This is a genomic window from Microtetraspora sp. NBRC 13810 (assembly GCF_030268685.1).
In the GTDB taxonomy this organism is placed as follows: Bacteria; Actinomycetota; Actinomycetes; order Streptosporangiales; family Streptosporangiaceae; genus BSRQ01.
In genome coordinates this window covers 1-112548 of sequence record NZ_BSRQ01000020.1, presented here as the reverse complement: position 1 = coordinate 112548, position 112548 = coordinate 1, and the positions used below count along the sequence as shown (strand labels likewise).

Below are 112548 nucleotides of genomic sequence, written 5' to 3'. Positions count from 1 at the left end.
CTCCAGCAGCTCAACCCGGTACTGGTCGGCCAGATCCCCACCAGCACCGTTGAGGTCACCAACGCCCGCCAGCTCTGCGTGCCCGTACAGAAGTCCGGCGACCGCATCCCGGCCGAGGTGCTGAACATCGTGCAATGGATCGACCTCGAAAAGTACGACATCGTCACCCAGGCCATCAGGCCCGTGACCCTGACGCTGCGGCACCTCAACCCGGTGCTCGGCAGCCTGCCGGTGGAGCAGGCGACCCTCTCCGGCGCGGCCCAGCTCGCCGTACCGGTCGCGAAGAACGGCCAGCTCCCGCCGGGCTGAGCCACAATGCCCCCGTCCCGGTGGGAGCGGAAACCGCGACCGCCCCCACCGGGACGCACTCAAAACCCGCAATAACAGTCCCAACTCTATTTCCCCGGACTCGAACCGAAGAAAGGAAGCGACACACATTCCATTAATGCGGGACAAGGGAATGAGTCGCCGTCCGGGTCCCATCGAACGACGCCGATGGGATGACAAGGGCTGTCAGGCATGCCGTTCAATACCCGCGTCCACGCATTACATCAGAGCACGGAATCCCGGCCCGGTCGCCACCTCGGGCGGCAACCCCCGCGATGACCACCTCCGTCACCCGTCCCCCCGGCATGGCTAATACTGTGATCACGGGAGTCGATCGGAACGGGAGAGCAGATGGGCGGAACCGGCAAGGAAGCGGCCATCGTCGTCGTGACCGCTGTGGCGACCTTGGCCTTCATCTTCATCGTCATCCTGGCCGCGCGCCCCGGCCAGGAGAACGCCCGCGCGTCCTTCGCCGAGGCCACCGGGACACCCGCCCCCACCACCGCCCTCAGGACCCCCCGCCCATCCGCCTCCCACAGCGTGCCGGCACCGCCCCTCCCCGAGCCTCCGCTGGGAACCATGATCAACGTCACCTCGGCCGACCCCGTACCCATGCCGCTCGACCCCTACCCCCGTGGAGATCGCCGCACCTGATCGTCTCGGCGTGCATGCGCGACCTCGGATTCGCGCAGGGGAAGCGCGCCGCGGGCATCGACGCGACATTTCAATGCGGTGGCAGGTTGTACGTTCATGGCCCATGAACCTCTCCGGCTTCGAGAGCGAGGCGCCGAAGTCCTGGGGCCCGAAGAGCTCAACCTTGATCAGGCGGCGCGCCGGGGCTTCGTGACGCGTGTGCGGGATCTGCTGCCGGCAGCGACTCCTCAGGAGCGCGGCGACGCCCTGGTCAGCGCGGTGCAGAAGGAGAACGGCGCGGTCGCCCGGGCGATTGCCGAGTATGGCGGGATCGAGGATCACAAGCTCGTGCTCGCGCTCGGGCAGTGCATCGCCTTCGACGTTCCGGAGGTCGTGCCATCGTTGATCGCCGCCGGTGTCGACCGTGACTCGCCGGAAAACCACTACGACGCGCCACCGATCGTGCTCGCTGCCGACCGGGGCCGCGTCTCGATCGTGCGTGACCTGCTCGCCGGCGTCGACCTGCAGCGCCGCGACAAGCGGGGGCGGAATGCGATCGCCGCGGCACGCGATCGCGGCCAGACTGAAATCGTGCGGATGCTGCAGGCCGCCGGCGCGACCGCGCGGACGCCCGCGGCGATCGCCAAGGCGACAAGACAAAAACTCGCCGCCGGCGCCCGTAGCACCTGGGCCCCGCAGCTTGGCGGCACAGCCGCGACCGGCGACGCGTCGCGGTTCGGGTTGCCGTCGCTGCGTTCGAACGAGGGCTGGCCGGCCTGTGGGGACTGCCGAGCGCCGCTCACCTTCTTCGTCCAGGTCGACCTTTCCCGCACGCCGAAAGCCGCACGCGAGGTCTTCGGCGTGGGCCTTCTGCAGTTGTTCCACTGCACCGCCTGCAACCCCTCCCACCCCTTCTCCAGCGGCCACCGGGTGCGGATCGTCGACCCGGCCGACGCGGTCACCGACGCGACGAAACCGAAAGGCGCGCACGTGCTGCCGGAGCGGCCGATCACCGGCTGGGCCCGCGCGGTCAAGGACTACCCCTGTCGCGAGGCCGACGAATCGGCGCTGCTCCCCGAAGAACGTGCGGTCGTCTTCACACTGAACCGCCAGGGCGACAAGCTCGGCGGCTGGCCGAACTGGGTACAGGACCCCGACTACCCACGCTGCCCCCATGGCGGCCACCGCATGACACAGCCGGTCCTGCAGATCGACTCCCACCATGGCGTCGCACACATGTGGGGCGACAACGGTGTCGGCTTCATCGTGCAGTGCCCCCAGCACCGTGATGCAGTCACGTTCTTGTGGCAGTGCGCGTAACCGTCACGACGCGATTCACAGCCTTCAGCGCCTGGTCGTCGTCAACATCGTCTCTCTGGCGCCGATCCGGACCGATCCTCCCCGAAAACATCCGCCGGGCGATGCAACGTCTTCGTCCCTTCAGCCGTCTGGGACGTGACTACTGAAGGGACTACACGTGGATGACGAACCCGGCTTCGACGACTTCGTGGCAGAGCAGAGGGACGCGCTGCTCCGCTACGGATACGTCCTGACCGGAAACCTTCATGACGCCGCCGACCTGGTCCAGGAAGCTCTGGTACGGCTGTGCGGCGCCTGGCCGAGGGTGAGACGCAAGGACAACCCGCACAGCTACGCCCGAACCACGATGGCACGGTTACACATCAGCGTCTGGCGGCGGCACAGGCGTGAACGCCTCACCGGAGAGCCGCCGGAACGCGTTCACCACGCAGTCTTCCCTCTCGACGAGGAGCAGGGCCTCTGGGAGGAACTGGCCGCGCTGCCCCGCAGACAGCGTGCCGTGCTGGTGCTGCGCTACTACGAGCAGCTCAGCGACGCCGAGATCGCCAAGGTGCTCGGCATCTCTCCCGGAACCGTGCGTAGCCAGGCCTCCCGGGGCCTGGACAAGCTGCGTTCCTCCCTCTCCTCCGCGCCGGCGACCCACGGGAGCATGCGATGAACGATCTGGAAGACAAGCTGAGCCGCGTCCTTTCCGGGGCGGCACATCTCGTGCCGCAGGCACCGGCCGAGCTGGCCGCGACGGTCAAGGCACGTCATCGCCGGCGGCGGGCGCGGACCACCGCCTTGTGCGCGGCCGCGGCCGTGGTCCTGCTGGCGGGTGGGACGGGCGCGGTGGTGAGCACCCTGGGCTCGTCGGCCGAGTCGCACCCCGCCGTCAGCGCGACCGGCGAGGCCAAGCCGCCGGCGGACAAGATCCCGCCGCCCGTCGAGAAGGTGTGGCCGCAGGCCGTACGCAAGATCCCGGCCAAGCTGCCCGACGGCCGCGCGTACTACCCGCAGCTCCTCCTCGACGATCACACGCTGCTGGTCATGACGGGCGCCTCCGACGGAAAGCGCCAGTTCCTGTGGAGGTACGACCTGGACACCGGCCGGCCCAGGCAGGTCGCCGAGATCCCCCCGACGAAGGGATCGGCGATCGTCGCCGAAGGCGTCGCCGCCGGTGGCGGCAACATCGTCTGGTGGGCGTCCTACAAGGATGCGGGCAGCCCGCGGGTCGCCCGGATCTGGACGGTGCCGGCCACCGGCGGCCAGCCTCGCCCGGTGACCGACGTTCCCCTCGGAAACGTCATGAAGCAGGGGCACATCGACGGGCTGACGGTGACGGGCTCGGACGTGGTCTTCGCCTACGAGAAGGGCGGGGTTTACCGGGTGCCCCTGAGTGGAGGTTCGCCGCAGCCGGTGAAGGGCGCCGAGCGGCACCACATCCTGCAGTGGCCGTGGGTGGGCGTCCACCACGGAAAAGCCATCTTCCGCGAGCTGCTCAACGTCGAGACCGGTGAGCGGCGCGACGCCGCGGTCAAGGCCGACGAGGAGGTCAGGTGCGGTGTCGACCGGTGCGCGGGCGTGGCAGTGCGCTACAAGACCGTCAAGGTCGAACGCCCCCGCGACCGCTCCGGCAAGGAGATCAGGTGCGGCACTCGCCGGTGCCCGGACACGATGCGGACCCAGACCGTCCTGCGTAGGTTCGTCCGCGACCGCGACGGCTCCCAGGAGCGCAAGCTGCCGAACAGCTTCCAGCCGGGCGACGACGCCGCCTTCGAGCGCTTCTTCAAGGTCACTCTGAGCGGACCGGGAACCCAGATCGTCCTGACGCTTTACGATGCCGACACCGGCAGGTCCGCCGATCTCGGCATACGGCCGGACGCGAAGGGAACCATGGTGACCCCCGACAGCGGCCTCGACCGCTTGATGACCTACCAGATCAAGAACGAGATGTACGTCCTGGACCTGGCGGCGATCAAGTAGGGGTGCCGTGGTCATGATCGGCCCTGATCCGCGACACGTCATCCAGCAGGATGCCGCCCGCTTACGCCCTCGGCGCCGAAGGCGTGCAGGAATGTGCGGACGGCGGCGCGGGCGATCTCGTCCAGTTCGGCGTCGCCGATCTGGCGGGTGCCCATCTGGGAGCGTGTCTCCAGCGGGCCGATGAGCAGCGCCAGGAAGTGTTCGGCGGCCTGGTCCGGGTCGGTGGCGTTCAGGCGGCCGGCGAGGGTGAGCCGGGCCAGCCGGTCGGCGAGCGCCTGGCTCAGGCGCTGCGGTCCGCTCTCGACGACGAGGCCGAGGATGTCGGGGAAGTGGGTGATCTCCGCGTAAAGCAGGCGCCGCAGCGCGCAGGAGCGGTCGTCGGCGTGCAGGCGTATCAGGCGGGCCCCGACCTCCTCCAGGCCGGCGCGGAGGTCGGGGCCCGGCTCGGTGAGTGGCTGGAGCGCGGCGAGTCGCTGCTCCAGCACGCTCCGAGCCGCAGCCTGCATCGCGTGCCGGAAAAGGGTCGCCTTGTCGGTGAGGTGGTTGTACACCGTGGGCTTGGCCACGCCGGCCTCATTGGCGATCTCCTGTACGCAGGCCTGGGCGTAGCCCTGGCGGGCGAACACCGTGAACGCGCCGTCCAGGATCGCCTGCCGTTTGTCGATGCGTCCCCGTGCGGTAGCCATGCCACGATTGTACTCGTTGGTTCAGTGGCCTGAACCCTTAGGTTGCGAATGGATCGATGAGATAGCTAAATTGAACCCATGAGTTCAACAGAGTCGGGCGACCGTCTGGACCGCCCGCTGCTGACCCTGATCGCCGTCGTCCTGCTCGGCGGCCTGCTCGGCATCCTCAACAGCACGATGGCCGCCGTCGCCACGAACACCCTCGCGAACGCGCTCGACGCCTCGCTCAGCACGATCGGCTGGGCCTCCACCGGCTTCCTGCTCGCCGTCACCGCCACCATCCCGTTCACCACCTGGGCGGTCGACAGATACGGCAGCCGACGGCTGTGGCTGGCGGGCCTGGCACTGTTCGTGACGGGATCGCTGGCCGCCGGGCTGGCCTGGAACGTCGGCAGCCTGATCGCCTTCCGCACCCTGCAGGGCATCGGCGCCGGAGTGCTCGACCCGCTGGTGCTGATCCTGCTGGCCCGCGCCGCCGGACCGGCCCGCGCGGGACGCGTCATGGGCCTGATGGGCGTGGTGCTGTCGCTGGGCCCGGTCCTGGGTCCGGTCGCGGGCGGCGCCGTGCTGAGCGGCCTTTCGTGGCGGTGGATGTTCCTGCTGAGCGTGCCCGCCGGCCTTGTCGCCTACCTGCTCGCCGTGCGCGTGCTGCCCGCCGACCCCCCACCCGGGCAACGGCCGCCGGTCGGCCTCGACGTCCTGGGGCTGGCCCTGCTCGCGCCGGGGTTCGCCGCACTCGTCCTGGCCCTGTCACAGACCGCCGAGTACGCGACGTTCACCGCCTGGCAGGCGCTACTGCCCCTCGCCGCCGGCATCGCACTGATCACCGGCTACGTCCTGCACGCGCTCGGCTCCCGGCGCACGCCACCCCTGATCGACATGCGGCTGTTCACCAGCCGAGGCTTCACCGCCAGCGTCACCATCATGGGACTGGGCGGCCTCGCCAACTTCGCCACCCTGTTCGCGCTCCCGCTGTACTACCAGCAGGCACACGGCCACGGCGTACTCGCCGCCGGACTGCTGATGGCCCCGGCGGGCCTGGGCGGCGCGATCGCCATGCCCCTGGCCGGACAGCTGTCGGACCGGATCGGCGCCCGCGGCCTGGCCCTCGGCGGCGCGCTCCTGGCCGGCCTCAGCGCCCTGGCCTTCACCCAGATCGACGCCGACACCAGCCAGGCGTGGCCCGTACTGGCGGCACTGACCATCGGCCTGGGCATGGGATGCTTCAGCGCCCCGACGATGGGCTCGCTCTACCGCAGCCTGCCAGGCCCGCTCGTAGCACAGGGCAGCTCCGTCCTCTACATGCTCAACCAGCTCGGCGCCGCGCTCGGCATCGCCCTGGTCACCCTCATCCTGCAGACCTCCGGTGAAGTGATCACCGGCTTCCACGGCGTCTTCTGGCTCGTCGCCGTGCTCATCGCGGCCGTGATGGCCGTGATCCCGCTGCTGCCGGGCCGTACGCAACCCGCGCCCGCCCACCCCGAACCCGTCACCTCCCCCAAGGCGTCCTCATGACCAGCACCACGAAAACCATCGTGATCACCGGCGGCACCGACGGCATGGGCCGCGCCCTGGCCGCCACCTACCTCGACCGAGGCGACACCGTGGTCGTCATCGGCCGCGACGCGGCCAAGGCCGCCACGCTGCCCCGAGCCCACTTCATCCCCGCGGACCTGAGCCTGGTCAGCGAGAACAGAAGAGTCGTCCAGGAGATCAACGACCGCTACCCCGTCGTGGACGCACTCGTACTGTGCGCCCGCTACTTCCGCTCCAGCCGGTTCGTCACCACCGAGGGATTCGAGGGCGTTTTCGCCCTGGACTACCTGAGCCGGTTCCAGCTCAGCCACGGCCTGACCGCACCCAAGGTCATCGTCAACGTGTCCGGCCCCGGCGTCCCCATGGGCCGCATCCACTGGAACGACCTCATGCTCGAACGCGGCTACGACGGAGTCGCCGCCCAGATGCAGGCCGGACGGGCCAACGACCTGCTCGCGGTCGCATACGCCGCCCGGCAGCCCGCCGGACGCACCCGGTACGTGCTGATCAATCCCGGCCCGGTCGCCACCTCCTTCGCCGGCCAGTACGACCCGGCCACCGCCGCCCACGTCGCCGCGCTCAAGAAGCACGGCCGGCCGGTCCACGAAGGCATCAAACCGATCATCGCCCCCATCGACGCCCCGCCCACGGCGCCACTGAGCGCCTTCATGCGCTTCGACCCGATCAACCTGAACGGCCCCGACTTCGACCCCGGCGCCGCCACCCGCCTGCACGACCTCACCCACCGCCTCCTGCACCCCCAGGGAGAACTGACCTCATGACCCACACATGGACCGCGGCCTTCCGATCGGCACCGGTCAGCCCGTACGAGCCCATGACCCTCATCCACGAGCCGCGCGGCTTCGCCGACCAGACCCTCCGCCAGGTCGTACGCGTCCACGGCGGCGCGGACCGCCTGCGGATCCGGCTCAGCAACCTCTACGGCACGCAAACCCTCACCGTCGCCCGGACCCACCTGGCGGCCCACACCACCGCGGCCGCGATCGACACCGGCTCCGACACAACCTCCGATCAGCCGGCGTCGGTGATGGTGTCCTCGTAGGCATCACGGGCCGCGAGGATGGTGGGCATGTTCTCCTCTGCCCAGTGCCGGCAGGCGGCGATGAGGTCGAGCAGGGTGCGCCCCAGCGGGGTCAGCTCGTACTCCACTCGTGGCGGGACCTCGGCATAGACCGTGCGAGTGATCATCCCGTCGCGTTCGAGGGCGCGAAGAGTCTGCGTGAGCACTTTGGGGGTGGCATGCCGGAGCGGGATCCGGATCTCAGAAAACCGTCGTGGCCCCTGTTCGAGGCATTGGATGATCATCGCGGACCATTTGTCGCCGATCCGGATCGGCATGATGCTGCTCGGGCAGGCCGGGTCGAACATGTCCGGGGCGAGCGGTTCCACTAGTACCCTCACGGTAGTTAGATACCTTTGAAGTAACCAGTATCTCATCGATACCTTCGCGGTGACGGCGCATCCGCCGCCTCACATCTCCCCGATGCGAAGGACCATCAATGCGTGCTGTTCGGTTTCATGACTACGGTCCACCCGACGTTCTGCGTGTGGACGAGGTTCCCGACCCAGAGCCCGGCCCCGGCGAGATCCTGGTGCGGGTGACCGCGGCCGGGATCGGCTTCGCCGACATCCAGATACGAGCCGGCCTGATGCGATCGGTGCTCGCCGACCTCCCCCTGCCGTACTCGCCGGGTTTCGAAGTGGCGGGCACGGTGATCGCCGTCGGCCCGGACGTCGACCCCGCACAGATCGGCCGGCAGGTAATCGGCGCCACCGCAGGCGGCGGCTACGCCGAGAAGGCCGTCCTTCCGGCGGCGGCCCTGTCGCGGCCCGGCACACTGGACGACCACACAGCCCTGGCCCTGCTCGGCCAGGGGACGACCGCGGTCGGGGTGGCCGAGGCGGCCGCCCTCCGGCCAGGAGAGACGGTGCTGGTCGAGGCCGCCGCGGGCGGCGTCGGCAGTCTGCTGGTACAACTGGCCAAACACGCCGGCGCGAGGGTGATCGCCGTCGCCCGAGGCGAACAGAAGCTGGACGTGGCCAAGCAACTCGGCGCGGATGCGGCGATCGACTACAGCACACCGGATTGGTGCGATCGCGTGCGGGAGGCGGCGGACGGTGATCTCCGGGTGGTGCTGGAAACCACAGGCGGCCCGGTTTCCAAGAGCGCCTTCGACCTTCTGACGCCCGGCACCGGCCGGATGGTGGTCTACGGGACGACAAGCGGCCAGGCGCCGCAGTTCGACCCACTCGATGTCTACCAACGAGGCCTATCCGTCATAGGCTTCGCGTCCGTAGTGCTGCCACCAGAACACCTGGCCCGCCTGCTCAACCGCGCGTTCGATCTGGCCCGAACCGGCGAACTCAAGCCGATCATCGGCGCCGCCCTTCCGCTGGCCCAGGCCGCCGGCGCACATAAAGCGTTCGAAGAACGCTCCACCATCGGCAAGACGGTCCTCACGCCATAACCCTCGGATCACACCTGGTGCATGCCCCTGGGCAGGCAGTGAGTTCCGGTCGCCGACGTCGCCGTGGTGCAGGCGCCAGTGGCTCGTACGGCCTGGCGCCTGACACCCGTCAACCAACCCGTCACACCGACCCTGACGAACGGCGAACCGGACGGATGACCCCTACCCACGCTCGCGAAGGTACGCATCCAACTCGGCGGCCCCGGCCAGCATCACCCGCCCACGAGCGGACAACCGCCCCCGCCAGTCGTGCAAGGCGGCCTCCAGCGGCGCCAGCCCGCCGGCGGCCCGCACCTGGTCGAGCAGCGGGGCGATCTGCTCCAGCAGATAACCGCCCCGCCTGAGCTGGTGAGCCAGCCGGGCATCCCGCACATCGGCCTCGTCGTAGACGCGATACCCGGTCCGCGGATCCCGACCCGGCCGCACCAGCCCGGCCCGCTCCCATTTACGCAACGTCGCGGGCCGGATCCCGAGCTTCCCCGCCAGCGGCCCGATGAACGTGCCACCCAGCCCGGACACCGCGACGGACTCCGCGGTCGACTCCAGATCGCGGAGGGCGTTCTCCACGGCCTGGAGAGTCCGGCGGTCGTCAAGAAGCTGGGCATGGCTCTCGTCGATGAGACGGAACGCCTCCTCGACCCCGCCCCCGTTCACCGCCCGCATGATCGACGCCGCCACCTGGTGACCATGGCCGGGCACCAGCGCCAGGAACGCACGCAGAGCCACCGCGTGCAGCGGAGTGTACGTGCGGTAACCATGAGACGTGCGACCGGCGGCCGGAAGAATCCCCGCCTCCTCGTAATTCCTGATCGCCTGCGTGGACAGACCATGCCCACGCGCCAGGTCAACCGGCCTGAGCCGCTCACCGCTTTGAAGGTTCCGCCCCATGGGCCCGACCCTATCGCGGAAAAGTTTCAACCGGCAGTTCAACGATACCGTTGATGGCATGATGACTGGCATTCGCCCTGCGCGAACCCATGTGAGATGCGACCCCGGCGCTAGGAAAATCCGGCGCGACATGGCACCATCTCGCAGGTGACCAGCAGTGAAGCCGCCGAAGCCCAGCGCCTGCGCGACCTCGCACGGCTACGCCGCGTCCGCGACCGGATCGACCGGGAGTACGCGCAGCCACTGGACGTCGACGCGCTCGCCCGCGGCGTGAACATGTCGGCCGGGCACCTCAGCCGCCAGTTCCGGCTCGCCTACGGCGAATCACCGTACGCCTACCTGATGACGCGGCGCATCGAGCGCGCGATGGCACTCCTACGCCGGGGCGACCTCAGCGTCACCGAGGTCTGCTTCGCGGTCGGCTGCTCCTCGCTGGGCACCTTCAGCACTCGCTTCACCGAACTCGTCGGCGTACCGCCCAGCGTCTACCGGCGCCACGCCACACCCACGACGGCGGGGATCCCGTCATGCGTCGTGAAACAGGTGACCAGACCGGTCAGGAATCGAGAAGCACGCCCCACCCAGCCGCAACTAGCGTGACCCAAATGGACACCACCATCCACCGAACCCTCCTCCCCCACCACGACCCCGAAGCCTCCCTCGCCTGAACCACCCGAGAATCACCCACCGGTCCGCCGCTTCGACCCGCGCACGCGGCCACGCAACACCGCCGGTTCCGCATCCCCCCGCGCCGCACCCGATCCTGGCGCGAGGTGACGAGATGCCCGGCCGCGACGGACAAACCACTCAAACACGTAGATCAAGCCAGGCGACGCCGACAAAAACCGCCAAAGCGGCCCCCACGTAACAGATGGAGACACCATGAGCACGGCCACAAGGACGGACACGCAGTCGCCTGCGCCACACGCCGCCGACATCCACGACCTGATCCGCGTACACGGCGCACGCGTGAACAACCTCAAGGACATTAGCGTCGAGATCCCCAAACGCCGGCTCACCGTGTTCACCGGCGTCTCCGGCTCCGGCAAGAGCTCGCTGGTGTTCGGCACGATCGCCGCGGAGTCCCAGCGACTGATCAACGAAACCTACAGCGCCTTCATCCAGGGCTTCATGCCGACACTGGCCCGGCCCGAGGTCGACGTACTCGAAGGACTCACCACCGCGATCATCGTCGACCAGCAGCGGATGGGCGCCGACCCCCGCTCCACCGTCGGCACCGCCACCGACGCCAACGCGATGCTGCGCATCCTCTTCAGCCGACTCGGCAAGCCGCACATCGGCTCACCCCAGGCGTTCTCCTTCAACGTCGCCTCGATCAGCGGAGCCGGCGCGGTCACCCTCGAACGCGCCGGAAAGACCGTGAAGGAACGACGCAGCTTCACCATCACCGGCGGCATGTGCCCACGCTGCGAAGGCCGGGGCACCATCTCCGACATCGACCTCACCCAGCTCTACGACGACTCCAAGTCACTCGCCGAGGGCGCGTTCACCATCCCCGGCTGGAAGTCGGACAACTTCTGGACGGTACGGGTCTACGCCGAATCAGGCTTCGTCGACCCGAACAAACCGATCCGCGAATACACCAAGAAAGAACTCGACGACTTCCTCTACAAGGAACCGGTCAAGGTCAAGATCGACGGCGTCAACCTCACCTACGAGGGCCTGATCCCCAAGGTGCAGAAGTCGTTCCTCTCCAAGGACCCCGACGCGCTGCAGCCGCACATCCGGGCGTTCGTGGACCGCGCGGTCACCTTCACCGCCTGCCCCGAATGCGAGGGCACCCGGCTCAGCGAAGCGGCCCGATCCTCGAAGATCGAAGGAATCAGCATCGCCGACGCCTGCGCCATGCAGATCAACGACCTCGCCACGTGGGTACGCGGCCTGAACGAACCGTCGGTCGCGCCGCTGCTCGCCTCACTGGGACACACCCTCGACTCCTTCGTCGAGATCGGCCTCGGCTACCTCAGCCTCGACCGCCCCGCCGGCTCCCTCTCGGGCGGCGAGGCGCAGCGGACCAAGATGATCCGCCACCTCGGCTCCTCACTCACCGACGTCACCTACGTCTTCGACGAACCCACCATCGGCCTGCACCCCCACGACATCCAGCGGATGAACCGCCTGCTGCTGCGACTGCGGGACAAGGGCAACACGGTCCTCGTCGTGGAACACAAGCCGGAGACGATCGCGATCGCCGACCACGTCGTCGACCTCGGCCCCGGCGCCGGTACGGCGGGCGGCACCGTCTGCTTCGAGGGCACCGTCGAAGGGCTGCGGGCCGGCGACACCATCACCGGCCGCCATCTCGACGACCGGGCCACCCTCAAGGACACGGTCCGAACCCGCACCGGCACGCTGGAGATCCGCGGCGCCACCGCCAACAACCTGCGGGACGTCGACGTCGACATCCCGCTCGGGGTGCTCTGCGTGATCACCGGCGTGGCGGGCTCAGGCAAGAGCTCGCTCGTACGTAGATCGATCCCCGCCGGCGAGGGTGTGGTGTCGATCGACCAGGGCGCGATCCGCGGCTCGCGACGGAGCAACCCGGCGACGTACACCGGACTGCTCGACCCGATCCGCAAGGCGTTCGCGAAGGCCAACGGCGTCAAGCCGGCACTGTTCAGCGCCAACTCCGAGGGCGCCTGCCCCAACTGCAACGGCGCCGGCGTCATCTACACCGACCTGGCGATGATGGCGGGCGTCGCCACCGTCTGCGACGAGTGCGAGGGGAAGCGGTTCCAGGCATCGGTGCTGGAGTACCACTTCGGCGGCCGCGACATCAGCGAGGTGCTCGCGATGTCGGTGACCGAGGCCGAGGCGTTCTTCGGCACCGGCGAGGCGCGCACCCCCGCCGCGCACGCCATCCTCGCCCGGCTCGCCGACGTCGGGCTCGGCTACCTCAGCCTCGGCCAGCCGCTCACCACACTGTCCGGCGGCGAGCGGCAGCGGCTCAAACTGGCCACCCACATGGCCGAGAAGGGCGGCGTCTACGTCCTGGACGAGCCGACCACCGGCCTCCACCTCGCCGACGTCGAGCAACTGCTCGGCCTGCTCGACCGGCTCGTCGACTCCGGCAAGTCGGTCATCGTCATCGAGCACCACCAGGCGGTCATGGCGCACGCCGACTGGATCATCGACCTCGGCCCCGGCGCCGGCCACGACGGCGGCCGGATCGTCTTCGAGGGCACACCCGCCGACCTCGTCGCCGCCCGCTCCACCCTCACCGGCGAACACCTCGCGGCCTACGTCACCACCTGACCGAGACCCCGGCGACTTCTCTCGTCCCACTCGGCCTCCACCACTCCCCCGAGCCCGGCGCCCGCCCCGTAAGGCGATGGCGCCGGGCTCTCGGCGGAGGTGCCGGGCGACGTTCTTCGAGTCCGCTGCCGTCCGGGTGGTTCAGCGGAGTTCTTGGATGCGGATCATGTTGCCCGCGGGGTCACGGAAGGCGCAGTCGCGGATTCCGTAGGGTTGCTGGGTGGGTTCCTGGACGACTTCGGCGTCGCCGGCCTGGAGCTGGGTGAAGGTGGTGTCGAGGTCTTTGGTGGCGAGGTTGATGCCGGCGTAGGTACCTTTGGCCATCATCTCGGCGATGGTACGGCGTTCGTCGTCGGTGATGCCGGGGTCGGCGGCCGGGGGGTGCAGCACGATGGAGGTGCCGGGCTGGCCGGGAGGACCGACGGTGATCCAGCGCATGCCGTTGTATCCGACATCGTTGCGGACTTCGAAGCCGAGGGTGTCGCGGTAGAAGGCGAGGGAGGCTTCGGCGTCGTGGTGAGGGAGGAAGGTTTGGTGGATGGTGATGTCCATGCCGGTCACGCTAGTTCCGGCCGGCCGGACCGCGCTTCTCGATTCCTGACCGGTCTGGTCAACAGAAGGCCATGGGCGCGCTCGTCCCCTCTCGGTGGAAGATTGTGGGCTGCGGGATCTATTTTCGGACCGCCCTGGCGCCTTTACAAAGTAAATTCCTGACATCTGCGAAGCGGCACAGCGCCCACATGCGGTCCCGCACGCCGCCGCGCCGGAACAGGCCGGCTCCCCCACGCCGCAGGGCATCGGCGTGTGCCGGACTCCTCCCCTGCCGAGATGAGGCAGCCCGATCAGGTCCAGCCCACCGCTCCCCCGCTCCGGCGCCGGTGTGCCCGCCCGTCCCGCCGGAGGAGACGTTGGCGGACGGATGCGGTCCCGTCCGGGATCAAGGATCGTGGCGGGTTTTCTCTCTGCCGCGCCTGCCCCGGGCGGCCTGGTCCTCTCCGGGATCGGAATGAGCAGGGGCCTGGCCGATGAGGCCATTGAGGTGGGCGTAGGCGACCGCGTGCACCCGGTCCCGCAGATTCAGCTTGGTCAGGATGCGCGACACGTGCGTCTTGACGGTCTCATCGCCGATCCCGAGACGGTCGGCGATCTCGGCGTTGCTGTGCGCCCCGGCGAGCAGCAGCAGTACCTCGCGTTCCCGCGCGGTGAGGAGATCCAGGTCGGTCGGGGGCGGAGAAGGGGCAATGCCGTTGGCGAGACGGGTGCTGAGGCGGCGTGTCACTGAGGGGTCGATGAGGGCGTCGCCGCGGGCGGCCACCCGGACTGCCGCGATCAGTTCCTCCGGCGGGAGGCTCTTCAGCAGGAATCCGCTGGCTCCTGCCCGAAGGGCGCGGTGGACGTACGTGTCGTGGTCGTAGGTGGTCAGCAGGATGACCTTGGTGGCGTTGGCCGGGTCTGCGAGGATCTCCTCCGTGGCGTGCAGGCCGTCGAGCCGGGGCATGCGGATGTCGATGATTGCGACGTCGGGACGCAGTCGGAGCACCTCGCTCACCGCGGCCCGGCCATCCGACGCCTCGCCTACGCAGGTGAGGTCGGGCTGGGTGCCCAGGACGGCGCGCAGACCGGAGCGGAACATTGCGTGGTCATCGGCGATCAGGACGCGCAAGGTCATGAGGGGCTCACGGGGAACGTCGCGGTAGTGATCCAGGTCTTGCCGTCGGGTGCGGGTCCGTAGCTGGTGGAGCCCGAGAACACGGCGGCACGGCTGCGGATCCCCTGCAGCCCCCGGTGCGGCGAGTCTGGCCAGGCGCGCGCCCGCGTGCCGAGGAGGTTGGAGGTGGTCACGGTGAGGCTGGAGGGAGCGTGGCGCAGTTCGACCTCCGCGGCACCGTCGGCGCCGTGCCGCAGGGCGTTGGTGAGCATCTCCTGCACCACCCGGTATACGGCGATGTCCAGTGACTCCGGTAGCGGAGACGGGACGCCGTGGACGGTCACCCGCGCCCGCAGGCCGACGGCGTGGAGGCTGTCGAGGAGTTCGGGGAGGTTGTCCAGCCCGGGCTGGCTGTCCTCTCCCGACGGGTGGCCGTGCAGGACGTCCAGCAGTCGCCGCAGGTCGAGCATCGCCGCCCGGCTGGACGTCTCCACGGCGGTCAGCGAGTCCGCCAGGTCGGAAGCGCCCGCCGCCGCCCGCAACCGGGCCACCCCGGCGTGGACGCCGATGGCGCTCACGTGGTGGGAGATCACGTCGTGCAGGTCGCGGGCGATGCCGGTGCGCTCCTCTGCGATGGCCGCGGCCAGGGCCTGCCGCGCCTCCGACTTCTCCCGCTCGGAGCGCTGTTCCAGCTCGGCGATGTAGGCGCGTCGGGCGGTGGTGTACCGACCGACGAGCCAGGGCAGCAGTGCGCTGGCCGTCGGAGCGAGCAGGAGGAGCTCTGGCGCGAAGTTCGCCTCGCTGAGGATCGGACTCGCGAGGGTCCCCGCCACCAGGAAGAGCAGGGACACCACCGCCGGCCACCGGTCCAGCCAGGCACCCGCCCGGTAGGCGGAGATGAGCATGCCCGCGCTGTTCAGCGCGGGCGGCAGCGCGGTCTCGGGGCATGACAACGTGCCCGCTACCCGGACCGCCGCCTGAGCGACGGCCACCACTCCCGACAGCCGCGGTGCGCCGGCCAGGCCGGCGTCCACCACGATGATCGCCGCCAGCATGGCCCAGCGCCATCCCGCCGGAAATGCGGGGGAACCGGTGGAGTGGGCGAAAGTGAGGGCGTCCACCACCAAGGTGACCGCGGCGATCACGATCGCCTGACGGGTCAGCGGCCCATTGACGTCGCGGAGCCCGTCACGTCCCTCCCTGTCGGGCACCGGCACCCCTTTCTCGTTCACGACCTCCCATGATGCCCGGTCGGCGGTGGGGGCGGAGTCCCCCGTCCGGGGGACCCTTGTCCCCTGGCGCCGTGACGACAGCGGCGGGCGGCCTGCCTAGGCTGCCCGCACGATGAACGATTCCGCCGCTCCTACGAGGGAGTGCGACACGTTTCCGCGCACGGCTCCTGATCCCCGGCACCGCCTCGGCGCCGCGCTCGCCGTCGTGCTGACCGCCGTGGCCCTGATACTCGCCATGAGCCCACAGGCCGGGGCGGACTCCAACGGCGGCGGCGACCTGCACGTCGCCCAGACGCTCGGCGACCGGGAGCTGACCGTCATCCTGCGACGGGTCACCGGGGTGCCCGGACCGCTGCACGTGGATGTGTTCACCCACGCGGGCACGCCCGCCGGTGCCCTCAACCTGGCGGCAGTACCCACCGGGGTCTCCTCCTCCGCGTCCGTGGCCTCGGCGACCGGCACGGTCGTCGACACCGCCGTGGTCACACTGGGGAGCCGGCCGGGAACCTACTCCGCGGTGCTGGACGTCACCCAGGCCGGCCCGTGGGAGTTGTCGCTCAGCGACGGGCAGCGGACCGCGACGATTCCGTTCATCGTGCCGAAGCAGACCACCTCGCCCGCGGAGAGCGCGGCCTACCTGGGCTTCTCCGGCGCTGGGGCGCTCATCCTCGTCACCGTCGTGGTCGCCGTACGGGCGCGGCGCGGCTGGTGGACACTGGTGCCGGGCGGCGGGCTCGTGGCCTGTCTGACCGTGGCGGTCACCGGGGCGCTGCTGTCGTCCCAGCTGCCGCTGCCGCCGTCTCAGGGCGGCCAGGTGGACGCCACGATCGACGGCGTCAATGATCCCTACGCCTCCGTCGGGCAGCAGACCGGCGACTACTCGCGCCCGCCCGCCACACTGCTGCTGTCGTCCTCCACGGACCGGGCGGGTGAGATCGCCGAGCTGCAGCTGAAACTGTCGGACGCTGCCACCGGCCTGCCCCTGGACGACGTTGTCGTCCACGACGGCGCACTGATGCACCTGCTGGCCATCGGCCCTTCGGGACAATTGTGGCACTTGCACCCCGTACGGACCGGACCCGGCGCATTCGAGGTCCCGTTGTCGCTGCCCGAGGCAGGCCATTACGCGGTCTCCGCCGAGTTCGCCCGCCGGGGCGGCGGCGTCCAACAACTGCGCTCCGCCACCGGCCTCGACGCGGTGTCCAGCTCCGGCGCGCGGACCACGGCCGGCGACGCTCCGGCGCAGGCAGGGACCGGTTCGCGGACCGTGGCCGGGGTCGAGGTGCGACTGTCCGCGTCGTCGCTGGTGGCGGGCAAGGCCACTGTCCTGACCGCCCGCGTGGGGGACACGGCGACCCTGCAGCCCTGGCTCGGCATGGTCGGCCACCTGATCGTCGTCGGTCCGCTCTCGCCCACGGCAGCGGTGGGGGCGCAGACGCAGAAGGCCCAGCTGTGGGCCCATTCCCACTCCATGGGCGCGATGCCGGACAGCGCTCACGAGGAGAGCGGCACGCAGGAGACGCCGCACAGGGGGCCGCACAGAGGGCCGCACTCGTCGCCGACATCGTCGGCCTCCTCCTCGGAGCTGCATTCGATGAGCGGGCTGACCTCCGTCAATGGCGATGGCATCGCCGATGAGACCGTCGCCGCCTACGGCCCCGACGTCGCCTTCGTCTACACCTTCCCGGCCGCCGGCTATTACCGGGTGTGGATCCAGGCCGAGCGCGACAACACGCTCCTGACCGTCCCCTACCTGCTCCACGTCACCGGCACGGAGAAGACTCCGTGAGCCCATCCGGTCGGCGGTTCCTGGTAGCCGCGGTGCTCGTGGCGGCGATCCTGCTCACCGCACTGTCGGTTCATGCCCTGTGGGCGCCGTGGTCAGGTGGGACGCGGCCCGCGTCCGACTCCGTCCCGCGGGGCGCGGTGACCCTCACAGGCGGCACCGCCCACGATGTGGTGACCCTGACGGTTTCCGCGCCCGTCACCGGAGTCACCGCGGTCGATGTCCGGGTCGTGGCGCGTAACGCGGCCGTCCGGTCATCACCGGTCGTCACGGTCTCCGCAGTGCTGCCCACCGCAGGCCACGCGGTACCCGACCTCCCAGCCATACGCGTCTCCGACAACAGCTACCACGTGGCCGGCCTTCCGCTGATGATGCCCGGCCGGTGGGAGTTCCTCGTCGCCGTGGACGGCGACGGCCGTCGCGACCGGCTCGTCTTCCCGCTCACGGTTTCCCCTTAGTCGCGCACACCCATTCCGAGAAAGGCATGTCCGATGAATCCTGTTCCCGTATCCGCGCCGACCGGCCGAGGCGGGCCCTCTCCGTCCGACCGGCCGGCGACCGGCGTGGTCGGCGCGTACACCGTGCTGGCCGGAACGCTGATGTCCACGGTGGGCCTCAGCTGGGATGTGCAGTGGCACATCGAGGTCGGCCCGGACACCTTCTTCACCCTGCCCCACCTGATCCTGTACTCCGGCAGCGCCATCGCCGGCATCGCCAGCCTGGTGATGGTGCTGCGCGCCACCTTCGCCCAACGGGCCGGGCGCCCCGCCGACCCCGCCGCCGGCGGCAGTCCGGTCCGGGTTCTCGGCGGCACGTTCACCGCGCCCCTGGGATACCTCGTCGCCGGGACCGGCGGCGCGTTATTCCTGCTCTACGGCCTACTCGACCTGTGGTGGCACTCCCTGTACGGCTTCGACGCCGTACTGGACTCCCCGCCGCACGTCGCCCTGTTCATCTCCATCAGCCTGACCATGGTCGGCAGCGTCATCGTCTTCGCCGCCGCCCGCGCGCAGCGCCGGGGGCGGATCGGGCTCATCGTCAGCATCCCCGTGCTGATGACGTTCACCCCGATCACCACGTACGCCTTCCAGAGAGTGCCTCTTCCTCTCGACCCCAAGCTCGCGGGCACCGTCTTCTTCGCCGTCTGCTTCGTGCTCATGGGAGCGATCACCCTGCGGCACCGACAGGTGGCCCTGTCCATCGCGGTCGTCCTCGGCGCCATGCAGCTGTTTCTCTGGTGGTTCTCGCCGTGGGCCTCGAGGGCATACGCCGACTACGTCGGGCTGCCTCTGCGGGACAACCTCATGGACATGGCGCCTCAGCTTCCGGCCGGCATACCGATGTTCATGCTCGCCGCGGCCCTGGTGATCGAGGGGCTGCTCTGGCTGGGGCGTGGGCGGGGCTGGTCGGCCCGCTGGCTGCCGCAGCTCGTCGGTGCCGCCGGCGGCGTGGTGGTGAGCCTGTCCATGCTCGTGCAGACGTCGATGCTGCGCGCAGGGGCGGGGAGAGGGCCGATGGGCCAGGCCACCACATCGGCGACCACGGTGCTGATCGACGTGCTCGTTGGGCTGGCGTTCGGTGCCCTGGCCGGCTACCTCGCCGCCCGCTTCGCCGTCCTGCTGCGCCTCAACACCCCCGCCGCCGACCAGGAAGGTCGCTGACCGGATGCACGTCCGAACGTACCTGCTGCCACGGCCGCGACCGGCCCGCGCCACGCGCCACGCGCCGAAGCACCGCGCCCGCAGCCTGCTTCTCGCCGTGTGCATCATGGCAGTTGTGATCCCGGTCTCGGCCCCGTCCGCCAAGGCTTACGCGCCGGCGGAGCCAGAGCAGGCGTACGCGCCGGTCGAGGTCGTGCACACCGAGCAGGTGCAGGCCGGCCCGTACCACCTGACCGTGGGCTTCTCCACGTGGCCGCTGCGCGCCATGCAGTCGCTGGACTTCACCTTCGCCCCTGACGGGGGACTGACCGGCAAATCCGGCACCCTCAGCATGACCGGCCCCGGCATGAAAGGAGGCAGGCGCGAGGCGGGTCCGCTGTCTCGCCATCCACGCAAACGCGACGTCTGGGGCTTGGACATCCAATCGCTGTCCACGGCCGGAAAGTGGAGCTTCACCTTCGCCATCAACGGACCCCAGGGACAGGGAACAGGCACTCTGGACAACGTCACGGTCCTCGACCAGCCCGGCCCACCGCTGGCACTGAGCTGGGCCCTTTGCACCCTGCCCGTCCTCGGACTGATCGCCTTCCTGGCCGTCGCCTGGCGACGTCATCGTCCCTCCCGCCACCTCGCCGCGCTGGGCATCTGACGAGGCGGCTCGCGCTCGTCGGTGTCGTAGTTGACCTCGCGATGATCGCCGGCGTTGTCGGGCACCGCAGCGAACTGGCCTTCCTCCGCCTCGACGACGTCACCGAGGTGTGGGGAAAGGGCTACAAGTGCTCACCGTGCCGTACGGGCAGCACCTGGCCACCTGCCCCGTCCTCGCCGAGCCGAAGTGGCGCAAGAAGCTCACCGACGCCGACCGGCGTGCCCTGTCGGCTCTGTTCTCCCATCTGAACCTGTACGGCAAGTTCGAGCTCGACATGAGCAAACAGCTCGACGTCAGGCCGGGGCCGGCCGCTGAGGGGCAACCGTCAGATGGGCCGCTCTGAGCGGTGACCCGCGCCGGCGCGGGCCATCCCCTGGTGTTTACGGCCCGTTCTGGGTGAGCGCGACGATGACTTGGAGCATGCCGTAGGCGGCCGTCATGCTGCCCGGCTGCGGGGTTGCCGCAGATCGATCACGTCGGCTTCTGGTTGACAGCGATGACCGGAAGCAGCGTCGCCCGGGCCGCACATTGTCGGGCGGAACTGATGACCGTCCCATGGCGCCCCGACCAGGGGTCGAACCGGCCGATGTAAAGCACACTTGACATCACGGCGGCCTCCTCCTACCGTGTCAAGTGTCCTTGACTTCTCGCCACAGGAGGGCCCCCCGTGCAAGCACACATCCCGACCGGGGACTACCGGGAGTCGACCAAGGCAACCGTCCGGCTCGCACTCTGGACACTCGCCTGGACGGCGACCCTCGCCTCAGCCAAGTTCGGTCCCGAACTCTTGTGGGGCTCTCAGCAACCGGTGGCAAGCTGGGCCGCGGTCGCCGTCAACCTGGCCGTCGGCATCGGATGGATCGTCGCCTTCACTCGCTTTCTTCAGAGAATCGATGAGTTGCAGCGCAAGGTCATGCAGGAGGCGCTGGCCATCTCCTTCGGAGCAGGGTGGGTCGGCGGATTCGCCTATGTCGTCGCGGATGCCGCCGGCCTCATCACTTTCGACGTCAACACCGCAGTCCTGCCCGCGCTCCTGGGAGTCGTCTTCCTGATCGCCTTTGCGGCTGGCATGATCAGATACCGATGAAGAACCGTATTACGGAGCTCCGGGCCGAACGCGATTGGACACAGGCTGATCTGGCTCAGCGGATCAGCGTGTCGAGGCAGACGATCAACGCGATCGAAAAAGGCAAGTTCGACCCGAGCCTTCCCGTCGCCTTCCGCCTCGCCAAGGTGTTCGACCTGACGATCGAAGAAGTCTTTCTCGACGAGCAGTAGAACATCATCCGAAGCAGCTGAACACCGATCGGACGGCCGGGGAAGCATCCCCGCCAGTAGCGATCTTGTACGTGTGCGTGCTCGGAAAGAGCATCTGTCATCGCCGGCATGGCTTACGCGAATGGGCCCGGCCCGACGGCCGGTCGCGCCACATCTTCGACCGAAGTGCCCCACGAACCATTCTGAGCAACGGGCTCGCGTACCCGGCAGTGCCGATTTGCCTGTCATCAAGAAAGCATCTGTTCCTTTCAAGAAGGAGTGTCAGTGCGATTAAGTCTGCAATCAACGCTGTCCATGTTCATCGCCACGGCGATGGTGACCACCACGACGGCAGGCGCGACCACGTCGGCCGAGGCCCGGATCGGCACGCCGGAGGCGGTGGCCGAAGCCGCCTGGCCGGCCGAGAGAGCGGCCCCGGTCTGGGGCGAGTGCCCGCCGGTGGAATCCGGCGTCCCGCGCGATCCTCGCCAGCAGTGCGCGACTCTGCGGGTGCCGCTGGACTACCGCGCCCACGACGCCGGAGGAGGTCAGGCGCACGTTCGATCGGCTGATCGCGGCCCTGGACCGGGAGCCCCTGCCGGTCGAGGGAGGCCTCGTGCTCGACGGCAACGCACTGCGCGAGATCACCCGAGTGGGGCTCTACTACGACGGCCACTTCCCCGCCATCGCCGAGTTCTGGCAGCAGCTCACGGCCGCCGTCTCGGGATCCCCCATGGACGCCGCCATCCTGACGCGTCTCAACCGGCTGGGCTCTGCCGGCGGGGGCATGGACGACAGCGCAGATACCGGCGGACAACCACCTCGCCGCCCTCTACGCGGTGATCTGCGACGACGCCGCCTGGCCACGCAGCCTGGCGTTGCACGCCCGGCAGGTGACGGCCGACCGAAAGGCGTGGCCGGTGACGGCGGGCATGCCCTCGAACCTGTGGCCATGCGCGGCCTGGCCGACCCGGCCCGTCGACCCGCCGGTGACGGTCACCGGTCACGGGCCGCGCAATGTCCTGATTGTGCAGAACACCCGCGACCCCTCCACGCCCCTGGCAGGCGCACGCGGCCTGCGCGAGACGCTCGGACGGCGGGCCGTCATGATCACGGTCGACCAGGGCGGCCACGGCGTCATCGGGCTCGGCAGCTGCGCCGACGCGGCGCTGGTCGCCTTCCTCGCCACCGGGACACTGCCCGGCCGGGGCCGCTTCTGCCCGGCTCCGTCACCGGCCGACACCGCCGCCCGCTCCACGCCCTTGCCGTACATACCTCCCGCGTGGCCGCTGTAGGGCCGTCGTCTGTGGAGTGCCGTGTGCCGGCTCACCAGGTGTTGACGAGGCGTCGGTCTGCCCGAAGGCTCAAAGCCCCCGCCGTCAGTCTGGGGCAACCCCCGCTGGCCAACTCCCGCACCACTTGGAGGAGAGCTCCGGGGCCGGAGGCAGGAATGGTAAATGCCCCGGCCGCACAGGAATTGAATTCGGTCCTGCTCGAACAGTTCAGGGTTGTCCCGTCGTTCCTCGACCCCGGAACCAGGGCAGGCGAGTGCAGGCCGATGTGGGGTCTACGGCTTGGCGGGTGGGATGTTGTGATTGAGCCGGAAAGTGTTGTCAGGATCGTAGACAGCCTTGATTTCGGTGAGGCGCCGGTAGTCCTCGGGCTCGTAAGCCGAGCGCACCTCCTTGGCGGCGTCCTCGCCGTTCATGAAGTTCAGGAGACGGCCGCCGGTGCTCCACGGGGCGAGCGCTTCGAGCATGCGTTTGTGTGCCGGCCGGATTTCGGTGATGTCGGCCCGTTCCAGCCGGGAGACCACGTTGAACAGGTATCGCGCGTCCCGGTGGCCCACGGCGTTGGCGACGGCCGGCGGGAGGGCGAGTCGGCCGCCGAGGTGACGCAGTTCGAAGATGTGCGGCACCGGCGCGTGGGGTGGGGCCAGATCGAGGATGGTGCGTACCGCCGTGGTGTCGAGCTCGCCGAGCAGGGTGGTACCGGCCTCGATGAATCCGGGAAAGGGCGGATCGGCGTAGATGGACCCGGCTTCCGGGTAGGGCAGTACGCCGAGGGTGTCGCCCATCGGGCCGAGTGCCCGCAACGGCTCGACCAGGCTCTCGGCGGCATCGAGCACGTCCGCGGCGTAGGCGATGCGGACATGGACGGCCTGTCGGCCGCGTAATGCCTCCGGGAACGCGGGGATGTCCGGGTAGGACATCTGCATGATCGATGAGCTCATCTCATCGGGCACGGTGGCCGTCCAGCGTAGGTAGGTGTCGAACACCTCGGCGGCCAGTTCGCCGGGGAACTGCAGTGATCCGCCGTAAAGGGTGGTGATCGGCACGAGGCCGATCTCGATGCCGGTCACCACACCGAAGTTGTCCCGGCCGCCACGTAGTCCCCAGAACAGGTCCGGGTAGGACTCCTCGGTGACATGCCGCAGCCGGCCGTCCGCTGTGACGACGTCGATGCTGCGCACGTGATCGGCGGCGTAGCCGTAGCGCCGGGAGAGCAGACTGAGTCCGCCGGCCAGGGTGTAGGACACCACGGCGAGGCCCGGATAGGAGCCTGACAGCGGCGCCAGCCCGGCAGGCGCGGTCTCGTGGATCACTTCGTCCCAGCGGGTGCCGGCTGCCACCCAGGCCGTCTTCGCCTCGAGGTTCACCCGGACACCCGTCATCCGAGTGGTGTTGATCAGCACTCCGCCCTCACCGGCGATGCCGGCTGACGCATGTCCGGTGCCCTGCACGGCCACCGGGAGCGCGTGGCTTCTCGCGAACTCCACCACGGCCCGCACGTCCGCGGTTCCGGTCGCGCCGACCACGAGGTCGGGCCGATGCTGACGAGCGAGCTGGTACCCGGCCCGCTCGGTGTCGTAGCCCTCGTCTTCGGGTGTGAGCACCGGGCCTCTCACCCGCTCAGCCAGGGCCTTGACCTCGGCCGGGTCGATGCCGGCGGGCTGGAAGCGTTGTGGGTCCGAACTGGTCATGATCATTCCCTATGGGGTTGCCGGTATTGATACGCGACCAGCCGGAGCGGCCGCAGATAGTAAGGTGACCGTACTATCTGCCGGTACGGTATTGTCAAGTCGCCTGACGAATCACGACGGAAGGGGGTGCCCAGGATGACGACGCGCGCCGGAAGGCAGGGCGACCAAGGTGTGAGCGAGATCCCGCTTCCCGCCCTGTTCACGCAGGCCAAGGACGTCACGCTCGCGGAGCTGCACCGGCGGCTCGACGAGGAGGGGTTCGAGGGGATCCGTTACAGCCACGGCGCCGTTTTCCGGTTCATCGACGCCGAGGGCTCGCGGCTGACCGGGCTCGCCGAACGCTCAGGGCTCTCCAAGCAGGCGCTCGGTGAGGTGGTCACCGAGCTCGAGCGGCACGGCTACGTCGAGCGGACGACCGATCCGGACGACCATCGTGCCAAGATCATCCGACTGACCGAACGGGGAATGGAGGCACAGGTTGCCGCCGCTCGCATCCTCGGGGACATCGAGCGGCGGTGGGCACAGCACCTCGGCCGGGATCGGATCACCGGCATGCGCATAGTCCTGGAAGAGGTCGTCCGCCTCGAAAAAGGCTAGGCAGCGGGGCCTCTCGTTGTCGATCCACGACCCCCGGCACGACAGCATGTACCGGAGTGTGGATCTTCGCACTGGACCACGGTGAAGGCTGCGGCTCGGGTGTCGCTCAGGACGTGATCATCACCGGAGTCAGCCGCGGGTACAGGTCACTCTCGCCGCTCTCGACCCGGTGGAACTTCGCCCGCTCCCGCTCGCGGCCGGCACCTTGGGCGCCACCTTCAGCCGAGCGACTTCGCGGACGGTGCGACGGATTCACGGGTGCGGACGGGCATCGAAACCCGATACACCTCGCCCACCCGGTCGCTGTCCGGGCGATCGCGGTCGATCTCGGTGAACAGCACGTCCACAGCCTTGCGGCCCAGTTCGTAGTGGGGCAGCGCCACGGTGGTCAACTGGGGTCGCATCCACGAGGCGATGGGATGGTCGTCGAAGGAGACGACGGAGACATCCGCGGGCACCTTGAGCCCGAAGTCGTCGAGCGCCTGGTAGGCGCCCATCGCGATCCGGTCGTTGAAGCAGATCAGTGCGCGCGGCTGGGCGCTTCGCAGGAGGTCGCGCGTCGCCGCGAGGCCGTACTCCGGCTGCCAGTCGGGGCAGGTGCGGGCGCCCGCCACCTTGACGCCCACCTCGCCGAGCGCCTCACGGATGCCGACGAGCCGCTCCACCGCGGCGAGGCTGTCGGAGGGCACGTCGCGCAGGCCCGGGCCGACGCCGATCAGGTAGATACCGTCGCGGTGGCCGGCGTCGAGCAGGACGCGGGCCGCGCGGCGGCCGGCCTCGACCTCGTCGGGCAGGACGGCGGGCAGGGTGGTGGGCTGCTTGGGCAGCGCGTTGAGCAGTACGGCGGGGGCGGCCGTGATGGCCTTGGGCAGCTTGATGGTGCGGGTGAACATCGAGGCCAGGATGAGCCCGTCGACCTGGCGGTCGTACATGGCCTGAAGCAGGAGGCGTTCGAGTTCGGCGTCGCCTTCGGTCTCGCCGATGAACAGCATGAAGCCGCGGTCGCGGGCGGCCTCCAGCGCTCCCTTGATCATGTCACCGGCCAGCCGTGAGGTGGCGACGGTGTCGGAGACGAAGCCGATCGTCCGGGAGGTGCCCGTACGCAGGCCCACGGAGACGATGTTGGGCCGGTACTGCAACTCCTTGGCGGCTCTCAGAACACGCTGCTCGACGTCCTGGGAGATGCGCAGCTCCCGGCCGCGGCCTGACAGCACCAGCGAGGCGGTCGGGCGCGAGACACCTGCGGCCTTGGCCACATCGGCCAGCGTGACCCGTCGTCGGCTCACCCAGAATCTCCGATCGTCAAGAGTGTGTTACAGGGGGTTGACATCGTGCGACGCGCGTGGTGAGACTACGGGCGCTAACCCGATTTAGCAACGAAGTCGGGACATCAGCCGGGTGCCGATTGTCCCACACAGCAGAGGAGATGCACATGGCTCGTCACGTTCCCCCTGGCAGGGCCGGGGTCGCGCTTGTGATCGCCATGGGGACGCTGGCCGCCGCCTGCGCGGCTCCCGGCAACAACAGCCCGCAGCCCGCAGCCGGCGGCACCGCCACGTCGTCGGTGTCGGCGGCTCCTACCTGCGGCTCGGCGCCGATCACGATGAACGGCTACTTCGAAACCGGCTTCCCGATAGCCAAGGCGCTGACCACCGAGTTCACCAAGCAGCACCCGAACGTCACATGGAACATCCGCGAGGACCAGTTCGCGGTGATCACCCAGAACGCCCCGCGGGTGCTGGCGGACAACCCGCCCGACCTGATGCGTCTGCCCCAGGTCTCGGAGCTGGTCAAGGACAACCTGCTGAAGAACCTCGACGGCTACGCGCAGGCCTTCGGCTGGGACAAGTGGCCGGCCTCGCAGCTCGAACAGCTGCGGCTGGGCCCGGGTGGCCGCCCGCGCGGTGAGGGATCCCTGTACGCCCTCGGGCTCAACTTCAGCATCACCGGCGTCTTCTACAACAAGAAGCTCGCCGCGCAGATCGGCATGGCCGCGCCGCCCACCACGCTGGCGGAGCTCGACCAAGCGCTGGGGAAGGCCAAGAGCGCGGGCATCACGCCCATCCTGCAGTTCAACGGCGGAGCCACCGGCGGCCTGGCGTTCCCGCTGCAGAATCTCATGGCCTCCTACGGGCCGACAGGGCCGATCAACGACTGGATCTTCCAGAAGCCGGGCGCCACCATCGACACCCCGTCGAACCTGCAGGCCGCCCAGCACCTGGAGCGGTGGATCAAGGCAGGGTACTTCCAGAAGGACGTCAACGCGGTCGACTACGCCACCATGATGAGCCGCTTCATCGACGGCCAGGGCCTGTTCATGTTCAACGGCGACTGGGAGTCGGGCAACCTCGACAAGCAGATGCCGGGCAACGTCGGCTTCTCCCTGATGCCGCCGGTGCAGCAGGGCGGCAAGTACACCGCCATGTCGGCACCCCTCGCCTTCGGGATCGCCGCGAACGCCAAGAACGCCGACTGCGCCGCCTTCTTCCTCAACTGGGTGGCCACCGACAAGCGGGCCCGCGAGATCGGCGTCGAGGTCGGCGGATCACATCCGATGGGACCGGCCGACGCCTACATGCCGGCCGTGGCATCGGACAAGGTCACCGCCGGCACCCTGGCAGCCGGGGCGGATGTCGCCAAGGACGACGGCGCCATGGACTTCATCGCCAACGCCACCGGCGCCATCTACGCCAAGAGCTGGACCCCGGGTCTGCAGAAGCTGGTGGCCGGGCAGGAGACGGCGCAAGAGCTGCTGAAGACGGTTCAGGCCGACTACGCCGGCCAGCTCGAAGGGAACTGAGTGCGTTGATGGCCCGGCCTTTCGCCACGCAGCCCGCGCACCGGCGGCCGGCCGCGACCAAGCTGCGCGGCGCGCGCGGCCTGGCCGGCTGGCTGTTCGTCATCCCGGCGCTCGCGTTCTACGCGGTGTTCGTCCTGCGCCCGATCGCCTTGACGTTCCAGTACTCGATGTACGAGTGGAACGGCATCGGGCCGTCCACGTGGGTGGGCGTGGCCAACTACGGCAAGGTGTTCACCGATCCGGACCTGTTCAACTCGCTGATCAACGCGTTCGAACTGATCGTGTTCTTCAGCGTGATCCCGGTCGTACTGGGCCTGGCGATCGCCGCGACCATCCGGCGCATCGCCGCCAGCCGGCTCGCCCTCGTAGCGCGAACCGTGCTCTTCCTGCCACAGGTCATCCCGCTGGTGGCCGCCGGCATCGCCTGGAGCTGGCTGCTGGCCTCCACCGGAGTGATCAACCAGCTGCTCAGGCTCGTCGGCCTCGGCGGGGTGACCCGGGCCTGGCTGGGCGACTTCGCCACCGCCCTGCCGGCGGTCGGCATGATCGGCGCCTGGGTGCTCCTCGGCCTGTGCACGCTGCTGCTCCTGGCCGGCATGAGCAAGATAGACCCGGCGCTGTACGAGGCCGCCCGGCTGGATGGCGCCGGCGCGTGGCGGGAGTTCGCCTCCATCACGGTCCCCAGCCTGCGGCAGGAGATCGCGGTCTGCGTCACCGTGACCGTCACCGCGGCCCTGGCCAGCTTCGACATCATCTACATCGCCACCCAGGGAGGCCCCGGCAACACCACCATGGTGCCCGGCCTGCAGATCTTCTACCTGGCCTTCTTCGAACGCCAGGTGGGCACGGCCTCGGCCCTGGCCGTGGTGCTCATGGTCCTCGTGATCGCCTGTGCCCTTCCCATCCAGTGGTTCGCAAAGGACGCCAACCGATGATCACCTCGCGGCGGGAGGCATGGATCGGCAGGCTGCTGCTCATCCTCCTGATGGCGGTCACGCTCCTGCCGTTCCTCAGCCTGTTCGTCACTGCCCTGCACCCATCGAAAACCTACCCGGCCGGACTGGCCTGGCCCGACTCCCCACAGTGGGGCAACTTCCTGCGGGCCTTCGAGGCCGCGAACATGGGCGAGCTGCTGAAGTCCAGCGTCCTCATCGTGCTGGGCGTGGTCCCGATCTCGATCCTGCTGAGCACGATGGCCGGCTTCGCCATCGGCCACCTGCGCGTGATCGGCGCCCGCGTCGTCTTCCTGCTGTTCGTGCTCGGGCTCACCCTCCCCTTCGAGGGCATCATCACGCCGCTGTACTACCAGATCCGCGACATGGGGCTGCTGAACACGCGCTGGGCCATCATCCTGCCGCTCATCGGCCTGTTCATGCCGTTCGGCGTCTTCTGGATGCGCGCCCACTTCGTCAACATGCCGGCGGAGCTGTCCGAGAGCGCACGGATGGACGGCGCCAACGTGTGGCAGCTGTTCCGGCGCATCCACATCCCCCTCGCCATGCCGGCGATCTCGTCCCTGGGCATCCTGCTGTTTCTCTGGACCTGGAACCAGTTCCTGCTGGCCATCGTCCTCGTCGACGACCCGGCCAAGCGCACCATGTCCGGCGCCCTGGGCGCCTTCCAGGGCCAGTGGGGCACCGACATCCCGCTGCTGTGCGCCGGATCGCTGCTGATCCTGACCCCCACGCTCGTGATCTTCCTCATCTTCCAGCGCCACTTCGTCAAGGCCCTGCTCCAGGGCTCCCTGAAGGGCTGACGGCGATGAGCACGACGCCGCTCTACGGCGGGATCGAGGCGGGCGGGACCAAATGGGTGTGCGCCGTCGCCGACGCCCACGGACACGTTGTCGCGACCGGCGTGATACCGACGACCACACCGCGGACGACCATCGCAGCCGCCGTGCGCTTCTTCCGGGACCACCGCACGCTCGCCGCGATCGGCGTGGGCAGTTTCGGCCCCGTGGACCTGCGCGCGGGCTCACCGACGTACGGCCACATCATGGCCACGCCCAAGCCCGGCTGGGCCCACACCGACGTCGTCTCCCCGCTGCGCACCGCGCTGCACGTCCCTGTCGGCCTGGACACCGACGTGAACGCCGCCGCACTGGGCGAGTGGCGGCGCGGAGCCGGGCAAGGGCTGGAAACGGTCGCCTACATGACGGTCGGCACCGGCATCGGCCTGGGAACCGTGGCGAACGGCCGGCTGCTGCACGGTCTCCTGCATCCGGAGTTCGGCCACATCCGCGTCCCGCACGATCGCAGCCGGGACGTGTTCGCAGGCAGTTGCCCCTTTCACGGTGACTGTCTGGAAGGGCTCGCCTCGGGCGAGGCAATGCGCCGTCGGTGGGGACAGCGTCCCGAGAACCTGGACGAGCCGGCGGTGTGGGAGCTGGAGGCCGAATACCTCGCCCACGCCGTCATGAACCTGACCTACACGCTGTCGCCCGAGCGGATCATCATCGGCGGCGGCGTCGCCAAGCGCGCCGGGCTGATGGCCCGAATCCGGGCGCGCGCGTTCGACCTCGCCGCCGGCTATCCGGCCATACCGGCGCTGACCGACCGGTCCGCCATGGACGACTACGTGGTCGGTCCTTCGCTCGGCGACCACTCCGGCATCACCGGCGCCATCGAGCTCGGCGTGCGGTGCCTTCCCTGACCCGCTCGCCGGCCGTACCCGGCGGGCGGACGTGTGGTGGCGCATCACGACTCCTTCTCGGCGTGGCCGCCGAACTCGGACCGCATGGCCGAGAGTGCCGCATCGGCGTAGTGGCCGAGCCCGCGTGAGGAGAACCGTTCGAACAGTGCCGCGTTGATGGTCGGGGCGGGCACGCTTTCCTCGATCGCGGCGATCAGGGTCCAGCGCCCTTCGCCGGAGTCGGAGACGCGCCCGCGGAAATCGTCGAGGTCCGGGGAGCGGGCCAGCGCGCCGGCCAGCAGATCGACCAGCCACGAGGACACCACCGAGCCGCGGCGCCACACCTCGGCGACTTCGGCGACGTCGATGTCGTACTGGTATGCCTCCGGGTCGCGAAGCGGGGCGGTCTCGGCGTCGACCGTGCGCTTGTCCCTGCCCGCGTTCGCATGCCTGATGATGGACATGCCCTCGGCGATCGAGGCCATCATTCCGTACTCCACACCGTTGTGCACCATCTTCACGAAGTGCCCGGCTCCGTTGGGGCCGCAGTGCAGATAGCCGGACGGGGCGGTGCCGTCGCGGGACCGTCCAGGCGTCGGCTCCACGGTCCCGATGCCGGGAGCGATGGTCGCGAAGATCGGGTCGAGCCGTCCGACGATCTCGTCCTCGCCGCCGATCATCAGGCAGTAGCCGCGTTCGAGCCCCCACACTCCGCCGGAGGTGCCGCAGTCGATGTAGTGAAGCCGCCGGGCGGCGAGCCGGCGGGCGCGGGTGATGTCGTCGCGGTAGTAGGAGTTGCCGCCGTCGATCACCACGTCGCCGGGGTCGAGCACCTCCGCCAGCTGGTCGAGCGTGGATTCGACGACACCGGCGGGAAGCATGAGCCACACGGCCCTGGGCCGGGCGAGCCTGCCCACGAGGTCGGGCAGCGATCTGGCGCCGGTCGCGCCCTCCTCCTGGAGATCGTGGACGGCGCTTTCGCTGACGTCGTACACGACGCAGTCATGCCCGTCCCGCATCAGCCGGCGAACGAGGTTGGCGCCCATCCGCCCCAGGCCCACCATGCCCAGTTGCATGGGTTTGTCCGTTGCCATGGTTCCCCCAGTTGTCTCCGGCTCCGGCCGGGTTCGTGCGATGCCCGGGTCGGCTTCACCCGGCCTTCTTCCGCGTCCTCACCAGCTCGCGAGCTATCAGGGACACCTTCTCCGGGGTGAAGCCGAACTTCGTGAGCAGTTGCCTGAGCGGCGCCGACGCACCGAAGGTGTGCATGCCGACGGTGGCGCCCCCGGGCCCCACGTACCGCTCCCAGCCCAGCGTCGACGCCTGCTCGATGCTCACCCGGGCGGTCACCTCCGGCGGCAGTACCCGATCCCGGTACTCACGCGGTTGCCGATCGAACAGCTCCCAGCACGGCATGCTCACCACCCGGGTGCCGATGCCCTCCCCTGCCAGTTCCTCCCGCACGTCGAGCGCCAGCGCCACCTCCGAGCCGGTGGCGAGCAGGATGACGTCGATCGGCCCGTCCGGCGGGTCCGCGAGCACGTAGGCGCCCTTCGCGACCCCCTCGGCGTCGCCGAGCCGTGATCGGTCCAGTGTCGGAAGCGGCTGCCTGGACAGGGCCAGGGCGGCCGGCTCCCGATGGAGTCCGGCGATGATCCGCCACGTCTCGGCGACCTCGTTGGCGTCGGCCGGCCGGAAGACCAGCAGCCCGGGCATGGCCCGGAGCGACGCCAACTGCTCCACCGGCTGATGTGTGGGCCCGTCCTCACCGACCCCGATGGAGTCGTGGGTGAAGATGTGCACGACCGGGAGTTCCATCAGCGCGGACAGCCGGATCGCACCCCGGGCGTAGTCGGAGAAGATCAGGAATCCCGACCAGTACGAGCGGAGCTTGGTCAGCGCCATGCCGTTGGCGATCGCGGCCGCGGCGTGTTCCCGGACCCCGAAGTGCAGGTTACGTCCGCTGCGGTCGCCGGACTCGAAGTCTCCGGCGCCGTCGAAGACGAGGCGGGTCTTGGTCGACGGCGCGAGATCCGCCGAACCCCCCAGCAGCCACGGCACGGCCTCCGCCAGCGCGTTGAGCACCTGTCCGGACGACGCGCGGGTCGCCATGCCCTCGGGATCGGCCGGGAACACGGGCAGGGCGCCCTCCCAGCCGTCCGGCAACTCCCGGCGCAGCATACGCTCGATCTCGTCGGCCAGCGCCGGGTGGACGCCCGCGTACTCCTTGAAGCGCACCTCCCAGTCGGCTCGGGCGTTCGCGCCCCGCCGGCCGATCCCCTCCGCGAACCAGTCGTACACCCCGTCCGGGACGAGGAAGTCGGCGTCTTCCGGCATGCCCAGAAAACGTTTGGTCGCCCTGACCGCCTCGGCGCCCAGGGGCTCGCCGTGCACCTTCGGCAGGTCCTCCAGCGGGGAGCCGTAGCCGATGTGGCTGTGGACGACGATCAGCGTGGGCCGCTGGTGCTCCGATCTGAACGAGTGCAGCGCCCTGGTGGCCTGGGCGACGTCGTTCGCGTCCGCGACGGTCGTCACGTTCCAGCCATAGGCGATGAAGCGTGCCGCCAGGTCCTCGGTGAAGGTGATGTCGGTGTGCCCTTCGATGGTGACCCGGTTGGAGTCGTAGATCCAGCACAGGTTGGACAGCCGCTGGTGTCCGGCGAGGGAGGCGGCCTCCGAGGAGATCCCCTCCATCATGCAGCCGTCCCCCGCCAGCGCGTAGACGTCGAAGTCGAAGAGCGGGAAACCGTCCCGGTTGTACCGCGCCGCGAGCCACCGGCCGGCCATCGCCATGCCCACCGACATCGCCACGCCCTGGCCGAGCGGTCCCGTGGTCGCCTCCACCCCGCTCGTCCAGCGGTATTCCGGATGGCCCGGAGCGTGCGAGTCCAGCCGGCGGAACGTCTTCAGGTCGTCCATGGTGACCGCGGGCCGGCCGAGCACCTCGTAGTCGGAGTCGACGGCGCGCACACCCGTCAGGTGCAGGAGCGACCACAGCAACGCCGAGGCGTGGCCCTCGGAGAGGACGAAGCGATCGCGGTTCGGCCAGATCGGATGCGAAGGGTCGAACCGCAGGAACCGTTGCCACAGCGTGTAGGCGACCGGCGCGATGTCCATCGGCGTGCCCGGATGCCCCGACTCGGCCCGCTGGATCGCGTCCATACACAGGCCACGGATCGTATTGATGGACAAAGTGTCCATATTTCCCCCTGTATCGGACGTTACCACCGCCGTTGATCGCTCGACAGCGGCCCCCGCCCGGGCCGGACATCGCCCGGAAGGCACCGGCTCGACGCGGGCACGGAACCGCTGCCGACCGCTTCACCCCGCGTGAGCCGCCCGGAGGTGACGCGGCGGACGGTCCGGCTTCACGGTGATCCGGGCGCGGGGCGCATCATCGAGGTATGAGCACGTCATCATCACCCGGCACGCGCACGGTGGCGCCGATCACCGTCCAGTTGGTCGGCGGGCCTACCGTGCTGATCGAGATCGGCGGGCTGCGGCTGCTCACCGATCCCACCTTCGATCCGCCCGGCGACCACCCGGTCGGCGAACGCGTCCTGGTGAAGACGACCGGGCCCGCGGTCCCGGCGGAGACGGTCGGCCGGGTGGACGCGGTGCTGCTGTCCCACGACCAGCATCCGGACAACCTGGACGACGCCGGACGCCGGTTCCTCGACCGGGTGCCGCTGGTGCTCAGTACGGCCTCCGCCCAGGAACGGCTCGGCGGCGCCACCCGGGAGCTGCCCGTGTGGCGCAGCGTCACCCTGCCCCGCCCGGACGGCGAACTGCTGCGCGTCACCGGCGTACCGGCACAGCACGGCCCGGCCGGCACCGAGCACCTCACCGGCGAGGTACGAGGGTTCGTCCTGTCCGGCGCAGGGGTGCCGACCGTCTACGTCAGCGGCGACAACGCCTCACTCGCCGTCGTGCGCGACGTCGCCGACCACGCGGGCCCGATCGACGTCGCGATCCTGTTCGCCGGCCGCGGCCGCAGCCCGCTCATGGACGCCTACCTCACCCTCAGCAGCGACCAGGCCGCCCACGCCGCCGAGATCCTCGCCGCGCCCACGGTCATCCCCATCCACCTGGAAGGCTGGCATCACCTCACCCAGGGCCCGGAGACCATCCCCGGCGCCTTCGCCCGCCGACACCTGACCGGCCGCCTGCGGACCCTGCGCCCCGGCGAGACCACCGTGGTGCGCACGGGGACGCCGTCACGCTAGTCCGGTCACGTACCGTCGAGGAGGCGCCGCCGGAGCAGGGGCCGCCGCCTACCGAGCGCGGCCCTCCCCCGGGTGTGTCGATCCCAGGTCGTCGTGGCCGCCGCGTGGCGGATCATGTCCGCCGGATGGCGCTGGATCCCCGTCACGGCGTTCCGCACCATGGTGAACCGGACCACCCGCCGAGCACGACTCCACGAGACAGGAACCCATGAGCACGACCCCGCCCGCAGAAGCGACCCCGCCGCCCTTCGACCCGGAGCTGGCCGCGGCTCTGGCCGTGATGGCCGAGAGCAGGCCGCCCACCTTGACGCCGGACATGCTCCCGCGGATCCGGGAGCTGGGAGTCAGCCTCCCGTCCGTGACCGACGACATGCTCAGGCGTGGGGGCGCCTTCGAGGTGGTGGAACGGACGGTCCCCGGCCCGGCGGGCGGACCGGACGTCTCCCCCTACGCCGCCCCCGCCAGGGCCGCCGACCTGTCCGGCCTGCCGCCCGCGTTCATCGACGTCGGCTCCGCCGAGACCTTCCGCGACGAGAGCGTCGCCTACGCCTCCCGCATCTGGCTGGCCGGCGGCAGCGCCTAGCTGCATGTGTGGCCGGGCGGCTTCCACGGCTTCGACGGCATGGTCCCGCAGGCGCCCCTCTCCCAGGACGCCCGCGCCGCCCGCCTGCGCTGGCTGCGGCGACTCCTCAGCAGGTAGACGCGCGCCGCGGAACCGCCACACCGCAACGCCCGGACGCGTCGCGGCCTGTGCCCGAATGAGAACAGGCCTTGCCGTATGGTAACTGTCAGTCATTGATGTTAACTTACAGTCACCATACCTACTGATTGCAGGAGTCCCCCCATGCGATCATGGCGTCCCCCACGCCGGTTCCTCTCCGGCGTCCTCGTAACGATCCTCGCGGCGGTCACGTCCGGATACGCGCTCTCCGCGGCCGAGGCCTCCGCCGCCCCGGAGGCGGCCTCCCCGTCCCCCGCGCTGGTGGCGCTGAAGAAGCAGCTCGACCGGCTCGCCGAGCAGGGGAAGGCCGGCGGTGCGCAGTACTGGTACATCGACACCGCCGAAGGCAAGATCCGCATCGCGGTGCTGAAGGGTCCCCTCGACCTCACGACCCGGTCCTTCCTGGCCGCCGGGGCCCCCAACCTCACGAGCACCTTCACCGTGGACGAGCCCGTCACGCCCTACGTCGCCACCACGACGGCGCCGGTGACCGGCTCCACCGGCCAGGCCGGGACCGTGTACGGCGGCCAGCGGATCGTCTCGGGCAACGCCTATTGCTCGACCGGCTTCAACGTCAGCAAGGACGGGCAGCCGCGTGTCCTCACCGCCGGGCACTGCCACAAGTTCGGCACGTCCTGGTCCCTGGACGGCCTCCGCCTGGGTGACATCACCCATTTCCGCTATCCGGGAGGCGACATCTCGGAGATCTCTCCGGTCGCCGGCTGGCAACTGGCGGCGGCCGTCCGGCAGGCCGACGGGAGCATCCAGCAGATCACCCAGTTCGGCAGGCCGTCGATCAACCAGAGCCTGTGCAAGACCGGCGCCACGACCGGCACCACCTGCGGCACGGTCCTCAGGCTCGACGTCACCGCCAACTACGGTGAGGGGCCGGTCTACGGCCTGGCGCTCACCAGCGTCCAGGCCAACGCGGGTGACAGCGGCGGCTCGGTCTACGACGGCGCCACCGCGGTCGCCCTGATCAGCGGAGGCCCCAGAGGCGGCGGAAACGCCCTGGTGTTCCCGCCGTTCTGAGGTTCCCCGCCGGGGCCATGGCCCGCCCGCGGGCGATGAGTGCCGGGCCACCGCCAGCGTGCGGGACCCGAGCGAACCCACGCCACCCCCCCTGCATCACCTCTCCCGGCGGCCGAGAATTTCACCCGCCGGGAGCGGCGGCGCCCGCCATCTCCGTGAGCCGGTGCGAGCCGTCGGCGTCCCAAAGATCACGCGTCCGGTGCGCCGATCTTGATCCAGTAACGCCGTGCCGGGCCGAGCGGGGTGTCCCGGATGCCTTCGAGGACGCCGCCGTGGCGCTCGATCGTCCTCATCGAGGCGAGGTTGTCGGCCGCGCAGACGACCAGCACCCGGTCCATCAGGTCGGGCATTTCGCGAATATACCGACCCGGGGCCGCGTACGAGCCCGGCGGCGGGAACCCTCTTAGCCGCTGACCAGGGGGCGCTACGCCGGGTCAGGCGGGAGGGGGCCGCCCGCGTCCCGGTCTGACGCGGGTCGGCGTTGCTATCTCCACTGGCCGGGCTGGTAGTCGCCGGCGGGCTGCTGGAGGATGACGTTCAGGCGGTTGAAGGAGTTGATGAGGGCGATGAGGGACACCAGGGCGGCGAGCTGGTCCTCGTCGTAGTGCTTGGCGGCGTTCGCCCAGACTTCGTCGGGGACACCGCCGGCGGCGTCGGCGATGCGGGTGCCCTGTTCGGCGAGTTCCAGGGCGGCCCGCTCGGCGTCGGTGAAGATCTTCGCCTCCCGCCAGGCCGCGACCAGGTGGAGGCGCTGCGCGGTCTCCCCCGCCTGTGCGGCGTCCTTGGTGTGCATGTCGACGCAGAAGCCGCAGCCGTTGATCTGGCTGGCGCGGAGCGCCACCAGTTGCTGCGTCGCGACGGGCAGGGGCGAGTCGTGCAGGGCCCTGCCCGCGGAGGCGACGTACTTCACGAACTTCGCCCCGATCGGGTTGCCATGGTAGTTGAAACGGGTGTCCACGGTGTCTCCTTGCCGTTCCGGGTGGCTACACCCACACCGACGAAGCAGCCCGGCGGCATGTGAGGACGAGCGGATGTGATCTGCGTCTCCCCCGTCACCGCGGGGGAGTCGCAGGAGGTAACGGGGGGCGGCGGGGCAGGCGGTCAGGGGGCTGAGGTGCCCAGCAGGTGGGCCGCTCGTTCGGTGCGCAGGTGAAGCGCCGTCCGGCCGTCGCGCTGCGTCGACACCAGGCCCGCGCCGCGCAGTGCGCCCAGGTGCTGCGACACGGCGCTCGGGGTGATGCCCAGGCGGGTGGCCAGGGCCGGGGTCGTCAGGGGTTCGGCCAAGGCGTCCAGCAGCGCCGTCCGCGTACGGCCCAGCACCGGGGCCAGGCCCGCGAGCGCGGGCGGGGGCGGCTCCCAGAGCAGGCCGACGCCCCTCGCCGGATAGCGGATCGACGCGGCGGCGACCGGCGACTTGTCGACGCCCACGTTCGGCCAGTTGAAGACGCTGGGCAGCAGGACCAGGCCGTGGCCGCCGGTGTCCACCGTGAAGACGGCGTGCGGGGTGCGCCGGCCGTGCACCACCAGCTGGCCGCCGTCCCAGGCGACATCCCGGTGCAGCTCGGCGAAGAGCGCCTGCACGCCGCCGTCCACCAGGGTGAGCGCCCGCCTGGCGACGTCGGCGTCCAGCACCGCGCGCATCCGGCCCCACAGCGGAGCGATCAGCAGCTCGTGGCAGCGGTGCAGCGCCTGCGCCAGTCGCGGCAGCACCGCCGCCGGCTCGGGAACCTCCGCTGCCGGCATGCCCACGACCGCGCCGTACTCGCGCCGGAAGAAGCTCTCCTCCGTGGCCAGCAGCAAATCCAGCTCCGTCGCAGGCGAAGGCAGCCGCTCCTGCGGCACCGGGAACAGGAACGACGGCATGGGCCCGGCGATCAGTGCCCGCAGCAGCGGCAGCTCGCGCTCGTCCGACCTCTCTGGCTGAGCCCGGCCGGCGGACGATCCGCTGTCACGGCAGGAGGTCGCGCCAGCGCTCGGCGGAGGCCAGCGTGTCCTGACTGATCCGCTCCAGGAACGCCCCGCCCGCGAACAGCCGGCGCCCCACCGGCGTGTCGAGCCCGAAGACCTCCGCCGCCTTCTTCGTGACCTCGGCCGCCTCCAGCGACTGCCGGCAGCTGTGCACCGTCGAGCGGTACCACGCGTCGTCGTCCATCACGTAGATGTCGCGCCGCCGCTGCGGATCGCGCTCGCGTCTGATCATCCCCTGGTCCGCCAGGTAGCCGACGGCCATGGAGACCGACGCCGGGCTGACCTTGAGCCTGCGGGCCAGCTCCGCCGCGGTGAGCCTGCCGTCGTCGGTCAGCCACAGGCTGATGAGCACGCGCGCCGTCATCTTCGGCAGGCCCATCCTGACGGCCATCGTCACGGCCCCGTCTTCCACCGCGCCCGCCGCGCCGTCCGGCTCGCCGGCCCCGGACGGGGAGGCGGGCGTGCCGCGCCGCGCCCGCCGCTCCGTCGCCCGGTGCGCCTGCTCGTGCCGGTAACCGCTCGGTCCGCCGTTGCGGTTGATCTCCCGGCTGATCGTCGAGGTCGGCCGGGCGAGCCGCCGGGCGATCTCGGCGTAGGAGAGACCGTCGGCGAGCCCCGCCGCGATGCGCTGACGGTCCTGCTGGGTCAACCTTCCTCCTGGCATGACGCCATTATTGCGTTCGCCGCCATCTCATTGCAACACAACATTGCGTTCGGGTTCATCGTCATTGCATCAATATTTCCCCGTCTACCTGCACTTTTGTACGAGCGACGATTGACGACGGTTCTGAACGCAACGTAGCTTTCAGGGTATGGCGAACACGTACTATCGCGACCACGCGCCGGTCACGCCGTCCTTCGACCGCCCCGCCGGCTGCCCCTTCGACCCCTCCCCGGAGCTCACCGCGTTACGGGCCGAGCTGCCGATCGCCCGCCTGGCCGCGCCCGAGGGCGCACCGGGCGTCTGGCTGGTCACCGGCTACGAGGAGGTCCGCAGTATCCTCGCCGACCGGCGCTTCAGCTCCCGCTACGAGGCGCAGTACCACCCGCTCATGGGCGCGTACATGCCGCCCGCGCCGATCGGCGACCTGACCGGCATGGACGCGCCCGAGCACATGCGCCTCCGCAGGATGCTGACCGGCAGGTTCACCGTCCGCAGGATGAACCAGCTCACCGAGCGGGTCACCGAGATCACCCGGGCCCAGCTCGACGAGATGGAGAAGCAGGGGCCGCCCGCCGACCTGGTCCAGGTCTTCGCCCACCCCGTCCCGGCCCAGATGATCTGCGAGCTGCTCGGCGTGCCGTACGACGAGCGCGCGGACTTCATGGGCTTCACCCGGTCCCTCTCCGACGGCGACGACCCCGAAGCGCAGCTCGCGGCTTTCGCCCGGCTCGGTGAATATCTGCGGGACCTCGCCCGCGCCAAGCGCGCCGACCCCACCGACGACCTGCTCAGCGACCTGACCGCGAGCGACCTGACCGAGGACGAGCTCGGTGGCGTGGCCGCCTTCCTGCTCGGCGCGGGCCTGGACACCACGGCCAACATGCTGGCACTCGGGACCTTCGCGCTGCTGCGGAACCCCGCGCAACTCGCCGCCCTGCGCGACGACCCGGACCTGGTCGGCAACGCGGTCGAGGAACTGCTGCGTTACCTGTCCATCGCCACCACCGGCATGCGCGGCGTGCTGGAGGACGTGGAGCTCGGCGGCGCGCCGCTCAAGGCCGGCGACACGGTCGTCATCGCGGTCAACGCCGCCAACCGGGACCCGGCCAGGTTCGCCGACCCCGACGTGCTGGACCTCCGCCGCCCGGCCGCCGGGCACCTGGCCTTCGGCCACGGCGTCCACCAGTGCCTCGGTCAGCAGCTCGCCCGGGTCGAGATGCGCGTCGCCTTCCCGGCGCTGCTGGCCCGCTTCCCGTCGCTGCGGCTTGCCGTACCGGCCGACGAGGTGCCGCTGCGCGACCCCGTCAAGATCTACGGCGTGCACAGCCTGCCGGTCACCTGGTAGTGAAACGCCATCGCCCACGAGCACATCACCCGCAGGAGGACGCCATGAGCGTCCCCGCGGAGCGCGGTCAGCCCTGGCCGGATACCTGTGGGCGCGGAGGCTGTACAACCGTTGAGCCCGCACGTCGGAAGCGCCTGGGACTCGGCGAGCCGGGATAAAGCCGGGGTTCAGGTGGTGAGGGGGAGGCGCAGGACGAAGCGGGCGCCGTGGCCGCCTTCGGCGGGCTCGCCGACGCGCAGGGTGCCGTGGTGGGCGTGCGCGATCTCGCGGGCGATGGCCAGGCCCAGGCCGGTGCCGCCCTGGTCGCGGCCCCGGGCGGTGTCCAGGCGGGCGAAACGCTGGAAGACCCACTCGCGGTCGGCGGGCGGGATGCCGGGCCCGTCGTCGGTGACGGTGAGCTCGGCGGTCCGACCGGCCCGCCGTACCTCGACGCGGACGAGGGTTTCGGCGTGGCGCTGGGCGTTGTCGAGGAGGTTCGTCAGCAGCCTGGAGATCTGGACCGGAAGAACGTTCACCCGTACGTCCGGGCACAGCTCGCAGACGATGCGGCGAGAGTCGCCCACGCGCCGGGCGAGCTCGTGCCGTACGAGTTCGGCCAGGTCGGTGGGCTGCAGGCCGCGAGGGGTGTCCACGCCGATGCGGGCCAGGAGGAGCAGGTCGGCGATGATGGCCTGCAGCCGCTCCACGTCGTCCAGCGCCTCCTTGATCACGTCCAGCGGGGCGGCCTCGTCCGGATGCATGAGGGCCTCCTCCAGTTGGATGCGCAGTCCGGTCAGCGGGGTGCGCAGTTCGTGGGAGGCGTCGGCGGTGAAGCGGCGCTGCTGTTCCAGCGTGTGTTCCATCCCGGCCTTGGCTCCTTCCAGGCGGTGCAGGGTGGCGTTGACGGTCCGTGCCAGCTGGGCGATCTCGTCCTCGCCCGCGGGTTCGGGCACGCGGGCGCTCAGGTCACTGCCGTTGATCTCGGCCAGCCGGCCGCGGATGGCCTGCACCGGCGCCAGCGTCCGCCCGGTCACCGTCCAGGCCGCCCATGTGGCCAGCGCGATCAGCAGCAGCGCCTGGACGGCGAACAGTCCGTCCAGGATGGCGGTGGAGGCCATTCCCGGCGCGGCGCGGCCGGCGTAGACGACCTCCGAGCCGGGTGCGGAGGACACCCGGAGCGCGGATATGCGCACGCATGCCCGCCGGCGGGGTGTACACGCCTGCACGTCCCGTTCCGGCTGCTGGGGGTCGGGCCATACCCCGAGCAGCGGTGTCCTGGCGCCGGCGTCGGAGGACGCGGCGAGGACCCGCCGGTCGGGGGCGACCACCTGGATGAGATCGATGCCGGCCACCGCCGGGGTGATCGGATTCCTGAGGGTGTGCGCGCGTACCGCCTCGGCGGTGAGGGTGGCCTGCCTGCGGCCGGAGCTCCAGATGCCGTTGCTCACTGCCGTACGGGCCACCTGTCCGCCCGCCAGCGCCGCGGGCACCAGCAGCAGGATCGCGATGAAGGTGACCAGCATCGTGATACGGCCACGGACCGAAGCCGGTCCGAGCCCGGACAGGGACCGTGCCGACATGGCCGGAAGCCTGGTCCACATGCTCACCACCCCGAACGTGAGCGGTCCGCCGCGAAAACCCGCGACCGGTGTGCCGGGTCGCACCTCCGCACTGCCGAGCGGGTATCCGGCAGTCGTGACGCCGCCGTTCTCCGGCGTTCACATCTTACCGCCTCATGCCGTTGACCTGGGAATACACGAATCCGTGCGTACACCCGCAGGGGCCGGCGGGGCGGGCCGTCCCGCGACAGCACGGCGCCCCGCCCATCATAGGGTACTGATCGTACCCTCCAACCCGGGCGGCGACGGCACGTTCGTGTTCACCTTCGCGCTGCACGACCACCCGCACCGCCCCGACGGCGGGTGCGTGCGCGGCAGGGGTGGCCCCGGCGTCAACCCCGTCAGCGGCGGGACCTCGGCGGCCTGATCCGCACCCGCTGCTCCACGGGGCTGCTCTCCAGGTCGTCGAGCTGCTCGCGGATCGTGCTGCGCAGGTCGTCGTAGTCCCGGAAGTGGTGGTCGTTGAACAGCGTGTAGCCGGTCCACATCAGGTTGGCGCAGACCCGCGCGGGCACCCGGCCGGTCGCCGCGCCCATGCCCACCAGCGCCACCGACTTGATGCTGCCCGGCTCCTCGTCGTTCTGCGCGTGCACGGCCTGGAACGCGGCGGCGCACGCCAAAGCCACGTTCAGCGTCTCGCTCACGTTCTGCGCCGACTGCTCCATCGTCGGCGTCGAGATCAGGTACTTCGGGTTGACCGCCCCCGACGGCACGCACACGGCGCTGCCCACCGGCAGCGACCCGTCGAACCGGTCGCGGATCGCCCGCTGGACGCGCAGTTGGATCCCCGCCCCGAGGTAGCGCTTGATGGCCGCGTCGACCCCGCCGTCCATCCGCCCCCGGGAGTTGGTCGGGTTGACCCAGGCATCGACCTGCTGGTCCAGGATCGACCCCTGGTAGATCTCGATCTCGGGGGTGTCGGCGAACGCGGCCCGCCACGCCTGCACCACCTCGGCGTTGATGTCCGCCAGCACTACCTTGAGCAGCGGCTTCACCGGCTCGTCGATCATGGTTCACTCCGGTCATGGGGAGGGGGTGTTTCCGAACGTTCACGAAGATAGCGCCCCGCACCGACAGAACAGATCTTGTTCGACATCGCATCCGGGATCTTCACACGGCACAATTCCCCCATTTACCTCTCCCGTGCCGTCACCGGCACGGCTCACAAACCCCGGAGCCCACGATGAGCGACAGCACCGCACCCACCCCGGCCGACCCGCTGGCCCTCGCCGACCTCTTCAAGGGCGGCGGCGAGCCGTGGCTGCCGCTCCTGAAGCCGGTCATCGAGGCGCAACCGGCCGCGGCCACGTTCATCGGCCCGGAACGCAGCCCGGAGATCGTGCCCGTCAGGGAGCTGACCTTCCAGGCGCTCAAGCCCAACCCGCCGCACAAGTGGAAGGTCGTCGTCTTCGGCCAGAACCCGTACCCGCGGGCGGAGAGCGCCACCGGCATCGCCATGTTCGACAACACCTTCCACGACTGGGAGGACCGCCAGTTCGGCAAGGTCATCACCATCCGCTGCATCATCAAGGCGGCGGCGATGTGGAAGCACGGCATCCCCAAGAAGACGCCGATCGCCGACCTCCGCGCCCTGCTGAAGGAGCACGACACCGTGCAGCCGCCGGAGTGGTTCCAGGCGATGCTCACCCAGGGCGTGCTGCTGCTGAACGCGGCGCTCACCGCCAGCGGCGACGGGGCGATGCCCACCGACCGGCACACCGCGTTCTGGCGGCCGGTCGTCGAGAGGCTCGTCGAGGAGATCCTCAAGGCCAAGCAGGACGCCGACGAGCAGGACCGCGGCGTGGTGTTCGCGTGGTGGGGGGTGCACGCCCGCGGCCTGAAGCAGGTCGTGGTCAGGCTGCAGCGGAAGTACCCCGACGTGGAGGTCCGGCACATCGACCACCCCAACCCCGCGGCACAGGGCGACATCTTCTGCGACGGGGACCACTTCGCCACGGTGAACGCGGCCCTCGCCGCGCTCGGCGCCGACGAGATCGACTGGCTGCCGGGCAGGGGATGGAACGCGCGCACGGCGCTGACCGGCGGGGCGGACGCGGCCACGGCCGATCGGATGGGGGCGTTCATCGCGTCCACGATGGAGCTGCACCAGCTCTACCTCGAACGGCTCGCCGGGGTCAAGGACGAGGGGCTGGTGCTGCCGGCGATCACCGGCGTGTTCGACACCCCGCTCATGGACTTCCGCGAGGCCGTCGCCCCGGTGGCCAAGCTGCTGTCCGGTCTCGACTGGTACGTGGAGCAGTCGCACCGGTTCGGCGAGACGCGGGCGGCCGAGGGCCTGTCCGCCGACGAGGTCGCCGCCCTCTATCTCTACACCTGCGAGTCGGCTTTCTACCGGCAGATCAACGCCACGCTGCGCACCCCGGACCGCACCCGGATCGTGCCGTACCTCCCGTATCTGCGGCTGCTGTTCTCGGCCGTGTCCCGGCTGCCGGCCCGCAGGGAGCCGCTGTGGCGCGGCGTGTCGATGGACCTGCGGGCGCAGTACCCGCTGGGCCGGACCGTGACTTGGTGGGGCGTGTCCTCGTGCACCTCGGAGCTCGGCGTAGCCCAGGCGTTCCTCGGCCGCCGCGGCAAGCGGACGCTGTTCGAGGTGCTCCCCGTGCGGGCCGTGGGCATCCGCGGTTTCTCCGCGTTCACCGGCGAGGAGGAGTTCATCCTCGCCCCCGGCACCCAGCTCAAGGTGACTGACGTGAAGACCGAGCGCGGCGGCCTGTGCACCGTGCAGCTGACCGAGCTGGAGGAGCAGCCCCTGGTGGCGTGAGCGTCCGCCGGTGACCGAAGCCTGCGACACGGCGAAGGCCGGACCTCCGACCGGAGGAACGACCTTCGCCCCAGGCTGTGCCGTTTTGGGCTGCTTTTGGGTTAGTTCAACGCCTTTGGAGGCAGCAGACCCAGGTCAACGCACGGCTGGGGGGCGAGCGATGGCACTCACAGAGGCCACCCGGGACTGGACGCGGCGGCGGACGGCGAAGCGGGAACGGATGGAGGCGGTCCGGCCCTTCGCCTCGGGCCGGGTGCTGGACGCCGGGCGGATGCGCGAGGCGCTGCACGCGCTGCTGCGTCCGGGCGATCGGGTCGCGCTGGAGGGCGACAACCAGAAGCAGGCGGATTTCCTCGCCGGGTCGCTGGCGGAATGCGATCCGGACGTGGTGCACCACCTGCATCTGCTGATCTCCTCGATCAGCCTCCGGGAGCACCTGGACGTGTTCGAACGCGGCATCGCCCACCGGCTCGACTTCGCCTACGCCGGCCCGCAGAGCGTGCGCATGGCCCAGTTGCTGGCCGACGGCAAGGTCGAGGTCGGGGCGATCCACACCTACGTCGAGCTGTACGCGCGGATGTTCGTCGATCTCACCCCGCAGGTCGCGCTGCTCTGCGCCGAGCAGGCCGACCGCGACGGCAACCTGTACACCGGCCCGAGCACCGAGGACACCCCGACCATCGCCGAGGCGACGGCCTTCTCCGACGGGGTGACCGTGGTCCAGGTGAACGAACTCGTGGACAGGGTCCCCCGGGTGGACGTTCCCCGGGACTGGGTGGACCTGATCGTGGCGAGCCCCCGGCCGTTCGCGCTGGAGCCGCTGTTCACCCGCGACCCCCGCCACATCGGCCAGGTGGAGATCCTGATGGCCATGATGGCGCTGCGCGGGGTGTACGAGCGCCACGGCGTGACCACATTGAACCACGGGATCGGCTTCGACACCGCCGCGATCGAGCTGCTGCTGCCCACCTACGGCGAGGAACTGGGGCTGCGCGGGAAGATCTGCAGACACTGGACGCTCAACCCGCATCCGACGCTCATCCCCGCCATCGAGAGCGGCTGGGTCGAGTCGGTGCACTGTTTCGGCGGGGAGCCCGGCACCGAACGCTACGTCGCCGCCCGCCCCGACGTGTTCTTCACCGGCCGCGACGGCTCGCTCCGGTCGAACCGGGTGCTGTGCCAGCTCGCCGGGCAGTACGCGGTGGACCTGTTCATCGGGTCGTCGCTGCAGATCGACGCCTGCGCCAACTCCTCGACGGTCACCGAGGGGCGGCTGACCGGTTTCGGCGGAGCGCCCAACATGGGGCACGACCCGCACGGCCGCAGGCACCCCTCCCCCGCCTGGCTGGGCCTGCCGGCCGGTGAGGCCCCCGCGTCGCGGGGACGCAAGCTCGTCGTGCAGATCACGCAGACCTTCCGCGGCGGCGGCGTCCCCGCGTTCGTCGAGGAACTCGACGCGATCCAGGTGGGCAAGGACGCCGGGATGCCCATCCCGCCGATCATGATCTATGGCGACGACGTCAGCCACGTGGTGACCGAGGAGGGGGTGGCCTACCTCTACAAGGCCACCGGGCCGGCCGAGCGGCGTGACGCGGTGGCCGCGGTCGCGGGCGCCACCCCGGTGGGCCGCCGCATCGACGAGCGACGCGTCGAAGAGCTGCGCCGCGACGGCCTGGTCGCGCTGCCCGCGGACCTCGGGGTCGACGTGCGCAGGGCGAAGCGCTCCCTGCTGGCGGCCCGCAGCATCGAAGATCTCGTGGCCTGGTCCGGAGGACTGTATGACCCACCCGCCCGCTTCCGGACCTGGTGACCGCCGATGACCGCCACCGGGCGCGACCCGGGACGGACGCCCCGGCCGTCCGCGGCCGTGCTGGCCGACGGGGCGGTGCGGGCGCTGCGCGGGGAGGCCCTGCTGAGTCCCAAGCCCGGCCTGGTCGACCGCCGGGGCGGCGGCGCGCACGACGACATGGACCTGCCGCTCCTGCTGGCCTCCGCCGAGGCGCTGCGTGCCACGTTCCGCTCCGTCGCGGACGCGGCGGAGCGGATGGCGGTCGGCATCGGTCTGCGTGAGGAACTGGGCAGGCTCGGCCGCATGGGCGACCGGACGATGCTGCGGATCACCCGAGGGGTGAACACGCATCGCGGCGCGTTGTGGGCGCTCGGGCTGCTGGTCGCCGCCGCCGGCCGGGCCGGCGGCGAGCGGGAGGCCGCCCGCGGCGCGGCCCTGCTGGCCGCCCTGCCCGACCGGCGGATCCCGCCGGGCACGGTCTCCCACGGTGAGCGGGCCCGGCGGCGGTACGGCGTGCGTGGCGCGCGGAGCGAGGCCGAGGCGGCGTTCCCGCATGTCATCGAGGTCGCCCTACCGCGGCTGCGCCGGGCCAGAGCGGCCGGTCTCGCCGAGGAGGTGGCCCGGCTGGACGCCCTGCTTGAGGTGATGAGCCTCCTGGACGACACGTGTGTCCTGCACCGTGGCGGCCTCGAGGGCCTGCGCGTCGTCCGGCACGGCGCCGAGCGGGTGCTGGCCGAGGGCGGCGCCGGCACGGTCTCCGGCCGTGCCGCGCTCATGGAGCTGGACGAGCGGCTCCGCAGCCGGCGGCTGTCGCCGGGCGGGAGCGGCGACCTGCTGGCCGCCGCGCTCTTCCTCGACACGGTGCCCTGGCAGGGGCGCTCTCCGCACACCGGACGGGAGGTGCTTCCGTGCAGACGCTGAACTTCGAGTTTCCCGCCGACCGGCCGGCCGCCCGGCGCGCGCATGCCGGACTGGTCGGCTCGGGTGATCTGGAGGTCCTGATGACCCCGGCGGCCGGCGCCGCCCGGGTGCGGGTGCGGGTGCGCACCAGCGTCGACGGTTTCGACACCGTGTGGCGGGTCGTGCTGGAACGGTTCTTCGCCCGCCACGGTGTCGCCGCGAACTTCGAGCTCAACGACTTCGGAGCGACGCCCGGCGTGGTCACCCTGCGCCTGCGGCAGGCCGTCGAGGAGGGCGGGTCATGACGTCGGCGAGTCCGGAGCCCCCGCCCCCGCACTGGGCCGCGCTGCTCCGCCGTACCAGCTTCATCGAACTGGACGCCCGGGCGCGGGCCATGGCCCTGCTCGACGACGGCACGGCCCGCGAGCTGTGCGGCCCCTTCGACCGCATCGAGTCGCCCTGGCTGGAGCCGCAGGGCGTCGTCCCGCAGTCCGACGACGGCGTCGTCGTGGTCAAGGGCAGGCTCGGCGGGGGCCCCGCGGTCGTGATCGCCGTCGAGCAGGCATTCCAGGGCGGCGGCATCGGCGAGGTCTCCGGGGTGAAGATCGCCGCCGCGCTGTCTCTGGCCGCCCGGGACAACCGGGACGGCATCCCGACCGCCGCGGTCCTGCTCCTGGAGACCGGCGGCGTGCGCCTGCAGGAGGCGAACCTGGGCCTGGCCACGGTCGCCGAGGTGTGCTCCGCGTTGCTGGAGCTGCGTGCCCTTCGGCCCGTCATCGGCGTCATCGCCGGGGCGCTGGGCTGTTTCGGCGGCATGAGCATCGCCGCCGGGCTGTGCACCACGTTGATCATGACGGAGGAGGGCCGTCTGGGGCTGGACGGTCCGCAGGTGATCGAGTCCGAGGCCGGCGTCGCCGAGTTCGACGCCTCCGACCACGCACTGATCTGGTCGATCGACGGCGGCGCGCAACGCACCCGGACCGGCCTGGCGGACGTGCTGGCCCTCGACGACGTCACCGCCATCCGTTCCGCCGTGGCGGAGGCCGTCCGGCACGGGGTACCCGGCGAGCACCGCTCCCAGCGGATCGACGAGCTGCGAGCACGCCTCGAAGCCGTCGACCCCGCCGATCCGCCGGCGCCGGACGGCCTCGCGGCCGTGTGGGCGCACGCCGCACCACCGGAGGGAGACCGGACATGAGCCGCGGTCAGACCTGGACCCGGGCGCTCGCCGGCGGCGACGTGACCCACGTGGTCCCCTCCGTGATCACGGCGGACGCCACCCTCGGCGACGGGACCGCCCGGCTGCTCGCCGTCGTGCCGGACCCGCGCAGCCCCTACCCCCGGGCCCGTGCGGGCGAGGTCGGCCTGCGCGAAGGGCTCGCGATCGCCGAGACGCTGACCGGCACGGTCGCCGAGGACGCCCGGCTGCCCGACGACCGCCGCCGCGCGATCGTCGCCGTGGTCGACGTCCCCAGCCAGGCGTACGGACGCGTCGAAGAGCTGCTCGGCCTGCATCACGCGCTGGCCGCCGCCGTGGACGCCTACGTCCGCGCCCGCACCGCCGGACACCCGGTGATCACGCTCGTCGTCGGAACGGCGCTGTCCGGCGGACTGCTCGCACACGGCTACCAGGCGAACCAGATCCTGGCGCTCGACGACCCCGGCGTGGTCGTCCACGCCATGCACAAGGAAGCCGCGGCGAGGGTGACCCTGCGGACGGTGGACGAGCTGGACGAGCTGGCACGGCGTGTCCCCCCGCTGTCCTACGACGTCGCCGACTGGGCGGGACTCGGCATGTGCGACGAGCTCCTGAAGGTCGAGAACGCCGCCGACCCGACCGGCGGGGACGTCCGGAAGGTCAAAGAGGCGCTCACCGCCGCGGTACGGCGGGCCCGCCGCGGCCCCCGCGACCTGAGCGACCGGCTCACCTCCCCCGGCGCCCGGCGGACCCGGGCCGCCTCCCGCCGTATCCACGAGTCGCTCGCCGCCCAATGGTGGTGACCATTCCATGACGCAGACGACGGGGACCATGGCGGACACCTTTACGGGGACCTTTACGGGGACCACGCTCCCGCACGACCTGCTGCGGCTCACCGGGAGCGCGGTGGCTGACGCCGTGCTCCCCGGCTGGGCCTCCGCGTCGCTCGCCGCCTGCCCCTGGGGCGTCGTACGGCGGGCGCCGCATCCGCCCGGCCTGATCCCGGTCGGCGTGCGCGGACCCGCGCGACGGCAACGTCATGCCACCCTCGTACCCGCCGGCGCGGTGACCCGCCGCGTACCACCCGAGGACCTGCGGCGGGAGCGTCCCCGCCTTCCCCGGCTGCCCGCCGCCCTGTCCACCGCCCTGTCCACCGCCCTGTCCGCAGCCGCCCTGCTGCTGGCCGCCGAACTGGACGGTGACGCCGTCTGGGGCCCGATCGGCGGCGTCGGCTTCGAGCTCGCCACCGGGCGGGCGGTCACCCACCCCGGAAGTGACCTGGACCTGCTGATCAGGGCGCCGCGCAGGTGGGAGCGGGCCCTGGCCGCGCGCCTGACGGCCGCCTTCGCCGCCCTCCCCCGCAGGGTCGACTGCCAGCTGGAGACTCCGCGTGGTGGGATCAGCCTCACCGAATGGGCCCGTACCGGCGGTCCCGTCCTGGCCCGCACCGCCCACGGCCCGGAACTGGTGGACGACCCGTGGGACGTCCCGTGAGAGTCGCCTTCCTGTACCCCGGCCAGGGCACCCAGCGTCCCGGGATGCTCCACGACCTGCCCGATCAGCCCGCCGTGGCCGCGACCCTCGCCGAGGCCGAGCGGATCCTGCCCGGCTCGTCCGGGAACGACACCGCCCAGGCGTTGCGATCGACCGTCACCGCGCAGGTCGCGCTCTGCGTCGCCGGAGTCGCCGCGACCCGCGCCCTCGCCGGCGCGGGCGTGACGCCGGACGCCGTGGCCGGGCACTCCGTCGGAGCGTTCCCCGCCGCGGTCGCCGCCGGCGCCCTGACCTTCGCCGAAGCCCTCACGACCGTGCGCCGCCGCGGCGAGTTGATGCGTGACGCCTACCCCCGCGGGTACGGCATGGCCGCCGTCCTCGGGTTGACCGTGTCCCGCGTCCGGCGGATGGTCGAGTCGATCGGCACCGACGACGACCCGGCCTATGTGGCGGTCGTCGACACCGACCAGCAGATCGTGGTCGCGGGCAGCACCCGGGCCCTGGAACGCCTCGCCGTGACGGCCGCCCGGGACGGAGCCCGGCGCGTACAACGCCTGGACATCGGCGTCCCCTCGCACTGCCCGCTGCTCGGCGGCGTCGCCGACGCCCTGGCGGACCTTCTCGGCACGGTACCCCGCCGCCGGCTCACCGTCCCCTACGTCGGCGACTCCACCGGCCGCCTCCTGCGCGACACCGGCGCCGTGCTCGACGACCTCGCCCGCGGCGTCGCCACGACGGTGCGATGGCGCGACGCCACCGCCCTGCTCGGCGAGCTCGGCACGACCCTGTTCATCCAGGCGCCCCCGGGACACGTCCTCGCCCGGATGGCCGGTGCGGCCCATCCGCACGCCCGGGTCCTCGCCCTCGCGGAGACCGGCGTCGCCGACGCGGCGGTGCGCGCCCGCCGGGCACGGGAACATCCTGATCCCCCCTCAAACAGCCGGTCCGTCCGACGGCCCGCCACACCCGGGGAGAGAAGATGAAGCTCGCACACGGCATGATCACCTCCATCGCGGCACTCACCATGATCACCACGTCGGTCGTCGTCGCCCCGGCGGACCGGGCGTCGGCGAGCCCGCCGCCCTGCCCGTCACCGGGCCGGACCAAGCCGACGGTCGTCATGGTCCACGGAGCCTGGGCCGACACGTCGAGCTGGAACGGCGAGGTGGACGCGCTGCGCCGAGCGGGCTACGACGCGCGGGCCGTCGCGAATCCGCTGCGGGACCTCACCGGTGACGCCGCGACCGTCGCCGACTTCCTGAAGACCGTGCACGGCCCGATCGTGCTCGTCGGACACTCCTACGGCGGCTCGGTGATCACGAACGCCGCCGCGAGTGCCCCGAACGTCAAGGCCCTCGTGTACGTCGACGCCGCGGCCCCGGACGTCGGGGAGACCACCGGCGGGCTCAGCGGGCAGGGCTCCGCCCTCGGCGCGAGCCCCGCTTCCCTCTACGACCGGGTGCCCTATGCGGGAGCCCCCTCGGGAGCGGCCGACCTGTACCTCAAGCGGGACGTCTTCGTCCGCTCGTTCGCCTCGGACCTGCCGCAGGACACCGCCGTCCGCCTGTGGGCCTCCCAGCGGGCCGCCTCGACCAGCGCGTTCACCACCCCGTCGAAAGCGGCGGCGTGGAAGACGATCCCGTCCTGGTACTTCATCAGCACCGGCGACCGGATCATCACACCGGCCGCACAGACGTCCATGGCCCACCGGGCCCACTCGAAGATCACCCGGTTCCAGGGCGGATCCCACCTGACCCTCATCTCACACCCGGCCGCGGTGACCTCGGTGATCGGTTCGGCGATCTGCTCCGTACGCTGACCCCGGCGGATCACGCCACCTGCACCGTGGTTCGGCCGACCTCGCAGACGAGCCGCCCCCTTGAGGCGCCCGTGAAACCGGCGTGAAACCGGATCTTCCTACTTTGGTGCACCCGGGTGACGGACGACTCTTCCGAGGTGGACGTGGTGATCCGAGTTCTCGTCATGTTCTGTGTGCTGATCGGCGGGCTGGTCGTCGGGCTGCCCGCCTCCGCGACGGTCGCCGGGTCCGGGTTGCCGCCGGACGACGACTCCCTGGCGTTGCAACGGGCCCGCGAGCTGGGGGTGCCGGTGGAGATCGCCTCCGAGCGGACTCCGACCACCCGGGTCTTCGCGGAGCCGGACGGGAACCATCGGATGGTCGTCTCGGCCCGGCCGACCCATGTCCAGCAGGGGGCGGCCTGGGTGGAGGCGGATCCGGCGCTGACCCGGCGGGAGGACGGCACGGTGCGCCCGGCGGCGGCCGACGCCGACCTCGCCTTCTCCGGCGGCGGCACCGGGCCGCTGGCCCGCCTGGCCAGGGACGGCGTCTCCATCGCGTACACCTGGCCCGCCCCGCTGCCCGAGCCCTCGCTGAGCGGCGCCACCGCGACGTACGCCGACGTGATCCCCGGCGCCGACCTCAGGCTCACCGCGGGCGCCGAGGGCTTCTCCCAGGTCCTGGTGGTGCGTGAGGTCACCCCGGCGCTGGCGGAGATCCGCTTCGGCGTCCAGGTCACCGGCGGCACGCTGGACCTCGACTCCGCGGGGAACCTCACCGTGCTCGACGGCGACGGGCAGGTCGCCCTGCACGGCAACGCGCCGCAGATGTGGGACTCCTCCGGCTCGGCGACCGAGATCGGCGACCGGTCCGTCGGGCCGCGCACCGGGGACGCGGTCGGCGCGGTGCCGGCGAGGCTGGAGGGGAACACCCTCGTCCTGACCCCCGACCAGGAGTTCCTGCGCGCCCCGGGGCTGACCTTCCCGCTGTACATCGACCCGCCCATGCACGGCGCGGGCCGCGCGGCGTTCGCCTTCGTCTCCAAGCACTTCGGGCGCACCAAGTACTACGGCAGCGGCGACGTCGCCCGGGTCGGCTACTACGACGACCCCTACGTCCCCTCGGGTCCCACCCGGGACACCTACCGGTCCTTCTTCCGGATGAAGACCGCCCCGGTCAACGGCAAGCACATCATCAGGGCGACGTTCCGCACGTACGAGGTCCACTCCTGGTCGTGCTCGGCGCGCCCGGTGGAGCTGTGGCACACCGGCGCGATCGGTTCGGGCACCACCTGGAACGCCCAGCCGAGCTGGAAGAGCAGGGTGGCCACCGTCGACGTGGCGAAGGGATACGGCTCCGGTTGCAGCGACGGCGGGGTCGACTTCAACGCCACGTCCATCGTGACGTCCGCCGCGGCGGGCAGGTGGGCCGACCTCACCCTCGGCCTGCGCGCGTCCAACGAGAGCGACACGTTCGGCTGGAAGAAGTTCCGCAACAACCCGGTGCTGGAGATCACCTACAACTCCCGGCCGAACGTCCCCGACCAGCGTTCGGCGACGGTCGGCGCGAGCCAGGGGGTGCCCTGCGCGACGGGTGCGGCGGCGCCGTACGTCACCACGCCCACTCCGACGCTGCGCGCCCGGGTGAGCGACCCCGACGCGGCCAGGGGACAGACGGTGCGCGCCCACTTCGAATGGCATGTCACGGGCGGCGCGAAGCTCGGTGAGCGGGTGACCGCCTACGTCGCCTCCGGCACGCCGGTCACCGCGCCGGTCCCGGCCGGGGCGTTCGCCGACGGCGCCCGGGTGTCGTGGCGGGTGCGCGCCCAGGACGGCACCGCGACCAGCGGGACCGGCGACTGGTCGCCCTGGTGCGAGCTGATCGTGGACCGGACCCGGCCCTCGGGCTCGCCGCAGGTCGACTCCGCCGACTATCCCGAGACGCCCGACGGCGGCGATCCGGTGCCCGGCGGCGGCGTCGGCGTCATGGGCGCCTTCACCATCCGCCGCGACGCGGCCGACCCGGACGTGGGCGCCTTCCTCTACGCGCTGAACAGCGACGATCCGGGCACCGCGACCGCCGTGACCGCGGCGGCCGACGGCAGCGCGGTGATCAGGGCGACCCCCTCGCGCAGCCTGCTCAACACCCTGTACGTGTGGAGCCGCGACCGGGCGGGGCACATCGGGCCGTTCAAGCGGTACGAGTTCAGCGTCCGCGCCGCGACCGCCCCGGTGGCGCACTGGACGCTGGACGAGACGGGCGGCAGCACCGCCGCCGACTCCTCCGGGCGCGGCAGGCACGCCGCCTTCGTCGCGGGTCCGGCGCCGGAGGACGGCCCGCACTGGGTCAGCGGCCGGGCCAAGGGCGCGGTGAGGATCAGCAAGGGGGCCCGCCTCGCCCCGGCGCAGACCGGGATCATCCGCACCGACCGCAACTTCAGCGTGGCCGCCTGGGTGCGGCTGACCGACAAGAGCGCCAACCGGATCGTGCTCAGCCAGGACGGCGCCCACCGGGACGGCTTCCACCTGATGTACAACGCGACCTTCGACCGGTGGGCGATGGTCATGGCCTCGGCGGACACCCAGGAGGCGGTCAGCTACCGCATGGCCCGCTCCGACGGCCCGCCCGCGGTCGGCAGCTGGACCCGGCTGGTGGGCACCTTCGACGCGGCCACCGGGCAGATCCGGCTCTACGTGGACGGTCGGCCGCAGGCCATCACCGCCACGCAGACGTCCCCGTGGAACGCGACCGGTGTCTTCAACATCGGCAGGGGGAAGAATCCCGACGTCCCGTGGTGGGGCGAGGTGGACGACGTCCGCGTCCACGACCGGGTCCTCTACCAGGCGGAGATCGCCCAGCTCGCCAACCGGCCCGTCGTCCCCGAAGGGCACTGGCGGTTCGACGAGCGGTCCGGGACCACCGCCACGGACTCCTCGGGCCGGAACCGGCACGCCACCTTCAACGGCACGGTGATCCGGGGCGACGGCTGGCTCGGCCGTGCCGTACGGACCGGGCTGCCCAACCTGGGCGCAGCCGCCGCCACGGACCAGGGGACCGCGGCCATCTTCACCGGGTACGTCCACACGGCCGGCCCGGTGCTGCGGACCGACCGCAGCTTCACGGTCGCCGCCTGGGTCAGGCTCGACGACAAGACCGGCTCGGCCAAGGTGGTGGCCCAGGGCAACGTCTCCCTGTCCTACAGCCAGCGGACGGATCGCTGGGTGATGAGCATGCCCTCCTCCCCCGAGGGCACCGCGGCCGTGAGCGTCCAGTCCACCGATCCGCCCCAGGCCGAGGAGTGGACGCACGTCGCCGCGACGTACGACTACCCGACCGGCGAGATCCGGCTCTACGTCGACGGAGCCCTCCAGGACACGGCGACCAACCTCACCGCCCCGTACGACGGCGACCATCTGCTGATCGGCCTGGCCGGTGCTCACACGCCCTTCACGCACATCACTCTGAACGTCGACGACGTGCGCGCCTACTCGGGGGTGCTCACCGAAGACGAGATCGCCGACCTCGCCGACCAGTAGGATCCCGCCCCCCGGAGGGTCGCCATGGGTTTCGCAGCACGACGCCGAATCGCGTTCACCACATTGATGATCATGCTCCTGTCCGCCCTGCCCGCCACGGCGACGACCGCCTACGCGGACCGCTGGGACCCGCCGGAACCGCAGAGCGACCGGATGGTGGCGGGCGCGGCGGTGCCGGTGGCCGAGACGCCGCCGGATCCGGCGGAGGCGCAGGCCCTGCGCGAACCGCCGCAGGTGACCTGGCCCCGGCCGGGCGCCGCCGACGTCGCCCTGCGCGACACCGCCGTCGCCGTGCCCGGCACGCCGGTGCGGGCCGCGCAGAGCGCGACCGGCGCCGGGCCCGCGCGGGTGCGGGTGGAGGTGCTCGACCGGCCCTCCTTCGACTCCGCGGTCGTGCCGCTGCGGGTGACCAGGGCGGACGGCGGCGCCGGAGCGGCGCCGGTGACCCTGGACTTCGACTACTCCGGCTTCCGGCACGCCTACGGCGGAGACTGGGCGGCCCGGCTGCGCCTGGTCGAACTGCCGCCCTGCGGCCTGTCCGGCGCCGCGAAGGCGGACTGCCCGCCGCCGCGGGTGCTGAAGACGGCGCACGACGTGCGGCGGAGCCGCCTGACCGCCGAGGTGGCCGCCGCGCCGGCCGGCACCGGCGGCGGCCTGTACGCGGTCGCGGCGGCGCCGTCCGGCAGCACCGGCTCCTTCGCCGCGAGCACGCTGTCGCCGAGCGCCAAGTGGCAGGTGAGCGCCCAGACCGGCGACTTCTCCTGGTCCTACCCGCTGCGCACGCCGCCGTCTCTGGGCGGCCCCACCCCGCAGCTCGCGCTCACCTACTCGGCGGGCAGTGTGGACGGGCGCACCGCCTCCACCAACAACCAGCCGAGCTGGGCCGGAGAGGGATTCGACTTCACCCCCGGCGGATTCGTCGAACGCCGGTACAAGTCGTGCAACGACGACGGGGTGGACCCCAAGAACGGCGAGCAGTGCTGGGGCGGCGACAACGCGACCATGATGCTCGGCGGCCGGTCCACCGAGCTGGTGCGCGACTCGGCCACCGGCGCGTGGCGGACCAAGCACGACGACGGCTCGCGGGTGGAGAAGGTCACCGGCGCCGTCAACGGCGACAACGACGGAGAACACTGGAAGATCACCACACCGGAGGGCACGCAGTACTTCTTCGGCCTGAACCGGCTGCCCGGCTGGAGCGCCGGCAAGGAGGAGACGAAGTCGGCGTGGACGATGCCGGTGTACGGCGACGACGACGGCGAACCGTGCCACGCGTCAGACTACGCCTCCTCCTGGTGCCAGCAGGGCTACCGGTGGAACCTGGACCACATCGTCGACACGCACGGCAACACGCTGAGCTACTTCTACACCCAGGAGCTCAACTACTACGGGCGCAACGTCAAGATGGCCGACGAGACGCCGTACGTGGCGGGCGGCTACCTGGAGCGCCTGGAGTACGGCCAGCGTGCCGGGCAGGTGTACACCTCCCAGCCGACCGCGCGGGTGCTCTTCACCGTCGCCGAGCGGTGCCTGCCCACCTCGGCCTTCGACTGCGCCGCGAGCAAGCTGACCGAGGCGAACGCCCGGCACTGGCCGGACGTGCCCGCGGACCAGATCTGCGCCGCCGGGAAGGACTGCGAGAACTACGCGCCCACGTTCTTCACCCGCAAGCGGCTGGCCAAGGTCACCAGCCAGGTGCTGAGCGGCACCGCGTTCAAGGACGTCGACTCCTGGACGCTGACCCACTCCTTCCCGGCGCCCGGCGACGGCATGAGCGCCGCGCTGTGGCTGGAGCGCATCCAGCACACCGGGCACGTGGGCGGCACCCAGAGCATGCCGGCCGTGGACTTCGACGGCGTGGAGATGCCGAACCGGCTGGACGGCCTGGAGGGCATCGCCCCGATGATGAAGTGGCGCATCCGCAGCGTGAACAACGAGACCGGCGGGCGGCTCACCGTCAACTACTCGAAGACGGAGTGCACCCGCGGCTCACCGCCCCAGGCGCACGCCAACGGCAAGCGCTGCTTCCCGACGTACTGGGCGCCGGAAGGGGCGAGCGACCCCTACCTCGACTGGTTCCACAAGTACCTCGCCGTGCAGGTGCTGGAGGCGGACCTGACCGGCGGCTCCCCCATCGTGCGCACCGACTACACCTACCTGGACGCCCCGGCCTGGGCCTACGACGACCAGGAGCTGGTGCCGGCGGAGCGGCGCACCTGGTCCCAGTGGCGCGGCTACGAGAAGGTCGTGGTGACCAAGGGCGAGGACACCGACCGCAGGACGGCCACCGAGCACCTGTTCTTCCGCGGGATGCACGGTGACAAACAGCCCGGCGGCACGCGGAACGTCCAGGTCACCGACTCGGAGGGGACGAAGGTCAACGACCACTGGCGGTTGCAGGGCTTCGAACGCGAGACCCGCTACCTCGAAGGCCCCGGCGGCGCGGAGCAGTCCGGCACCATCAACGACGCCTGGCTGTCGGGCCCGACGGCCGAGGGCGGCGGGGACCAGGCATACCGGCTGGACACGGCGAAAGTGCGCAGCCGGGCCAAGCTCAGCACGGGCGGGTGGCGCCGCACCGAGACGCACCGCTCCTACGACTCGATCGGCGCGATCTCCCAGATCGACGACCGGGGGGACGTCGGCACCCCGGCCGACGACAAGTGCACCAGGTACACCTACGCCCGCAACACCTCCCTGTGGATCCTGCACCTGCCGAGCCGCATCGAGACCGTCGCGACGGCCTGCGCGACGACGCCCCAGCGGCCCGGCGACGTGCTCGGCGACGCCCGCATTCTGTACGACGGCGGCGAGTACGGCGAGGCGCCTGCCAAGGGCGACCAGACCAGGGTCGAGGAGCTGGACTCCTACGCGGACGGGCAGCCCGTCTACATCCCCATCGCCCGCAACGCCTACGACGCCTACGGGCGCCTGACCGAGAGCACGGACGCGCAGGACCGCAAGTCCAGCACCTCCTACACCCCCGCCACCGGCGGCCCGGTGACCCAGACGGCCAGCACCAACCCGCTCGGCCACGTCACGAAGACCTGGCTGCAACCCGAGTGGGGCGCGATCACGGCCGAGGAGGATCCGAACGGCCGCCGTACCGAACTCGCCTACGACCCGATCGGACGCCTGTCGAAGGTCTGGCTGCCGGGCCGCACCACCGGCCAGAGTCCCAACGGGGAATTCTCCTACCAGGTGCGCACCGACGGTCCGGTGGCCGTCACCACCAGGACGCTGCGCGAGGACGGCTCCTACACCACCGGCCACGAGCTGTACGACGGCCTGCTCCGGCTGCGCCAGACGCAGCTCCCCGCGCACGGCGGCGGGCGGCTGCTCAGCGACACCGTCTACAACACCCTGGGCCAGATCGCCAAGAAGAACGACCTCTACGCCAACCCGGATTCGCCGGCCACGTCGATCCTCGGCGTGGCGGACAGCGCGGTGCCGGCGCAGACCGTGTTCGGCTACGACGCGCTCGGCCGTGCCACCTCGGAGGCGTTCCGGGTGATGGGCACGGAGAAGTGGCGGACCACGACCCGCCACTTCCCGGACCGGGTGGACACCGACCCGCCGGCCGGAGCGGTGCCCACGACCGCCGTCCTGGACGCCGACGGCCGCACCGTCGAACTGCGGCAGTACAAGGGCGACTCGCCCACCGGGGAGTACGACGTCACCAAGTACTCCTACGGCAGGAACGGCATGGAGGAGAGCGTCACCGACCCGGCGGGCAACGTCTGGCGCACCCACTACGACCTGCGCAACCGGGTGACGAAGGAGGAGGACCCGGACCGGGGGCCGACGACCTACACCTACGACGTCCTCGGCCGGACGACCTCCAGCACCGACGCCCGCGGGCGCACGCTCGCCTTCGCCTACGACGCGCTGGACCGGCGGACCGGCGTGCGCGAAGGCTCGGCCACCGGCCCCAAGATCACGGAGTGGACGTACGACACGCTGGCCGACGGCACCTCGGTGAAGGGCCTGCCGGTGGCGGCGATCCGGCACGGGGGCGGCCAGTCCTACACCGCCAGGGTCGACGCCTACGACACGCAGTACCGGCCCACGTCGATGACGCACGAGATCCCGGCCGCCGAGGGCGTGCTCGCCGGGACGTACACGGTGCAGCCGAGCTACAACCTGGACGGCACGGTCCGCTCGGTGAAGTACCCGGCGGCGGGCGACCTGCCCGCGGAGACCGTCCGCACCACCTACACCGAGCTCGGCCTGCCGCTGCAGACCCGGTCCAGCCTGTCCACCTACGTCAACGACACGCTCTACAGCAAGCGCGGCGAGCCGCTGCAGGTGCGCTGGGGCGCCGAGGGCTCGATGGTGCTGCACGACTACACCTACGAGGAGGGCACCCGCCGGGTCCTGCGGCGCATCACCGACCGGCAGACGGCCGACAGGGTACGGCAGGCCGACATCGCCTACTCCTACGACCCCGCCGGGAACATCACCCGGATCGCGGACACGCCGCCGGCCGCGAACGCGCCCTCCGACGTGCAGTGCTTCGGCTACGACTACCTGCGCAGGCTCAGCGACGCGTGGACCGCCACCGACGACTGCGCGTCGCCGCCCAGCGCGGCCGTGGTCGGCGGGGCGGCGCCGTACTGGCACTCCTACACCTACGACAGGACCGGCGGCCGGCTCACCGAGACCCGGCACGCCGCGGGCGGCGACACCACCAGCACGTACGCCTACCCGGCGGCCGGGCAGGCCCGCCCGCACGCGCTCCAGCAGGTGACCACCACCGGACCCGGCGGCGGCCGGCTGGACGCCTACTCCTACGACGCGACGGGCAACATGACCATGCGCAAGCTCGGCTCCGCCGAGCAGCGGATGGAGTGGGACGCGGAGGGCCGGCTCGCCAAGGTCACCGAGGCGAGCGGCACCACCTCCTACCTCTACGACGCCGACGGCAACCGGCTGATCCGGCGCGACCCGGCCGGCACCACGCTCTACGTCGCCGGCATGGAGGTGCGGCTGGCCAGGAACGCCACGGCCGCCACCGCGACCAGGTACTACGCGCACGGCGGCGAGCCGGTCGCGGTGCGGACCGGGGAGCAGGAACTCACCTGGGTGGTGCCCGACCACAACGGCACCGGTCAACTGGCGATCGACGCGGCCACCCTCTCGGTCACCCGGCGGCAGTTCGACCCGTTCGGCAACCCGCGCGGCGCCCCGCCCGGTTCGTGGCCGTCCGAACGCGGCTTCATCGGCGGCGTGGGCGACCCGACCGGGCTCACCCACATCGGAGCCCGCGAGTACGACCCATCCATCGGCCGCTTCGTCTCGGTGGACCCGATCCTGGAACCGGGCGACCCGCAGAACCTGAACGGCTACGCCTACAGCGACAACAGCCCGGTCACCTACGCCGACCCGTCCGGAATGGCGGACCTGTGCGGCCAGTACCCCGGTCAATGCGAGGACGGGCCGCCCGGCGGCGGACCGCCCCCCGGCGGTGGCGGCAGCGGCTCCGCTCCCCCGCCGCCGCCGTCCGGCGGCTCGAGCAAGGGCGACCAGGACAAGGCCAAGGAGACGATCAGGAAGTCCTGGACGGACGTCGCCATCGAGGCCGGCGGCGAGATCATCAAGGAGATCATCGGCTACAACGACGTCCGCGACTGCCTCCAGGGCAACATCGGCGCCTGCGCGATGGCCCTCGGCGGTGTGATCCCGTGGTTCAAGGTCGGCAAGGCGATCAAGGCCGCGCACAAGGCGGCGAGAGCCGTCCTCGCCTGGCTCGACCGGTTGAAGTGGGCCCGCCGCGTCTTGGACGACGCGCAGGAGGCCGCGACCGCCGCCGCGAAGTACCAGGAGGACCTGGCCAAGTGGAAGAAGGCCCAGGAGGCGGCGAACGCCGCGAAACGCCCCGGCGCCGGTCCGGCCGGCGGCGGGGTGGGCGACGGCCTGAAACGGCTGGCGCCCGACGGTGTGAAGCTGCCCCAGGTCCGCACCCGCGGCCCGTCCTGCCCCAACAGCTTCGTACCCGGCACCCCCGTGCTGATGGCGGACGGTTCACGCGCCCCGATCGAGGAGGTACGGCCGGGCGACGAGGTGATCGCCACCGACCCGGAGAGCGGCGAGACGGGCACCAGGACGGTCACCGCCACCATCGTGGGCGAGGGTGACAAGCACCTGGTCGAGGTCACCGTGGACACCGACGGCCCGCGCGGCGAGGCCACCGGCCGGCTGGTCGCCACCGGCGGCCATCCGTTCTGGGTGGACTCGCGGGGCCGCTGGGTCGACGCCGCCCACCTGGAGACCGGCGACACGGTGCTCACCCCGGAGGGCGGGACCCTCCCGATCGTCGCCCTGCGCGAGTGGCACACCGAACGGCGCGTGCACAACCTGACGGTCGACGGCGTGCACACGTACTACGTCACCGCGGGCGGCACCGACGTCCTGGTGCACAACGCGACCGTCGGCCCCTGCGGCCCGACGCACCGCGACAACGTCAGCCGTAACAACCAGCGCTACAACGTCGAACGAGCCAGAACACAGCGAGGAGCCACGTCCGCGGGTCCGCCCATCTCACCTGGGCAGTTGGCCCCGCAAATCGAGCCGGTGGCCCCGGAGTTGGCCATCCTCCAGCCGAAGTCGAAAGTACCGCTCAGCACGAAAATCTATGTCTGGATTCGAGTTCGCTTGCCGAACTCCGGTGGGCAGAACCCCAATCAGTCGATCAATGGATGGGGCGAGAGGGCGGATGACGGGCTGGGTCTCATAGAAGCCGCGATCAGAGCTCTCGGGAGTTGACCTCGGGTGGTCGCCGATGACGACAGGCAGGAAACGAGATCATCGACATGATCGCGGACATTATTCAAGTAATCGGAGGTTGAAACACATGGAAACCCCCCGGCCCCGTGCCCGGCTGGCGGCACTCCTGCTGGCGGCGCTCGCCATGGGAGCGGCGGCGTTCGCCGCCCCTCCGCCGCCCCCGTCCGACCCGCCGGACCGCGAGTGCCCCGTGGAGCTCTTCCACGACGGTGACGACGACGGCGGCGGTGACGGCGGCGACGAGGACGACGGTCCGGGATGCAGCGACAGTCACTGGACGCGCCCGCCGGACCTGCTGGACGCGCGCATCCTGTGACCGGGCGGCTTCAGTGCGGGAACGCCTGAACCTCGCCCAGAGCGCGCAGCGCCGCGGCGGCGCGGCTTCGCCAGACCGGCATGCCGAGTTCGGCGAAGTCGCCCGCGGCGGCGCTCAGCAGTTCACGGGCGCGTTCCTCGTCGCCCTGGCCGGCGGCGAGCGTCCCGGCCGCCAGCCGGGTCCTCGCGGCCACGTAAGGCTCGCCCACTTCGGTGGCCAGGGCGAGCGCGGAGGCGAGCAGGCGGCCGGCTCCGTCGTGGTCGGCGGCCATCAGCCGGGCCTCGCCGCTGCCCAGCAGGCCGTGCGCCTCGCCGATGAGGTCACCGCCGGCCCGTGCCGCCGCCGTCACCTCCCGGTAGGCGGCCTCGGCCTCGGCCGGGCGGCCCTCGCTCAGGTGCATCGCCCCCATCCGGTTGAGTATCTGCGCGGCGCCGCGCTGGTCGCCCAGGGACCGGTAGGCGGCCAGGGCCCGGTCGAGCAGGGACGCCGCGGTGGCCGCGCGTCCGTGCTCGATGTGGATCTGCGCGATGCTGCCCTGGACGTGCGCCTCGGCGTGCCGGTCGCCCGCCTCCCGCAGCATCGTGAGCGCCCGCTCGTACTGGCGGAGTGCCGCCTCCGCCCGGCCGCACATCCGGTGGATCAGGGCGGCGTTGCGCAGGGTCAGCGCCTGCCCGTGCCGGTCGCCGACCAGTTCGAAGAGCCTGAGCGCGGTGTCGAAGTGCGGCTGGGCGGCGGTGTACCGCTGGCGGAAGACGTCGAGCGAGCCGAGGGAGTAACGCATCGCGGCCTCGCCCCGGGCGTCGCCCGCGTGCATCGCCACGGCGAGGGCGGTCTGCGACGTGCGTTCCCAGTCGTCGAAGTGGCCCTGCGCCTCGAAGAGGGTGACCGCCGTCAGCGCCAGGTCCCAGCAGGTCTCGCTGAGGTTCAGCCGGGCCGCCTGGTCGACGGCCGCGATCAGGCCGAGCCGTTCGCTGCGCAGCCAGGCCGCCGGTTCGGCGAGCAGCCGGGCGCGGGTCGCCTCGTCCGGGTCCCAGCGGGGGGCGTGGCCGTGCAGCACGGTGTAGTCCCCGCCGTACTGGCGGCGGTGGGCGTCCTCGGCCAGCGCGAGGTAGCAGCCGATCAGCCGGATCACCGCGGCGTCCGCCTCGCCGGGCGGCTCGTCCTCGGCCAGCCGTTCCTTGGCGTGCAGGCGGACCAGGTCGTGCAGGCGGAAGCGCGCCTCGCCGATCCCGTCCGTGCCCGCGTACTCCACGAGCTGCGCGTCGAGCAGTCCTTCGAGCGCGTCCTCGGCGTCCCCCGCGCCCGTGCCGAGCAGGGCGGCGGCCGTCCACCCGGCGAAGATCGGGGTTTCCAGCAGCCCGAGCCGGCGCAGCAGCGTACGGCCCGGCTCGCCGAGGCCGGAATAGCCCAGGGCCAGGCTCGCCCGCACCGACAGCGGGCCGTGGGTGAGCTCGTCGAGCCTGCGGTGTTCGATGGCGAGCCGTTCCACCAGCCGGTCGGCGGACCAGTGCGGGCGGGCGGCGAGCCGGGCTCCGGCGATGCGCAGGGCCAGCGGCAGCCGCCCGCAGAGCGCGGCGAGCCGGTGCACGGTGCCGTCCGTGTTCAGCAGGGGCCGGCCGGTGACGGCGCTCAGCAGGCTGATGGCGTCGTCCTCGCCGAGGACGCCGAGCGGAAGCCGGAAGGCGGCGGGCAGCGCGGTCAGCGGAGCCCGGCTGGTGATCACGATGGCACAGCCGGCCCCGGCCGGGATCAGCGGTTCCACCTGACCTTCGCCGGCGGCGTCGTCCAGCACGACCAGGACGCGCCGCCCGGACATCCTGGCCCGGTAGACCTCGGCGCGCTCGTCCACGGTCTCCGGGATCGCCGTCCCGCTCACGCCCAGCGCGCGCAGGAACCTGGCGAGCGCGTCGTGCGGCTCGACCGGCGCCGGCCCGGCGCCGCGCAGGTTGATGTAGAGCTGCCCGTCGGGGAAGTCGGCGCGCCGGTCGTGGGCGGCCCGTACGGCCAGCGCGGTCTTCCCCACGCCCGGCATGCCGGAGACGACGCAGAGCACCGGCGTGCCCGTGCGGACCTCGCGCGTGGCCCCGGTCAGCCGGCGCAGTTCCTCGTCCCGTCCGGTCAGGTCGTGCACGGCCGGCGGCAGCAGGCACGGCGTCTCGGCGTCCCGGCGCGGCGGGCCGCCGTCGGAGTCGCCCCGCAGCATGGCCTGTTCGAGCCCGCGAAGCTGCGGTCCGGGTTCCACTCCGAGCTCGTCGACCAGGGCGGCCCTGGTGCGCCGGTAGACCTCGACCGCCTCCCTGCGCTGGCCGGAGCGGTAGAGCGCCTTCATGAGGCGCGCGGCGGTCGCCTCGTCGAGCGGGTCCTCGGCGAGAAGCGTGACGAGGTCGGGCACGATCCGCGCGTGCAGGCCGAGCGCGAGGTCCGCGTCGATCCGCGCGGTCAGCGCGCGCCGCCGTTCCTGCTCCAGGTGTGCCGCGGACTCCGCGAGCGCGGCGACCTCGGTCAGGCCCGCGAAGGGCGGGCCGTGCCACAGCGCGAGCGCCCTGCCCAGCAGGGTGGCCGCGGTGTGGGCGTCGTCGCGCAGCAGCGCGGCCCGGCCCTGCTCGGCCAGGTCGGCGAAGTACCAGGCGTCCACCTCGGGCGTCCGCGCGCACAGCATGTAGCCGGAGCGGTCGAGGCGGATCCGGCCGGGATCTCCCAGCGTCTTGCGCAGGCGGTGCACGAGCACCTGCAGGTTCTTCCCGGCGGCCGGCCCCGCCCGCTCCCGCCACAGCTCGTCGATCAGCGTCTCCGCCGTGACCGCCCGCCCCGCCCGGCAGATGAGCAGCGCCAGCAACTGCTCCTGGCGCCGGGAGGAGAACGACACGGAATGCCCGTCATCACGCACCCCGACGGCGCCGAGCACCTGGAACTCCACCGCGGCCCCCTTTTTTCGCGCGACCGGCGGACGGCATGCCGACGACGATCGCAGTGCTGAAACCCCGTACGGCACGTCCCCGATCGTGAACCGTTAAGCACCATAGTAAGAAAATCGCCGCTATTTCGACCCCGGTCTCCCGACCCCCATATGAGGAAAATTACTGTTTTAACGGGATCGGTGAGGTCCGCCAGGTTACGTGCCTTTTCATCCTGCACACCGCAAGCCCGACGGCGGGCCTCCAAGGTGAGGGCCCCGGACGACGTCACCCGGCGGTGTTGTCATCCGTGCAGGTGTGACAGAGCGCCGGCAATCCAACGGGCTCCGAAGGCACCCGGCATCCGCGTCGGACCGGGAGGCTCGGGGGAGTGACGGGTCAGGCCGGGGGCCAGTTCCTGAGGAGGGCGTCGAGGGCGTCCAGGGTTCTGGACCATGAGGCGGCCGCCTCGCGCGGGTGGTGGCGGAACCCGCCCGTCGTCTCCAGGCTCACATACCCGTGGAACGTGCTGTGCAGCATCCGCACCGCATCCGTCTGGTCGGGCTCGGAGAGTTCGTAGCCGCGCAGGATCGCCCGCGTCATCTCCGCGTGCCGGCTGCCGGCGCTGGCGGCGGCGGTCTCCGGGTCGAGCTCGGTCTGCATCGCGGCGTACCTCCCCGGATGCTGTCTGGCGTAGTCCCGGTAGGCGTTCGCGAAGGCCACCAGCGCGTCCTTGCCAGCGCGGCCGGCCAGGGCGGCGGCGGCCCGGTCTGCGAGCTCCGCCATGGCCAGCAGCGCCACCTTGACCCGCAGGTCCCGTGCGTCCTTGATGTGCGCGTACAGGGCCGCGGGCTTGACGCCGAAGCTGCGCGTGAGCGCCGAGACCGTCACGTTCTGGAAGCCGATCTCGTCGGCCAGGTCCGCGGCCGCCCGGGTCAGGCGTTCCACGGTGAGTCCCGCGCGTGCCATGTGCCACCCTTCTCGCTTACTTACAAGCTTTAAGTATTTGCTTACCACCCTTAAGGAAGCTAGCCTCCACGCCCATGAGAGCACTCACTGAGCGGGACATCCGCGCCTCCTTCGTCAACTGTTCCAAGGGGGAGGCCAAGCGTCTCAGCCTCCCCGCAGAGCTCGCAGCCCATCCCTGGCAGGACCTCGACTTCCTCGGCTGGCGAGATCCGGGCGCACCCGAACGCGCCTACCTCGTCGCCGAACGCGACGGTCTCCTCGTGGGGGTCGCGCTCCGGGTGACCTCCGGCGGGGGGCGCGGCTTCACCGCGCGCAGCATGTGTTCGCTGTGCCTGACCACGCACACCGGTGGCGGCGTGGCGCTGATGACCGCGCGGCGGACCGGCGAGGCCGGCCGCCAGGGCGACTCCGTCGGGCGGTACCTGTGCGCCGACCTCGCCTGCTCCCTCTACACGCGCGGGAGGAAGGAAGCCGCGGGAGGCGGAGCGGTCGAGGAGTCCCTCGCCCCGGCGGAGAAGGTCGCCCGGACCCTGGCCAACCTGCACGCGTTCGTGGACAGGGTGGTCGAGTGACCCTCCGCGCGGTCCGGCGTGGCGTTCCGGGCTCGCGACGCGTGGTCCGGGTACGTCCCAGGCCCTGTATCGAAGTGGCTGGCTGTGATCCTGTGGCCTGTGTTTCTATTCCGGAGTGAACATCGAGAGCTCCAGGGGGCCTGATGAGAGGCCCAGCCTCTGCGTCCGTCAGAGGGCTGACGGCGATGTTTCGGAGTGCCTGCGGGTCCTCACGGAGGTCCATCAGCTTGACGGATATCCGGTGAACTGGCCTGATCAGCCCGACGAGTGGCTGTCACGCGGTTCCCTGCTGGGCTCCTGGGTCGCCGAACTCGAAGGCCGCCTGGTTGGGCACGTCAGTCTGTCACAAGGCGGCGAAGGCGATCTGGCCCCGATGCTGTGGAGCGAGCGGAACGGGGCGACGCGGGGTATGACCGCCGTGGTCAGCAGACTGTTCGTTGCCCCGCAGGCGAGGGGACATCGGATCGGTGCACTGCTGATCGGCCAGGCAGTGGAGGAAGCGCGGCATCGTGGCCTGCATCCGGTACTCGACGTCGTCACTTCCGACACCGCAGCGGCAGCCCTGTATGAGCGGCTGGGCTGGACGCTGATGGCCACAGTCGAGCAGCAGTGGAGCCCGCACCAGACGGTGGCCATCCGCTGTTACACAGCGCCATCGTGACGTGGCCGGTCACAGCCACTCGTTGATGGCCGCGACGAGGACGGTCGCCTCGTATCGGACCGCGAGCTTGCCGTACCGGCTGGGCGTCCGTCAGATCTCCACGTGCCACCACCCAAGATCATCCATGTTCAAGATCCACTTTCGATACACGTCCTAGTCGTTCTCCTTCGCGATCGCCTCGCGTACGGCCGGGACGATTTCCTTGGCCCAGCGGCCGAGGAAGACGGAGTCCGGGGCGGCGTGACCAGCGGAGAAGAGCATGAAGCCCGACGCGCCGTGCTCCAGCACGGCCCCGGTGAGCTCCTCGGTCCACTGGCCGGCCGAGCCGCCGATCCAGCGGCCGTCCCGGTCCCGGGTGGCGGGCAGCGGCCGGTCGGTGATGCGCCCGGGAAGATTGAAGACCGTGCGGATCTCGCGCGGATCGCGGCCCACGGCCGCCGCCGCCTCGTCGATGACCGGCCGCGACGCCCGGTACCGCTCGCTGAGCCAGTCCGCCGCGTGGCCGGGGATCCAGCCGTCGGCCACCCTGCCGGTGGCGGCCAGCGATTTCGGGCCGACCGACCCGGTCCACACGGGAGGCGCGGGCACGGGGGCCGGCTCGATCTGGTTCACCTGGTAGTGGCGGCCCCGGTGGGTGACCGGCGGGCCGCCTCCCGACAGCGCCCTGACCAGGACGATCGCCTCCTCGAAGGCGTCCACGGCAGCGGACGGCGACAGCCGCGGCACCCCCAGGTCGGAGATCCGGTCCCACAGCCCGCCCGCGCCCATGCCGAGCACCACGCGCCCGCCGGAGAAGGCCGACAGCGAGGTCACCATCCGCGCCAGCATGGGAGCGGGCCGGGTCGGCAGGTTGGTGACGTTGGCGAAGCCCGCGATGCGCCGCGTGCGTCCGAGGATGAATCCGAGGGAGGCGTAGGCGTCCAGGCGCCCGCCGATGTAGGGATGGTCCGGCAGCGAGAGGATGTCGAGCCCGTCGCGGTCGGCCTGTTCGGCCATGCGCAGCAGCTCCGGCACCTCCTCGACCCCGGAGTGCGCACCGAATCCGAAGACGACCTTGTGCAGGGACAACGTCTTTCCTTTCCGCCTCAAGGGGTGCCTGCCGTTCAGGCGCCGCCGGACTGTTCGGCGTCCCGGGAACCGATGCGGATGACTCCCGCCTCGCACTCCAGCACCTCGGCGACCGCCGTTCACGGCGACCGCACGCGGCATGATCTGCACTCCCATAAAAGTTCGTAGCACGAACCATATTGGTTCGCACTACGAACTGTCTAGCGGATGTCGCGGCCTTCGTCCTCGCGGGCGGTGAGGGTTCCTTCGTCCGGTTCCAGGAAGACGACCGGGACCTTGTTGTCCAGCACGATGCGGCCGAGCAGCCCGGCGAGCGCGTCCCGTTCGGCGGCGGCGAGTCCCGCGGTCAGCTTCTCGACCCGGCGGGTGGTCTCGGCGTAGAACTCCGCCGCGAGCCCGCTGCCGCGCGCGGTGAGCGCGACCCGCACCGCCCGCGTGTCGCGCGGGTCCGGGTCGCGCCGGACCAGGCCGTTGCGCTCGGTGCGGTCCACCAGACCGGTGAGGCTCGACTTGGCCAGCCCCAGCATCGCACCCAGCTCGCTCATGCCGTACGGCTGCGCCATCAGGACGCACAGCAACTGCCCCTGCTGCGGAGTGAGCCCGTACTCCCGGCCCGACTCGGCGTACACGGCGTTCACCAGGAACGTGGAGCGCACCAGCGCGGGCACGATCCCGATCCGGCCGTCCTCATGCTTGTCCACGCGGCCAGGCTACCCCTCACGGTTCGCCCTACGAACCGTCCGCCGCCGAGCCCGGCTCCGTCACCGGAACTTGCGGTGGCTCCGGGGGACCGACGCGGTGAGCCATGCAGGGCATATGTCACTCAGGAGCCGGTCCCCGGAGACCGCCCCCTCGGACGCCTCCGAGCAGTCCGTCCACGCTCTGAACTCCCTCGACGATCAGGCGAGTCTTCCGGCCGGTGAGGCAGTAGGCCATCGGCTGCGGCCGGGTGTCGCGGATGCGCCCGTAGCCCCGCTCACCCGGCGGCCCCCTCGTCACCGGCCTTCCCGGCGAGCGTGCGCGCGGCCGCCACCTCGTCGCCGTCCCAACCCCAATGGCCGCCGTCCGGTTGCCGCTCGGCCTGCTCGTCGATCCATCGATGGTGCGCCTCCCAGGCGGCCTGCTTGGTCGTCCCCAGCGCGGCACCGATCTGCGACCACGAGGCACCGGCCCTGCGCGCCGACCGCACCGTGAGCTGACGCCCGTACCCCGCCTTCCGCGCGATCACCTCACCCAGCGCGAGCAACTCCAGCGCCTCCTCCCGCGACAGAGCCTCCGCGCCCTGGTCGATCGGCGGCCCGTCCTCCTCGTCCACCGGCGCGAGGGCGTCACGGGTCCGCAGCACGTCATGACGCGCGGCCGCGGTCAGCAGCGTGAACCGACGCTCAAGATCCTCAGGTGTGAACATGAACCGAGTATGTCGTCAAGCCACCTTGACGTCAAGGTGGCTTGACGAGGATCGGCGTGGGGTGGGGCGTTCGGCGACCCGGAGCCGCCGTCGACGCGATGGGAGGCGGCTTCACCATGCGCTACACCACCGTCGTGGTCACCGCGGTCCGGGCTTGACCCGCACATCGATGTGACGCCCTAACGTCCCGTTGTCAGCGACATCACGGTGAAGGAGTGACCATGCGGCCGACGGCGACGGAAACCACACCACGGCGGCCTCGACGCCGCCCGCGAGGGAACGGCGGTCGGCGGCCATGAGCGGCGTCACGCGGGCCGGCTCCGCGCACGACGTCGTCGCCGAGTTGCTGGACAGGTGGCGGAGGGCCTTCGAGGAGCACCGGGCGGCCGATCTCGCCGCGCTGTTCACCGAGGACGCGCTGTTCCAGGGCATCGGCCCGCGGTTGCGCGTCGGCCCGGCGGAGGTCTTCGGGTACTACGACGCCGTCCCCGAGGGCACCCGGGTGACCGTCGAGATACTGCGGGCGCACCGGCTGCACGAGGGGATCGTGGGCGGCTTCGCCGACGTGACCTTCACCGCTCCCACCGGCGAGACCACACCGATACGCCTGTCCGTCGTCGCGCGGCGCTCCGGCGGCGGCTGGCTGATCCGCCAGTACCACGCGGCGGCACGCTGACGACCCACCCCAGGGTGCCGTGGACCGGGGCGCCGCGGGGGCGGTCGCCGCGTACGCCCACGATCCGCTCACCCGCGACGCCCCGGGCCGGGGCCGGCATCCGTCGCCGCGCGACCACCCGGCCGTTCGCCGGAACGATCACTGACGCCGCCGGCCCCGTGGAGGGTCACACCTCCTCGGCCACTCCCAGGTACATGACCTTGGGCGTCGAGGGGTTGAACGCGATGGAGGTGACCCGGTCGTACGGGTTGTGGTTGGTGGTGACCCGGTCGCGGCGGGCGTCGTACCGGTAGATGTCCGTGCCGATGGCCGACCAGCCGGTTCCGTACACGAAATAGAGGACGCCCGGGTCCGACGGGTGGGCGGCGAGCAGCGGGCCGTTGGGGAGCGTGATCCCGTCGCCATGGTCGACCACGGGGGTGAAGTGCCGTCCGCCGTCGTGCGACCGGTAGATGTGCCGGCCGCCGGACGGCGCGCCCGCGTCCAGTTCCGTGAGGTCGAGTCCCATCGCGTACACGATGTGCGGCGCGGCCGGGGAGATCGCGGCGGTGAACACGTTGACCCGGGTGCCGGTCCTGCTCAGGCCGGTGGCGGCGGTCCAGGTGCGCCCGCCGTCGAAGGTGACGCGGGCGCCGGTCTCCGATCCGCCGAGCACCACGTGGTCCAGGTCGGACGCGTCGAACACCGCGGTGTAGACGGTGAGGATGTCGCTCTGCGGCCAGGCGGGCACTCCGACGGGCTTCCAGGTGCGCCCGCCGTCGCGCGAGTCGTACAACTGCCCGGCGCCGTCGGCCACCCGCAGGCGGTCGCCGCGGCGCCGGTCCACGCCGAGCCCGGACAGCGCGTCGGCGGGCGAGGCGAGCGGGGTGGTGCCCGCGGGCGTGACGAGCGTGAGGCTGCCGGCGCGGTCCCAGGCGTACGCCCGGCCGCCGGGAGCCGCGGCCAGCTCGATGTACGAACCGGCCACCTTGCCCACCGGGGTCCAGGTGCAACCGGCGTCCTTCGACCTCGACGCCACATTGTTCGACACGGCGAGCAGTTCGTCAGGACGGTCGAGTGCCACGAGTCCGGTGGTGTAGACGATCGGCTTGAGCACCTGGCTGGTCGGGGCGATCGTCCTGCCCTCGTTCCGGGTGAACGTCACCGCCCCGTCGCCGGTGACCGTCTGGCAGGCCGGTCGGTGCCAGCGGCCGGAACCGCCGAAGCCCTCATCAGGCTCGACCTCCGCGACGGCGGGTGCGGTCGCCGACAGGACCGCCAGCGCGGTCGCCAGTCCTATGGTCAACGCCTTCTTCACAACTGTCTCCCTGGCAGATCTGGTGGGGTTTGTCGATAAATCCCCCGGTATGTCCTATCGGTGAGTGGATCGCCTGGGCTAGGTTAGAGCCTGGCAGATCTATGACATTGCATGCATCTGACAGAGTGGCGGATCATGAACACGGACGACAACGCCCTGGCGGCCGTCGGGGTCGACGCCGAGGACGAGCGGCTCTACCGGGACCTGCTGCACCGTCCGCGCGCCACGCTGCCCGAGCTCGCCGCGCACACCGGCCGTACGACGGTGGCCCTGCGCCGCGCCTTCTCCCGCCTGGAGGCGCAGGGGCTGGTCAGCCGCATGGCGGGCCGCCCGGTCCGGTTCCTGCCGACCCGGCCCGACGTCGCGGTGGCCGCCCTCATCTCGCGCCGGGAGGAAGGGCTGGCCCAGGCGCGGCTGGCCGCGCTCGCGCTGCTCGCCGAGACCCCGCGCGCGGAGAACCAGGCCCCCGAGGAACTGGTGGAGGTCGTACAGGGCCAGGCGGCGGTGGTGCAGCGGTTCACCCAGTTGCAGCAGACCGCGACCGAAGAGCTCCTGGTGCTGGACCGGCCGCCCTACGCCCAGGACCCCGCCCAGCAGAACGACACCGAGATCGAACGCCTGGCGCACGGTCTCCAGGTGCGCGGCATCTACGACGTCTCGGCCCTGGCGATCCCCGGCAAGCTGCGCCTCGCCCAGGAGGCGGTGGCCGCCGGGGAACAGGCGCGGATCAGTCCGGATGTGTCCATGAAGCTGGCCATCGCCGACCGCAGGACCGCGATCCTGCCGCTGAACACCGACGCCGCCGCGCACGCCGACAGCGCGGTCATCGTGCACTCCTCGACGCTGCTCGACGCGCTGGTCGCGCTCTTCGAGGTCCTGTGGCGATCGGCGCTGCCGCTGCCCGCCCGGCCCTTCGAGACCTCCTCAGCCGACCTCCCGGACCAGGAGCTGTTCACGCTGCTGGCGGCCGGGCTCAAGGACGAGGCCGTCGCACGCCAGCTCGGGGTGAGCCTGCGCACCGTGCACCGGCGGGTCAGCGAGCTGATGGACCGGCTCGGCGCACGCACCCGCTTCCAGGCCGGGCTGCTCGCCGCCCGCCACGGCTGGTGGGGTCCGGACGACGTGTGACCGCCCGCACCGAAGCGCCCGGCACAGTAGCCGGCGAGCCGGCCTCACGGGCGGATGATGGCCTGCTCCAGCAGGGCCTTGAGGGTGCGCTGCTGCCGGGCGGTGAGCCCGGCCAGGGGTGACTCCTGGGAGAGGAGCGCCAGGAGCCGCTCGCGGAGCGCCGTGCCCTCCGGCGTCAGGACGAGTTGCCTGGCGCGACGGTCGGTGGGGTGCGCGCGGCGCTCCAGCAGGCCCTGTTTCTCCAGCTTGTCGACGACGAAGGTGGCGTTGGAGGGCTCGCAGCTCATGCGCTCGGCGAGGTCGCGCATGGTCATCGGGCCGGTCAGCTCCCGCAGCGCGGTCGCCTGGGCCGCGGTGAGCCCCAGGGTGGCGGCGCGCTCGCGCAGGTGATCGGCGATCTGCTGGGCCAGCCCGTTCACCAGCCCGCACAGCTCCCGCTCGGCGCCGGCCCGCGGCTCCGGGGATGTCGTCATGCGCCCATCCTAGCAAGTCCATCAAGTCAACACATTACTAGCTTGAATATTTCTGACTTGATGCTTGTGGTTCCGCTACAGCGACGGCCGAGAGAGTCTCACCCCTGACCGCTCACGGCGGCCTGCGGGTGGACCGGCGTGCCACGAAGGACTCCGAGGGCACTACCGGACGGTTGTCGTCCACTTCCGGGTGCGCTAGCTTAAGTGGACGTAAATCGTCCAAATCTGGTGAGGCGGCATGCAGGGAGAGCGCGAGAGTCTGCGGGCCGACGCCCGGCGTAACAGGGATCGGATCGTCGCCACGGCGCGCGTCCTGTTCGTACGGGCGGGGATCGACGTGCCGATGGACGAGATCATGCGTCAGGCCGGTGTCGGCAAGGGCACGCTCTACCGCCATTTTCCCGAGCGTGAACTGCTGATCGAAGCGGTGACGCTGAGCGTCTACCGGCAACTGTCGGAGATGGCGGCCACCGCCTGGGAACAGGAGGAGAACGCGTGGGGCGCCCTGCGGCGCTTCCTGCACGACTGGGCCGAGGTGCGGTTCGGCCTCGTGCACGCCGGGCTGTGCGAACGCCTGCCCGCCCTGCTCCAGGCCAGCGCCGAGCTGCGCCAGGCCCGCGACGGCTGGCTCGGCCAGGTCGAGCGGATGGTGCGGGAGGCACAGGCCGACGGGACGCTGCGCCCGGATGTCGGCGTCGGGGACCTCGCGCTGTTCGTCAACATGCTCGTCCAGCAGCGCGACGCCCCCGCCGCCGTGGCCGAGACCCTGCCCCACCGGTTCCTGGCGTTGTTCCTTGACGGGTTGCGCGCCCAGCCGGGGACGGCACTGCCCGGTATGCCCATCACCAGCGCCGAACTCGGCTGAGCCGGTCGGCACCCAAGCCCTCGAAGTCGGCACCCAAGCCCCCGAAAAGGTGGAGAACGCATGCCCACGATCGCCATTGTCGGCGCCGGTCCGCTGCTCGGCCTGTCTGTCGCCAGGCTGTTCGGACGCGAAGGTTTCCGAGTCGTCCTGATCGCCCGCAGCCGCGCCAACCTCGACCGGCTGGTCGCCGAACTGGCGGCCGAGGACGTCCGGGCCGAAGGATTCACCGGTGACGTCACCGACGAATCCTCCATGCGCCGAGCCTTCGACCAGGCCGGCCCCGTCGACGTGCTGCATTTCTCACCGGTCAGCAAGACCCTGAACATCGGCAGCGGCGTCGTGGGAGCACTCGACGTCTCACCGGAGAACGTGCAGCGGCAACTCGACGTCCAACTGCACGGCGCGATCACATCCGTCCAGCAGGTCCTGCCGGGCATGCTCGGGCGCGGCACCGGCACGCTGCTGTTCACCACGGCCTACGCCGCGGTGCAGCCGATGGACGCGGTGGCGAACTTCGGCATCGCCGGCGCCGCCCTGCGCTACTACGCCGCCACCCTGCACAGCGCCCTCGCCGGCAAGGGCGTCCACGTCGCGCACGTCAGCGTCGCCGCCTACCTCAACACCGGGCCCGGAACCGAACCCGACACCGTCGCCCGGGTCTACTGGGACGCCTACACCCGGCGTGACCAGGCCGAGATCACCTACTTCGCCCCGGAAAGCTGACCGCTCCACCGCCGCGGCCGCCTCCCGCCCGCCCGGACGGGCCTGCGGGCGCGGCGGTCTCACGCCCCAGGGGACCGGCGGTCCGCCTTCTCGCCGGGTTCGCCGGGTTCGCCGGTGGCCGCTCCTTCGGCCTCGATGCCGGCGAACAGCCACTTCAGGGCCACTCCGAAGAGCTCCTGGGACACCTGGTCGGGGGCGATGCGGCGCTGGCGGACCAGGTCCCCGGCGGACACCCTGCGGCTCGTGGTGGATCTGAACCGCTGTCAGAGCTACGGGCAGTGCGTCTTCGCCGCGCCGGCGGTCTTCCGGTTCCACGGCGCGGAAGCGCTGGAGTACGACTACGCGCCCGGCGAGAGCGCCCGGGTCCAGGTGGAACGCGCGGCCGCGGCCTGCCCGGTGCAGGCGATCAGTATCGGCACCCCGCCCGGCCGCGAGCCCGGCGGGCCGCTCCGATGACCACCGAGAAGATCGTCGTGGTCGGCGCCTCACTCGCCGGCCTGCGGGCCGCCGAGGCGCTGCGCGAACTGGGGTTCACCGGTGCCGTCACGCTCATCGGCGACGAGCCCCATCACCCCTACGACCGGCCGCCGCTGTCGAAGGCCGTCCTGGCGGGCCGGCTGAGCACCGCGCACACCCAGCTCCCCCAGCTCCGCCGGCTCGACGCCGAGTGGCTGCTGGGCGTGGCGGCCACCGGCCTGGACCTGCACCGCCGGCAGGTCGCGCTCGCCGACGGCCGCCGGGTGGGCTTCGACAAGCTCCTGATCACCACGGGCACCCGCGCCCGCCGGTGGCGGGATCCCGTGGAAAGCGCCCTGACCGGCGTACACCTGCTGCGCACCCGCGAGGACGCCGAACGGCTGCGCGCCGCCCTGACCGCCCGCCCGCGCCGCGTCCTGGTCGTCGGCGGCGGGTTCACCGGCTCGGAGGTCGCCTCGCTCTGCCGCGACCTGGACCTTGCGGTGACCCTGGCGCATCGCGACGGCGCCCCGCTGGCCGGCGCCCTGGGTGCGGCGGTGGGCGGGTTCGCCACCGGCCTTCAACGCGAGGCAGGGGTGGACCTGCGCCTGAACACCACCGTCGAGCGGCTGGAGGGCGACGCGTCCGGCCGGCTGCGGCGGGCGCGGCTGTCCGACGGCACGGCGCTGGAGGCCGACGTGGCCGTGGTCGCGCTGGGCGCGGTCGGCAATGTCGAGTGGCTGGCCGGTTCCGGGCTGGCCGCGGACGGGCGCGGCCTGCTGTGCGACGCGCGCTGCCGGGCGCGGACCGCCGACGGCGGCGTCGCCGAGGCGATCTACGCCGCCGGGGACGTGGCCCGCTGGCCGCACCCGCTCTACGACGGACGGCTCGTCCGCCTGGACCACTGGGGCAACGCGGTGGCGCAGGCACGGGTCGCCGCGCACAACATGCTCCACCGTGCCGTCGACCACCGGGAGCACCGCGAGCTGCCGACTTTCTGGTCCAACCAGTTCGGGGTCAACCTGAAATCCGTGGGCCTGACCGCGGGCGCCGACCAGGTCGTGATCAACCAGGGCTCGCTCGACGCCCGGAAGTTCGTCGCCGCCCACGGACGCCGGGGGCGGCTGGTGGCCGCGGTCGCCGTCGACTCGCCCCGGGTCCTGGACGGATACGCCGCGCTCATCGAGGCCCGCGTGCCGTTCCCGCCGACGATCAACGCCACGGACGGCCCGGCCGGGCCGCCGCACCCGGTGCCCGCCGCCTTCCCCGGCGGGCACGCCGTACCGGCCGGCGGACACCATCGAGAGGATGACCATGATCACCGTTGAGGACCTGTCCCAGGCCGAGCTCTTCACCGAGGCGCTCAAGCAGGCCAACCGGCCCGACCCCTACCCCTTCTACAAGGAACTGCGGCGCCGGGGGATGTCCCGGCTCGACGACGGCCGCTGGCTGGTGACCCGCCACCGCGAGATCACCCGGTTGCTGCGCGACCCGAGGGTGGGCTCGTTCCAGCGGGAATCCGGCGCCGCGAACGCCGGCCCCGTCCTGCACCACCCGGACGGCACGCCCTTCGAGGGGTCGTTCCTCGTCCAGGACCCGCCGGGGCACGACCGGCTGCGCCAGGCGGTCACCCAACTGCTGATCCCCCGCATCATGGACATGCGCGACCATCTGGAAGACCTGGTCACCGGTCTGCTCGACACCCATGTCACCGGCCGGCCCGGTCAGATCGACGTCGTCGCCGACCTGGCCTACCCGCTGCCGGTCACGGTGATCTGCGAGCTGCTCGGGGTCCCCAGGGAGGACGAGGCGATCTTCGGTGACTACGCGCGCCGGCTCACCCGCGGCCTGGACCCCGTGGAGACCCAGACCGAGGAGGAGCTGCGCGAGCTGGCGGTCGCCCGCGTCGAGCTGGCGTCCTACCTCAGCGGCCTGATCGCGTTCCGCCGCGAGCACCCGGACGACGGCCTGCTGTACGGGCTGATGAACGTGCTCGGCCCGCTGGACCTGCACGCCACCCTGCAACTGCTGCTCATCGCCGGGCACGAGACCACCGTCAACCTCATCGCCAACGGCACCCTCGCCCTGCTCCGCGACCCCGCCGCGGCGGCCCGCCTGCGCGAGGACCCGCAGCTGGCGACCCCGCTGGTCGAGGAGGTGCTCCGGTACGACCCGCCGGTGCAGATGACCAGGCGGCGCGCGCTGGCCGACATCGACATCTCCGGTGTCACCATCCCCGAAGGGGACACGATGGTGCTCATCCTGGCCGCGGGCAACCGCGACGCCGAGGTCTTCGCCGATCCCGACACGTTCGTCCCCGACCGCGCCGGAAACGCCCACCTGGCCTACGGCGGCGGCGCGCACTACTGCGTGGGCGCGTCGCTGGCCCGCGCCGAGGCGCAGATCGCGTTCACCGCGCTGGCCCGCCGGTTGGACGCGCCGCGGCTGGTCACCGACCCGCCGCCGTACCGGGACAACGCGGTGCTGCGCGGACCTGAGCGGCTGCTCGTGTCCTTCGACCGCCTGACCGCCTGACCCGGTCCTCGCGGCGCCCCATCCTGAGAGACCAGACAGGAGGGCGAGCCGAAAGAGGACGGCGGGCACGGCCGTCGAGGCGGGCCGCGAACCGCCTGCCTGGACGGACCGGCGCATACCGGAGGTAGGCTCGGCTCTACTTCGCACAGAGCGGATGTGGAGACATGCGCCCGCCTGGATGGTTCCGAATGACGCGCGCCTGGGCCTTCGCCCTGGTGTGCGTCGGGCTGTCGCAGACAGGGCACGATCTGATGGCGCCGCGCCCGGTGCCCGCCTGGTCGGCCGGCGTGGCCCTCGGCCTGGTCGCGGCGATCGGATACCGGCTGGCGGACCGCGAACGCTCGCCCCTGTGGATCCTGGCCGCGATGGAGGCGGGCCAGCTCTACCTGCACGTGTGGTTCGCCTGGACCACCCCGGCGACCGGTGTGTCCGCCCCGGTCACCGCGCATCTCATGGCGACAAGTCACCACGGGGCGCCGGTGGGCGCGCATGACGGCATGTCCTCCCTGGTGATGTTCGCCGCCCATGCCCTGGCCGGGGCGTTCGTCGCCCTGTGGCTCTCCATGGGCGAGCGCGCGCTGTGGCGGGCCCTTCGATCGCTCGCGTTCGCGCTCTCCGCCCGGCTCGGCTGGATCTTCGCCCTGGCCGGCCCCGCGCCGATCCCCCGCCGCCCGGCCGTGGCGCACCGGGCGCGCGACGACGCCGCCCCGGCGATGGCGATGCACCGCCACGCCCTGGTACGCCGGGGGCCACCGCGGGGAGTTCACCCCATCCCCCATCCCGCCTGACCAGGATCGAGCACAGCGCCCAGATCTCCGGACGCCTCCCGGGCCTGGTCCGGCGTGCCTTCGGCGTACCCATGACGAGGAGCGGCTCTGACGTCGCCCGGTCGAGGATCGCCGTGCAGACAACCCGACAGGCACGATTGAAGATCTTGGAGCGTCATGAGCAAGTCGGCACGTGAGAGGCTGCGGCAGGAGCGGAGCCTGCGGGCTCGGAAGGAGAAGCGGCGGCGCGCGCTGCTGATCGGTTGCATCGGCCTGGTGGTGGTCGCGGCCGTCATCACCGGCGTCTTCGTCCAGGCGAACATGTCGAAGGCGACGTCGTTCTCGGGCGCGCTGGCGCCGGTCACGGTCCAGCAGGACGGGACGGTCGTCATGGCCAGGCCGGGCGTCACCGCACCGGTGCTGGACGTCTACGAGGACTTCCAGTGCCCGATCTGCAAGGAGTTCGAGCACCTCAACGGCGCGCAGATCAAGCAGTTCGCCGCCGAAGGAAAGATCAAGGTGGTCTACCACCCGCTCGCGTTCGTCAATCCGCAGGGTTCTCTGCGGGCCGCCGCCGCGGCGCAGTGCGTGCCCGGCGCCTCCTGGATGGCCTTCCACGACGAGCTGTTCGCCCAGCAGCCGGACGAACGGGTCGCTCTCACGATCGGGGACCTGAAGAGGTTCGCGGCGAAGGCCAAGATCACCGATCCGGCCGTGTCGTCCTGCATCGAGGCCCAGGGCCACGCCGCCCAGGTCCGGCAGCTCACCCAGCGGACGCTCGCCTCCCCCGACATCCAGGGGACGCCCACGCTCCTGCTCGACGGCCGGAAACTGTCCGATGACCAGGTCTTCACCTCGACCGGCCTGCGCGACGCCCTTGAGGCGGCGACCGGGGCGCAGGGGTAGGTGACCGGTCCGGGAGGGTCAGGCGGGCCCCGATCCCCTGACCCTCCCAGACCGAGCGAGGTGAGCCCCTTCTCCTACCGGGAACCCGGTTCGGAGCCGTCGCCGGCGGGCTTGAGCCCGGGAGGCGCGCCGGCCTTGGCGGCGAACACCCAGCGGTTGCCGGCCAGGGCGTCGTCCGGCTCGGGGCGTGGACCGCGGCCGTGGTCGCGGGTGAAGTCGAAGGGCGTGTGGACCGCGGTGGACCAGCCACGCTCCCGCAGCCGGCCGGTCGAGTCGGGGCGCGGCTCCCCGTCGAACAGGGCGAGCAGGTCGACACCGATCTGCTGCCTGGCCGCCGCGTAGACGGCGCCGGCCCGGACCTGCGGCGACTCCGTCCCGAGCTTGACCTCGAACGCCAGGGTGCTGCCGCCTGCGCTCAGACGGTCCACCGTGTCGATGAGCCGCCGCTCGGCGTCCGCCGGGAGGTAGAGCAGCAGGCCCTCGGCCAGCCACGCGGTCGGCACGGCCGGGTCGAAGCCGGCGCCCGCCAGTGATCGGGCCCAGTCGTCGCGCAGGTCGGCCGCGATCGGGCGGCGGGTGGTCGCCGGGGTCGCGGCGAGGGCGTCGAGCACGCGGTGCTTGAACGCCAGGACACCGTCACGGTCGATCTCGTAGACGACCCGGCCCGGCGGCCAGCCGAGCCGGAAGGCCCGGGTGTCGAGGCCCGCGCCGAGCAGGACTACCTGCCGGGCGCCCGCCTGGACCGAGCTGACAAGGAAGTCGTCGAGAACCCGGGTGCGCAGGCCGAAATAGCGCCCCAGCCTGCCCCACAGGGGGTTCGCATCCCCACCGGGCACCTCGGCCGGGCGGACCGGCCACGCCGCGGACGCCCCGGCGGCGCGCACGAAGTGCTCGGCGTACGTGTCGCCGGCCAGCGCGTCGGGCCGGTGTGCCTCGATCGCCCGCGCGGCGGCGACCATGAGGGCGGTCAGGCCGACGCCGCCTTCGACGCCGGTGTACCGGGCATCGGGCACGCGTCCTCCTCTCCGGCCGGAGGCGCCCACGTGCCCGGGTGGTCGTGGGTGGTGGTGTGGGCGCCGTACAGGACGGTCATGAAACGCAGGATGTCCGCGTCCCGCAGGTGCAGGCCGGTGGTGCAGTCGGTCAGCACGGTGATGTGGAAACCCTTCTGGAACGCGGTCCGGGCGGTGGAGTCCACGCAGACGTCGGCGTACAGGCCGGCGAAGACGAGGCGCGCGATGCCGCGGCGGGCGAGGTGCTGCTCGAACCCGGCGGTGAGGAAGGCGTCGAAGCACGCCCGCTTGGTGAAGACCTGCTCCCCCGGCATCGGCGACACCTTGTGGAACTCCGCCCCCCACGACCCTTCCCGGCACTTGGGCCGCTTGCCGAGGAGACGATCCCGGCGCCGCCAGCTCGGCCCCTGGTGCTCGGCGTCGCCGACGAACCGGACGAAGATCACCTCTATGCCGTGGGCCCTGGCGTGTTCGACGGCCCGCGCGGTGTTCGTCGTGACGGCGTCGAGTGCCGCGGGGTCGCCGGAGTACCGGGCGAGGGCGGTCGGGCCGGCGCAGAAGTCGTTCTGCACGTCGACGACGACCAGCGCGGCCGTCTCCGCGGCGGTCACCGGTCCGCCATCAGGGCCGGCCGCTCATCGGGTTCGAGCACGTCGAGCAGCGCGTCCACCACGGCGGTGGTCGAGTGCCCGCCGCCGAGGTCGGGGGTGGCGATGCCGCGGCGGCCGAGCGACCGGAGGCCGCGCTCCACCATGCCCATCGCCCCCGCGCAGCCCGCGTGCCGCTCTGCGATCGCCGCCGCGGCGCGCACGGTCGCCACCGGGTTGACCGCGTCCTTGCCCGCCAGGTCGTCGGCCGAGCCGTGGACGGTCTGGTACTCGACCAGCCCGGCCGCGTCGGGGTGCAGATAGACGTTCTCGGTGCAGCGGTTCTCCTGGCGTTCGGAGCCGAAGCGGTCGAGCAGCATCACGTGCATGATGTCGGCCCACTCGTTGCCCGCGATGATCAGCGTGCGGGGGCGCGGGCCGTGCTCGATCAGGTTGCGGTTCACCGTGTCCGGCTGGAACAGGCGGATCTCGACGCCGTGCCGTGCGGCGGCGTCGGCCACCCACCCGTCCAGGGCCCCGTCGAGCAGGTGGAACTTGTAGGCCATGACGATCTGGTCGGCTCCGCCGTCCGGCCACTGCCGCCGCGCGCGCCCCACGGCGTAGTCGACGACCTTGTCGGTGATCTCCCGGCTGAACGCCATGGTGCGGATGAGCGCGCCCGGCGCGTGCGTGTTCTCCCCGGTGTAGAAGCCCTGGGCCTGGTCCCGGACCAGCAGCAGGGACGCGTCCGGAGCGGCGATGAGATCGACCTTCACCGCCTGGAGGCGCTGGCGGACCAGGTAGAGCGACTGGGCGTTGATCGCCGTGCGGAAGACGGCCGGGACACCGAGCGCGGCCCGCGCGCGGCAGAACTCCGCGTAATGCTCGGCGTCCTCCCGGGTGAGCTCGCGGGCCCGCTCGATCCCGGCGGCGGCCTTCAACGACGAGTACGAGTGGTAGACCTTCTCCGATCGGGTGACGCCGATTCCGACCGAATACGTGTCGGCGATCCCGGCCAGCACCCGCTCGAACACGGCCGCGAGCTCGGGGCCCGTTCCCTGTCCCACGGCAAGTCCGATGACTGGTTCCTCCACATGAACTCCTTTGCCGAAGGCCGATGTGTCAGGTTGCCGCAGTTTCGATCAGATCGGGCCACCGACGAGGTGGTCGCCTGGAATTCCCGCCTTGTCCGGGCTGTAGTAGTCCTTGATTCCGGCGGCCCACACCGAGACCGTGATCTGGTCGGCGTCCGACGGCTTGAACGCGTCGAAGAGCGTGTCGATGTTGGCGCGCTCGAAGCCGATGGCCGTCATGAGCGCCGCGAACACGCTCCGCTCGATGAGCCCGTCCCCGTCGGGGTCGCCCAGCGCGGCCAGCGCCCCGGCGAAGTCGGTGACCGCCCCGTCGAAACGCTCCGGGGAGAGCACGCACGCGGTGTACTCCTCGAAACTGATCCGGTGGTCGCGGTCGGCGTCCAGCTCGGCGGCCAGCGTCGTCCAGTAGCGCCGGAAAGCGGCGAGCATGGCGGCTTTGGCGGCGTCGTCGGATTCGGGGGCCGCCGCGACGACCCGGGACGCCATGAGCTCGAAGTCCTCGGCTTCGAGATAGCCGGTACCGTCGGTGTCGAGCAGGGTGAAGATGAGCTTTACGCGATCGAGGGCCGCTTTCTGCATCTCCTACCGCCTTTCTTTGACAGCCACTCGCAAAGAGGGCTGACTTCTGAGGTCCGACCGCACAACACTATGCCAGAACATGGCCCGCACGCCCACAATCCGATTAGCCACCACAAGCCCCGAACACGACAAATGCCACCCCATTCAATTATTGCGAAATAGGCTGATTATTCGGGAAATTTGTGCCATTACTGCCGGGTCGAAGGGGATACCCGGGTGGCCACGCGCCGGCCCGCTCACGGTCCGGCCTCCGGCTCCGCGTCCGGCCTCCGGCTCCGGCGCCGAGCCGAAGGCGGCGCCGTCAGCGCGAGTCACCGCCGGTCACCGTCTCGAAGGAGTCACCACCGGTCACCGTCTCGAAGAAGGACCGCACCACGGCGAGGAACGCATCCGGCTCCGAGGAGAAGACGACGTGTCCGGCCTGGAACACCTCCAGCCGCGACCCGGGGATCGTCTCGTGCGTGACCCGGCCGGCCCGCAGCGGGAGAACGGGGTCGAGCGCGCCCCACACGAGCAGCGTGGGCGCCCGGAGCTCCCCCACCCGGCCCCGCAGGTCGTGGCCGGGAGTGGGGAACTCGCGCCAGATCGCCGCGGCCGTCCGCGCCCCTTCGCGGGTCTTCGCCCGCGCCACGACCCGCCGGACGATCGCCGCGTCCTCGGGCGTCCTGGCCCTCATGTAACTGTTCACCAACCGGGGCATGAGCAGGCGCGTCACCGACGGGACGCCGAGCAGGCGGGCGGAGCTCCGCGTCAGCGGATTCCACGAGACGAATCCCCCGGCGTTGACCATGACCAGGCCACGCACCCGGTCGGGATGGGTGATGGCCAGCCGGGCCGCCGAGAAGCCGCCCACCGAATTGCCGATGAAGAACGCCGGCGGCAGGCCGAGGTTCGTCACCACGTCCTGGAGGACCTCGGCGAACAGCGTGACCCCGGGCTTCTGAGGTGCCCGAGGGCTCTCCGACTCCCCGTGCCAGGGCCAGTCGACCGTGATGGTCCTGTACCGCTCGGCGAGACCGGGCGCGACGGCGTCGAAGTCATGGTGATCGTGCAGCGTGGCGTGCAGCATCACGACGGGTGTTCCCTCGCCGCGTTCCCGGTAGTGGACGCGGCCCGCGCGGGTGGAGACGTATGGCATGACGATGTCCTTTCATTGACCGACCGGCCGGTCAATGAATAGCATACGTACATGCGGACGAGATTCAGCGGGGCCGTCCCGCCCCACCGGAGATCGACGGGTAGGGTGCCGTGGTGACCTCACGGAGCGCGGCGGCCGCACGCACCCGAGACCGTCTCATCGAAGCCGGGTTACGGCTCGCGGAGCGAACCGGGCTGGCGGGGCTCAGCGTCAACCTGCTCGTCGACGAGGCCGGCGTCTCCAAGGGGACGTTCTTCCACCACTTCCGCGACCGGGCCAGCTACCTGCTGGCGCTGCACGGCGGCTTCCACGATCGGCTGCTGGCGGAGATGCTCACCGCCATCGAAGGGATGACGCCCGGCGCCGAACGGCTGTTCGCCGCCGCGGAGACCTATCTTGAGGGGTGCCTCCGCGATCGGGGCGTGCGCGCCCTGCTGCTCGAAGCGCGCGCGGAGGCGCCCATCGCGGAGGTCGTGCGCGCCCGCAACGCCCAGGGCGCCGAGCTCTGCGCCGCCGACTTCAAGGCGATGGGCAGGCCGTATCCGCTGGACGCGGCGCGGCTGTGGGTGGGCATGGTCGCCGAGGCCGCCCTCGTCGAACTCGACGAGGGTGGCCGCAGGCCCGCGACCCGCGCCGAGCTGAAGCGGTTCATCGGCTGATCCGGTGAGAAAGTCCGCCGGCCGCCGCTCAGCACGTGGTCGACGACTCAGGCGGTGTACTCCTCCGGCCCGGTCGCGGGTGACCGCCGGCGTCCGGCGCGCCCGGCCCAGTGCCCCCCGACGCCGACGGGGCCGGGCGCTTCACCCCCCGAGGGTCTCTACCAGCGGCCGCCCTTGGCGAGCTGGCCGCGGACCGCGCCGTCGGGGAACGGCTTGGTGTGCAGGTTGGCGTACCAGTTCTTCGGGTTGCTCTTGATCCCGTTCAGCACGCTGGTGTCCTTGACCACGACGGATCCCGTGCTGGTGTTGCCGCGGGTCTTGCCGTGGGACAGCAGGTCGATGACGACGGCGCCGTTGGTGCCCGCCTTGCCGCGGTGGATGTGGAACGCGGAGGGCTTGGCGACCCTCTTCCACTGGACCAGGTAGTACATCCGGTTGCCGACGATGCGGAACTTCGCCACCGCCAGCCCGTCCCGGTCGTTGACCTTCTTGCCCGCCTCCCGCACCTCGTTCCTGCCGAGCAGCACGGTGGCGAAGTAGTAACTCTTGGCCGTGGCCGTCGTGGCGGAAGCGGTGGTGGCCGCGGTGCCGGCCGTGGTGGCGGTGGCCGCCCCGGCCGGCAGCGCCGCCGCGCCCAGGGCCAGCAGCGCCGCCGCGGCGCCCACCGTCAGCCGAGCCGCCACACGTCCCCGGCCGGTCGTGCGGCCGGCCTGCTTCGAAGCGTCCATCGAAATCTTCCTCACATTCGCTGGGTGTGTCTGTTCGGACGTCCCAGACGCTAAGGCAGGCGATATCTGGCTTTATACGTACAAATCCGCACACGCCGCGAGCGTGTACAAAGCCACACACCGCCGTGGACGAGCACGACCGGCCGCTGTCACCGCTGTTCCGCGAGCCACTCGTCGAAGGTGGTCGGCGCGATGCGGGCGTTCTCGCCGGGCAGCAGGACGTCGCCGGCCATCGCCGGGCCGAACATCCCCGACCACGCCGGCACCAGCTTCACCGCGTGGCCGCGCGCGTCGTTGGTGCGCCGGGCCATGTCCACCAGGTCCTGCGGCTCGGGCCCGGCGACGTCGACGTAACGCCCCTGCGGCTCGCCCGTCGCGATCTCGGCGAGGATGCCGGCCACGTCCGCGGGCGCGATCGGCTGCACGAGCAGCGGGGCGATCGTGGCGACGCCGTCCCGCTCGGTCCAGCTCGCCACCATCGCGGCGAAGTCGTGGAACTGGGTGGCCGGCACGATCGTCCACGGCACCGGTCCCCCGGCCACGAGACGCTCCTGCTCCCGCTTGCCCGCATAGTGCGCGTTGCCTTCGACGCGATCCACCCCGGCGATCGAGAGCAGCACGTGGTGCCGGACGCCGGCCCGCTCCCCGGCGGCGAGCAGGTTCCGCGTGACGGCGCCGAAGTAGGCCACCGTCTCGGCCCGGCCGGCCACCGGGCCGCTGGTGACGTCGATGACCACCTCGACGCCGGTCAGGACCTCGCCGAGCCCGTCACCGGTCGACAGGTCCACGCCGAGCGAGCGGCTGATGCGCACGACGTCGTGCCCGTCCCGTTCGAGCGCGGCGACGGTGAGGGTCCCGATGTTCCCCGTGGCGCCGGCGACTGCGATCCGCATGATGATCTCTCCCCATCTCTTCTGGTACCCGCTGACGCTATCTCGGACTAAATAGATCCGCAATGTCTGAGATAGACTCAGCGCCATGAAGCTGCCTGTGAGCACCGAATGGCTGTTGCACTGCGCCACGACGCTGGCGCAGCTCGATCCGGCGGCCACCACGTCGGCGGCGCAGCTCGCGCAGTACTACGACCTGCCGGCGGCCTACCTCGCCAAACAGCTCCAGGCGCTGGTCAAGGCCGGCGTGCTGACCGCGACCACGGGCCCCCGGGGCGGGTTCCGGCTCGCACGGCAGGCTGCCGAGATCACCCTCCTGGAGATCGTCGAGGCCGTCGACGGCGCCGCCTCGCCGTACGAGTGCCGCGAGATCCGCCAGCAGGGACGCGGAGCGCTGTCCCCCGAGGAGTGCCGCGACACCTGCGTCCTCGCCGCGAAGATGGCCGAGGCCCACCAGGCATGGCGGCAGTCCCTCGCCGGCTGTTCACTCGCCGACATCCTCGCCGCGCTCCCCCCGTCGGCGCCGTCCCGCACCCGGCGACGCCTGGCGGGGACGGCTTAGCCCCCGGTGGGCCCGGCTCAGCGCGCCACGTACGCGACCATCGCCGGGTGGTCGATCTGGGTGGCGCCGTTGTAGCAGGTGACGTACCGGATGCTCACGTACGCCGAGGACAGCTCCCAGGGGGCGGACAGGTTGCAGAACTCCGGGCCGTAGCCGAAGGCGGTGACCTGGACGTTGTCCCGGTAACCGTCGAGCCCGCCGAAGATCACCTGCTTCCTGGCGACGCCGTACCTGTTCAGCTGCACGCCCGCGGACCGCGAGTTGTGACTGACCTGGTACGGCGTCGGCACGTAGGTGCCCACAGCGGTGGGGTCGTTGTCGAAGGTGTAGGCGAAGCGGTAGGTCTGGGGGGCCCACACGAGGGGCCGCTCGCGCTGGTAGGTCAGGCTCCACCCGGTGTTCAGCGGCGCGCCGGCGGCGTCGTAGCAGCGCACCACGATGCTCTGCGCGGCCGTCGTCGCGGTCCAGCCGCCCAGCTTGCAGCGCGCAGGCACGTCCGGTTCGACGGCGGTGACCTGGATGTTCCCGGCGTGGCCCGCCGAGCCGAGCCCCGGCAGGGTGACCCGCCACAGTCCCGGCGACGTCAGCGGCGCGGCGGTGTTCACCGCGGTGGGCGCCGAGGAGTTGAACTGCGCGGCCACGGCGGAGCCGTCCCAGTGCACGTAACCGAACGCCTGGGGCGCGGGCAGGTACACGGCGCTGTGCCCGAAGGTGAGGGAGAACCACGAGGCGACCGGGCCCACGCCGTGCCGGTGGCACTGCACCGCCACGATCTCGTCCGCCCCGGACTGCCACCAGTCCTGGACCTGGCACCAGTCGGCGGACCGCGAGATCGCCGTGACGTGGGCCACTCCCCCGGTGGCGGCGCCGATCTGCGGGAACTTCACGAACACCTGGCCGGGACCGCCCGCGGTGGCCTCGACGCCGGCCCCCTCCGGCCACGAGCCCGCCTGGCGCAGGGTGTCCACGACCGGTCCGGTCCTGACGACGGCGAACCCCCAGCGGGGCAGCTCGGCCGCCGTCGCACCAGTGGCGCCCGCGGCGAGCCCGGTCGCGGCCAGGGCCACGACACAGAGGGTTCGCATGATCACTGTCCATAACCGGCGCATGTCATCCTTCATCCACGTCGGAGCGGTCGTCGGGAGCGGGATGGCGCGCGCGTGTGCCCTCCGGCTCTTGATAACCTGCCGCCCGGGCAACTGAGAAGACCCAACTTGACCGTTTTGTCGAATTTTTGCGCCGAAGCCGGGATCCGTGTCGCTGTCGCACGCGACGCGTTCGGCGACCCTCCCGCCGGGGAAGGTCGTCGCGTGGTTCTCATACGGGTGGTCGACGCCGGCCACCACGTACCCCGCGCCCGCCAGTTCCTCGGCGAGGGCGGTGAGCGTGCCGCGGGGCATGGTGAGAACCCCGGAGAGAGGAGCACCAGCGGCAGGCTCCCCTCGTCGCCGGCCGGTTCCGCGTCGGCGAAGGCGTTGGTGCGCGTCCTGCTCAGCAGGTCGGGCGGCACACCGGTCACCCCCCTGCCCTTCAGGGTGAGCTCCGACTCCTTCGCGGACATGTAGGGGGCCCGCTCACCCTCACCCGCCCGCGCCGGGTACCACACGGTGACCATGAGCTCCCTGGCCTTCGCCTCGGGCACCCACGGGTCGGGCCGGGAGGTGTCCGCCAGATGCAGGACGGTGGCGCCGACCGGATGGGGCCCGGTGGGCGCGGGCAGGACCGGGGCGCTCGCGGATGCGGCCGGACCGCCGGACGCGACCAGCGCGACGCTGTCATCGGTCCGCATGGTTTCGCACGAGCCGTCCACGGCGCACTGGTACGCGGTGACCTTGCCGTGGGCTGGTCGGCGGGCAGGCGACCGGGGTCGCGGCGCGGTCCGCTGAGCCGGTGATGGGTGGCCAGGAGCCTCTCGACCTCTCCCGCCGCCTGGACGCGCGAGTCGACGAGCACGATCAGGTAGTCGCAGGTCCGTTCCAGGTCGGCGACCACGTGGGAGGAGAGCACCACGCTGAGCTCCTGCTCGACGACGGCCTCCATCAGGCCCTGCAACTCCCGGCGGGCGAGCGGGTCGAGCGAGGCGACCGGCTCGTCCAGGATCAGCAGCTCGGGCCGCTTGGCCAGGCCCAGGGTGAGGGCGAGCTGGGCGCGCTGGCCGCCCGACAGCTTTCCCGCCCGGTGCGCGGGATCGAGGCCGAGCCGTCCGATGCGTTCCCGGGCGAGCGCCGCGTCCCAGCCGGGCTTGAGCCGGGCCCCTAATCGCAGATGGTCGGCGACGGTCATCCCGGCGTAGGTGGGGGTGTTCTGGGCGACGAATCCGATCCTGGCCAGTTGGGCCGGGTGGTCGGTGGGATGGCCGCCGAGCACGGTGATGGCGCCCGCCGTCGGCGCGAGCTGGCCGCCGGCCAGTTTCAGCAGTGTGGTCTTGCCCGCCCCGTTGGGGCCCACCAGCCCGACGACGTGCCCGGACGGGATGTCGATGGTGCAGTCTCTCAACGCCCACCGCCTGCCGTACCGTCCCATGAGCCATCCCCTCATGGACGTCAGTGCGCGAAGTTGACGGATATCAGGGTCTATGCCGGATGGGTTCGGGATCATGACCGAATGAGGGATATGGGCAAGGGCGCGCTGGTCGGGCTGGCGGTCGGGGTCACGCAGGCCGTCCTGTGGACGTCGAGCCCGCCGTGGGACGGGCACTCGGGCGTGCGCGGTCCCTCCTCCCTCGTCCTGACGGTGGCCGTCTTCCTGATCGCCGCGATCACGGCTCCGCTGGTCCGGCTGCGCCGCCGGTCCCTCACCGTCATCATCGGCGGAATCGCCACCCTGGCCCTGGGCCAGGCCCTGTGGCGGATCGCCCCGGAGACCATTTCCTATGGCTTCGACCGATCACTGCTCGGCGGCGTGCACCTGACGGCGTCCCTGGCCGGCTTCAGCACCGCCGCCTGGGCACTGGCCGCCGCGAGGCGATGGTGGTCCAGGATCGCCGCGCTCGGCGTCCTCACCGCCGTCTGCGCGCTGACCGTCCCACTGGCGGAACCCGCCTGGCGCTGGCACCTGGCCCGCGCCTTCGAACTGCTCGAAGTCCCGCTGGTCGCACCCGACATCGCGGAGCACAGGCTCTTCTACGCCGAGACACCGGTCGTCGGCGACACGGAACCGGTGATCCTGCTGGAGTACCGGCGCACCGGCGCGGAGCGGGAGTCCGGGAGCTTCGAGGCCATCCAGGTGACCGTACGCCGCGGCTCGGCCGGAACCGCCGCGGAGGCATGCGCGACGCCGTACCAGGCCGAGTCATGGGGAGCGCCGGACCGGCCCTGCCGCGAGGCGGCCCCGAACCGATGGGTCCGCCACGGTCCGCGGGGGCGGATCGCGGTGTTCACCCACAGCGGCGGCGCGCTGGTCCAGGTCGAAAGCCACGGAGTCGGGCAGGCCGCCCTCCTCGCGGCCGCCGGGACGATCCGGCCGACCACCGCCGAGACCCTCGCGGAATACGTCCTGCCGGTCCGGTGAACTCCGAGGCGCGGCCTGCCACCCATCACGTCGGTGCGAACGCCTCCCGCACCTCGCCGGGCGCGTGGGCGAGGGCGGCCTCGTCGGGGTCCGCAGCGGTGACGTGCGGGAGGTGGACGATGACGTCGAAGGCGTCCTGCGGGCTCACGTCGGAGTAGAAGTCGCCGATGCCCGCGCGCATCCGCGACGCCGCCCGGACGGCGGCGGCGTCGGCCGGTGCCAGCCGCCGCAGGTCGGTCGCGAAGGGGCCGTCGTGACTCGCGGCCATGAGCGCGTCGAGGCTGCCGGGCCGGGGCGCCTCCATCGCCGTGAAGAAGGTGCCGGTGTAGAAGTCGGCACCCGTGTTGAGGATCTGGCCGGTCCCCGAGGTCGTACCGATGACGAGATAGCCCTCCCCCAGTCGGTCGGCCAGACGCATGCCCATGGGCGTCACCGGAGGCATGCCGGGCAAGACGCCCGGCCAGCGCTGAATGTGGCCGTTGTGGGCGGCGAGGACGATCCGCTCCTCCCTGCGCAGGATCCATTCGACCGTGTCCGCGATCGCGGCCTCGCGGCCGGACATCGCCGACTGCCGGTCGCCGCCGGACAGCGCGCGCACCACGCCGTCGAGGGCGACCGTGACGCGCAGCGCGCGCAGCGCATGCTCGTAGGCTTCGGCGGTGGTCCGCCGCAGATACTCCGGGCGCCGGCCGGCCATACGCTCGGCGAGACCGGCGAGGCCCGCGGTGAGCGCGTCCCCGGCCCCGGGCGGGAGGTCCCCGTAGGCGGCGACCGCCGCGGGCGCGGAGAACGCGGACGGCGCCGCGAAGACGCGGGCCGTCTCCCGCAGCCCCGGATCGGCCCGGAAATCAGGATCCGCCTCCGCGAGGTAGCCGAGCACGGCGTCCAGACCGGGCAGCAGGGACACGACCGAACCGGGCAGATCGACCCCGTAGAAGCCGACCGGGTGCGCGGCGGTCCTGTTGTGCTCCCGCATCCACTCCAGATGGTCGCGCATCTGCGTCCACAGCCCCATCAGGGACGTCATGCCGTTCGCCATGACGTCCCCGAGTCGGCCTTCCCCGCCTTCGACCCAGTCGCGGACCGCCCGCCCTTCGACGAAACCGGTCTCCATCGCGTAGGCGCCGAACCCGTGCCGCTCCACCAGGTAGCGCAACAGGCGGTGGCGAAGCTGGAAGAACTCGCGGTTGTAGTGCGCGCTCTCCCCGATCGCCACCACCCGCGCATCGCCGATCGCCTCGTCCAGCCAGCCGAGGTCGTCCAGCGGCCCGGCCGGATCCAGCGTGCGCAGCGGGAACACCGCCGCCCCGGTCAGCCGGTCAGCCGGCGCGTTCGTCCCCATGTCCGATCTCCTCTGCTTTCCCAAGTTTGGGAACAGTACCAGATATGGAACCATGGCCGGGTGAACACCCTCGACCTGCTCCTGCACCCGGTACGGCTGCGCATCGTGAACGCGATGTCCGGCGGGCACACCCGCACCACGTCCGACCTGTGCGCGACCATGCCCGACGTGCCCAAGACCACCGCCTACCGGCACGTCGGACTGCTGGCCGACGCGGGGATCCTGGAGGTCGTGGCCGAGCAGCGGGTGCACGGCGCCACCGAGCGCCACTACCGGCTCCGCCAGGACCGCACGGTCATCGACGCGGACTCGGCCGCGTCGATGACCCTCGACGACCACCAGCGCGGCTTCGCCGCCGCCATGGCCGCCCTGCTCGCCGAGTTCAACACCTACCTCGAACGAGACGGAGCCGACCCCACCGCCGACTCCGTCGGCTACCGGCAGGGCGTCGTCTGGCTCAGCCCCGGCGAACTGGCCGAGATGATCGACGCGCTCCGCCAGGTCTTCGCCGCGAGAGCCCGCAACAAGCCCACCCCGGATCGCAGCCCTCACCTGATGAGCGCGATCTTCTTCCCGGCCGTACGACCGTCCCGGCAGCAGTAGGACGAGGGACTCAGCTCGGTCTCCGCGCTCTTCAGCCCAGCGCCTTTACAATGTAGATCCATAACACCCGGGACCGGCAACGTCCGCGTCACCGGAGCCGTTGACCGTAGCCTTGCCCTGACGCTCACTCCGCGGCCGTCGCGGAGCCGGATCTTCCGCTCGCCGGGCGCTCCATGCCGCGGGCGGCGCCGAGGGGGAAGACGTATGCCGATCTCCGCCTACCTGCGCTGGTTGCGGGACCACGTGGGCCGCGATCTCGTGCTGATGCCCGGGGTGACCGGAATCGTCACCGATCAGGAGGGACGCGTCCTGCTGGTCGAGGACATCAGCACCGGCTGGTGGGCGCTGCCCGGAGGGGCGGTCGATCCCGACGAACGGCCGGCCGACGCCGTCGTCCGGGAGATGCGCGAGGAACTCGGCGTCGAGGTCGAGCCCACCGCCGTGCTGGGCGTGTTCGGAGGACCGGACCTGACGGTCGAGTACGGCAACGGCGACCGCGTCCAGTACGTGACCACGATCTTCGCCTGCCGGGTCGTCAGCGGTGAACCGGTGGCCGACGGGGAGGAGGTGGCCCGCTTCCGTTTCGCCTCCCCCGCCGAGCGGACCGCGATGCGGGTGGCCCCCTGGGTGCGGCACGCCCTGTCCGTGATCGATCCGGACGTCCCCGGAGCGTGGTTCGAACCCCCCGCGGCCACCCCGCAGCCTTCGGCCGGGTGAGCCGCCGCCCACGCGCGTGAGGCCCGGTCCGGCGGCTCGTTCCCCCGGGGCTCAGGACGCGCCGGGCACGTAGGGGAAGGTCCGCGACGGCTTCGCCGTGACCGAATCCTTCGTGATGCCGATCGCGACGGGCGTGTTGGCGGCGAGGGAGAACATGACCTCCGGCGCGTTGTCGGACAGCGCGCGGCCGTTCCACCCCGCGAAGCCGAAGACCGCCGGCGTCCCCACGGTGTAAGGCAGCGTGTTCGGGAAGATCCTCCTGACCACGGTCCTCGCGTAGGACTCGGGGTCCTCCGCCGTGCCGCCGGCCCGTACGACGCCTGCCACCATGTCGGCGACGGCCTTGCCGTGGATCTCCATGTCGTCGGCGGGCGCGTTGACGTTGAGCTGGTCGCCGAGGCTCTCGTTGAGCTGGGTGAACAGCGGGTGGATCATCGGCAGGCCGGCCCGGTTGATCGGCCGCCGGCCGCCGGCGTCGGTGGCCAGGGTGGTCAGGGCCCACACGCCGATCGTCCGGTCCTCACCGGCGACGGGCAGCAGGTCCTCGTCGGGCACCTCCAGGACGATGGAATGGACGGTGTGCCCGGCGAACAGGTTCTTCGCCTCGGCCGGGTTCCAGGCCGACAGGTCGATCGCGGTGCCCCTCTCGAAGGCCACGCCGACCGCGCCCAGGACGACGGGCTCGATCCAGAACGGATCTCCGGCCTTACCCGCCCACACCCGGCCCCCTCCCCCGAGGCCGAGGGTCTCGCCGGTGCGCCCCTCGGCGATCACGGTCCCGGCGGCGAGGGCGTCCCGCGGCTCCGGCCCGGCCAGGCGGCGCAGCACGTAGGGCTGCGTCCCGTCCCCGGCACGCTCGCCGAAGGTGAAACGGTAGGTCAGATCCTCGACGGCGTCCCCGTTCCCGTCGATCTTGATCTCGTACGTCCCGTCGGGGTGCATGCCCCGGGGGATGTCCTCACCGGCGAACGAATGGCTGTGGTTCGTCGCGAAGACCGTGCCCCGCTCCCCGCGGAAGACGTACAGGTCGCTGATGTCCAGGCGCGGGTCCTGGCGGGCGATGGGCGAGTCGAGATGGTGAGACATGGTGTCCTCCCGTCGTCCGGCGGCCCAGGAGGCGTCCTGCCGCGTCCCGGGCCGCGGGGTGCGTGTCGTTCGGTGTCTCCACCCTCCGGCGATCGGGCCATGAACGCTGTAGAGCGGTCTCCAAACCTGCGGCGAGGCCGTCCCCACCACCGGTGTGGGGCCTGCCATACGGCCCGCGCGCGCACCGACGGGTCCGTGCACGGCTCGCCACGCTGCGCGTATACCGTGGAGGTGTCGGTAACCTGACGAGGGGCTTGCGCGGTGTCACCGATCGGCACGGTCCTTGAGCGGATCCTGGACAGCGTCCCTCAGGCGATCTGGGTGGTCGATCCGGACGGGTACATCCTGTACACGAACCCGGCCGCGGTCGCCGTCCTGGGCTATGACGACGCCGGTGAGCTGCGCGGCGGGCCGAGCCACGAAACGCTGCACTCCCGCCACCCCGACGGCGGCCGCGAAGCGCAGGTTGCCCGGCTGCTCGGGGAAGATCTCCGGCTCGCACGCGTCCAGCCACCACACGCGCACCCCCAGGTCGTAGTAGTTCCGCTTCACCTTGGACCAGAGGTAGTCGCGGGCGCGCCGATCGGTGGCGTCGTAGAAGCTGACCCCCAGGGCGTGGCCGCCGAAACCCCGGTCGGGGAACAGGTGGTGGACGGGCACGCCCTGCTCGGAGGTGATGAGCAGGCCCTGGTCCCGCATCTCGGCGTGGTTCTCCCCCACCGGGTTGACCGACGGCCAGACCGACACCATGAGCTTGACGCCCATCTCCGCCAGCTCCCGCACCATGGCCGCCGGGTCGGGCCAGTCGGCCGGGTCGAACCGCCAGTCGCCCAGGTGCGGCCAGTGGAAGTAGTCCACGACGATCACGGACAGCGGCAGTCCGCGCCTTTTGTGCTCCCGGGCGACCGCGAGCAGCCTTGCTCTGCCCGGACAGCGCCGACTGAACGGCGGTCCACAGCGCCTGCGAGTACTTCGGGTACTCGGCCCCGAGCTCGGCGGTCCGCCCCTTGGCCCCGGCGATGCCGTCCACGAACGTCCTCATCCGCGGATCGGACCCGGCGAGCTCGGCCGCGGCCGACTTGTTGGAGGGCACGTAGTTGGTCAGTTTGGACCAGGTCAGGCTGTTGGCGGTGGAGCTGAGGCACTTGATGACCGCCGCTGCCTTGGTGGCCTTCTCTCCGTTGTTCCCGGCCGCCCACACCTCGCCGCCGAGCGGGCTGGACGGGGTGCCGCCGGCCGCGGGGACCGGCATCCGCACGATGCCGAAGTCGGTGCCCGCCTTGGCGAGCTGCGGGAGCTGCCACGGCCCGTTGACCATCATGGCCACCGTGCCGTTGGCGAACTGCTCCTCCACGTTGGCCTGGGTCCACGACAGCACGTCCTTCGGCGCCGCCCCCGAGGCGACCAGGTCGGTGAGCAGTTGCAGCGCCGACACCGCCTGGGGCGAGTCGAGCGTCTTCAGATCGGCGCCGGCGCTGAAGAAGAACGACTCGAACTGGAAGCTGCCCTCCTCGGTCGCCGGGACCGCGAACCCGATGCCGTACCGCTTGGTGCCGCTGGTCAGCTTCCCGGCCGTGGCCTTCAACTCGTCCCAGGTGGCGGGCCGCGCTGTTCGAGAAGACGCTCGTCCGCCTGCGCGGTGACCTGGACGAGGAGTCGTTCCTGCGCGGTGGAGAGCGCGTCGGCCCCTACCTGTCCTGCCTGGCCGGCTGCCGCCTGGAGCGCGAAATGCGCGACTGGTGCCTGCGAACCGCGCGCACCCTGAGCGAACGGACCGCCCACGCGGGAAGGGAGCCACGCTGATGTACGGTCGTTACGTCGCCCTGGGCGACAGCCAGACCGAGGGCCTGGGGGACGGCGACGACGTCCGCGGCCACCGCGGCTGGGCCGACCGCCTCGCCGAGCACCTGGCCCGCACCGAACCCGGCCTGCTCTACGCCAACCTCGCCGTCCGTGGCCGCCGCGCCGTCCAGATCCGCGACGAGCAGTTGCCCGCCGCCCTGGCGCTGCGTCCCGGCCTGGCCACGGTGATGGCCGGCATGAACGACCTGATCCGCCCCGGCTTCGACGCCGCCGAGGTGGCCGCGGCGCTGGAGGACATGTTCGCGGCTCTGACCGCCGCGGGGACCCGGGTGGTCAGCGTGACCTTCCCCGACATCGGCGCGACGGTGCCGCTGGCCCGCCCGCTCCGGCCCAGGGTGATCGGCCTCAACACCCGCATCAGGGCCGCCGCCGCGCGGCACGGGGTCACCCTGATCGACACGTTCCCGCTCGCGTTCGTCTCCGACGCCAGGATGTGGAGCGGCGACCGGCTGCACGCCAGCCCGGTGGGGCACGCCCGCATCGCCGCCGCGGTCGCGCACGCGCTGGACCTGCCGGGCAGCGACGGCACCTGGGCGGATCCGTTCCCGCCGCCGGCCGCGATCTCCGCCTGGCGGGCGGCGGCGACGGAGGCGAGGTGGCTGGCCGCGTTCGCCGGACCGTGGATCGGCCGCCGCCTGCGCGGCCGATCCTCCGGCGACGGCCGCACCGCCAAACGCCCGCTGCCCACCCCGGTGATCGCCGGAGATCCGCCGGTCAAAGGGAATGTCGCCAGACGCGAAACCTGAAGGTGAAACGGTGACGCCGGCCCGCGGTGCGTGCCCGTCCTTCGCGGCCCTTCTCCGCCTCGCGTACGAGCCGGTGCGCCTGGGCCTGGCCGAGCAGGTCCGACACCCGGTAGGTGATCATCTGGTGGTGGAGCTCGGGACCCATCGGGTTCTCCTTGAGGCGATCGTTTTCTCCGACACCTCAAGGTTCGTCCTAAGGCACCCGGCCCCACATCGGGCGAATGCCATATCCTCCCGCCCCAGCATCCGGCCTAGGGGTACCTACGCCCGCCCTGCTCAGCGGGCGAAGAGCCGCCAGCGTCCCGAGCGGCTCAAGGAAACGTGGCGCCACGAAAACCTCGCTCCGGCGGCCGGTTCCGCAGCGAAGATGTAGGCTGAGGGTACCGAGGACTCTTCGAGCGTTGGCATTCAGGTCGGCGTCGCCCACGGCGATAGATCATTCGCGGGTCCTCCGGGGCCCCGGTCAGGCCAGGCAGCCACGATGCCGACCGTTCTTTCCCACCTCAAGTCACTCGCCTCCGCCCTGCCCGCGATCGACTCCGCGGTCAGGCTCAGCCTCAGTGCCGCGCCCAACCCGCGGGCCACCGTGGACGGGGCGTGGTGGCCCCGTTCCCGCGACGCCGCGGCCGAGTTGCCCGCGCTGATCGCCGCCGTCGACCGGCGGCTGGGCCGGACCACGCTTCGCGTCGGCCTGCACGCCGGCGCCTGGGAGCACATCCCGCGCCGGATACCGGCCCGCGGACGGCAGATCCGGGTGGGCTGGTTCCGCAACACCGACCCGCACCTGATCAGCCTGATCTCCTCGGGGGCGGAGCCGGTCATGCTGCTCGTCGTCCCGCCCGGCACCGCGGACGGCCCGGCCACGGCCGCGCTCACACTCGCCGCCCCGGCGGCACCCGGCCTGAGCCCGGCCGACATCCTCACCCGCGCCGGCGAATCCAGCGGCCCCGGCATCGCCACACCGGCCCCGGACGGACCGACCGACCGGAAGGACGAGGGCGGACACGCCACCGGCCGAAAGGTCGGGGACGGAGACGCCGCCGGCCGGAAGAACGAGGGCGGAGACGCAGGCCGGAAAGCCGGGGGCGGAGACGCCGTCGGTTGGAAGGGCGAGGGCGGACACGCCGTCGGCTGGAGGCCGCTGGACGCACCCGCCGGCCGGTTCAGGCCGGGCCCGCACCAGCCACCGGCCATCGACCGGGCACGCGGGCACGCTCCGCTCCGGCCCGGGCATCCCTTGGCCGTCGCCGACGCGTTCCCGCTCGGCAGGGCCCGCCCGTCGGCGCCGACCACCGTCCACCTGTCCGGTGAGATCGACATCTTCACCAGCCCGGAGCTGCGCCAGCACCTCATGAGCGCCCTGCGATCCAGCACGAGCCTGCTCATCCTGGACCTGTCCGGCGTGTCCTTCTGCGACGCCTCGGGTCTGGCCGTCCTGGTGGGCGTCCAGCACCGCGCCAGGGCGATGGGCGTCGTCCTCGCCCTGGCCGCGCCCCGCCCGGCGATGACCCGCCTGCTGCGCATCACCGGCCTGGACCGCAGTCTGCCGATGGCGGCGCCGACGGGGATGTCCGCGGCCTGCCGTACCTAGCCGTCCCGTCCCGGCGGGCCGCGGAAAGACCGGCGGCCCCGCGGCCGGTCAGGAGTCCAGGACCCGGATCTCCGACCGGCCGCCCGGGTATCCGGTATGTCGCGGGTATCCGGGGCGTCCGGAGTTCCGGGGTCTTCGGGGTGTTCGGGGGGCTGCCGGGCTAGTGTGCGCGCGGGTCCCAGCCGCGGGTGTCGACGCGGAGGCCGACCTTACGGGCGATGTCGTCCCACCGGACGAACTTGAAGTCGGTGTTCTCCCGGACCTCCCCCTCGTCGTCCCGCGCCTCGGGGGTGTTGACGCCGTCGTGGGTGACGAACAGGCCCTTGTCGTAGGCGTCGCCGAGGGGCACGTTCACCGCCATGGCGCCGTCGCTGGCCTCCGCGCCGTCCACGCGGCCGGAGCCGACGCGGAACTGCCCGACGTAGGCGTTGCGGCCCTCGCGGCGGTAGACGGTGAAGGTGTCGTCGCCCTGTCCGGACGCCAGGAGGTAGCCGGTGCCGTCGCCGTGGTAGTAGATCGTCAGTCCCTCGGCGTCCGCGGCGAGGTGGGTTCCCCCGAAGCCGGGGTCGGGGCCGGGGTCGCACTCCTCGGTCTCGGGGTCATAGGTGCCGGGCACGCCGTACTCGCGGACCCTGTCGACCAGCTCCGGCCTGCCGGTGAGGTCGGCGGGCAGCCGCCAGACGCCGACGTCCTCCTGGGCGGCGTACAGGACGTCGCGCTCGGCGTCGACGACCATGCCCTCCACCTGGGGAAGCTCGCCCGGCTCCAGGCAGGGGGTCCAGGTCGTGCCGTCGGGCAGGCGGAAGGACGACGGCAGCGTGAGGGTGCGGACGACCTCGTAGCCCACCTTGCCGCCGGCCACCGGCTTGAGCCGGACCAGCGCGACACTCGTCTCGTGGCGGCGGCTCACCAGCGCGTACACGCCGGTCCTGTCCTTCCAGGTGGCCACGCCGTAGGCGGTCCTGGCCTCGTTGACCTCTTCCTGGCCGGCGTTGAAGACGAACGGCGCGGCCGGGTCGGTCACGTCGGTCAGCGGCGCGCGGGCGCCCGCCGCCGCGGCTGGGTCGATCGCGTAGAACCTGAGCTGGTCACGGCCCCGATCGGACACCACGGCGAGGTCACGGCCGCCGAAGCGGTAGACGAGGTCGACGTTGTTGAACCGGCCGGGCTCGTCGTCCGCGCCGGGAGCGGGCGGAGCCGGTACGTGCTGGAGCTGCCCGCCCTTCAGGTCATAGGCGAACAGGCCGCCTTCCTTGGCCGTGGCGACGACGACGCTGCTGCCGGGCTTCGCGGGGTGCACCCAGATCGCCGGGTCGTCGCCGTTGGCGTTCCCGCCGGGGGCGTCGTCGAACAACGCCGGGGTCTCGGCCCGCGCCGTGACCACCGGCACGCGGTCGGCCGTGGCGGGAGGGGCGGCGACGAGCGCCGTGAGCAGTGCTGAGGTCATGACGAGCGGCGGCGCGAGCCGGAGGCGCATGGGTCTTCCTCGTTCTCGGGGGGACACGACGCCCGGATCATGGCCCCGCGAGGAGAACTCCGCGCGAACGCCGCCCGGCGGCGGAGGGAACGATCGCCCCGCCGCCGCACGGCACGGTCGCCGCCCCCGCTCAGAGGAACATCGGAAGCTGGGAGCCCGCGCAGACGTGCAGGACCTCGCCGGTGATCCGGGCCGCCTGGTCCCCGGCCAGGAAGGCGACGGCGTTCGCCACGTCCTCGGTGCGCACCAGCTCGCGCATCGGGGTCACCGCGCGGACCCGCTCGGCGTAGTCGTCGAGCATCCGCTCGTCGCCGCGCTGCCGGCTGAACCCGGTGCGGACGAAGCTGGGCGCGACCGCGTTGACCCGCACGCCGAGCGGAGCCAGCTCCATCGCCAGCGACCTGGTCAGGCCGACCAGGCCCGCCTTCGAGGCCGCGTATCCGGGATGCCCGCCGCCCAGCCACGTCCGGGAGCCGATGTTGACCATCGAGCCCGAGCGCCGCTCGGCCCACTGCGGCAGCACGGCCTGGGCGAGCAGGGCGGGCCCGCGCAGGTTGACGTCCTGGGTGCGGTCCCAGGAGGCCACGTCGATGTCGGCGAGATTCTGCGGCGGCTCGATGCCCGCGGCGCAGACGAGGGTGTCGATACGCCGGAAATCGGCGGTGACCGAGGCCACGAAGGCGCCGATGCCGGCCGGGTCGGCCACGTCCAGCCGCCGGGCGTGCACGCCGGGAAGCCTCTGCGCGACGCGGTGGGCGGCGGCCGGGTCGAGGTCGGCCACGACCACGGTCCATCCGTCGGCGGACATCCGGGCGGCGACGGCCGCGCCGACGTCCCCGCCTCCCCCGGTGATCACCGCGACGCTCATCGCGGGGACCGTGACGTGGACGGGACGGGGGCCGCGCGGCGCCCTCCAGGCGCCTTCTCCCGGGTGGTCACGACGTCGCCGGGCCGGCGCGGTGCCCGTAGCTGTATGTACATGGGTGTCCTCAGTTGTCGCGGGTGGTGAGAATCGGATGGCAGGCGATGCCCAGGCCGAGCAGCCGGTGGTCCTCGCCGGGTGCCGCGGCGAGCGTCACGCCGACGGGCAGTCCGTCGTGGCTCCCCAGTCCTGTCGTTCACCCAGGGCTTCGAAGGCGACCGTTTCGTCAACTTCCAGCTCTATGACGGTCTCACCCGTTACGACCTGAAACAGGCTGACAAGTCACCGCAGATCGTGCCCGGCCTGGCGACCTCCTGGGACACCAGCCCGGACGGCCGCACCTGGACGTTCCACCTGCGGCAGGGCGTGACCTTCACCGACGGCACGCCGTTCGACGCGGACGCCGTCATCTTCGGGTTCGACCGGTTGCTGAAGAAGGACAGCCCGTCGTACTACCCGGCCGCCGCCGGGGCCGCGGGCCTGTGGACCGGCCAGATCAAGTCCTACGAGAAGGTCGACGACCGGACCGTCCGGATCACCACGCCGCAGCCCAGCGGCCACCTGCTCACCGACCTGACCTTCCTCACCTTTCCCAGCCCCACCGCGGTCGGGAAGTACGGGAACCAGGGCTTCGCCCTGCACCCGGTGGGCACCGGACCGTTCCGGTTCTCCTCGCTCCAGCCGGGCCAGCAACTCGTGCTGCTGCCGAACAAGGACTACTGGGGCGGGGCGCCCAAGCTCGGCAAGCTCGTCCTGCGGCCCGTCCCGGACCCGGGGGCGCGCACCGTGGCACTGCGGTCGGGCGAGGTCAACTGGATCGAGTACCCGAGCCCGGACGACATCGAGTCCCTGACCTCCGCCGGCTATTCACTGCTCGCCAACGACTACGACCACCTGTGGTACTGCACGTTCGACCAGGCCAAGAAGCCCTGGAACGACGTGCGGGTACGGCAGGCGGCCAACTACGCCATCGACAGGAAGTCCATCGCCGGCGATCTGCTCAAGGGCACCGCGGCCCCGGCCTACCAGCACGCGCCCGCCGCGACGGAGGCGTACGACGCCGCCAACGACGTCTACTCCTACGACCCGGCCAAGGCCAGGAGCCTGCTGGCCGAGGCGGGCGTCGCCGGCGGGTTCACCACCACCCTGGCCGTGCCGACCGGCGGCTCGGGCAACCTCATCCCGGTGCCCATCGCCACCGCCCTGCAGGCCCAGCTCGCCAAGATCGGGATCGACGTGCGCATCCAGAAGGTCGAATGGTCCGCGCTGCTGGCCGACCTGAACGCGGGCAAGCCCGCCCTCGGCGCCGACGTCCAGTGCGCCTCCACCGTCACCTAACAGGCCGAGTCGCTGATCCGCGCGACCTGGGCCAAGGGCTCGCCGGTGTACGACGGGCACTGGTACTCCTCGAAGGTCGACGAGCTGTCCGCGGAGGCGGAGCGGACGCTGGACCCCGCCGAGCGGACCCGGCGGTTCCGGCAGGCCGAGCGGATCGTCAGCGCCGAGGCGCCTTACCTGTTCGTGGTCAGCGACCGCAACCCGAGGATGATCGCCCCGGCGTGACCGGCCTGGTCCAGCCGAAGTCCTGGTTCGTCGACCTGACCACCGTGAGCGTCTCGAACTAGCCGGCCGGTCCGGAGGTGCGGCTGGGCCTGACCGAGGGCGACGGGTTCATCACCAACCTGCTCACCTCCGAGGATCTCGCCAAGGTCCTGGACGCGGCGGGCCCCCGGCCCCCGGGCAAGGAGATCGTGGTCAAGGTCTTCGTCTGCCCGACCGAGGACGCGGACTTCGCGCGGCGCACCGGCCGGGCCTTCCTCGGCTGGATCCTCAACCAGACCCCCTACCGGGCCTTCCACGACTGGCTCGGACGGGAGCACGTCCTGCGCGAGTCGCGGGCCCGGTTCGACGCCGGCGACCGGGCGTCCGCGGCGCGGGCTCTGCCGGACGAACTGGTCGACGCCCTGTGGGTACACGGTTCCACGGCCGAGTGCCGCGAGCGGATCGCCGCCTTCGCCCTGGACGGCGTGACCTCGGTCCTGCTCTACGTGGCGCCGACCCCCGGGCTGCTGTCCGGCCGGGACGATCTCGTGTCCGTGCTGTCCCGGCTGCGCCCGGACCCGGCGCGCACGGCCCGCGACCCTAGGTCCGTGCCGGGCGGTGGAGTGTGGGGTCAGCTCGGCGGGCAGGGAGTGCCGGAGGTGGGGAACCGGAAGGTGGTGCGGGCCGGGGCGCCCACCAGGTTGTCCCAGAAGCGGCCCGGGGTCAGCGGGGCCCTGGTGGCGTCCAGCAGGTCGCGGTACGGGGCGGTGGCCAGGTCGCCTCTGATCCGCTCCACCTCGGCCCGGAGCCGCTGGTCGGGCAACGGGGTTCCGCCGGCCATGTAGTCGGCGAGCAGGTACTCGGCGGGCAGCGGCTTCTCGTGCCCGACCCGCTGCCCGCAGGCCAGCTCCATGTGGCTGCCGAGGGCGTTGGCCAGGCCGAGCTGGTCGACGACGAGGACGTCCAGCGGGAACGACACGCCGACCGCGCCGAGCACGTTGCCCGCCACGGCCAGGCGTGCGGGCAGGTCGTCGCGGAGCGGCACCGGCGCCAGCCCGGGCACGTGCAGGCCGGTGGCGCCGCCCCCGATCAGCGGATGCGCCCGGGCGCGCAGGTGGGACTCGGCGGTCACCGGATGCGGGTCCCGGGTCGAGGCCACGTAGAAGCCGCGCTCGTCCGCGATCCCGTCCGGCCCGATGACCTGCGGGTACGGCACGCGCAACGCGACGACGCACACCACGGCCCACAGCGTCACGGTCGCGCAGACGAGCCCGGTGACCGCGCGAAGCGGGAGCACCATGGCGGGCAGCAGCAGGAGCAGCAGGACCGGCAGCATCATCCGGCCGTGCATGAAGTCGCCGCCGACCCGCAGCACGTACAGCAGCATCAACAGCCCGGCGGCGATCGGGGCCGCGGAGAGGACCAGGTCACGCCGGGTACGGCGGCCCCACAGGGCGAGCGGGACCAGGGCCAGCAGCGGCCCGAGGAGCTGGTAGGTGAGCACCGTGTCCGCCGCGTAGAGCAGGCCGCGCGCCCACCGGCTCTCGCCGGCCTCCTTGGCGAGGGCGGTGTTCGGCACGAGAAGCCCGTAGTAGCCCATCCGGAAGACCTGGTAGGCGACCGGCAGGGCCACGGAGACCGCGAACCAGCGGGCGGCGGTGGGCCATCCCGGCCACCGCAGCGCGAGCAGCGCGCCGAAGAAGACCGGGTAGACCAGGGCCAGTTCCGGCCGGACCAGCGGCGCCAGGCCGAGGACGATCACCACGGGGAGCACCGGCCCGCCCGAGGCCGCCCGGACCAGCAGCCACCAGGAAGCGGCCATCCACAGGAGCATCAGCCCGCTCTCCAGGCCGGAGGTGGCGTACTCCCAGAACGGCGGCAGCGCGAGCACCACCAGCACCGCCACGGGCAGGAACCGGTGCCCGGCGCCGTGCAGCCGCATGGCGCCGGACACCGCGAACGCCACCGCGCCCACGGCGCACGCCAGCCCCACCAGCACGGAGACATAGGCCACGTCGCCCCCGCTGAGCCAGGAGACCGCCGCGACCAGATAGGTCCACACGGTGCTGGTGTTCGCCTCGACCCGCTCGCCGATGTTGTAGACCGGGCCGTTCCCGGCGAGGAGTTGCCGCACGGTCCGCACGGCGATCAGGCCGTCGTCGCTGATCCACCGGTTCTGCCATCCGGCGAAGGCCATCGCCGCCGCGGCGGCCACCGTGACCACGTGGTTCCAGATCCGCACCGGCCGCGGCACGCCCTCTCCCGCGGGTGCCCCATGGGCGGCTTCGAGCGAGACCACGGCATCCTCCACACTGAACGCATCGCACCCGGGGCGCTCGTTGACAGGCGAACGAAGGCTATCAAGATCACATAAAGGTGCCGCAATGCCTCTCCGTGCCCAGCCGTCCGCGAGCCCGCCTGAGCCGCGGTCCGGCGGCCGGCCGATACCCGCATCCTTACCTCCGAGCAGCGCCTGGCCGCCCTGAAGCAGGCGCCGTCGCGCGTCAGCCGCCGACCATGATCGCCCTGGCGGGGCAGACCCCGGCCGCCTCGTGCACGGCCTCGCGCGACTCCGCCCCGGGCTCCGGGCGCAGCAGCACGACCGTGCCGTCCTCGTCACGCTGGCCGAAGACCTCGGGCGCGATGAGGACGCACTGCCCGGAGCCGATGCAGGCCGGTTCGTCGATGTCGATCCGCATGGTCAGTTCTCCTCGTTCCAGGTGAGCGGCAGTGACCGCACGCCGTACACCCCGTCGTTCTGCTTGAAGGTCAGCTCGCTCATCGGTACGGCGAGCCGCAGGCCGGGGACGCGGCGCAGCAGCGTCGTGAGGGTGACCTGGAGTTCGACCCTGGCCAGCGGCTGGCCGAGGCACTGGTGCAGGCCGTATCCGAAGGCGACGTGGCGGCGGGCCGGTCTGCGCAGGTCGAGGGTGTCCGGGTCGTCGAAGACGCCGGGATCCCGGTTCGCCGAGGGGATGAGGACGACGATGCCGTCGCCGGCGCGGACCTGCCGGCCGGCGAGGGTGAAGTCCTCCAGCGCCACGCGCCCGATGACGCCGTCGACGATCGACAGGTAGCGCAGCAGTTCCTCGACGGCGTTCGGCGCGAGGCCGGGGTCGTCGCGGAGAGCGTCGGCCTGCTCGGGGTGGCCGAGCAGCGTGAGCGTGCCGAGCGCGATCATGTTGGCCGTGGTCTCGTGCCCCGCGATGAGGATGAGCATGGCGGTGGTGAGGGCGTCGTGCCTGCTCACCGCGCCCGACGTCACATGCCGGGCCAGGCGGGTGAGCATGTCGTCGCCTGGCCGGTGTTCCTTCTCGGCGAGCAGCCTGTCCAGGAGGCCGCCGATCGCGCCGTAGGCGTGCGCGCGCCGTTCGGGAGTGCTGGTGGCGTCGATCGCCGTGCTCGTCCACTCGTTGAACGCGCCCTGCTCGGCGACCGGCACGCCCAGGAGCCAGCAGATGACCGTGGAGGGAACCGGCAGCGCCACCGCGCGCACCAGGTCGGCGGGGCGCGGCCCGGCGAGCATGGCGTCGACGTGCTCGTCCACCAGGCGCCGGATCCTCGGGCGGAGCGCCTCGATGCGCCTGACCACGAAGTCGGCGTTGATCAGTTTGCGCAGGACGTCGTGGTCGGGCGGGTCCATGAGCACGAAGGGGGGCCGCTCCCCCTGCGGGAGCGCCTGCTGCAACGGGAAGATCCTCGGGAAGCCGGGGCGGGTGATGTCCGCGCTCACGGGAAGATCGCGCAGCACGGCCCGGACGTCGGCGTGCCGGGCGACCAGCCAGGCGCGGCTGCCGTCCCACAGCGTGGCCATGGTGACCGGCTCCCGGTCGCGCAGCCGCCGGAAGATCTCGGGCGGGGCCAGCGGGTCGTCGGCCGGTCTGGCCAGCGGGAAGTGAAGCGTCATCGGATATCCCTCTCCGTTTAAGTGGGGACTCATCCCCGCTTCGACGATAGTCACATAAGTGGGGAGGTGTCCACGCTTCTTGTTAGGATCGGGTCATGATGCGAAGCGACGCACGGCGCAACAGGGAGCTGCTCCTGGCCGCGGCCAGGCAGATCTTCGCCGAACACGGCCTCGACGCCTCGATGGACGAGATCGCGCGCAGTTCGGGCGTCGGCAACGCGACCCTCTACCGGCGCTTCCCGACCCGCGAGGCGCTGATCGAGGAGGTCTTCGGCGACATGGTCGCCGCCTTCCAGGGCATCGCCGACCGGGCGCTGGAGATCGAGGACCCGTGGCGGGCCGTGGCGTGGTTCATGGAGGAGGTCTTCACGCTGCTCGCCCGGGACAGGGGGCTCAACGACCTGATGTCCACGCGCTTCCCCGGGGCGCCCGCCCTGGAGGCGGCCAAGCGCGACTACTACGAGACGGCGGCCGTGCTGATCGGCCGCGCCCAGGAGGCAGGTGTCCTGCGCGCCGACTTCGCGGCCACCGACATCGTCGCGCTCATCTGGTCACTCTCCCGGGGCATCGCCGCGACGGCCACCGTCGCACCGGACTTCTGGCGGCGGCAGCTCGCCTTCTTCCTGGACGGCCTGCGCGCCGAGGCGGCCCGCCCGCTACCCAGACCGCCCCTCACCTACGAGGAACTGGACCAGGCCATGCTTCACCTGCGACACACCCGCCGAAGCACCTGAACGGCCGGTTCGCACGGCCCCGGCGGCGGCCCCGCCAGCCCTCGGTACGGAGAGTGACGACGCGAGGATGGCAGACTGTCCGACATGACGGGACAAACCCCCAAAACGGACCTTCACCGCTACCTGCAGAGCGCCCGTGACGCCCTGCTGTGGAAGCTCGACGGGCTGTCGGAGTACGACATCCGCCGCCCGCTCACCCCGACCGGCACCAACCTGCTCGGTCTGGTCAAGCACGCGGCCAGTGTCGAGCTGGCCTATTTCGGCGAGACCTTCGGGCGGCCGTCCGGCGAACCGGAGCCGTGGCTGGCCGAAGACGCCGAGCCGAACGCGGACATGTGGGCCACCGGCGACGAGACGCGGGAGGAGATCGTCGCGCTCTACCGCCGGGCGTGGGCGCACTCCGACGCCACGATCGCCGCGCTGGAGCTGGACGCGGTCGGCCGGGTGTCGTGGTGGCCGCAGGACCGGAACGAGGTCACGCTGCACCGGATCCTGACGCATGTGGTCGCCGAGACCCAGCGGCACGCCGGGCACGCCGACATCGTCAGGGAGCTCGTCGACGGAACCGCCGGGCTGCGGGAGGGCAACGACAACCTGCCGCAGGCCGACCCGTCGTGGTGGGAGGACTACCGGAACCGGCTGGAGCGGGTGGCCAGGGAGGCCGGCGGAATCTGAGCGGGCCACCACTCCGAAGATCACGCCGGCCGGTGCCCGCGCTCGACGAGCCGCCGGACCAGGACCTGGTCCGCGCGCGAGTCGTGGTGCACAGGCTCACCCGCGTCAGGCTCCCGGGACGCTTCAGCCAGGTGACCGTGCCCATGGCCACGCGGCGGGGCCTTCGCCGGCATCCATGCGCTCCAGGCGCTGCCGCCGCTGGGCTCGTCGTGGCCGGGACGACGGTGATCGCCGCCTGGGTCACGCGTCGTGCCCGGCGGACGGCCGCCCGTGGGATTGGCGAGGCGTGCCCCGGTCCGCCTACGCCACCTGGGAGGCGTCGGGTGTCTCGTCCTCGACGGTCCAGGTGACGCCGCCGGGGCGGAGGGAGTCGAGGAAGGCGGCCGGGGAGAACGCCTGGGCGGGGGCGAGGACTCCCGGCCCGGGCGGGTCCGCGACCAGCCGCCGGGCGCCCTCGACGGCGATCACCCGCGGTGGTGCCGTAGGTGTCGGGGCCACGCACCACGCCGCGCGCCCGGCGGCCGTCGGCGGCGACCGCGTCGATCACGTAGGTGAACCGCTGCGTACGGCGGGCCTCCTCCGCCGGGCCCTCGGGCAGCCGCTCGATGACCGCCGGATCGACGGGCGCGGACAGCCGGGCGCTCAGCACGGCCTCGACCAGCCCTTCGACGCGCCGGACCCGGACGTGGCGCGGGACGGTGACGACCTCGGCCAGCGGGAACCGCGCCACCGGCACCGGCTCCGGATCCCCGGGCAGCGTCACCGGCGCGTGCTCGGCCGGTGCGTGCTCGGCCGGTGCGGCGGTCCGCCACTCGCCGTCGTCGTAGACCAGGCCGCCCGACCTGATGACCTCCGCGGTCTCGACCAGCGAGCGCAGCGATCCACGTGACGGCCCGCCGCCCCCGGTGATGACGTGCACGACGGCGATCTCCCGGAGCGGGCCGAGCCGCTCGGCCAGCATCGCGGCGACGAGGTCCCCCGGGACGCAGGCGTCGTTCGCCGCGGGACGACCGCGACCCCGGCCGCCCGCGCCCGCGCGCCGAAGGCGTCGAACACCTCCTTGATGTAGAGCTGCTCACCGGCGGTGTCCAGGTAGGGCCGGCCGGCGTCGATCGCGGCCCGGACCACCGCCGCGCCGGTCGGCGTGAAGGGTCCGGCGCAGTTGACGACCGCGTCCGCCTCGCGGAAGGCGGCGACGAGGACGTCGTGGTCGTGCACGGCGGCCGGCCGTACCTGCGCGCCGGGCAGGCCCGCCGCCGCCGCGCGCAGCCGGGTTCCGTCGCGGCCGGTCAGCGTGAGGCCGAGGCCGCGCCGGGCGGCTTCGGCCGGAGGCGAGACCCCCGGTGTGCAGGCGGCCGGTGGGCAGGCGGCCGGTGGGCAGGCGGCCGGAGGGGAGACCCCCGGTGTGCAGGCGGCCGGTGGGCAGGTGACGGTCATGTTGTGCGGGGCGTACCTGCTCGACCGGTCGCGTGCGCATCCGCTCATGGCGGAGCTGCCGGCGGTGGTGCACCTGCCGGCCAGGATCGGCCTGCGCCCCGAGCTGCGCGCGGCCCTGGACCTGCTCGGCGGCGAGCTGGAGAGGTCCAGGCCGGGGACCGACGCCATGGTGCCCGCGCTGCTCGACGTGCTGCTCCTGCACATCCTGCGCGCCTGGTTCGGCGAACGGTCCCGCGAGGACGCCGCCACCGGCTGGGCGGCGGCGTTGCACGATCCGGCCGTCGCGGCGGCCCTGCGGGCCATCCACGGCGAGCCGGAACGGCAGTGGAGCGTCGAGGAACTCGGCAGGCGGGCCGGGCTGTCCCGCGCGGCCTTCGCCAAGCGGTTCACCGCTTTGACCGGCCGCCCGCCCATGGCGTACCTCACCTGGTGGCGGATGACCCTCGCCGCCCGCCTCCTGCGCGACTCCGACGCGCCGTCGAGCGCGGTGGCGGGCAGGGTCGGCTACACCTCGGAGTTCGCGTTCGCGCACGCGTTCAAGCGCGCGTACGGCAGGCCGCCCGGCGCCTACCGGCGTCACCGGGAGCCGGAGGCGGACCCGGGCGAGGCCGTCACCCGGTGAATTGCCGGGAGGACACGGCTTCGCCCGGGGACCCGCAGCGTGCGGCTTCGCCCCGGAACCCGCCGCGTGTGGCCTGGCCCCGGAACCCGCGGCGTGCTGCTTCGCTGTGGGGCCCGCGGCGGCCGGGTGTGGGGTTCATCTGCCGTCGATGCTGGCGTGGGCGGCGCCGAACACCTGCGGGCCGACCTTGGCGAGGAAGTCTCCGGGGTATCCGAGGGTGAAGTCCGCGGCCGCGTCGAGGCGGCGCAGGACGTCCTGCGGCAGGGTGAGGTCGGCGGCGGCCAGGGTCTCCCCGATCTGCTCGGCGTCGTCGGCGCCCAGGATCGGGTGGACGGCCGCGGACCGCGCCCGGATCCAGGCGATGGCGACCTGGGCGGGCGTGGCCCCCGACTCGGCGGCGGCCTCCCGCAGGGCCCCGATGACGGCGAGTTCGCGGGCGCCGAGGGACCGGGGAGCCAGCGGGCCGCCGGGCAGGGGTTCGCCGCCGGCGAACCTGCCGGAGAGCAGGCCGTGGGCGAGCGGGCTCCAGGCGGCGACCGTCATGCCGAGCGTCTCGGCCATCGGCAGCAGCTCGCGTTCGATGTCGCGGTTGAGCAGGTTGTAGGGCACCTGCAGTCCCGCGAAGGGTGTCCAGCCGCGCCATTCGGCCAGGGTGTTGGCACGGGCGACGACCCACGCCGGGGCGTTGGAGACGCCGACGTAGAGAATCTTCCCGGCGCGCACGGCGTCGTCCAGGGCCCGCATCGTCTCCTCGACGGGCGTGTGCCGATCCCACAGGTGCACCCAGTACAGGTCCACGTAGTCGGTGCGCAGCCGCCGCAGGCTCGCCTCCAGGGACAGGGTGAGGTTCTTACGATGACCGCCGGAGGCGTTGGGATCGCCGTCGTCACGGGAGACGGCGTACTTGGTCGCGACGACGAACCGGTCACGGCGGCCCTCCAGCAGCTCGCCGAGGACGGTCTCGCTCCGCCCGCCGCCGTAGAAGCTCGCGGTGTCCACCACGTTGCCGCCTGCGGCGTCATATCGGTCGAGGATGCGGCGGGCCTTCTCCGGGTCCTCGAAGGTCATCGTGCCGAGGAACAGGCCGGAGATCCGCAGGCCGGTCTGGCCCAGGAGCCGGTAGCGCATGGAGGTCTCCTCAGCGCCTTCAGACGAGCGCCGTCTGCGGGCCCGCGGCGCGCAGCGGCGCCAGCGCGCGGGACCAGGCGACGACCTCGTCCAGCATCTCGGTGAGAGCCGGCTCCTGGTGCTCGCCCGGGGTGAACAGGCCGGGCTGGGTGGGGTCGGTGATCTCGAAGTCGGTGAAGAGCGACAGCGCGACCTGGCCGCGGACGGTGGCGACCTTCAGCTCGGCCATGGTCAGCCGCAGGTGCTCGACCGCCCGGGTGCCGCCGTGCACGCCGTAGCCGATGAACCCGGCGGCCTTGTCGTGCCATTCGGCGAACAGGAAGTCGATCGCGTTCTTCATCGCGGCGGGGACGCCGTGGTTGTACTCGGGGGTGACGAAGACGAACCCGTCGAACGAGCCGATCGTCTCGGCCCACCTGGCGGTGTGCGCGTGCTGGTACTCGCCGAACAGGGCGGGCACGGGCTCGTCCAGCAGCGGCAGGCCGTACTCGGCCAGGTCGACGATCTCGAAGGCGACCTCTCCGCCGGCGTGTCGGTCGGCGACGCCGGCGGCCCACCGGGCCACGGCCGCGCCACGGCGGCGGGGGCGGGTGCTGCCGATGACGATGGCGATGCGGGTCATGTGTACTCCTGCGGAAACGGGGCGACATCCAGTAAACTACAATGTGTATGGCAATAAGTAAAACGCTGTCTGCAAAAAAGTGAGGGAGAGCACGATGACCAGGGGTGACACGGCGCCGACGCGGCCTCGGGGCGGGCTGGCCGACAAGCGGCGGGCGATCCTCGCCGGTGCGCTGACCGTGTTCGCGCGCGACGGCTACACCCGCACCAGCCTCGACGCGATCTCCGCGGCGGCCGGGGTGTCCACCCGCACCATCTACAACCACTTCACCGACAAGGCCCGGCTGTTCCAGGCCGTCATCCAGGAAAGCGCCACCAGGGCCGCCGACGCCCAGATCGCGATCATCGATCGTCACCTGACCAAGGTCGTCGACCTGGAGGCCGATCTCGTCGAGTTCGGCCTGGCGTTCACCGCCCCGACGGCCGCCGAGCACGCCGAGCACTTCGCCCTGGTCCACCAGATCAACGCGGAGGCCGGGCACATCCCGCAGCCGGCGATCGACGCCTGGCAGGAGACCGGCCCGCTCAGGGTCCGCCGCGCGCTCGCCGCCCACCTGGGGAGACTCACCGAGCGGGGCCTCCTGGAGGTCGCCGACCCCGACCGCGCGGCCGTCCACCTGCTGTTGCTGATCTCAGTCGCCGACCCGTCCTACCGCGGCGCCGTCCCCACCCGGGAGGCGATCAGCGAGACGGTCGCCGCCGGTGTGCGCGTCTTCCTACGCGGCTACCTCCGCTAATGGGAGCTACCGGGTCGGCTGATCGGGCAGACTCGGTGCCTGGTAGCCGCGAGGGAGTGAGCACTTCCCACCGCTGGACCGATCGTGAGTCCTGGGGTCAGACAGTGCCCTCACTCGTGG

General features: G+C 71.6%; 110 protein-coding genes and 5 pseudogenes (1 of these 115 only partly in view). 68 read left to right on the top strand and 47 right to left on the bottom strand.

The window, feature by feature from the left end:
• The 5 genes from QSK26_RS31935 to QSK26_RS31915 all read left to right on the top strand — a co-directional run.
• Positions 1-309: the 3' portion of a hypothetical protein gene (locus tag QSK26_RS31935; protein ID WP_285779019.1), read on the top strand. It extends 591 nt beyond the left edge of the window; the window shows 309 of its 900 coding nt (coding positions 592-900); the start codon falls outside the window, past its left edge; it ends in the stop codon at positions 307-309.
• 369 nt (positions 310-678) lie between these two features.
• Complete coding sequence (locus tag QSK26_RS31930) at positions 679-981, top strand: hypothetical protein (protein ID WP_285779018.1); 303 nt, start codon at positions 679-681, stop codon at positions 979-981.
• A gap of 96 nt (positions 982-1077) precedes the next feature.
• Positions 1078-2280, top strand: a complete 1203-nt coding sequence (locus QSK26_RS31925) for a DUF1963 domain-containing protein (protein WP_285779017.1) — start codon at positions 1078-1080, stop codon at positions 2278-2280.
• Between the two features lie 157 nt (positions 2281-2437).
• On the top strand, positions 2438-2938 hold the full coding sequence (locus tag QSK26_RS31920; RefSeq protein ID WP_285779016.1) for a SigE family RNA polymerase sigma factor: 501 nt from the start codon (positions 2438-2440) through the stop codon (positions 2936-2938).
• Positions 2935-4245 carry a TolB family protein gene (locus tag QSK26_RS31915; protein WP_285779015.1) on the top strand — a complete coding sequence of 437 codons (1311 nt, stop codon included), beginning with the start codon at positions 2935-2937 and terminating at the stop codon, positions 4243-4245. The genes QSK26_RS31920 and QSK26_RS31915 overlap by 4 nt, the downstream gene beginning before the upstream one ends.
• A gap of 38 nt (positions 4246-4283) precedes the next feature.
• Here QSK26_RS31915 and QSK26_RS31910 read toward each other — a convergent pair whose 3' ends face one another.
• Positions 4284-4931, bottom strand: coding sequence for a TetR/AcrR family transcriptional regulator (locus QSK26_RS31910; RefSeq protein ID WP_285779014.1), 648 nt, complete (start codon positions 4929-4931; stop codon positions 4284-4286).
• A gap of 78 nt (positions 4932-5009) precedes the next feature.
• Between QSK26_RS31910 and QSK26_RS31905 the strand changes: the two genes are divergently transcribed.
• Genes QSK26_RS31905 through QSK26_RS31895 form a run of 3 tightly spaced genes read left to right on the top strand, consistent with a single transcriptional unit; the run spans position 5010 to position 7530 of the window.
• Positions 5010-6446, top strand: a complete 1437-nt coding sequence (locus QSK26_RS31905; RefSeq protein ID WP_285779013.1) for a DHA2 family efflux MFS transporter permease subunit — start codon at positions 5010-5012, stop codon at positions 6444-6446.
• On the top strand, positions 6443-7249 hold the full coding sequence (locus QSK26_RS31900; protein WP_285779012.1) for an SDR family NAD(P)-dependent oxidoreductase: 807 nt from the start codon (positions 6443-6445) through the stop codon (positions 7247-7249). Before QSK26_RS31905 ends, QSK26_RS31900 begins: the two co-directional genes overlap by 4 nt.
• Positions 7246-7530: a hypothetical protein gene (locus tag QSK26_RS31895; protein ID WP_285779011.1), complete on the top strand. Its 285-nt coding sequence runs from the start codon at positions 7246-7248 to the stop codon at positions 7528-7530. The genes QSK26_RS31900 and QSK26_RS31895 overlap by 4 nt, the downstream gene beginning before the upstream one ends.
• On the opposite strand, the gene QSK26_RS31890 is transcribed toward QSK26_RS31895, so the two are convergent.
• Positions 7500-7889 carry a winged helix-turn-helix transcriptional regulator gene (locus tag QSK26_RS31890; RefSeq protein WP_285779010.1) on the bottom strand — a complete coding sequence of 130 codons (390 nt, stop codon included), beginning with the start codon at positions 7887-7889 and terminating at the stop codon, positions 7500-7502. The genes QSK26_RS31895 and QSK26_RS31890 overlap by 31 nt on opposite strands.
• 146 nt (positions 7890-8035) lie before the next feature.
• Here QSK26_RS31890 and QSK26_RS31885 point away from each other — a divergent pair, with 146 nt between their 5' ends.
• Positions 8036-8956: a quinone oxidoreductase family protein gene (locus QSK26_RS31885; protein WP_285779009.1), complete on the top strand. Its 921-nt coding sequence runs from the start codon at positions 8036-8038 to the stop codon at positions 8954-8956.
• 162 nt (positions 8957-9118) lie between these two features.
• Here the strand turns inward: QSK26_RS31885 and QSK26_RS31880 are convergent, their stop codons facing one another.
• Positions 9119-9844, bottom strand: coding sequence for a TioE family transcriptional regulator (locus QSK26_RS31880; protein WP_285779008.1), 726 nt, complete (start codon positions 9842-9844; stop codon positions 9119-9121).
• A 138-nt stretch (positions 9845-9982) separates the two neighbouring features.
• On the opposite strand from QSK26_RS31880, the gene QSK26_RS31875 reads away from it, so the two are divergent.
• Both QSK26_RS31875 and QSK26_RS31870 read left to right on the top strand, forming a co-directional pair.
• Positions 9983-10444: a helix-turn-helix transcriptional regulator gene (locus QSK26_RS31875; protein WP_285779084.1), complete on the top strand. Its 462-nt coding sequence runs from the start codon at positions 9983-9985 to the stop codon at positions 10442-10444.
• A gap of 282 nt (positions 10445-10726) precedes the next feature.
• A complete protein-coding gene (locus QSK26_RS31870) occupies positions 10727-13120 on the top strand; it encodes an ATP-binding cassette domain-containing protein (RefSeq protein ID WP_285779007.1) in 2394 nt (797 codons plus the stop codon).
• A gap of 141 nt (positions 13121-13261) precedes the next feature.
• On the opposite strand, the gene QSK26_RS31865 is transcribed toward QSK26_RS31870, so the two are convergent.
• The 3 genes from QSK26_RS31865 to QSK26_RS31855 all read right to left on the bottom strand — a co-directional run bounded on the left by QSK26_RS31865 (position 13262) and on the right by QSK26_RS31855 (position 16000).
• A complete protein-coding gene (locus QSK26_RS31865; protein WP_285779006.1) occupies positions 13262-13672 on the bottom strand; it encodes a VOC family protein in 411 nt (136 codons plus the stop codon).
• A gap of 385 nt (positions 13673-14057) precedes the next feature.
• Positions 14058-14789: a response regulator gene (locus QSK26_RS31860; RefSeq protein ID WP_285779005.1), complete on the bottom strand. Its 732-nt coding sequence runs from the start codon at positions 14787-14789 to the stop codon at positions 14058-14060.
• Positions 14786-16000, bottom strand: a complete 1215-nt coding sequence (locus QSK26_RS31855; RefSeq protein ID WP_285779004.1) for a sensor histidine kinase — start codon at positions 15998-16000, stop codon at positions 14786-14788. Before QSK26_RS31855 ends, QSK26_RS31860 begins: the two co-directional genes overlap by 4 nt.
• Positions 16001-16112: 112 nt before the next feature.
• Here QSK26_RS31855 and QSK26_RS31850 point away from each other — a divergent pair, with 112 nt between their 5' ends.
• From QSK26_RS31850 to QSK26_RS31815, 8 genes are all read left to right on the top strand, one after another.
• Positions 16113-17789 (top strand): hypothetical protein, encoded by a 1677-nt coding sequence (locus tag QSK26_RS31850; protein ID WP_285779003.1) that lies wholly within the window; start codon positions 16113-16115, stop codon positions 17787-17789.
• Positions 17786-18244 carry a hypothetical protein gene (locus QSK26_RS31845; RefSeq protein WP_285779002.1) on the top strand — a complete coding sequence of 153 codons (459 nt, stop codon included), beginning with the start codon at positions 17786-17788 and terminating at the stop codon, positions 18242-18244. The genes QSK26_RS31850 and QSK26_RS31845 overlap by 4 nt, the downstream gene beginning before the upstream one ends.
• A 33-nt stretch (positions 18245-18277) precedes the next feature.
• Positions 18278-19447 carry a hypothetical protein gene (locus QSK26_RS31840; RefSeq protein WP_285779001.1) on the top strand — a complete coding sequence of 390 codons (1170 nt, stop codon included), beginning with the start codon at positions 18278-18280 and terminating at the stop codon, positions 19445-19447.
• A 106-nt stretch (positions 19448-19553) separates the two neighbouring features.
• Positions 19554-20096 carry a hypothetical protein gene (locus QSK26_RS31835; protein WP_285779000.1) on the top strand — a complete coding sequence of 181 codons (543 nt, stop codon included), beginning with the start codon at positions 19554-19556 and terminating at the stop codon, positions 20094-20096.
• A 127-nt stretch (positions 20097-20223) separates the two neighbouring features.
• Positions 20224-20439, top strand: coding sequence for a hypothetical protein (locus tag QSK26_RS31830; protein ID WP_285778999.1), 216 nt, complete (start codon positions 20224-20226; stop codon positions 20437-20439).
• A gap of 324 nt (positions 20440-20763) precedes the next feature.
• Entirely contained in the window at positions 20764-21183 is a 420-nt protein-coding gene (locus QSK26_RS31825) for a hypothetical protein (RefSeq protein ID WP_285778998.1), read from the top strand.
• Positions 21180-21374: a helix-turn-helix transcriptional regulator gene (locus QSK26_RS31820; RefSeq protein WP_285778997.1), complete on the top strand. Its 195-nt coding sequence runs from the start codon at positions 21180-21182 to the stop codon at positions 21372-21374. The genes QSK26_RS31825 and QSK26_RS31820 overlap by 4 nt, the downstream gene beginning before the upstream one ends.
• 818 nt (positions 21375-22192) lie before the next feature.
• Positions 22193-22648 carry an alpha/beta hydrolase gene (locus QSK26_RS31815; protein ID WP_285778996.1) on the top strand — a complete coding sequence of 152 codons (456 nt, stop codon included), beginning with the start codon at positions 22193-22195 and terminating at the stop codon, positions 22646-22648.
• A gap of 272 nt (positions 22649-22920) precedes the next feature.
• Here the strand turns inward: QSK26_RS31815 and QSK26_RS31810 are convergent, their stop codons facing one another.
• Positions 22921-24336: an FAD-binding oxidoreductase gene (locus QSK26_RS31810; RefSeq protein WP_285778995.1), complete on the bottom strand. Its 1416-nt coding sequence runs from the start codon at positions 24334-24336 to the stop codon at positions 22921-22923.
• 135 nt (positions 24337-24471) lie between these two features.
• On the opposite strand from QSK26_RS31810, the gene QSK26_RS31805 reads away from it, so the two are divergent.
• Complete coding sequence (locus QSK26_RS31805) at positions 24472-24933, top strand: MarR family winged helix-turn-helix transcriptional regulator (RefSeq protein WP_285778994.1); 462 nt, start codon at positions 24472-24474, stop codon at positions 24931-24933.
• Between the two features lie 218 nt (positions 24934-25151).
• On the opposite strand, the gene QSK26_RS31800 is transcribed toward QSK26_RS31805, so the two are convergent.
• Complete coding sequence (locus QSK26_RS31800; RefSeq protein WP_285778993.1) at positions 25152-26219, bottom strand: LacI family DNA-binding transcriptional regulator; 1068 nt, start codon at positions 26217-26219, stop codon at positions 25152-25154.
• A 146-nt stretch (positions 26220-26365) separates the two neighbouring features.
• Here QSK26_RS31800 and QSK26_RS31795 point away from each other — a divergent pair, with 146 nt between their 5' ends.
• From QSK26_RS31795 to QSK26_RS31780, 4 genes are read left to right on the top strand one after another with little or no spacing between them, the layout of a single operon-like run.
• On the top strand, positions 26366-27733 hold the full coding sequence (locus QSK26_RS31795; protein WP_285778992.1) for an ABC transporter substrate-binding protein: 1368 nt from the start codon (positions 26366-26368) through the stop codon (positions 27731-27733).
• Positions 27734-27741: 8 nt separating this feature from the next.
• Positions 27742-28668 carry a carbohydrate ABC transporter permease gene (locus tag QSK26_RS31790; RefSeq protein ID WP_285778991.1) on the top strand — a complete coding sequence of 309 codons (927 nt, stop codon included), beginning with the start codon at positions 27742-27744 and terminating at the stop codon, positions 28666-28668.
• Positions 28665-29489: a carbohydrate ABC transporter permease gene (locus QSK26_RS31785; RefSeq protein WP_285778990.1), complete on the top strand. Its 825-nt coding sequence runs from the start codon at positions 28665-28667 to the stop codon at positions 29487-29489. The genes QSK26_RS31790 and QSK26_RS31785 overlap by 4 nt, the downstream gene beginning before the upstream one ends.
• Before the next feature lie 5 nt (positions 29490-29494).
• Positions 29495-30388 carry an ROK family protein gene (locus QSK26_RS31780; protein WP_285778989.1) on the top strand — a complete coding sequence of 298 codons (894 nt, stop codon included), beginning with the start codon at positions 29495-29497 and terminating at the stop codon, positions 30386-30388.
• A 44-nt stretch (positions 30389-30432) separates the two neighbouring features.
• Here the strand turns inward: QSK26_RS31780 and gnd are convergent, their stop codons facing one another.
• A complete protein-coding gene (gene gnd, locus QSK26_RS31775; protein ID WP_285778988.1) occupies positions 30433-31461 on the bottom strand; it encodes a phosphogluconate dehydrogenase (NAD(+)-dependent, decarboxylating) in 1029 nt (342 codons plus the stop codon).
• Positions 31462-31516: 55 nt separating this feature from the next.
• The gene (tkt, locus tag QSK26_RS31770) at positions 31517-33568 is read right to left on the bottom strand and encodes a transketolase (protein ID WP_285778987.1); all 2052 of its coding nucleotides are present in this window, start codon (positions 33566-33568) and stop codon (positions 31517-31519) included.
• A gap of 203 nt (positions 33569-33771) precedes the next feature.
• Here tkt and QSK26_RS31765 point away from each other — a divergent pair, with 203 nt between their 5' ends.
• The 3 genes and pseudogenes from QSK26_RS31765 to QSK26_RS31755 all read left to right on the top strand — a co-directional run bounded on the left by QSK26_RS31765 (position 33772) and on the right by QSK26_RS31755 (position 36346).
• Positions 33772-34593: an MBL fold metallo-hydrolase gene (locus tag QSK26_RS31765; RefSeq protein WP_285778986.1), complete on the top strand. Its 822-nt coding sequence runs from the start codon at positions 33772-33774 to the stop codon at positions 34591-34593.
• Positions 34594-34852: 259 nt separating this feature from the next.
• Positions 34853-35293, top strand: a pseudogene (locus QSK26_RS41960) (alpha/beta hydrolase); the annotation flags it as partial.
• 144 nt (positions 35294-35437) lie between these two features.
• Positions 35438-36346 (top strand): S1 family peptidase, encoded by a 909-nt coding sequence (locus QSK26_RS31755; protein ID WP_285778985.1) that lies wholly within the window; start codon positions 35438-35440, stop codon positions 36344-36346.
• Positions 36347-36534: 188 nt separating this feature from the next.
• Here QSK26_RS31755 and QSK26_RS31750 read toward each other — a convergent pair whose 3' ends face one another.
• The 4 genes from QSK26_RS31750 to QSK26_RS42170 all read right to left on the bottom strand — a co-directional run bounded on the left by QSK26_RS31750 (position 36535) and on the right by QSK26_RS42170 (position 38978).
• On the bottom strand, positions 36535-36696 hold the full coding sequence (locus QSK26_RS31750) for a hypothetical protein (RefSeq protein WP_285778984.1): 162 nt from the start codon (positions 36694-36696) through the stop codon (positions 36535-36537).
• 134 nt (positions 36697-36830) lie between these two features.
• Complete coding sequence (locus QSK26_RS31745; RefSeq protein WP_502888766.1) at positions 36831-37304, bottom strand: carboxymuconolactone decarboxylase family protein; 474 nt, start codon at positions 37302-37304, stop codon at positions 36831-36833.
• A gap of 143 nt (positions 37305-37447) precedes the next feature.
• On the bottom strand, positions 37448-38209 hold the full coding sequence (locus QSK26_RS31740; RefSeq protein ID WP_285778983.1) for an ArsR/SmtB family transcription factor: 762 nt from the start codon (positions 38207-38209) through the stop codon (positions 37448-37450).
• An 85-nt stretch (positions 38210-38294) separates the two neighbouring features.
• Positions 38295-38978, bottom strand: coding sequence for a GbsR/MarR family transcriptional regulator (locus tag QSK26_RS42170; protein ID WP_502888765.1), 684 nt, complete (start codon positions 38976-38978; stop codon positions 38295-38297).
• Positions 38979-39126: 148 nt separating this feature from the next.
• Here QSK26_RS42170 and QSK26_RS31725 point away from each other — a divergent pair, with 148 nt between their 5' ends.
• Positions 39127-40323 (top strand): cytochrome P450, encoded by a 1197-nt coding sequence (locus QSK26_RS31725; RefSeq protein ID WP_285778982.1) that lies wholly within the window; start codon positions 39127-39129, stop codon positions 40321-40323.
• Between the two features lie 167 nt (positions 40324-40490).
• Here the strand turns inward: QSK26_RS31725 and QSK26_RS31720 are convergent, their stop codons facing one another.
• Together QSK26_RS31720 and QSK26_RS31715 are read right to left on the bottom strand one after the other, a co-directional pair.
• Positions 40491-41882, bottom strand: a complete 1392-nt coding sequence (locus QSK26_RS31720) for a sensor histidine kinase (protein WP_285778981.1) — start codon at positions 41880-41882, stop codon at positions 40491-40493.
• A 380-nt stretch (positions 41883-42262) separates the two neighbouring features.
• Positions 42263-42931: a macro domain-containing protein gene (locus tag QSK26_RS31715; protein ID WP_285778980.1), complete on the bottom strand. Its 669-nt coding sequence runs from the start codon at positions 42929-42931 to the stop codon at positions 42263-42265.
• Positions 42932-43104: 173 nt separating this feature from the next.
• Here QSK26_RS31715 and QSK26_RS31710 point away from each other — a divergent pair, with 173 nt between their 5' ends.
• The 12 genes from QSK26_RS31710 to QSK26_RS31655 all read left to right on the top strand — a co-directional run bounded on the left by QSK26_RS31710 (position 43105) and on the right by QSK26_RS31655 (position 62520).
• Complete coding sequence (locus QSK26_RS31710; protein ID WP_285778979.1) at positions 43105-44703, top strand: ADP-ribosyltransferase domain-containing protein; 1599 nt, start codon at positions 43105-43107, stop codon at positions 44701-44703.
• A 160-nt stretch (positions 44704-44863) separates the two neighbouring features.
• Entirely contained in the window at positions 44864-46513 is a 1650-nt protein-coding gene (gene mdcA / locus QSK26_RS31705) for a malonate decarboxylase subunit alpha (protein WP_285778978.1), read from the top strand.
• 6 nt (positions 46514-46519) lie between these two features.
• On the top strand, positions 46520-47413 hold the full coding sequence (locus QSK26_RS31700; RefSeq protein ID WP_285778977.1) for a triphosphoribosyl-dephospho-CoA synthase: 894 nt from the start codon (positions 46520-46522) through the stop codon (positions 47411-47413).
• Complete coding sequence (locus QSK26_RS31695) at positions 47401-47697, top strand: malonate decarboxylase subunit delta (protein WP_285778976.1); 297 nt, start codon at positions 47401-47403, stop codon at positions 47695-47697. Before QSK26_RS31700 ends, QSK26_RS31695 begins: the two co-directional genes overlap by 13 nt.
• A complete protein-coding gene (locus tag QSK26_RS31690) occupies positions 47694-48590 on the top strand; it encodes a biotin-independent malonate decarboxylase subunit beta (protein WP_285778975.1) in 897 nt (298 codons plus the stop codon). The genes QSK26_RS31695 and QSK26_RS31690 overlap by 4 nt, the downstream gene beginning before the upstream one ends.
• Positions 48587-49393 (top strand): biotin-independent malonate decarboxylase subunit gamma, encoded by an 807-nt coding sequence (gene mdcE / locus QSK26_RS31685; RefSeq protein ID WP_285778974.1) that lies wholly within the window; start codon positions 48587-48589, stop codon positions 49391-49393. The genes QSK26_RS31690 and mdcE overlap by 4 nt, the downstream gene beginning before the upstream one ends.
• A gap of 7 nt (positions 49394-49400) precedes the next feature.
• Positions 49401-50084, top strand: a complete 684-nt coding sequence (locus tag QSK26_RS31680; RefSeq protein WP_285778973.1) for a malonate decarboxylase holo-ACP synthase — start codon at positions 49401-49403, stop codon at positions 50082-50084.
• Positions 50081-51067: a malonate decarboxylase subunit epsilon gene (locus QSK26_RS31675; RefSeq protein ID WP_285778972.1), complete on the top strand. Its 987-nt coding sequence runs from the start codon at positions 50081-50083 to the stop codon at positions 51065-51067. Before QSK26_RS31680 ends, QSK26_RS31675 begins: the two co-directional genes overlap by 4 nt.
• Positions 51064-51903 (top strand): alpha/beta hydrolase, encoded by an 840-nt coding sequence (locus tag QSK26_RS31670; protein WP_285778971.1) that lies wholly within the window; start codon positions 51064-51066, stop codon positions 51901-51903. Before QSK26_RS31675 ends, QSK26_RS31670 begins: the two co-directional genes overlap by 4 nt.
• A 116-nt stretch (positions 51904-52019) precedes the next feature.
• Positions 52020-55418, top strand: a complete 3399-nt coding sequence (locus QSK26_RS31665; RefSeq protein WP_285778970.1) for a LamG-like jellyroll fold domain-containing protein — start codon at positions 52020-52022, stop codon at positions 55416-55418.
• Between the two features lie 72 nt (positions 55419-55490).
• Complete coding sequence (locus QSK26_RS31660; protein ID WP_285778969.1) at positions 55491-62183, top strand: polymorphic toxin-type HINT domain-containing protein; 6693 nt, start codon at positions 55491-55493, stop codon at positions 62181-62183.
• 88 nt (positions 62184-62271) lie between these two features.
• Entirely contained in the window at positions 62272-62520 is a 249-nt protein-coding gene (locus tag QSK26_RS31655; RefSeq protein ID WP_285778968.1) for a hypothetical protein, read from the top strand.
• 10 nt (positions 62521-62530) lie between these two features.
• On the opposite strand, the gene QSK26_RS31650 is transcribed toward QSK26_RS31655, so the two are convergent.
• On the bottom strand, positions 62531-65437 hold the full coding sequence (locus tag QSK26_RS31650; RefSeq protein WP_285778967.1) for an AfsR/SARP family transcriptional regulator: 2907 nt from the start codon (positions 65435-65437) through the stop codon (positions 62531-62533).
• Positions 65438-65813: 376 nt separating this feature from the next.
• The gene (locus QSK26_RS31645; RefSeq protein WP_285778966.1) at positions 65814-66383 is read right to left on the bottom strand and encodes a TetR/AcrR family transcriptional regulator; all 570 of its coding nucleotides are present in this window, start codon (positions 66381-66383) and stop codon (positions 65814-65816) included.
• 74 nt (positions 66384-66457) lie between these two features.
• Here QSK26_RS31645 and QSK26_RS31640 point away from each other — a divergent pair, with 74 nt between their 5' ends.
• Entirely contained in the window at positions 66458-66955 is a 498-nt protein-coding gene (locus QSK26_RS31640) for an FBP domain-containing protein (RefSeq protein ID WP_285778965.1), read from the top strand.
• A 241-nt stretch (positions 66956-67196) separates the two neighbouring features.
• Positions 67197-67616: a GNAT family N-acetyltransferase gene (locus QSK26_RS31635; RefSeq protein ID WP_285778964.1), complete on the top strand. Its 420-nt coding sequence runs from the start codon at positions 67197-67199 to the stop codon at positions 67614-67616.
• A gap of 153 nt (positions 67617-67769) precedes the next feature.
• Here QSK26_RS31635 and QSK26_RS31630 read toward each other — a convergent pair whose 3' ends face one another.
• From QSK26_RS31630 to QSK26_RS31620, 3 genes are all read right to left on the bottom strand, one after another.
• Positions 67770-68684, bottom strand: coding sequence for an LLM class flavin-dependent oxidoreductase (locus QSK26_RS31630; protein ID WP_285778963.1), 915 nt, complete (start codon positions 68682-68684; stop codon positions 67770-67772).
• Between the two features lie 200 nt (positions 68685-68884).
• A complete protein-coding gene (locus QSK26_RS31625; RefSeq protein ID WP_285778962.1) occupies positions 68885-69385 on the bottom strand; it encodes a MarR family winged helix-turn-helix transcriptional regulator in 501 nt (166 codons plus the stop codon).
• Positions 69386-69660: 275 nt separating this feature from the next.
• Entirely contained in the window at positions 69661-70092 is a 432-nt protein-coding gene (locus QSK26_RS31620) for a hypothetical protein (protein WP_285778961.1), read from the bottom strand.
• A gap of 295 nt (positions 70093-70387) precedes the next feature.
• Between QSK26_RS31620 and QSK26_RS31615 the strand changes: the two genes are divergently transcribed.
• On the top strand, positions 70388-70768 hold the full coding sequence (locus QSK26_RS31615; RefSeq protein ID WP_285778960.1) for an SgcJ/EcaC family oxidoreductase: 381 nt from the start codon (positions 70388-70390) through the stop codon (positions 70766-70768).
• Between the two features lie 166 nt (positions 70769-70934).
• Here QSK26_RS31615 and QSK26_RS31610 read toward each other — a convergent pair whose 3' ends face one another.
• A complete protein-coding gene (locus tag QSK26_RS31610) occupies positions 70935-72065 on the bottom strand; it encodes a WD40/YVTN/BNR-like repeat-containing protein (RefSeq protein WP_285778959.1) in 1131 nt (376 codons plus the stop codon).
• Between the two features lie 111 nt (positions 72066-72176).
• Here QSK26_RS31610 and QSK26_RS31605 point away from each other — a divergent pair, with 111 nt between their 5' ends.
• Positions 72177-73193, top strand: coding sequence for a helix-turn-helix transcriptional regulator (locus QSK26_RS31605; RefSeq protein ID WP_285778958.1), 1017 nt, complete (start codon positions 72177-72179; stop codon positions 73191-73193).
• A 44-nt stretch (positions 73194-73237) separates the two neighbouring features.
• Here QSK26_RS31605 and QSK26_RS31600 read toward each other — a convergent pair whose 3' ends face one another.
• Positions 73238-73666: a MarR family winged helix-turn-helix transcriptional regulator gene (locus QSK26_RS31600; protein ID WP_285778957.1), complete on the bottom strand. Its 429-nt coding sequence runs from the start codon at positions 73664-73666 to the stop codon at positions 73238-73240.
• Positions 73667-73904: 238 nt separating this feature from the next.
• Between QSK26_RS31600 and QSK26_RS31595 the strand changes: the two genes are divergently transcribed.
• Both QSK26_RS31595 and QSK26_RS31590 read left to right on the top strand, forming a co-directional pair.
• Complete coding sequence (locus QSK26_RS31595) at positions 73905-74531, top strand: TetR/AcrR family transcriptional regulator (RefSeq protein ID WP_285778956.1); 627 nt, start codon at positions 73905-73907, stop codon at positions 74529-74531.
• Between the two features lie 60 nt (positions 74532-74591).
• Complete coding sequence (locus QSK26_RS31590) at positions 74592-75254, top strand: SDR family NAD(P)-dependent oxidoreductase (RefSeq protein ID WP_285778955.1); 663 nt, start codon at positions 74592-74594, stop codon at positions 75252-75254.
• A 59-nt stretch (positions 75255-75313) separates the two neighbouring features.
• Here the strand turns inward: QSK26_RS31590 and QSK26_RS31585 are convergent, their stop codons facing one another.
• Positions 75314-75487, bottom strand: coding sequence for a hypothetical protein (locus QSK26_RS31585; RefSeq protein ID WP_285778954.1), 174 nt, complete (start codon positions 75485-75487; stop codon positions 75314-75316).
• Positions 75488-75497: 10 nt separating this feature from the next.
• On the opposite strand from QSK26_RS31585, the gene QSK26_RS31580 reads away from it, so the two are divergent.
• The 5 genes from QSK26_RS31580 to QSK26_RS31560 all read left to right on the top strand — a co-directional run bounded on the left by QSK26_RS31580 (position 75498) and on the right by QSK26_RS31560 (position 79918).
• A complete protein-coding gene (locus QSK26_RS31580) occupies positions 75498-75710 on the top strand; it encodes a ferredoxin (RefSeq protein WP_285778953.1) in 213 nt (70 codons plus the stop codon).
• A complete protein-coding gene (locus QSK26_RS31575; RefSeq protein ID WP_285778952.1) occupies positions 75707-77038 on the top strand; it encodes an NAD(P)/FAD-dependent oxidoreductase in 1332 nt (443 codons plus the stop codon). Before QSK26_RS31580 ends, QSK26_RS31575 begins: the two co-directional genes overlap by 4 nt.
• Positions 77025-78245, top strand: a complete 1221-nt coding sequence (locus QSK26_RS31570) for a cytochrome P450 (protein ID WP_285778951.1) — start codon at positions 77025-77027, stop codon at positions 78243-78245. Before QSK26_RS31575 ends, QSK26_RS31570 begins: the two co-directional genes overlap by 14 nt.
• Positions 78246-78433: 188 nt before the next feature.
• Positions 78434-79033, top strand: a complete 600-nt coding sequence (locus tag QSK26_RS31565; RefSeq protein ID WP_285778950.1) for a hypothetical protein — start codon at positions 78434-78436, stop codon at positions 79031-79033.
• A gap of 156 nt (positions 79034-79189) precedes the next feature.
• Positions 79190-79918: a DsbA family protein gene (locus QSK26_RS31560; RefSeq protein WP_285778949.1), complete on the top strand. Its 729-nt coding sequence runs from the start codon at positions 79190-79192 to the stop codon at positions 79916-79918.
• 74 nt (positions 79919-79992) lie between these two features.
• Here the strand turns inward: QSK26_RS31560 and QSK26_RS31555 are convergent, their stop codons facing one another.
• From QSK26_RS31555 to QSK26_RS31535, 5 genes are all read right to left on the bottom strand, one after another.
• Complete coding sequence (locus QSK26_RS31555; RefSeq protein WP_285778948.1) at positions 79993-80931, bottom strand: class I SAM-dependent methyltransferase; 939 nt, start codon at positions 80929-80931, stop codon at positions 79993-79995.
• Complete coding sequence (locus QSK26_RS31550) at positions 80886-81542, bottom strand: cysteine hydrolase family protein (protein WP_285778947.1); 657 nt, start codon at positions 81540-81542, stop codon at positions 80886-80888. The genes QSK26_RS31555 and QSK26_RS31550 overlap by 46 nt, the downstream gene beginning before the upstream one ends.
• Positions 81539-82612 carry an isocitrate/isopropylmalate family dehydrogenase gene (locus QSK26_RS31545; protein WP_285778946.1) on the bottom strand — a complete coding sequence of 358 codons (1074 nt, stop codon included), beginning with the start codon at positions 82610-82612 and terminating at the stop codon, positions 81539-81541. The genes QSK26_RS31550 and QSK26_RS31545 overlap by 4 nt, the downstream gene beginning before the upstream one ends.
• Positions 82613-82660: 48 nt before the next feature.
• On the bottom strand, positions 82661-83191 hold the full coding sequence (locus tag QSK26_RS31540; RefSeq protein ID WP_285778945.1) for an EF-hand domain-containing protein: 531 nt from the start codon (positions 83189-83191) through the stop codon (positions 82661-82663).
• 301 nt (positions 83192-83492) lie between these two features.
• Complete coding sequence (locus QSK26_RS31535; RefSeq protein WP_285778944.1) at positions 83493-84329, bottom strand: alpha/beta fold hydrolase; 837 nt, start codon at positions 84327-84329, stop codon at positions 83493-83495.
• 113 nt (positions 84330-84442) lie between these two features.
• Here QSK26_RS31535 and QSK26_RS31530 point away from each other — a divergent pair, with 113 nt between their 5' ends.
• Positions 84443-84988 carry a TetR/AcrR family transcriptional regulator gene (locus QSK26_RS31530; RefSeq protein WP_285778943.1) on the top strand — a complete coding sequence of 182 codons (546 nt, stop codon included), beginning with the start codon at positions 84443-84445 and terminating at the stop codon, positions 84986-84988.
• Between the two features lie 158 nt (positions 84989-85146).
• Here QSK26_RS31530 and QSK26_RS31525 read toward each other — a convergent pair whose 3' ends face one another.
• The gene (locus QSK26_RS31525) at positions 85147-85716 is read right to left on the bottom strand and encodes a CHRD domain-containing protein (protein WP_285778942.1); all 570 of its coding nucleotides are present in this window, start codon (positions 85714-85716) and stop codon (positions 85147-85149) included.
• Between the two features lie 149 nt (positions 85717-85865).
• Positions 85866-86609 (bottom strand): SDR family oxidoreductase, encoded by a 744-nt coding sequence (locus tag QSK26_RS31520; protein ID WP_285778941.1) that lies wholly within the window; start codon positions 86607-86609, stop codon positions 85866-85868.
• A gap of 85 nt (positions 86610-86694) precedes the next feature.
• On the opposite strand from QSK26_RS31520, the gene QSK26_RS31515 reads away from it, so the two are divergent.
• Positions 86695-87168 (top strand): RrF2 family transcriptional regulator, encoded by a 474-nt coding sequence (locus tag QSK26_RS31515; RefSeq protein WP_285778940.1) that lies wholly within the window; start codon positions 86695-86697, stop codon positions 87166-87168.
• 17 nt (positions 87169-87185) lie between these two features.
• Here the strand turns inward: QSK26_RS31515 and QSK26_RS31510 are convergent, their stop codons facing one another.
• On the bottom strand, positions 87186-88253 hold the full coding sequence (locus QSK26_RS31510) for a hypothetical protein (RefSeq protein ID WP_285778939.1): 1068 nt from the start codon (positions 88251-88253) through the stop codon (positions 87186-87188).
• Positions 88254-88478: 225 nt separating this feature from the next.
• Here QSK26_RS31510 and QSK26_RS31505 point away from each other — a divergent pair, with 225 nt between their 5' ends.
• Positions 88479-88733, top strand: coding sequence for a hypothetical protein (locus QSK26_RS31505; RefSeq protein WP_285778938.1), 255 nt, complete (start codon positions 88479-88481; stop codon positions 88731-88733).
• On the opposite strand, the gene QSK26_RS31500 is transcribed toward QSK26_RS31505, so the two are convergent.
• Positions 88699-89706: an ABC transporter ATP-binding protein gene (locus QSK26_RS31500; RefSeq protein WP_285778937.1), complete on the bottom strand. Its 1008-nt coding sequence runs from the start codon at positions 89704-89706 to the stop codon at positions 88699-88701. The two genes, QSK26_RS31505 and QSK26_RS31500, sit on opposite strands and share 35 nt — an antisense overlap.
• A 66-nt stretch (positions 89707-89772) precedes the next feature.
• Between QSK26_RS31500 and QSK26_RS31495 the strand changes: the two genes are divergently transcribed.
• Positions 89773-90678 carry a hypothetical protein gene (locus tag QSK26_RS31495; protein WP_285778936.1) on the top strand — a complete coding sequence of 302 codons (906 nt, stop codon included), beginning with the start codon at positions 89773-89775 and terminating at the stop codon, positions 90676-90678.
• 25 nt (positions 90679-90703) lie between these two features.
• On the opposite strand, the gene QSK26_RS31490 is transcribed toward QSK26_RS31495, so the two are convergent.
• Positions 90704-92020 (bottom strand): erythromycin esterase family protein, encoded by a 1317-nt coding sequence (locus QSK26_RS31490; RefSeq protein WP_285778935.1) that lies wholly within the window; start codon positions 92018-92020, stop codon positions 90704-90706.
• Between the two features lie 60 nt (positions 92021-92080).
• On the opposite strand from QSK26_RS31490, the gene QSK26_RS31485 reads away from it, so the two are divergent.
• Positions 92081-92623, top strand: coding sequence for a helix-turn-helix domain-containing protein (locus tag QSK26_RS31485; protein ID WP_285778934.1), 543 nt, complete (start codon positions 92081-92083; stop codon positions 92621-92623).
• A 204-nt stretch (positions 92624-92827) separates the two neighbouring features.
• The gene (locus tag QSK26_RS31480; protein ID WP_285778933.1) at positions 92828-93340 is read left to right on the top strand and encodes an NUDIX domain-containing protein; all 513 of its coding nucleotides are present in this window, start codon (positions 92828-92830) and stop codon (positions 93338-93340) included.
• A gap of 51 nt (positions 93341-93391) precedes the next feature.
• Here QSK26_RS31480 and QSK26_RS31475 read toward each other — a convergent pair whose 3' ends face one another.
• A complete protein-coding gene (locus tag QSK26_RS31475; RefSeq protein ID WP_285778932.1) occupies positions 93392-94426 on the bottom strand; it encodes a DUF4331 family protein in 1035 nt (344 codons plus the stop codon).
• A 261-nt stretch (positions 94427-94687) separates the two neighbouring features.
• On the opposite strand from QSK26_RS31475, the pseudogene QSK26_RS41955 reads away from it, so the two are divergent.
• Positions 94688-94951, top strand: a pseudogene (locus QSK26_RS41955) (PAS domain-containing protein); the annotation flags it as partial.
• On the opposite strand, the pseudogene QSK26_RS41950 reads toward QSK26_RS41955, so the two are convergent.
• Together QSK26_RS41950 and QSK26_RS41945 are read right to left on the bottom strand one after the other, a co-directional pair.
• Positions 94910-95341 (bottom strand): annotated as a pseudogene (locus QSK26_RS41950) (TIM-barrel domain-containing protein); the annotation flags it as partial. The pseudogenes QSK26_RS41955 and QSK26_RS41950 sit on opposite strands and share 42 nt — an antisense overlap.
• Before the next feature lie 211 nt (positions 95342-95552).
• Positions 95553-96011: pseudogene (locus QSK26_RS41945) on the bottom strand (ABC transporter substrate-binding protein); the annotation flags it as partial.
• Between the two features lie 23 nt (positions 96012-96034).
• Here QSK26_RS41945 and QSK26_RS31460 point away from each other — a divergent pair.
• Together QSK26_RS31460 and QSK26_RS31455 are read left to right on the top strand one after the other, a co-directional pair.
• A complete protein-coding gene (locus QSK26_RS31460) occupies positions 96035-96229 on the top strand; it encodes a hypothetical protein (protein ID WP_352244430.1) in 195 nt (64 codons plus the stop codon).
• Positions 96229-97035: an SGNH/GDSL hydrolase family protein gene (locus QSK26_RS31455; RefSeq protein WP_285778930.1), complete on the top strand. Its 807-nt coding sequence runs from the start codon at positions 96229-96231 to the stop codon at positions 97033-97035. Before QSK26_RS31460 ends, QSK26_RS31455 begins: the two co-directional genes overlap by 1 nt.
• On the opposite strand, the gene QSK26_RS31450 is transcribed toward QSK26_RS31455, so the two are convergent.
• Positions 97004-97180, bottom strand: coding sequence for a hypothetical protein (locus tag QSK26_RS31450; protein WP_285778929.1), 177 nt, complete (start codon positions 97178-97180; stop codon positions 97004-97006). The two genes, QSK26_RS31455 and QSK26_RS31450, sit on opposite strands and share 32 nt — an antisense overlap.
• 336 nt (positions 97181-97516) lie before the next feature.
• On the opposite strand from QSK26_RS31450, the gene QSK26_RS31445 reads away from it, so the two are divergent.
• On the top strand, positions 97517-98626 hold the full coding sequence (locus QSK26_RS31445; RefSeq protein ID WP_285778928.1) for an STAS domain-containing protein: 1110 nt from the start codon (positions 97517-97519) through the stop codon (positions 98624-98626).
• Between the two features lie 160 nt (positions 98627-98786).
• Here the strand turns inward: QSK26_RS31445 and QSK26_RS31440 are convergent, their stop codons facing one another.
• Positions 98787-100103, bottom strand: a complete 1317-nt coding sequence (locus QSK26_RS31440) for a phytase (protein ID WP_285778927.1) — start codon at positions 100101-100103, stop codon at positions 98787-98789.
• A gap of 130 nt (positions 100104-100233) precedes the next feature.
• Complete coding sequence (locus QSK26_RS31435; RefSeq protein ID WP_285778926.1) at positions 100234-100971, bottom strand: SDR family NAD(P)-dependent oxidoreductase; 738 nt, start codon at positions 100969-100971, stop codon at positions 100234-100236.
• A 192-nt stretch (positions 100972-101163) separates the two neighbouring features.
• On the opposite strand from QSK26_RS31435, the gene QSK26_RS31430 reads away from it, so the two are divergent.
• From QSK26_RS31430 to QSK26_RS42165, 3 genes and pseudogenes are all read left to right on the top strand, one after another.
• The gene (locus tag QSK26_RS31430) at positions 101164-102363 is read left to right on the top strand and encodes an ABC transporter substrate-binding protein (RefSeq protein ID WP_285778925.1); all 1200 of its coding nucleotides are present in this window, start codon (positions 101164-101166) and stop codon (positions 102361-102363) included.
• A gap of 45 nt (positions 102364-102408) precedes the next feature.
• Positions 102409-102588 carry a hypothetical protein gene (locus QSK26_RS31425; RefSeq protein WP_285778924.1) on the top strand — a complete coding sequence of 60 codons (180 nt, stop codon included), beginning with the start codon at positions 102409-102411 and terminating at the stop codon, positions 102586-102588.
• A gap of 77 nt (positions 102589-102665) precedes the next feature.
• Positions 102666-103046 (top strand): annotated as a pseudogene (locus QSK26_RS42165) (LLM class flavin-dependent oxidoreductase); the annotation flags it as partial.
• Between the two features lie 152 nt (positions 103047-103198).
• Here the strand turns inward: QSK26_RS42165 and QSK26_RS42160 are convergent.
• The 3 genes from QSK26_RS42160 to QSK26_RS31410 form a co-directional block, all read right to left on the bottom strand.
• Positions 103199-104866 carry an arabinofuranosyltransferase AftB family protein gene (locus QSK26_RS42160; protein ID WP_502888764.1) on the bottom strand — a complete coding sequence of 556 codons (1668 nt, stop codon included), beginning with the start codon at positions 104864-104866 and terminating at the stop codon, positions 103199-103201.
• A 205-nt stretch (positions 104867-105071) separates the two neighbouring features.
• Positions 105072-105266 carry a ferredoxin gene (locus QSK26_RS31415; protein WP_285778922.1) on the bottom strand — a complete coding sequence of 65 codons (195 nt, stop codon included), beginning with the start codon at positions 105264-105266 and terminating at the stop codon, positions 105072-105074.
• A 2-nt stretch (positions 105267-105268) separates the two neighbouring features.
• The gene (locus QSK26_RS31410) at positions 105269-106474 is read right to left on the bottom strand and encodes a cytochrome P450 (RefSeq protein ID WP_285778921.1); all 1206 of its coding nucleotides are present in this window, start codon (positions 106472-106474) and stop codon (positions 105269-105271) included.
• A gap of 95 nt (positions 106475-106569) precedes the next feature.
• Here QSK26_RS31410 and QSK26_RS31405 point away from each other — a divergent pair, with 95 nt between their 5' ends.
• Positions 106570-107208 (top strand): TetR/AcrR family transcriptional regulator, encoded by a 639-nt coding sequence (locus tag QSK26_RS31405; protein WP_285778920.1) that lies wholly within the window; start codon positions 106570-106572, stop codon positions 107206-107208.
• A gap of 84 nt (positions 107209-107292) precedes the next feature.
• The gene (locus QSK26_RS31400) at positions 107293-107883 is read left to right on the top strand and encodes a DinB family protein (protein WP_285778919.1); all 591 of its coding nucleotides are present in this window, start codon (positions 107293-107295) and stop codon (positions 107881-107883) included.
• Positions 107884-108183: 300 nt separating this feature from the next.
• On the opposite strand, the gene QSK26_RS31395 is transcribed toward QSK26_RS31400, so the two are convergent.
• Positions 108184-108351: a hypothetical protein gene (locus QSK26_RS31395; protein ID WP_285778918.1), complete on the bottom strand. Its 168-nt coding sequence runs from the start codon at positions 108349-108351 to the stop codon at positions 108184-108186.
• A 291-nt stretch (positions 108352-108642) separates the two neighbouring features.
• A complete protein-coding gene (locus tag QSK26_RS31390; protein ID WP_285778917.1) occupies positions 108643-109320 on the bottom strand; it encodes a saccharopine dehydrogenase NADP-binding domain-containing protein in 678 nt (225 codons plus the stop codon).
• On the opposite strand from QSK26_RS31390, the gene QSK26_RS31385 reads away from it, so the two are divergent.
• Positions 109229-109942 carry a helix-turn-helix transcriptional regulator gene (locus tag QSK26_RS31385; RefSeq protein ID WP_285778916.1) on the top strand — a complete coding sequence of 238 codons (714 nt, stop codon included), beginning with the start codon at positions 109229-109231 and terminating at the stop codon, positions 109940-109942. The two genes, QSK26_RS31390 and QSK26_RS31385, sit on opposite strands and share 92 nt — an antisense overlap.
• Positions 109943-110077: 135 nt before the next feature.
• On the opposite strand, the gene QSK26_RS31380 is transcribed toward QSK26_RS31385, so the two are convergent.
• Both QSK26_RS31380 and QSK26_RS31375 read right to left on the bottom strand, forming a co-directional pair.
• Positions 110078-111070, bottom strand: coding sequence for an aldo/keto reductase (locus QSK26_RS31380; protein ID WP_285778915.1), 993 nt, complete (start codon positions 111068-111070; stop codon positions 110078-110080).
• A gap of 19 nt (positions 111071-111089) precedes the next feature.
• Positions 111090-111692: an NADPH-dependent FMN reductase gene (locus tag QSK26_RS31375; RefSeq protein ID WP_285778914.1), complete on the bottom strand. Its 603-nt coding sequence runs from the start codon at positions 111690-111692 to the stop codon at positions 111090-111092.
• A gap of 94 nt (positions 111693-111786) precedes the next feature.
• Between QSK26_RS31375 and QSK26_RS31370 the strand changes: the two genes are divergently transcribed.
• Entirely contained in the window at positions 111787-112428 is a 642-nt protein-coding gene (locus tag QSK26_RS31370) for a TetR/AcrR family transcriptional regulator (RefSeq protein WP_285778913.1), read from the top strand.
• The last annotated feature ends 120 nt before the right edge of the window (positions 112429-112548 follow it).

Coding starts and splice junctions, on each gene's coding strand:
- QSK26_RS31930 (WP_285779018.1), top strand. CDS start 679: ATGGGCGGAACCGGCAAGGAAGCGGCCATCGTCGTCGTGACCGCTGTG.
- QSK26_RS31925 (WP_285779017.1), top strand. CDS start 1,078: ATGGCCCATGAACCTCTCCGGCTTCGAGAGCGAGGCGCCGAAGTCCTG.
- QSK26_RS31915 (WP_285779015.1), top strand. CDS start 2,935: ATGAACGATCTGGAAGACAAGCTGAGCCGCGTCCTTTCCGGGGCGGCA.
- QSK26_RS31910 (WP_285779014.1), bottom strand. CDS start 4,931: ATGGCTACCGCACGGGGACGCATCGACAAACGGCAGGCGATCCTGGAC.
- QSK26_RS31905 (WP_285779013.1), top strand. CDS start 5,010: ATGAGTTCAACAGAGTCGGGCGACCGTCTGGACCGCCCGCTGCTGACC.
- QSK26_RS31900 (WP_285779012.1), top strand. CDS start 6,443: ATGACCAGCACCACGAAAACCATCGTGATCACCGGCGGCACCGACGGC.
- QSK26_RS31895 (WP_285779011.1), top strand. CDS start 7,246: ATGACCCACACATGGACCGCGGCCTTCCGATCGGCACCGGTCAGCCCG.
- QSK26_RS31880 (WP_285779008.1), bottom strand. CDS start 9,844: ATGGGGCGGAACCTTCAAAGCGGTGAGCGGCTCAGGCCGGTTGACCTG.
- QSK26_RS31870 (WP_285779007.1), top strand. CDS start 10,727: ATGAGCACGGCCACAAGGACGGACACGCAGTCGCCTGCGCCACACGCC.
- QSK26_RS31865 (WP_285779006.1), bottom strand. CDS start 13,672: ATGGACATCACCATCCACCAAACCTTCCTCCCTCACCACGACGCCGAA.
- QSK26_RS31860 (WP_285779005.1), bottom strand. CDS start 14,789: ATGACCTTGCGCGTCCTGATCGCCGATGACCACGCAATGTTCCGCTCC.
- QSK26_RS31850 (WP_285779003.1), top strand. CDS start 16,113: ATGAACGATTCCGCCGCTCCTACGAGGGAGTGCGACACGTTTCCGCGC.
- QSK26_RS31840 (WP_285779001.1), top strand. CDS start 18,278: ATGAATCCTGTTCCCGTATCCGCGCCGACCGGCCGAGGCGGGCCCTCT.
- QSK26_RS31835 (WP_285779000.1), top strand. CDS start 19,554: ATGGCAGTTGTGATCCCGGTCTCGGCCCCGTCCGCCAAGGCTTACGCG.
- QSK26_RS31820 (WP_285778997.1), top strand. CDS start 21,180: ATGAAGAACCGTATTACGGAGCTCCGGGCCGAACGCGATTGGACACAG.
- QSK26_RS31810 (WP_285778995.1), bottom strand. CDS start 24,336: ATGACCAGTTCGGACCCACAACGCTTCCAGCCCGCCGGCATCGACCCG.
- QSK26_RS31805 (WP_285778994.1), top strand. CDS start 24,472: ATGACGACGCGCGCCGGAAGGCAGGGCGACCAAGGTGTGAGCGAGATC.
- QSK26_RS31795 (WP_285778992.1), top strand. CDS start 26,366: ATGGCTCGTCACGTTCCCCCTGGCAGGGCCGGGGTCGCGCTTGTGATC.
- QSK26_RS31790 (WP_285778991.1), top strand. CDS start 27,742: ATGGCCCGGCCTTTCGCCACGCAGCCCGCGCACCGGCGGCCGGCCGCG.
- QSK26_RS31785 (WP_285778990.1), top strand. CDS start 28,665: ATGATCACCTCGCGGCGGGAGGCATGGATCGGCAGGCTGCTGCTCATC.
- QSK26_RS31780 (WP_285778989.1), top strand. CDS start 29,495: ATGAGCACGACGCCGCTCTACGGCGGGATCGAGGCGGGCGGGACCAAA.
- gnd (WP_285778988.1), bottom strand. CDS start 31,461: ATGGCAACGGACAAACCCATGCAACTGGGCATGGTGGGCCTGGGGCGG.
- tkt (WP_285778987.1), bottom strand. CDS start 33,568: ATGGACACTTTGTCCATCAATACGATCCGTGGCCTGTGTATGGACGCG.
- QSK26_RS31765 (WP_285778986.1), top strand. CDS start 33,772: ATGAGCACGTCATCATCACCCGGCACGCGCACGGTGGCGCCGATCACC.
- QSK26_RS31755 (WP_285778985.1), top strand. CDS start 35,438: ATGCGATCATGGCGTCCCCCACGCCGGTTCCTCTCCGGCGTCCTCGTA.
- QSK26_RS31750 (WP_285778984.1), bottom strand. CDS start 36,696: ATGCCCGACCTGATGGACCGGGTGCTGGTCGTCTGCGCGGCCGACAAC.
- QSK26_RS31740 (WP_285778983.1), bottom strand. CDS start 38,209: ATGCCGTCGTTCCTGTTCCCGGTGCCGCAGGAGCGGCTGCCTTCGCCT.
- QSK26_RS42170 (WP_502888765.1), bottom strand. CDS start 38,978: ATGCCAGGAGGAAGGTTGACCCAGCAGGACCGTCAGCGCATCGCGGCG.
- QSK26_RS31725 (WP_285778982.1), top strand. CDS start 39,127: ATGGCGAACACGTACTATCGCGACCACGCGCCGGTCACGCCGTCCTTC.
- QSK26_RS31720 (WP_285778981.1), bottom strand. CDS start 41,882: ATGTCGGCACGGTCCCTGTCCGGGCTCGGACCGGCTTCGGTCCGTGGC.
- QSK26_RS31715 (WP_285778980.1), bottom strand. CDS start 42,931: ATGATCGACGAGCCGGTGAAGCCGCTGCTCAAGGTAGTGCTGGCGGAC.
- QSK26_RS31710 (WP_285778979.1), top strand. CDS start 43,105: ATGAGCGACAGCACCGCACCCACCCCGGCCGACCCGCTGGCCCTCGCC.
- mdcA (WP_285778978.1), top strand. CDS start 44,864: ATGGCACTCACAGAGGCCACCCGGGACTGGACGCGGCGGCGGACGGCG.
- QSK26_RS31700 (WP_285778977.1), top strand. CDS start 46,520: ATGACCGCCACCGGGCGCGACCCGGGACGGACGCCCCGGCCGTCCGCG.
- QSK26_RS31690 (WP_285778975.1), top strand. CDS start 47,694: ATGACGTCGGCGAGTCCGGAGCCCCCGCCCCCGCACTGGGCCGCGCTG.
- mdcE (WP_285778974.1), top strand. CDS start 48,587: ATGAGCCGCGGTCAGACCTGGACCCGGGCGCTCGCCGGCGGCGACGTG.
- QSK26_RS31680 (WP_285778973.1), top strand. CDS start 49,401: ATGACGCAGACGACGGGGACCATGGCGGACACCTTTACGGGGACCTTT.
- QSK26_RS31670 (WP_285778971.1), top strand. CDS start 51,064: ATGAAGCTCGCACACGGCATGATCACCTCCATCGCGGCACTCACCATG.
- QSK26_RS31660 (WP_285778969.1), top strand. CDS start 55,491: ATGCTCCTGTCCGCCCTGCCCGCCACGGCGACGACCGCCTACGCGGAC.
- QSK26_RS31655 (WP_285778968.1), top strand. CDS start 62,272: ATGGAAACCCCCCGGCCCCGTGCCCGGCTGGCGGCACTCCTGCTGGCG.
- QSK26_RS31645 (WP_285778966.1), bottom strand. CDS start 66,383: ATGGCACGCGCGGGACTCACCGTGGAACGCCTGACCCGGGCGGCCGCG.
- QSK26_RS31640 (WP_285778965.1), top strand. CDS start 66,458: ATGAGAGCACTCACTGAGCGGGACATCCGCGCCTCCTTCGTCAACTGT.
- QSK26_RS31620 (WP_285778961.1), bottom strand. CDS start 70,092: ATGTTCACACCTGAGGATCTTGAGCGTCGGTTCACGCTGCTGACCGCG.
- QSK26_RS31615 (WP_285778960.1), top strand. CDS start 70,388: ATGAGCGGCGTCACGCGGGCCGGCTCCGCGCACGACGTCGTCGCCGAG.
- QSK26_RS31605 (WP_285778958.1), top strand. CDS start 72,177: ATGCATCTGACAGAGTGGCGGATCATGAACACGGACGACAACGCCCTG.
- QSK26_RS31600 (WP_285778957.1), bottom strand. CDS start 73,666: ATGACGACATCCCCGGAGCCGCGGGCCGGCGCCGAGCGGGAGCTGTGC.
- QSK26_RS31595 (WP_285778956.1), top strand. CDS start 73,905: ATGCAGGGAGAGCGCGAGAGTCTGCGGGCCGACGCCCGGCGTAACAGG.
- QSK26_RS31590 (WP_285778955.1), top strand. CDS start 74,592: ATGCCCACGATCGCCATTGTCGGCGCCGGTCCGCTGCTCGGCCTGTCT.
- QSK26_RS31575 (WP_285778952.1), top strand. CDS start 75,707: ATGACCACCGAGAAGATCGTCGTGGTCGGCGCCTCACTCGCCGGCCTG.
- QSK26_RS31570 (WP_285778951.1), top strand. CDS start 77,025: ATGATCACCGTTGAGGACCTGTCCCAGGCCGAGCTCTTCACCGAGGCG.
- QSK26_RS31565 (WP_285778950.1), top strand. CDS start 78,434: ATGACGCGCGCCTGGGCCTTCGCCCTGGTGTGCGTCGGGCTGTCGCAG.
- QSK26_RS31560 (WP_285778949.1), top strand. CDS start 79,190: ATGAGCAAGTCGGCACGTGAGAGGCTGCGGCAGGAGCGGAGCCTGCGG.
- QSK26_RS31540 (WP_285778945.1), bottom strand. CDS start 83,191: ATGCAGAAAGCGGCCCTCGATCGCGTAAAGCTCATCTTCACCCTGCTC.
- QSK26_RS31535 (WP_285778944.1), bottom strand. CDS start 84,329: ATGCCATACGTCTCCACCCGCGCGGGCCGCGTCCACTACCGGGAACGC.
- QSK26_RS31525 (WP_285778942.1), bottom strand. CDS start 85,716: ATGGACGCTTCGAAGCAGGCCGGCCGCACGACCGGCCGGGGACGTGTG.
- QSK26_RS31520 (WP_285778941.1), bottom strand. CDS start 86,609: ATGCGGATCGCAGTCGCCGGCGCCACGGGGAACATCGGGACCCTCACC.
- QSK26_RS31515 (WP_285778940.1), top strand. CDS start 86,695: ATGAAGCTGCCTGTGAGCACCGAATGGCTGTTGCACTGCGCCACGACG.
- QSK26_RS31510 (WP_285778939.1), bottom strand. CDS start 88,253: ATGCGAACCCTCTGTGTCGTGGCCCTGGCCGCGACCGGGCTCGCCGCG.
- QSK26_RS31500 (WP_285778937.1), bottom strand. CDS start 89,706: ATGAGGGGATGGCTCATGGGACGGTACGGCAGGCGGTGGGCGTTGAGA.
- QSK26_RS31495 (WP_285778936.1), top strand. CDS start 89,773: ATGAGGGATATGGGCAAGGGCGCGCTGGTCGGGCTGGCGGTCGGGGTC.
- QSK26_RS31490 (WP_285778935.1), bottom strand. CDS start 92,020: ATGGGGACGAACGCGCCGGCTGACCGGCTGACCGGGGCGGCGGTGTTC.
- QSK26_RS31480 (WP_285778933.1), top strand. CDS start 92,828: ATGCCGATCTCCGCCTACCTGCGCTGGTTGCGGGACCACGTGGGCCGC.
- QSK26_RS31475 (WP_285778932.1), bottom strand. CDS start 94,426: ATGTCTCACCATCTCGACTCGCCCATCGCCCGCCAGGACCCGCGCCTG.
- QSK26_RS31455 (WP_285778930.1), top strand. CDS start 96,229: ATGTACGGTCGTTACGTCGCCCTGGGCGACAGCCAGACCGAGGGCCTG.
- QSK26_RS31450 (WP_285778929.1), bottom strand. CDS start 97,180: ATGGGTCCCGAGCTCCACCACCAGATGATCACCTACCGGGTGTCGGAC.
- QSK26_RS31445 (WP_285778928.1), top strand. CDS start 97,517: ATGCCGACCGTTCTTTCCCACCTCAAGTCACTCGCCTCCGCCCTGCCC.
- QSK26_RS31440 (WP_285778927.1), bottom strand. CDS start 100,103: ATGCGCCTCCGGCTCGCGCCGCCGCTCGTCATGACCTCAGCACTGCTC.
- QSK26_RS31435 (WP_285778926.1), bottom strand. CDS start 100,971: ATGAGCGTCGCGGTGATCACCGGGGGAGGCGGGGACGTCGGCGCGGCC.
- QSK26_RS31415 (WP_285778922.1), bottom strand. CDS start 105,266: ATGCGGATCGACATCGACGAACCGGCCTGCATCGGCTCCGGGCAGTGC.
- QSK26_RS31410 (WP_285778921.1), bottom strand. CDS start 106,474: ATGACGCTTCACTTCCCGCTGGCCAGACCGGCCGACGACCCGCTGGCC.
- QSK26_RS31405 (WP_285778920.1), top strand. CDS start 106,570: ATGATGCGAAGCGACGCACGGCGCAACAGGGAGCTGCTCCTGGCCGCG.
- QSK26_RS31400 (WP_285778919.1), top strand. CDS start 107,293: ATGACGGGACAAACCCCCAAAACGGACCTTCACCGCTACCTGCAGAGC.
- QSK26_RS31390 (WP_285778917.1), bottom strand. CDS start 109,320: ATGACCGTCACCTGCCCACCGGCCGCCTGCACACCGGGGGTCTCCCCT.
- QSK26_RS31380 (WP_285778915.1), bottom strand. CDS start 111,070: ATGCGCTACCGGCTCCTGGGCCAGACCGGCCTGCGGATCTCCGGCCTG.
- QSK26_RS31375 (WP_285778914.1), bottom strand. CDS start 111,692: ATGACCCGCATCGCCATCGTCATCGGCAGCACCCGCCCCCGCCGCCGT.
- QSK26_RS31370 (WP_285778913.1), top strand. CDS start 111,787: ATGACCAGGGGTGACACGGCGCCGACGCGGCCTCGGGGCGGGCTGGCC.